This window comes from Leptospiraceae bacterium, assembly GCA_024233835.1.
Lineage (GTDB): Bacteria > Spirochaetota > Leptospiria > Leptospirales > Leptospiraceae > JACKPC01.
The window spans coordinates 200343-315685 of record JACKPC010000002.1; the positions used below are offsets into that span (position 1 = coordinate 200343).

General features: G+C 34.7%; 114 protein-coding genes (2 of these 114 cut by a window edge). 63 read left to right on the plus strand and 51 right to left on the minus strand.

Annotation, left to right across the window (positions count from 1 at the left end; all coding sequences use genetic code 11):
- Positions 1 to 52, minus strand: partial view of an Hsp20/alpha crystallin family protein gene (locus H7A25_10130; GenBank protein ID MCP5500249.1) — the start only. It extends 305 nt beyond the left edge of the window; 52 of the gene's 357 nt are visible here — the first part of the coding sequence; its start codon is at positions 50 to 52; its stop codon lies off the left edge, out of view.
- Between the two features lie 11 nt (positions 53 to 63).
- Positions 64 to 504, minus strand: coding sequence for an Hsp20/alpha crystallin family protein (locus tag H7A25_10135; protein ID MCP5500250.1), 441 nt, complete (start codon positions 502 to 504; stop codon positions 64 to 66).
- A 159-nt stretch (positions 505 to 663) separates the two neighbouring features.
- On the opposite strand from H7A25_10135, the gene H7A25_10140 reads away from it, so the two are divergent.
- On the plus strand, positions 664 to 912 hold the full coding sequence (locus tag H7A25_10140; GenBank protein ID MCP5500251.1) for a hypothetical protein: 249 nt from the start codon (positions 664 to 666) through the stop codon (positions 910 to 912).
- Here the strand turns inward: H7A25_10140 and H7A25_10145 are convergent.
- Both H7A25_10145 and H7A25_10150 read right to left on the minus strand, forming a co-directional pair.
- Positions 890 to 1822, minus strand: a complete 933-nt coding sequence (locus H7A25_10145) for a hypothetical protein (GenBank protein ID MCP5500252.1) — start codon at positions 1820 to 1822, stop codon at positions 890 to 892. The two genes, H7A25_10140 and H7A25_10145, sit on opposite strands and share 23 nt — an antisense overlap.
- Positions 1823 to 1825: 3 nt before the next feature.
- A complete protein-coding gene (locus tag H7A25_10150) occupies positions 1826 to 2101 on the minus strand; it encodes a hypothetical protein (protein MCP5500253.1) in 276 nt (91 codons plus the stop codon).
- Positions 2102 to 2250: 149 nt separating this feature from the next.
- Between H7A25_10150 and H7A25_10155 the strand changes: the two genes are divergently transcribed.
- Positions 2251 to 4080: a hypothetical protein gene (locus tag H7A25_10155; GenBank protein ID MCP5500254.1), complete on the plus strand. Its 1830-nt coding sequence runs from the start codon at positions 2251 to 2253 to the stop codon at positions 4078 to 4080.
- Positions 4081 to 4267: 187 nt separating this feature from the next.
- Positions 4268 to 4768, plus strand: coding sequence for a hypothetical protein (locus H7A25_10160; protein MCP5500255.1), 501 nt, complete (start codon positions 4268 to 4270; stop codon positions 4766 to 4768).
- Here H7A25_10160 and H7A25_10165 read toward each other — a convergent pair.
- Positions 4765 to 5661 carry a DUF4349 domain-containing protein gene (locus H7A25_10165; protein ID MCP5500256.1) on the minus strand — a complete coding sequence of 299 codons (897 nt, stop codon included), beginning with the start codon at positions 5659 to 5661 and terminating at the stop codon, positions 4765 to 4767. The two genes, H7A25_10160 and H7A25_10165, sit on opposite strands and share 4 nt — an antisense overlap.
- Positions 5658 to 6143 (minus strand): hypothetical protein, encoded by a 486-nt coding sequence (locus H7A25_10170; protein ID MCP5500257.1) that lies wholly within the window; start codon positions 6141 to 6143, stop codon positions 5658 to 5660. Before H7A25_10170 ends, H7A25_10165 begins: the two co-directional genes overlap by 4 nt.
- 97 nt (positions 6144 to 6240) lie before the next feature.
- On the opposite strand from H7A25_10170, the gene H7A25_10175 reads away from it, so the two are divergent.
- Positions 6241 to 7401: an AI-2E family transporter gene (locus H7A25_10175; protein MCP5500258.1), complete on the plus strand. Its 1161-nt coding sequence runs from the start codon at positions 6241 to 6243 to the stop codon at positions 7399 to 7401.
- On the opposite strand, the gene H7A25_10180 is transcribed toward H7A25_10175, so the two are convergent.
- Positions 7398 to 7673, minus strand: a complete 276-nt coding sequence (locus H7A25_10180) for a hypothetical protein (protein ID MCP5500259.1) — start codon at positions 7671 to 7673, stop codon at positions 7398 to 7400. The two genes, H7A25_10175 and H7A25_10180, sit on opposite strands and share 4 nt — an antisense overlap.
- Positions 7674 to 7777: 104 nt before the next feature.
- Here H7A25_10180 and H7A25_10185 point away from each other — a divergent pair, with 104 nt between their 5' ends.
- The 6 genes from H7A25_10185 (at position 7778) to H7A25_10210 (ending at position 18706) form a co-directional block, all read left to right on the plus strand.
- The gene (locus tag H7A25_10185; GenBank protein MCP5500260.1) at positions 7778 to 8932 is read left to right on the plus strand and encodes a DUF445 family protein; all 1155 of its coding nucleotides are present in this window, start codon (positions 7778 to 7780) and stop codon (positions 8930 to 8932) included.
- 326 nt (positions 8933 to 9258) lie between these two features.
- Positions 9259 to 10209 carry a methyltransferase gene (locus tag H7A25_10190; GenBank protein MCP5500261.1) on the plus strand — a complete coding sequence of 317 codons (951 nt, stop codon included), beginning with the start codon at positions 9259 to 9261 and terminating at the stop codon, positions 10207 to 10209.
- Positions 10210 to 10241: 32 nt separating this feature from the next.
- Positions 10242 to 13601, plus strand: coding sequence for a response regulator (locus H7A25_10195; protein ID MCP5500262.1), 3360 nt, complete (start codon positions 10242 to 10244; stop codon positions 13599 to 13601).
- A gap of 330 nt (positions 13602 to 13931) precedes the next feature.
- Positions 13932 to 14399 carry a hypothetical protein gene (locus H7A25_10200; GenBank protein ID MCP5500263.1) on the plus strand — a complete coding sequence of 156 codons (468 nt, stop codon included), beginning with the start codon at positions 13932 to 13934 and terminating at the stop codon, positions 14397 to 14399.
- Positions 14380 to 14871 carry a TonB-dependent receptor gene (locus tag H7A25_10205; GenBank protein MCP5500264.1) on the plus strand — a complete coding sequence of 164 codons (492 nt, stop codon included), beginning with the start codon at positions 14380 to 14382 and terminating at the stop codon, positions 14869 to 14871. The genes H7A25_10200 and H7A25_10205 overlap by 20 nt, the downstream gene beginning before the upstream one ends.
- Positions 14872 to 15025: 154 nt before the next feature.
- Entirely contained in the window at positions 15026 to 18706 is a 3681-nt protein-coding gene (locus H7A25_10210) for a putative Ig domain-containing protein (protein MCP5500265.1), read from the plus strand.
- 25 nt (positions 18707 to 18731) lie between these two features.
- Here H7A25_10210 and H7A25_10215 read toward each other — a convergent pair whose 3' ends face one another.
- The 3 genes from H7A25_10215 to H7A25_10225 form a co-directional block, all read right to left on the minus strand.
- On the minus strand, positions 18732 to 20363 hold the full coding sequence (locus H7A25_10215) for a PAS domain-containing sensor histidine kinase (protein MCP5500266.1): 1632 nt from the start codon (positions 20361 to 20363) through the stop codon (positions 18732 to 18734).
- 106 nt (positions 20364 to 20469) lie between these two features.
- Entirely contained in the window at positions 20470 to 23052 is a 2583-nt protein-coding gene (locus H7A25_10220; protein MCP5500267.1) for a DUF4132 domain-containing protein, read from the minus strand.
- 1 nt (position 23053) lies between these two features.
- A complete protein-coding gene (locus H7A25_10225; GenBank protein ID MCP5500268.1) occupies positions 23054 to 23506 on the minus strand; it encodes a hypothetical protein in 453 nt (150 codons plus the stop codon).
- A 110-nt stretch (positions 23507 to 23616) separates the two neighbouring features.
- Between H7A25_10225 and H7A25_10230 the strand changes: the two genes are divergently transcribed.
- The 3 genes from H7A25_10230 to H7A25_10240 all read left to right on the plus strand — a co-directional run bounded on the left by H7A25_10230 (position 23617) and on the right by H7A25_10240 (position 25962).
- The gene (locus H7A25_10230) at positions 23617 to 24255 is read left to right on the plus strand and encodes a hypothetical protein (protein ID MCP5500269.1); all 639 of its coding nucleotides are present in this window, start codon (positions 23617 to 23619) and stop codon (positions 24253 to 24255) included.
- A gap of 16 nt (positions 24256 to 24271) precedes the next feature.
- Positions 24272 to 24964: a gamma-glutamyl-gamma-aminobutyrate hydrolase family protein gene (locus H7A25_10235; protein ID MCP5500270.1), complete on the plus strand. Its 693-nt coding sequence runs from the start codon at positions 24272 to 24274 to the stop codon at positions 24962 to 24964.
- 62 nt (positions 24965 to 25026) lie between these two features.
- Positions 25027 to 25962 (plus strand): hypothetical protein, encoded by a 936-nt coding sequence (locus tag H7A25_10240; protein MCP5500271.1) that lies wholly within the window; start codon positions 25027 to 25029, stop codon positions 25960 to 25962.
- Between the two features lie 6 nt (positions 25963 to 25968).
- Here the strand turns inward: H7A25_10240 and H7A25_10245 are convergent, their stop codons facing one another.
- The 4 genes from H7A25_10245 to H7A25_10260 all read right to left on the minus strand — a co-directional run bounded on the left by H7A25_10245 (position 25969) and on the right by H7A25_10260 (position 29233).
- Positions 25969 to 27063, minus strand: a complete 1095-nt coding sequence (locus H7A25_10245; GenBank protein ID MCP5500272.1) for a zinc ribbon domain-containing protein — start codon at positions 27061 to 27063, stop codon at positions 25969 to 25971.
- A gap of 8 nt (positions 27064 to 27071) precedes the next feature.
- The gene (locus H7A25_10250) at positions 27072 to 27821 is read right to left on the minus strand and encodes a DUF3108 domain-containing protein (protein MCP5500273.1); all 750 of its coding nucleotides are present in this window, start codon (positions 27819 to 27821) and stop codon (positions 27072 to 27074) included.
- 78 nt (positions 27822 to 27899) lie between these two features.
- Positions 27900 to 28613, minus strand: a complete 714-nt coding sequence (locus tag H7A25_10255) for a hypothetical protein (GenBank protein MCP5500274.1) — start codon at positions 28611 to 28613, stop codon at positions 27900 to 27902.
- Between the two features lie 92 nt (positions 28614 to 28705).
- Positions 28706 to 29233, minus strand: coding sequence for a gamma carbonic anhydrase family protein (locus H7A25_10260; protein ID MCP5500275.1), 528 nt, complete (start codon positions 29231 to 29233; stop codon positions 28706 to 28708).
- Between the two features lie 92 nt (positions 29234 to 29325).
- Here H7A25_10260 and H7A25_10265 point away from each other — a divergent pair, with 92 nt between their 5' ends.
- The 5 genes from H7A25_10265 to H7A25_10285 all read left to right on the plus strand — a co-directional run bounded on the left by H7A25_10265 (position 29326) and on the right by H7A25_10285 (position 33269).
- Positions 29326 to 29886 (plus strand): AAA family ATPase, encoded by a 561-nt coding sequence (locus tag H7A25_10265; GenBank protein MCP5500276.1) that lies wholly within the window; start codon positions 29326 to 29328, stop codon positions 29884 to 29886.
- A 29-nt stretch (positions 29887 to 29915) separates the two neighbouring features.
- The gene (locus H7A25_10270; GenBank protein ID MCP5500277.1) at positions 29916 to 31454 is read left to right on the plus strand and encodes a hypothetical protein; all 1539 of its coding nucleotides are present in this window, start codon (positions 29916 to 29918) and stop codon (positions 31452 to 31454) included.
- Positions 31455 to 31523: 69 nt separating this feature from the next.
- Positions 31524 to 31937, plus strand: a complete 414-nt coding sequence (locus tag H7A25_10275) for a MerR family transcriptional regulator (protein MCP5500278.1) — start codon at positions 31524 to 31526, stop codon at positions 31935 to 31937.
- Positions 31938 to 32060: 123 nt separating this feature from the next.
- Positions 32061 to 32405 carry a MerC domain-containing protein gene (locus H7A25_10280; GenBank protein ID MCP5500279.1) on the plus strand — a complete coding sequence of 115 codons (345 nt, stop codon included), beginning with the start codon at positions 32061 to 32063 and terminating at the stop codon, positions 32403 to 32405.
- 57 nt (positions 32406 to 32462) lie between these two features.
- Positions 32463 to 33269: a hypothetical protein gene (locus tag H7A25_10285; GenBank protein MCP5500280.1), complete on the plus strand. Its 807-nt coding sequence runs from the start codon at positions 32463 to 32465 to the stop codon at positions 33267 to 33269.
- Here H7A25_10285 and H7A25_10290 read toward each other — a convergent pair whose 3' ends face one another.
- From H7A25_10290 to H7A25_10305, 4 genes are read right to left on the minus strand one after another with little or no spacing between them, the layout of a single operon-like run.
- Positions 33270 to 34025 (minus strand): SH3 domain-containing protein, encoded by a 756-nt coding sequence (locus H7A25_10290; protein ID MCP5500281.1) that lies wholly within the window; start codon positions 34023 to 34025, stop codon positions 33270 to 33272.
- Positions 34026 to 34337 (minus strand): rhodanese, encoded by a 312-nt coding sequence (locus H7A25_10295; GenBank protein MCP5500282.1) that lies wholly within the window; start codon positions 34335 to 34337, stop codon positions 34026 to 34028.
- Between the two features lie 11 nt (positions 34338 to 34348).
- Complete coding sequence (gene mutL, locus H7A25_10300; GenBank protein ID MCP5500283.1) at positions 34349 to 36115, minus strand: DNA mismatch repair endonuclease MutL; 1767 nt, start codon at positions 36113 to 36115, stop codon at positions 34349 to 34351.
- 6 nt (positions 36116 to 36121) lie between these two features.
- Complete coding sequence (locus H7A25_10305; GenBank protein ID MCP5500284.1) at positions 36122 to 36499, minus strand: transcriptional repressor; 378 nt, start codon at positions 36497 to 36499, stop codon at positions 36122 to 36124.
- A 279-nt stretch (positions 36500 to 36778) separates the two neighbouring features.
- Between H7A25_10305 and H7A25_10310 the strand changes: the two genes are divergently transcribed.
- Entirely contained in the window at positions 36779 to 36997 is a 219-nt protein-coding gene (locus H7A25_10310) for a ferredoxin (protein ID MCP5500285.1), read from the plus strand.
- Positions 36998 to 37044: 47 nt separating this feature from the next.
- Here H7A25_10310 and H7A25_10315 read toward each other — a convergent pair whose 3' ends face one another.
- The 9 genes from H7A25_10315 to H7A25_10355 form a co-directional block, all read right to left on the minus strand.
- A complete protein-coding gene (locus tag H7A25_10315) occupies positions 37045 to 38472 on the minus strand; it encodes an alkaline phosphatase family protein (GenBank protein MCP5500286.1) in 1428 nt (475 codons plus the stop codon).
- A 154-nt stretch (positions 38473 to 38626) separates the two neighbouring features.
- Positions 38627 to 39652: a flagellar motor switch protein FliM gene (fliM, locus tag H7A25_10320; protein MCP5500287.1), complete on the minus strand. Its 1026-nt coding sequence runs from the start codon at positions 39650 to 39652 to the stop codon at positions 38627 to 38629.
- On the minus strand, positions 39649 to 40728 hold the full coding sequence (locus tag H7A25_10325) for a hypothetical protein (GenBank protein ID MCP5500288.1): 1080 nt from the start codon (positions 40726 to 40728) through the stop codon (positions 39649 to 39651). Before H7A25_10325 ends, fliM begins: the two co-directional genes overlap by 4 nt.
- A gap of 43 nt (positions 40729 to 40771) precedes the next feature.
- Positions 40772 to 41407 carry a hypothetical protein gene (locus tag H7A25_10330; protein ID MCP5500289.1) on the minus strand — a complete coding sequence of 212 codons (636 nt, stop codon included), beginning with the start codon at positions 41405 to 41407 and terminating at the stop codon, positions 40772 to 40774.
- Between the two features lie 74 nt (positions 41408 to 41481).
- Complete coding sequence (gene argH, locus H7A25_10335) at positions 41482 to 42888, minus strand: argininosuccinate lyase (GenBank protein MCP5500290.1); 1407 nt, start codon at positions 42886 to 42888, stop codon at positions 41482 to 41484.
- A gap of 27 nt (positions 42889 to 42915) precedes the next feature.
- The gene (locus tag H7A25_10340) at positions 42916 to 43638 is read right to left on the minus strand and encodes an RNA methyltransferase (GenBank protein MCP5500291.1); all 723 of its coding nucleotides are present in this window, start codon (positions 43636 to 43638) and stop codon (positions 42916 to 42918) included.
- Positions 43638 to 44072: a hypothetical protein gene (locus tag H7A25_10345; GenBank protein ID MCP5500292.1), complete on the minus strand. Its 435-nt coding sequence runs from the start codon at positions 44070 to 44072 to the stop codon at positions 43638 to 43640. The genes H7A25_10340 and H7A25_10345 overlap by 1 nt, the downstream gene beginning before the upstream one ends.
- Positions 44073 to 44084: 12 nt before the next feature.
- A complete protein-coding gene (locus H7A25_10350; protein MCP5500293.1) occupies positions 44085 to 44906 on the minus strand; it encodes a hypothetical protein in 822 nt (273 codons plus the stop codon).
- 124 nt (positions 44907 to 45030) lie between these two features.
- A complete protein-coding gene (locus H7A25_10355; protein MCP5500294.1) occupies positions 45031 to 46302 on the minus strand; it encodes an ATP-binding protein in 1272 nt (423 codons plus the stop codon).
- A gap of 115 nt (positions 46303 to 46417) precedes the next feature.
- Here H7A25_10355 and fliN point away from each other — a divergent pair, with 115 nt between their 5' ends.
- Positions 46418 to 46960, plus strand: coding sequence for a flagellar motor switch protein FliN (gene fliN, locus H7A25_10360; GenBank protein MCP5500295.1), 543 nt, complete (start codon positions 46418 to 46420; stop codon positions 46958 to 46960).
- Here the strand turns inward: fliN and H7A25_10365 are convergent.
- Complete coding sequence (locus H7A25_10365; GenBank protein ID MCP5500296.1) at positions 46957 to 47250, minus strand: hypothetical protein; 294 nt, start codon at positions 47248 to 47250, stop codon at positions 46957 to 46959. The two genes, fliN and H7A25_10365, sit on opposite strands and share 4 nt — an antisense overlap.
- Positions 47251 to 47382: 132 nt before the next feature.
- Here H7A25_10365 and H7A25_10370 point away from each other — a divergent pair, with 132 nt between their 5' ends.
- Positions 47383 to 47772 carry a hypothetical protein gene (locus tag H7A25_10370; GenBank protein MCP5500297.1) on the plus strand — a complete coding sequence of 130 codons (390 nt, stop codon included), beginning with the start codon at positions 47383 to 47385 and terminating at the stop codon, positions 47770 to 47772.
- On the plus strand, positions 47766 to 49463 hold the full coding sequence (locus H7A25_10375; protein MCP5500298.1) for a response regulator: 1698 nt from the start codon (positions 47766 to 47768) through the stop codon (positions 49461 to 49463). Before H7A25_10370 ends, H7A25_10375 begins: the two co-directional genes overlap by 7 nt.
- Here the strand turns inward: H7A25_10375 and H7A25_10380 are convergent.
- The 13 genes from H7A25_10380 to H7A25_10440 form a co-directional block, all read right to left on the minus strand.
- The gene (locus H7A25_10380) at positions 49460 to 50455 is read right to left on the minus strand and encodes a hypothetical protein (GenBank protein MCP5500299.1); all 996 of its coding nucleotides are present in this window, start codon (positions 50453 to 50455) and stop codon (positions 49460 to 49462) included. The two genes, H7A25_10375 and H7A25_10380, sit on opposite strands and share 4 nt — an antisense overlap.
- Complete coding sequence (gene hypB, locus H7A25_10385) at positions 50448 to 51119, minus strand: hydrogenase nickel incorporation protein HypB (protein ID MCP5500300.1); 672 nt, start codon at positions 51117 to 51119, stop codon at positions 50448 to 50450. Before hypB ends, H7A25_10380 begins: the two co-directional genes overlap by 8 nt.
- A gap of 24 nt (positions 51120 to 51143) precedes the next feature.
- Positions 51144 to 51488 (minus strand): hydrogenase maturation nickel metallochaperone HypA, encoded by a 345-nt coding sequence (locus tag H7A25_10390; protein MCP5500301.1) that lies wholly within the window; start codon positions 51486 to 51488, stop codon positions 51144 to 51146.
- The gene (gene hypE, locus H7A25_10395; GenBank protein MCP5500302.1) at positions 51488 to 52498 is read right to left on the minus strand and encodes a hydrogenase expression/formation protein HypE; all 1011 of its coding nucleotides are present in this window, start codon (positions 52496 to 52498) and stop codon (positions 51488 to 51490) included. Before hypE ends, H7A25_10390 begins: the two co-directional genes overlap by 1 nt.
- Positions 52495 to 53589, minus strand: coding sequence for a hydrogenase formation protein HypD (gene hypD / locus H7A25_10400; GenBank protein ID MCP5500303.1), 1095 nt, complete (start codon positions 53587 to 53589; stop codon positions 52495 to 52497). Before hypD ends, hypE begins: the two co-directional genes overlap by 4 nt.
- A 5-nt stretch (positions 53590 to 53594) precedes the next feature.
- Entirely contained in the window at positions 53595 to 53825 is a 231-nt protein-coding gene (locus H7A25_10405) for a HypC/HybG/HupF family hydrogenase formation chaperone (protein MCP5500304.1), read from the minus strand.
- Positions 53816 to 56146 (minus strand): carbamoyltransferase HypF, encoded by a 2331-nt coding sequence (gene hypF, locus H7A25_10410; GenBank protein ID MCP5500305.1) that lies wholly within the window; start codon positions 56144 to 56146, stop codon positions 53816 to 53818. The genes H7A25_10405 and hypF overlap by 10 nt, the downstream gene beginning before the upstream one ends.
- 12 nt (positions 56147 to 56158) lie before the next feature.
- Positions 56159 to 57913, minus strand: a complete 1755-nt coding sequence (locus tag H7A25_10415; protein MCP5500306.1) for a PAS domain S-box protein — start codon at positions 57911 to 57913, stop codon at positions 56159 to 56161.
- On the minus strand, positions 57879 to 58367 hold the full coding sequence (locus H7A25_10420; protein ID MCP5500307.1) for a hydrogenase maturation protease: 489 nt from the start codon (positions 58365 to 58367) through the stop codon (positions 57879 to 57881). Before H7A25_10420 ends, H7A25_10415 begins: the two co-directional genes overlap by 35 nt.
- Entirely contained in the window at positions 58364 to 59899 is a 1536-nt protein-coding gene (locus H7A25_10425; GenBank protein ID MCP5500308.1) for a nickel-dependent hydrogenase large subunit, read from the minus strand. The genes H7A25_10420 and H7A25_10425 overlap by 4 nt, the downstream gene beginning before the upstream one ends.
- Before the next feature lie 51 nt (positions 59900 to 59950).
- Positions 59951 to 60892 (minus strand): NADH:ubiquinone oxidoreductase, encoded by a 942-nt coding sequence (locus H7A25_10430; GenBank protein MCP5500309.1) that lies wholly within the window; start codon positions 60890 to 60892, stop codon positions 59951 to 59953.
- Between the two features lie 6 nt (positions 60893 to 60898).
- Positions 60899 to 61042 carry a QVPTGV class sortase B protein-sorting domain-containing protein gene (locus tag H7A25_10435; GenBank protein MCP5500310.1) on the minus strand — a complete coding sequence of 48 codons (144 nt, stop codon included), beginning with the start codon at positions 61040 to 61042 and terminating at the stop codon, positions 60899 to 60901.
- 135 nt (positions 61043 to 61177) lie between these two features.
- Entirely contained in the window at positions 61178 to 66145 is a 4968-nt protein-coding gene (locus tag H7A25_10440) for an AAA family ATPase (protein ID MCP5500311.1), read from the minus strand.
- Between the two features lie 265 nt (positions 66146 to 66410).
- Between H7A25_10440 and H7A25_10445 the strand changes: the two genes are divergently transcribed.
- Both H7A25_10445 and H7A25_10450 read left to right on the plus strand, forming a co-directional pair.
- Entirely contained in the window at positions 66411 to 67694 is a 1284-nt protein-coding gene (locus tag H7A25_10445) for a methyl-accepting chemotaxis protein (GenBank protein MCP5500312.1), read from the plus strand.
- Between the two features lie 61 nt (positions 67695 to 67755).
- Positions 67756 to 68841, plus strand: coding sequence for an AraC family transcriptional regulator (locus tag H7A25_10450; GenBank protein MCP5500313.1), 1086 nt, complete (start codon positions 67756 to 67758; stop codon positions 68839 to 68841).
- 224 nt (positions 68842 to 69065) lie between these two features.
- On the opposite strand, the gene H7A25_10455 is transcribed toward H7A25_10450, so the two are convergent.
- Entirely contained in the window at positions 69066 to 69803 is a 738-nt protein-coding gene (locus H7A25_10455; GenBank protein MCP5500314.1) for an ATP-binding protein, read from the minus strand.
- A 1-nt stretch (position 69804) separates the two neighbouring features.
- On the minus strand, positions 69805 to 71355 hold the full coding sequence (locus tag H7A25_10460; GenBank protein MCP5500315.1) for an IS21 family transposase: 1551 nt from the start codon (positions 71353 to 71355) through the stop codon (positions 69805 to 69807).
- 865 nt (positions 71356 to 72220) lie between these two features.
- On the opposite strand from H7A25_10460, the gene H7A25_10465 reads away from it, so the two are divergent.
- The 4 genes from H7A25_10465 (at position 72221) to H7A25_10480 (ending at position 74726) form a co-directional block, all read left to right on the plus strand.
- On the plus strand, positions 72221 to 72562 hold the full coding sequence (locus H7A25_10465; protein MCP5500316.1) for a hypothetical protein: 342 nt from the start codon (positions 72221 to 72223) through the stop codon (positions 72560 to 72562).
- A gap of 367 nt (positions 72563 to 72929) precedes the next feature.
- Positions 72930 to 73502 carry a DUF2281 domain-containing protein gene (locus H7A25_10470; protein ID MCP5500317.1) on the plus strand — a complete coding sequence of 191 codons (573 nt, stop codon included), beginning with the start codon at positions 72930 to 72932 and terminating at the stop codon, positions 73500 to 73502.
- Positions 73492 to 73905, plus strand: a complete 414-nt coding sequence (locus tag H7A25_10475) for an HNH endonuclease (protein ID MCP5500318.1) — start codon at positions 73492 to 73494, stop codon at positions 73903 to 73905. Before H7A25_10470 ends, H7A25_10475 begins: the two co-directional genes overlap by 11 nt.
- 542 nt (positions 73906 to 74447) lie before the next feature.
- Entirely contained in the window at positions 74448 to 74726 is a 279-nt protein-coding gene (locus H7A25_10480) for a DUF2281 domain-containing protein (GenBank protein MCP5500319.1), read from the plus strand.
- 118 nt (positions 74727 to 74844) lie between these two features.
- Here H7A25_10480 and H7A25_10485 read toward each other — a convergent pair whose 3' ends face one another.
- Positions 74845 to 75801: a hypothetical protein gene (locus H7A25_10485; protein MCP5500320.1), complete on the minus strand. Its 957-nt coding sequence runs from the start codon at positions 75799 to 75801 to the stop codon at positions 74845 to 74847.
- A 66-nt stretch (positions 75802 to 75867) separates the two neighbouring features.
- Between H7A25_10485 and H7A25_10490 the strand changes: the two genes are divergently transcribed.
- The 11 genes from H7A25_10490 (at position 75868) to H7A25_10540 (ending at position 89070) form a co-directional block, all read left to right on the plus strand.
- Positions 75868 to 76782 (plus strand): GntR family transcriptional regulator, encoded by a 915-nt coding sequence (locus tag H7A25_10490; protein ID MCP5500321.1) that lies wholly within the window; start codon positions 75868 to 75870, stop codon positions 76780 to 76782.
- A gap of 222 nt (positions 76783 to 77004) precedes the next feature.
- Positions 77005 to 78954 carry a hypothetical protein gene (locus H7A25_10495; protein MCP5500322.1) on the plus strand — a complete coding sequence of 650 codons (1950 nt, stop codon included), beginning with the start codon at positions 77005 to 77007 and terminating at the stop codon, positions 78952 to 78954.
- Between the two features lie 9 nt (positions 78955 to 78963).
- Positions 78964 to 81423 carry a putative Ig domain-containing protein gene (locus tag H7A25_10500; protein ID MCP5500323.1) on the plus strand — a complete coding sequence of 820 codons (2460 nt, stop codon included), beginning with the start codon at positions 78964 to 78966 and terminating at the stop codon, positions 81421 to 81423.
- A 13-nt stretch (positions 81424 to 81436) separates the two neighbouring features.
- A complete protein-coding gene (locus H7A25_10505) occupies positions 81437 to 81676 on the plus strand; it encodes a hypothetical protein (protein MCP5500324.1) in 240 nt (79 codons plus the stop codon).
- Positions 81677 to 81718: 42 nt separating this feature from the next.
- Positions 81719 to 83119, plus strand: a complete 1401-nt coding sequence (locus H7A25_10510; protein MCP5500325.1) for a hypothetical protein — start codon at positions 81719 to 81721, stop codon at positions 83117 to 83119.
- A 2-nt stretch (positions 83120 to 83121) separates the two neighbouring features.
- Complete coding sequence (locus H7A25_10515; GenBank protein ID MCP5500326.1) at positions 83122 to 83616, plus strand: hypothetical protein; 495 nt, start codon at positions 83122 to 83124, stop codon at positions 83614 to 83616.
- The gene (locus H7A25_10520; GenBank protein ID MCP5500327.1) at positions 83576 to 85237 is read left to right on the plus strand and encodes a hypothetical protein; all 1662 of its coding nucleotides are present in this window, start codon (positions 83576 to 83578) and stop codon (positions 85235 to 85237) included. Before H7A25_10515 ends, H7A25_10520 begins: the two co-directional genes overlap by 41 nt.
- A gap of 147 nt (positions 85238 to 85384) precedes the next feature.
- Positions 85385 to 86107, plus strand: a complete 723-nt coding sequence (locus H7A25_10525) for a hypothetical protein (protein ID MCP5500328.1) — start codon at positions 85385 to 85387, stop codon at positions 86105 to 86107.
- Positions 86073 to 87968 (plus strand): ATP-dependent DNA helicase RecQ, encoded by a 1896-nt coding sequence (locus tag H7A25_10530; GenBank protein ID MCP5500329.1) that lies wholly within the window; start codon positions 86073 to 86075, stop codon positions 87966 to 87968. The genes H7A25_10525 and H7A25_10530 overlap by 35 nt, the downstream gene beginning before the upstream one ends.
- Positions 87969 to 88336: 368 nt before the next feature.
- Positions 88337 to 88594, plus strand: a complete 258-nt coding sequence (locus tag H7A25_10535; GenBank protein ID MCP5500330.1) for a UPF0175 family protein — start codon at positions 88337 to 88339, stop codon at positions 88592 to 88594.
- Positions 88591 to 89070 carry a DUF3368 domain-containing protein gene (locus H7A25_10540; protein ID MCP5500331.1) on the plus strand — a complete coding sequence of 160 codons (480 nt, stop codon included), beginning with the start codon at positions 88591 to 88593 and terminating at the stop codon, positions 89068 to 89070. The genes H7A25_10535 and H7A25_10540 overlap by 4 nt, the downstream gene beginning before the upstream one ends.
- Positions 89071 to 89161: 91 nt before the next feature.
- On the opposite strand, the gene H7A25_10545 is transcribed toward H7A25_10540, so the two are convergent.
- Positions 89162 to 90397 carry an IS256 family transposase gene (locus H7A25_10545; protein MCP5500332.1) on the minus strand — a complete coding sequence of 412 codons (1236 nt, stop codon included), beginning with the start codon at positions 90395 to 90397 and terminating at the stop codon, positions 89162 to 89164.
- Between the two features lie 181 nt (positions 90398 to 90578).
- Here H7A25_10545 and H7A25_10550 point away from each other — a divergent pair, with 181 nt between their 5' ends.
- The 7 genes from H7A25_10550 (at position 90579) to H7A25_10580 (ending at position 99842) form a co-directional block, all read left to right on the plus strand.
- Complete coding sequence (locus tag H7A25_10550) at positions 90579 to 90746, plus strand: hypothetical protein (protein ID MCP5500333.1); 168 nt, start codon at positions 90579 to 90581, stop codon at positions 90744 to 90746.
- A 54-nt stretch (positions 90747 to 90800) separates the two neighbouring features.
- Positions 90801 to 91976 (plus strand): hypothetical protein, encoded by a 1176-nt coding sequence (locus H7A25_10555; GenBank protein MCP5500334.1) that lies wholly within the window; start codon positions 90801 to 90803, stop codon positions 91974 to 91976.
- A gap of 166 nt (positions 91977 to 92142) precedes the next feature.
- Positions 92143 to 94374 (plus strand): hypothetical protein, encoded by a 2232-nt coding sequence (locus tag H7A25_10560; GenBank protein MCP5500335.1) that lies wholly within the window; start codon positions 92143 to 92145, stop codon positions 94372 to 94374.
- 9 nt (positions 94375 to 94383) lie between these two features.
- Positions 94384 to 95130, plus strand: coding sequence for a Fic family protein (locus tag H7A25_10565; GenBank protein ID MCP5500336.1), 747 nt, complete (start codon positions 94384 to 94386; stop codon positions 95128 to 95130).
- Positions 95127 to 97475 (plus strand): hypothetical protein, encoded by a 2349-nt coding sequence (locus tag H7A25_10570; GenBank protein ID MCP5500337.1) that lies wholly within the window; start codon positions 95127 to 95129, stop codon positions 97473 to 97475. The genes H7A25_10565 and H7A25_10570 overlap by 4 nt, the downstream gene beginning before the upstream one ends.
- A gap of 11 nt (positions 97476 to 97486) precedes the next feature.
- A complete protein-coding gene (locus tag H7A25_10575) occupies positions 97487 to 98515 on the plus strand; it encodes an AAA family ATPase (protein ID MCP5500338.1) in 1029 nt (342 codons plus the stop codon).
- Positions 98505 to 99842, plus strand: a complete 1338-nt coding sequence (locus H7A25_10580; protein ID MCP5500339.1) for a hypothetical protein — start codon at positions 98505 to 98507, stop codon at positions 99840 to 99842. The genes H7A25_10575 and H7A25_10580 overlap by 11 nt, the downstream gene beginning before the upstream one ends.
- Positions 99843 to 99881: 39 nt before the next feature.
- Here H7A25_10580 and H7A25_10585 read toward each other — a convergent pair whose 3' ends face one another.
- On the minus strand, positions 99882 to 100274 hold the full coding sequence (locus H7A25_10585; protein MCP5500340.1) for a DUF5071 domain-containing protein: 393 nt from the start codon (positions 100272 to 100274) through the stop codon (positions 99882 to 99884).
- Positions 100275 to 100296: 22 nt separating this feature from the next.
- On the opposite strand from H7A25_10585, the gene H7A25_10590 reads away from it, so the two are divergent.
- Together H7A25_10590 and H7A25_10595 are read left to right on the plus strand one after the other, a co-directional pair.
- Positions 100297 to 100656, plus strand: a complete 360-nt coding sequence (locus tag H7A25_10590) for a nucleotidyltransferase domain-containing protein (protein MCP5500341.1) — start codon at positions 100297 to 100299, stop codon at positions 100654 to 100656.
- Positions 100640 to 100897, plus strand: a complete 258-nt coding sequence (locus H7A25_10595; protein MCP5500342.1) for a HEPN domain-containing protein — start codon at positions 100640 to 100642, stop codon at positions 100895 to 100897. The genes H7A25_10590 and H7A25_10595 overlap by 17 nt, the downstream gene beginning before the upstream one ends.
- Positions 100898 to 101040: 143 nt before the next feature.
- Here H7A25_10595 and H7A25_10600 read toward each other — a convergent pair whose 3' ends face one another.
- Positions 101041 to 101367 (minus strand): helix-turn-helix transcriptional regulator, encoded by a 327-nt coding sequence (locus H7A25_10600; GenBank protein MCP5500343.1) that lies wholly within the window; start codon positions 101365 to 101367, stop codon positions 101041 to 101043.
- Positions 101368 to 101804: 437 nt separating this feature from the next.
- Here H7A25_10600 and H7A25_10605 point away from each other — a divergent pair, with 437 nt between their 5' ends.
- The 4 genes from H7A25_10605 to H7A25_10620 all read left to right on the plus strand — a co-directional run bounded on the left by H7A25_10605 (position 101805) and on the right by H7A25_10620 (position 103254).
- Entirely contained in the window at positions 101805 to 102104 is a 300-nt protein-coding gene (locus H7A25_10605; protein ID MCP5500344.1) for a hypothetical protein, read from the plus strand.
- Between the two features lie 407 nt (positions 102105 to 102511).
- The gene (locus H7A25_10610; protein MCP5500345.1) at positions 102512 to 102682 is read left to right on the plus strand and encodes a hypothetical protein; all 171 of its coding nucleotides are present in this window, start codon (positions 102512 to 102514) and stop codon (positions 102680 to 102682) included.
- A 124-nt stretch (positions 102683 to 102806) separates the two neighbouring features.
- Positions 102807 to 103100 carry a hypothetical protein gene (locus H7A25_10615; protein MCP5500346.1) on the plus strand — a complete coding sequence of 98 codons (294 nt, stop codon included), beginning with the start codon at positions 102807 to 102809 and terminating at the stop codon, positions 103098 to 103100.
- Positions 103078 to 103254: a hypothetical protein gene (locus H7A25_10620; GenBank protein ID MCP5500347.1), complete on the plus strand. Its 177-nt coding sequence runs from the start codon at positions 103078 to 103080 to the stop codon at positions 103252 to 103254. Before H7A25_10615 ends, H7A25_10620 begins: the two co-directional genes overlap by 23 nt.
- A 306-nt stretch (positions 103255 to 103560) precedes the next feature.
- Here H7A25_10620 and H7A25_10625 read toward each other — a convergent pair whose 3' ends face one another.
- Complete coding sequence (locus H7A25_10625; protein ID MCP5500348.1) at positions 103561 to 104610, minus strand: hypothetical protein; 1050 nt, start codon at positions 104608 to 104610, stop codon at positions 103561 to 103563.
- 169 nt (positions 104611 to 104779) lie between these two features.
- Here H7A25_10625 and H7A25_10630 point away from each other — a divergent pair, with 169 nt between their 5' ends.
- Both H7A25_10630 and H7A25_10635 read left to right on the plus strand, forming a co-directional pair.
- Positions 104780 to 105892 (plus strand): trypsin-like peptidase domain-containing protein, encoded by a 1113-nt coding sequence (locus H7A25_10630; GenBank protein ID MCP5500349.1) that lies wholly within the window; start codon positions 104780 to 104782, stop codon positions 105890 to 105892.
- A 61-nt stretch (positions 105893 to 105953) separates the two neighbouring features.
- The gene (locus H7A25_10635; GenBank protein ID MCP5500350.1) at positions 105954 to 106379 is read left to right on the plus strand and encodes a PilZ domain-containing protein; all 426 of its coding nucleotides are present in this window, start codon (positions 105954 to 105956) and stop codon (positions 106377 to 106379) included.
- Here H7A25_10635 and H7A25_10640 read toward each other — a convergent pair.
- Positions 106376 to 107011: a hypothetical protein gene (locus tag H7A25_10640; protein MCP5500351.1), complete on the minus strand. Its 636-nt coding sequence runs from the start codon at positions 107009 to 107011 to the stop codon at positions 106376 to 106378. The genes H7A25_10635 and H7A25_10640 overlap by 4 nt on opposite strands.
- 127 nt (positions 107012 to 107138) lie before the next feature.
- Here H7A25_10640 and H7A25_10645 point away from each other — a divergent pair, with 127 nt between their 5' ends.
- The 4 genes from H7A25_10645 (at position 107139) to H7A25_10660 (ending at position 109115) form a co-directional block, all read left to right on the plus strand.
- On the plus strand, positions 107139 to 107567 hold the full coding sequence (locus tag H7A25_10645; protein MCP5500352.1) for a Spy/CpxP family protein refolding chaperone: 429 nt from the start codon (positions 107139 to 107141) through the stop codon (positions 107565 to 107567).
- Entirely contained in the window at positions 107545 to 108084 is a 540-nt protein-coding gene (locus tag H7A25_10650; protein ID MCP5500353.1) for an RNA polymerase sigma factor, read from the plus strand. Before H7A25_10645 ends, H7A25_10650 begins: the two co-directional genes overlap by 23 nt.
- Positions 108081 to 108383 (plus strand): hypothetical protein, encoded by a 303-nt coding sequence (locus tag H7A25_10655; GenBank protein ID MCP5500354.1) that lies wholly within the window; start codon positions 108081 to 108083, stop codon positions 108381 to 108383. The genes H7A25_10650 and H7A25_10655 overlap by 4 nt, the downstream gene beginning before the upstream one ends.
- Positions 108384 to 108458: 75 nt before the next feature.
- The gene (locus H7A25_10660; protein MCP5500355.1) at positions 108459 to 109115 is read left to right on the plus strand and encodes a hypothetical protein; all 657 of its coding nucleotides are present in this window, start codon (positions 108459 to 108461) and stop codon (positions 109113 to 109115) included.
- Here the strand turns inward: H7A25_10660 and H7A25_10665 are convergent.
- Entirely contained in the window at positions 109112 to 109861 is a 750-nt protein-coding gene (locus H7A25_10665) for a hypothetical protein (GenBank protein MCP5500356.1), read from the minus strand. The two genes, H7A25_10660 and H7A25_10665, sit on opposite strands and share 4 nt — an antisense overlap.
- 100 nt (positions 109862 to 109961) lie before the next feature.
- Between H7A25_10665 and H7A25_10670 the strand changes: the two genes are divergently transcribed.
- Positions 109962 to 110822 (plus strand): SDR family oxidoreductase, encoded by an 861-nt coding sequence (locus H7A25_10670; GenBank protein MCP5500357.1) that lies wholly within the window; start codon positions 109962 to 109964, stop codon positions 110820 to 110822.
- On the opposite strand, the gene H7A25_10675 is transcribed toward H7A25_10670, so the two are convergent.
- Complete coding sequence (locus H7A25_10675) at positions 110817 to 110960, minus strand: hypothetical protein (protein MCP5500358.1); 144 nt, start codon at positions 110958 to 110960, stop codon at positions 110817 to 110819. The genes H7A25_10670 and H7A25_10675 overlap by 6 nt on opposite strands.
- 135 nt (positions 110961 to 111095) lie before the next feature.
- Between H7A25_10675 and flgG the strand changes: the two genes are divergently transcribed.
- The 4 genes from flgG to H7A25_10695 form a co-directional block, all read left to right on the plus strand.
- The gene (gene flgG, locus H7A25_10680; protein MCP5500359.1) at positions 111096 to 111893 is read left to right on the plus strand and encodes a flagellar basal-body rod protein FlgG; all 798 of its coding nucleotides are present in this window, start codon (positions 111096 to 111098) and stop codon (positions 111891 to 111893) included.
- Positions 111894 to 111929: 36 nt separating this feature from the next.
- Entirely contained in the window at positions 111930 to 112853 is a 924-nt protein-coding gene (locus tag H7A25_10685) for a flagella basal body P-ring formation protein FlgA (GenBank protein ID MCP5500360.1), read from the plus strand.
- 113 nt (positions 112854 to 112966) lie between these two features.
- The gene (locus H7A25_10690; GenBank protein MCP5500361.1) at positions 112967 to 115330 is read left to right on the plus strand and encodes an MCP four helix bundle domain-containing protein; all 2364 of its coding nucleotides are present in this window, start codon (positions 112967 to 112969) and stop codon (positions 115328 to 115330) included.
- A protein-coding gene (locus H7A25_10695; protein ID MCP5500362.1) for an MCP four helix bundle domain-containing protein crosses the window boundary here: on the plus strand, positions 115323 to 115343 show its start. 2343 nt of this gene lie beyond the right edge of the window; the window shows 21 of its 2364 coding nt (coding positions 1–21); its start codon is at positions 115323 to 115325; its stop codon lies beyond the right edge, outside the window. Before H7A25_10690 ends, H7A25_10695 begins: the two co-directional genes overlap by 8 nt.

Consider the following 115343-nt stretch of genomic DNA (forward strand, 5'->3'; position numbering starts at 1 on the left):
CCACTGCAGGAGCTATTGATTTCTTGTTTACTGTTTCTTGAACTTCTGACATACGATTCCTCCTTAATTTCCAGCCTTAACTGCTATTTTTCTGGGTTTCTCGGCCTCAGCTTTAGGTAAAACCACTTTTAGTATACCATTTTTATACGCAGCTTCCACCTTTTCCGAATTAACCTGATAAGGTAATTCTATAGAACGAATAAAATCCTTACTATGTGTTTCCTGGCGGTGAATGTCCATACCCTCCAGATCCCCTCCCTTCCTTGTTCCTTTCAAATTCACTTTTGTGTCTACAACGGTTATTTCAATATCATCCGGTTCAAAGCCGGGAACCTGCACTACCATCACGATTTCATCTTTATTTGTATAAAGATTCACAGGTGGGAAATACCCCTGTCTGGAAAAAAACGCGTTTCCCAATCCGCCACTTAGCTCATTTTGAAGCCTTTCCAGATCGTTCCAGATATTATGCATAAACCTCTTTTCCAGTGAATTGCCAAACATATCATTCTCCTTTTTTTAGCACTCTGATACTTAGAGTGCTAATTTTTTAATTTTGTTCTCAGCATTTTAAAATTTTTTTTTATTTTTTTTGTCCTATTCTCCTATTTTGTCTTGCCCTTAATGTATAATAACTAAATATTTGTATTGTAAGGAGAGGCAATGAAACCGTATTTAGCTTATAAAACCATTCAGATCGAGAGAATTCGGGAAGGAAGTATTGGAGATCACCTTATCAGAAGGAACAACTACCGTTTAAAATATGGAAGGAGGCTCAGGGTAATGTTAAAAGACAAGTCCACCGGGCAAATTTACTACCCGGTTAAAAACCAGAGAAAAGCGAATCATAAAACGAATTATAAGGGAAGAGAAGAATTTGACAGGCTATTTACGAAGGCTTTTTCGTCATAAACAGGTTCCAGTGACCCGGAGAGATACTTATTTCCGGGTTCTCACCCTTTTCCAGTTCTCCATCCACCAACAGTAGTAGAGGTTCTCTATACTGTATTTTCATTTTTTGGATAAAATGATGCCTTACTCTAGGATGCTCAAGGTGCTTACCTGAAAATATACTCGGAAACAGTTTTAAGATTCGGAGTTTACTTTCCATTAAAGGAGAAACCATATATAATTTTCCATCATCGACTTCGACGTCTTTTGCCATTATCATAGCTCCACCTGTATATTTAGAATTACAGATAGAAATAAAATCGGAACGAAGCCTTTCTTCGATTCCATCGATAATGGCTCTAAATTCCATGGGCCTGTGACGAATTAATTTTAAAAGAGTAGCAAAGGTATAATTAAAAGAACCAAGAAATCTCATTTTCATTGCCAGATCCGCGATATGGGGAATTACTCCTACTCCAAAAATATTACAAAAAATTCTGGTTTCTGTTTTTTTTTCTTTCTGGTATTGGATAAAACCCATATCTACTTTTCTAACTGAAGTATTCGCAATAGCATCCAGAAGAGCATCTCTTGCTTCCTCATAATTTTTTAATGCAAAATCCCTCAAAAAACTATTTCCCGAACCTGCGGGTAAAATCCCTACCGGTTCTTCGAGTTTTGAAAAAGATTTTAATTCGGACAGCCCCTGTAGACACTCTGAAATGGTACCATCCCCGCCCATAAAAATCTGAATTATCCCCGATTGGTAGGTTTCTTTTACTGCAAGGCGAATGTCTTCTTTAGATTGAGTAGGACGTAAAACAGGTTCTGTTCCAAAGCGCTCAATCCAACGCTCCATAAAATCAATGGCTCTCTTTCCACCTTTTTTCTTACCGCTACCGGGGTTATAGATTAAGACTACTTCAGGCATAACTCACTCTTTATTATCATTTAACAATTTCTCCAATGTAGTTCGAATAATTCCAGATTTACACTTACAATAAGGTTTACCAGTTTTTCCATCAATTTTAAAAACTTCTACATCTCTCTCACACAATTTGTAGCATTCTTTGATTAAAATTACCTCAGGTGGATGATTCATATTCACCAGGGAATATGTTATCATCCCTGATATAATCACCAGGCTGGTAAAAAAACCGATTAAAATACTAGCAAAATTTTTCTGTAATATTGCTTTCCATTCATCCATATTCTTAAATCCATTACTTTTGATTACATTCAATTTCTCATAATTGAAAGCAAAAAAAATAAAAAATATTTTTTTTTGGAAATTTTCTTGATTTTTAAAGCTTCCTATATATATTTTCTTGAGCCAAAATAATTTATTGAGGTAAGCTTTTGAAAAGTAGGACTGAGGCACATAAAGAATTTGCGAACCTTTACAGGCGTCCCCGATCCCCGGAAGATCAACAGAAAGTTGATGAAATCATCAGTAAAACGAATGATATTTTTATGCGGATCGAACTTATCAATAAGCTGGATGCAGAACTTAAAAAAGGTGATCCCCGGAAATTAGATGATTATGATTCATCATCTGAACGTTCTCACGAAAAGCGTTCTTTCTCAGAAGAAGACTTTAAGAATCTTGAGAAAGAACAGAAAAAAAAGGACAAAGAGCAAAAAAAAGAAGAAACCCTTGAAGAAAGATCTTTTTCTATAATGGGTCTCTGGGGCCGTGGCAATGCGGTTACCCGTTTTGGTAAAGAATCCAGAACTCTGGAGTTTGGCTTTCTTTCTCGAAAACCCGAAATCTCTGAGTTCGTATCCCGAATATTTAGAACACTCAATGAAGAGCAAATAGTTGCAACTTTAACTGCATTAAAATACTGCGAACAGGTAGGCTGGAAGAAGTGGGAACCACCTGTGTTTAATACTATTGTAAATTTTAGCCGATTCTTTAGTTCCTTTATTTCCCTTGATGTGCTTTTCAGGGATAAGGTTTCTCCTGAAATTTTTCTGGCAAAATCTATCAAAATGCAAAAATACTATGCAAGGCATATTAATCGAGAAAACGCTAAAAATATAGTCCTTGATAATGTTATAGAATTAGTTAAAGAAACCAAGAGATTAAGTTCAAAAGCCAGAGATATTGCTGCCTGTCTTTCTTTTTGCTTAAGTCTTGAAGAAAGAAATCCTACCCTGACCAATGCTATCTGCGCGTTTTATGTCATTAAGGAAAAACGAATTGTTAATTGGACAGAAATAGAAGCAGGCTTAAATGTAGCTCCTATTGACATGGAAAGATATATTGCCTCACCTAATATAGAAAAGTTAATCGCCATAGAAGCGCTCAGACTGGAAAATCAACTCAAAGAGAAATTATATCATATACAGGAATCTAAGGATCTGAAAAAAAGATTCTTCAAAATAAACAAGGATGGAAAGGTAGACTACAGCTTTTTAAACCAAATTATTGAAGATGAAGTAAAACATTACTACCCGGACAATACCAAAGTTCCGGAAACTATGAGTAATATAAAATCAAGTCCCCACATTTTATTACAAGTCATTCTTCGAGATCTCTACCTTTCTTTTTTTGAATTATTTGATGGATTTGTAAAAATTTTAAATACGAATGGTAAAGAACAGGAAGTAAAAATCTTCAATCCGGAATTATATAACCTTGAAAAAGAGAAGATCAAGGCCTTACTGAGAAATTTGGATTCTTTCACCAGACAGTATCCGAACCTTACCTATTCCTTCCAATCCTTTACAAGGGACCGTTTACAGGGCTCTCAAGATAAACTTGAAAATCAGATTGTCAGGTACATAGCAGAAGCTTCTTCCACCTTTGCGATTATGGCCAGAAAGCTTCATGTGAACCTTCAAAACCACACGGAAGCTCTCAAGGCTAACGAAAAAGAAGAACTTACAGAAAAAATTATTAACTCAAAAACGAAAGAAATTGAAGATTGTAAAATTTCTGCCAGGTATATCCCATATTTTGATTCAATTCTGATTAATACAAATCGAACAAATAATTATACGGTTTTACAATTTATTGAAGAGTTAACCCGGAATCTTTTTAACTATGCTTTAATCTTTCATGAAAAATCTATCTACAATGAATTAAGCTCCAACAAAAAAATTGAAGGAGAACTTGATATTTTGTATAAAAGATATAAAAGATTTAGCGGTAAAGAATATCCCAGACCAAATTTAAGTTAGCAATAAGCAATATATTATTTCTGTCCTTAGCATTCCTTAAAGGGCACGAATAGATAGTGCTGCTTTATTTGCTTCGCAAAAAGGAAAGTTATTAAACGTGCCCTATAATTTAATTAAAAAACTCGACGTTTTTTTTATTCGCGAAAAACTAAACCCGGAGGGAAATTAAAATCTGATGACATCCGGAATGAAACGATTCATTGTATTATTCATAAGTATACTTGCATTCTCTTACTTTTTCGTTTTAACCGCGGGGGATTCACACTCTCTCTCCAATATTTTTTCAGAACTTGAAAAGAATCTTGAGCAACTAGAAAATGTCCTTAAGCAGGATAAAATCGACAGAAAAAAGCTCAGTGAAATATCAACCAAGATCTCCAGTCTAAAAACAAAAATGAATCACGAAATTATTCGGCAAAAAGAAGAAGAGGAAAGTGAGTATTGTAAACTCATTGATATATTTATTACGAATATGCAAAATCCTTCTCCGGGAGAAAGAAGAGTTGATTATAACCGGGAAGAGTACAACCTGCTTTTTGAAAAACTAGAAAGGAATATTAATAAAAAGAAAGACAGACGTTTTACTAAAAAGTATATTAAAGATGTAAAAGGCCTGATGACCCGACACCGGGTAGATTATGCGAATCGTATCAGGCTTCTACATAAATTAATTGAAAAATGGAATTAAGTATTCTTACGGTTTCTATATTTTTTGTATCCCAAGAATCCGAGTCCTGCAAGAACAAATAATGGAATCATTACTATCAGGCTATATACAATATTTAAGGAAAATGTAATAGCTTCATAGAAAGCACCTATAAAATTCGGCACCTTAACCGTTTCTTTTGAATGGGAAGATTGCAGATGAACACTCACTTTGGCCCAGCTTATTTTATCCATTATTTTCCACTTTTCAAACTCCGCACTGTCAAGATTGTTTTCACTTCTTTCCAGGGCATCTTCTCTATCCTTCCAGTTCCAAGTATTTGATTTAGAAACAGGCACAAGGGCTTTTTCCCTCCTTTGAACTCGTATAGTTTCACGATATACTTTCTTTTGGGATAGGGCATTTTCTTCTGTCAAATCATTCGTCTGTATATTTTCATATTTCAATTTACCTATATTATCAAATTCCAATAAACTGTCATACAACTTGTCAACCTGAACCCAGATTTCAAGATTCACTCCGGGTTTACGACCTTCAAAGCTGGTAGTGCTTTTCTTTATAAAACCATAAGATTTAGCTAATTCAATCAGTCTTTGTCTCGATTTTAAAAAATCTTCGGTTTCATAGTTTAAATGAATTGTATATTCTAAAAGTCTACTTTTGGAAATAATATTCACCGGATTCGTTGGAGAAGGCGACACCGCATCGCTCTTATCGGAAGGTGTTTCTTTAGATCTCTCTTTTACCTTAGTATTATCTGCGAATCTTCTGCTTTCAGATTTAGGTGAAGGTGCTTCCTCGTCCGCTTCCATATTACCGCTTAACATAGGAGCTGTTTGTGTAGTTGCGTTGCTTTCCCTTTTTGCATTGCAGGAAAAGCTAAAAAAGAAAAATAATATAATAAGATATTTCATTTTTTATCTCCAATGCTTAGACTTAAGTTTTGTTCAAGTTCGCTCATTTCAGTCAAAATTTCATGGGATACTACCCTCCCGGATTCTAAGAGAAAAAGATTCAAAGCTTCTTTTTTTGCCGGAAAAATAGAGGCTTCCTCTTTGTTTTCTATTAAAAAAATTCTGTATTTAAATTGCTTCATTTTGGGTCTGGCGAATAAAAAAGTAATAATAGAGGGCATACCGCTAATATCTGAAATCAAAATGCCCGATTTTTTTTCTATTGTATCAAAACCTTTCTTCTCCAGATAAGCGTGAACCTTTTTGCTGGCTTCCATACTGGAAATAAACAGAATATACTTTAGATCTTTACTGATGGTGTAAGATTTATCAAACTGATCCTTAAAGGATTTTGAATTCAGGTCTAAATTCATGCGTTTCTCCGCTCCTAAAAAACTAAAAATAACAATACTCAGAAAAAATGTTTTTAAAATATATGCCATTGATATAAACTTACACAAGCAGATGAATTGTCAAGAATTAGAATTGATCTATTTTTCTATTTCCTTTTTATTGTAGGAAACCAATCGAGAGATTTCCATGAAATACAACCGTCGAAAAAATAAAAAACCTTATTATTCCCTACAAAGCAGTTTTAACAAATACGAAGCTTTTTCGTTTATTGTATTTCTTTTACTTATTATCCTTCTCATTGCATACATGATCTGGGGATTTGTTACTTCAATTATTTTTGCAGCTATCATTGCCGGCACCTTTTCTCCTCTCTTCCACTATCTCCATGAGACAAAGAAAATCAATAAAAATCTCTCATCTATCCTTGTTTGTCTCTTGATAGTTTTATTTATTTTTATTCCCGGTATCTACATCATTGTTCAGCTTTCTGAAGAATTAGGTTCCTTTTATAATAGTATGCGTTCCAATCTTAATGAAAAAACTCTCAATCAAATCTTTTTTGGTGACCACATCTTTGCCCGTTTCACTGCAAAATCGTTTGCTCTTTTGAAAAAAGAGTATAATATGAATACCATAAATGATTTGATATCAGGAAGTTTAAGCAAAGTAAGCCTGAGTCTATTCAATTCTGTAAATAAGCTCATAAGTAATATCTTCTCTTTTATCTTTCAATTTTTTATCATGCTGGTAGCCATATATTCTTTCTTTATGTACGGAAAAGAGTTACAGCAATTTCTTTTAGATCTATCTCCTTTAAAAAATGACGACGAACGATTGATTATAAAACAATTTAATATGATGAATTACGTTACCCTCGTTTCAAATGGAATCGGCGGGCTTATACAGGGGGTTCTTGCCGGAATCGGTTTCTGGATAGCCGGCTTACCTTCGATTATTCTCTGGACAATCGTAATGATAGTACTTGCCTTTATACCGCTTTTAGGCATGTCAATCGTATATATTCCGGCCTGCATCTACCTGTATTTCAATGGGCAGGTATTTACCTCTATCGTACTTTTTATATACTGCTCTATTATCGCCCTCGTGGTAGAAAATTGGTTTAAACCTAAATTTATCGGGGATAAAATTGAAATTAATTCGATCCTGGTTTTTTTTAGTATTATTGGAGGAATGAGTGTATTTGGAATGGCAGGAATCTTTTATGGCCCTTTGATTATCTCGATCTTTTTAACTGTAGCGAATCTATACCTGGTGAAATACGAAAAACTCCTTTTAAATAATAGTGAATCGCGTGAGCAATATTTGAAATACTATAATAAAAATTAATGCAATAACTGTATTTTACGAAAATCTTTCTTGGTAGATAGATACTCCAGGTAAGCGGCAACTGCCTCCTTCGGAGAAGGAAAGTAGCAAATCTTATTTTCTTCCGCTCCGGTATAACAACAAAAATCATGCCATATTCCGTCCTGACCCAGGCTAATACATAAATTAGGATTCACTACTCTCCAGCCAATAAAGGAACCTTTCACGTGTTTTTCGAGAAAAATCCTATCTCCGTTGATTTTACCCAGCACCAGCTTAATTATACCGTTCATAAAAGCCCTCCCCGGAAACTATAATTTAATACATTACTTTTCTAATCCTTTATTCCTTTTTTTGATTTATATTTTTATTGGCAAGTATTAGTCTGACAAAAAAGATGGAAGCTGAGAAAAAAGTTCAAAAAAAGCCTCCTTACAGAAAAAAGAAGATCATCTCTAATACCCTTTTGCTTCTGTCTTTAAGTGGTCTCGGGCTAACTAATTATTACAGACTTCTCCTGCCTCCTTTACTTTTCACCTGTCTGAATCATGGTTTTGAAGGTGGTCTGGTAGGAGGTTTTTGTGACTGGTTTGCTGTTTGGAAAACTTACCACGCAATCGAAGAGGATAGCGAAAAATTGGCAACCGAAATCGGAGAATGGGTCTCAAGCGATCTTCTAAGTCAGGAAACCCTGAGGGCACAGGTCAGAACCTTACTGGACGATCCGGCGAGTCAAAAACAATTCATTGCTCTGTTAGATTCATATTTTTCTGATGAAGAAGCTATTCGAAAAAAATTGGATTCACTCTGGAATCGAATCGAAGATCCTTTGATTCATTATCTCTCTACATATCATCCTAGTCAGGGTGAACTCAGTCTATTAAAAGGTACGTTCAATGAAAAAGAAATCATGAAGACATTCAAGTACTGTCTTGGTGAAGCTCTTTGCAAATTGGCCGGAACCGAAAAAATAAAGCCTTTGCTTATCGACCTCGGAAAAAGTAAAAATTTCCTTGTAAAATTAATTCTATCCATGTACTCAAGTGATATAAATGATATTATAAAGAGTTATGGAAAACACTTGATGAATGAAGAATCCTTTTCTCCCAAAGAAGAAAAACTGGACGATGCGTTTCAACTCTTCGCCTTCAGTTTACAGGAAGCTATCAGTTCCTGGGATAACCTGCCGGATGAAAGAAAACTATCGACGATTCGTCTCTTAAATACAAAATTAAAAGAACCACTACTACATTCTCTTTCCGGTTTTTTAGCTTCTCATAAAGAGCAACTGGAGAAGTCTCGCACCCTGAGAGCTTATTTACCGGTTAAAATTGTCCTTGAGTTTCTGGAAGAACGTGTTGAACCGGATATTTCTGTTTTTATTGGAAAAAAGATATCTGAACGACTAAAAAGTCAGGATCCAAGAGATTTTCGGAATCGAATGGAATGGAAAACAAGGAAAATTTTGGAATCGATTCGGATCAATGGAACTCTCTTAGGTTTTGCACTCGGGGCAGCTTTCGGTCTTCTGGGAGAAATACTTTTAAAATGAGCGGTGACCCACTAATTTTTGACCTATTCTGGCATCCGTTCAAAAAAGAAGGTTTTTATTTACTTGCTAAAGAGAAGAAATTTCATAACATCGTAGGTATAAACATAAAGAAACTAAAATGCAAATGGTAAAATGTCATGAATAAAGTATTAAATCTTTTTGAACCCAAGCACTATCGATATATCATCAGTGGATTGATTATCTTTTACTTAAATTTAGTAATATATGATAATTATAATATTTTACAAAGATATTTTCCTTTTCAAGAATCACAGTTTATAAAACTTCTAATATCTTCCGAAATAGCTCTTATCCTTTCTTATCCTTTGCATAAAATTTTTACTTTCGTAGATGGTTTTTCTTCTTTCTTCGCAAAATTCTTTAAGTTTAGTTTTTATGGTAATCTAATTCTACTTTTTCGTATTTTTTTCTTCTATATAGGGAGTTTACTTTTCAACAATCCTTATATTCCTAATGTACTTAGTATTATTTTTATTGTATTAATTAACTTTGTTATTTTTGATAGATTTATTTTTAACCCGAGTACGTATCGTGACGATATAGATAATCCTTATGATTCAGAAGGTTCAGGAATCCAAACTCTGGAAACCATAGAAGAAGCAAGAAACTATAATAAATGGATAGCTGAGAAATTTGAAGACTATCTGGGAGAACATAACCTCGAGATAGGAGCAGGCAGGGGGACAATCAGTGCCATTATTTCAGAAAAGTTTCCTCTTGAAGTATTTGAAATTGCTGAAGACAATGTAGCTTTTTTACAAAAAAGGTTTGCTAACAACAAAAATATTAAAGCAGTAGAAAAAGATTTCTTGGAGTGTAATAAATATTCTCACTATGATTGTATTTATTCTTCTAATGTACTGGAGCATATTGAAGAAGATGGAAAGTTTCTCTTTCATAGTATGAAACTATTAAAAACCGGTGGATTCTTTATTGCGGTTGTACCGGCAATGCCTCTCTTATACTCAAAATTTGATTCGATTATCGGACATGTAAGAAGGTATTCCAAAAAAGACTTATCTCGATTCAAAGATGTATTGCAGCAAAATGGATTTTCCTTTAAAATAATTAAATACCGATATTTTAATCCTATTGGTGCATTTGGCTGGTTTATTAAAATGAAGTTAATGAACAATACTGTAGTTAAAAAGAGCGATGCTATGACTATGAATGCAATCTTACCTTTTGTATCTTTTCTGGATTATATTCCTTTTCCCTTCGGGCAAAGCCTGTGGATAGTTATCAAAAAAATTTAGCATTTAGCAAAACTACGTTTTTTTGAACCATCATGAAATCTACCCGTTATATTCTATTTTTGATTCTTTACTTCATTTTATTTTTCATCTCCTGTCATAAAACCAATTCTCCCAAAAGCTTCCCAAAGACAATTAATGGAATATTACATTTAGAACATTGGGACTTTGCTAAAGATGGAACGGTTAATCTGGATGGAGAATGGGAATTTTATTGGAATAAGTTATTAAAGCCTAAGGATTGCAGGCTAAACCAGACATGTTTAAAAACGCACATTCCTGTTCCAAGACATTGGATGGGATGGAAAATAAAAGAGCAGACCCTTGAGCATAAAGGCTATGCCAGCTATAGACTTGTTGTCTATCTTCCTGAAATCAAAGACCTTGCCTTAAAATTAAATCGCATCGGCACTGCTTATAAACTGTTTGTAAATGGAAGCCTTCTTTCTGAAATTGGAAAAGTTAGTACCGATCCAAAAGATGCACAGGCTTACTTCTATCCACAAGTAATAGATATACCCAATTCAAATGAAAAGGAACTTGAAATACTCCTGCAGGTATCTAACTATCACCACAGACGTGGTGGTATTTTAGAAAGAATTATAATCGGAAAGAAAAAACAGATAGCTTCCATGCGAGAAGCAAATTTAAGCATGGATCTCTTTTTGGTGGGTAGCCTGTTGATTATGGGTTTCTATCATTTTGGACTTTTCATATTGAGAAAGAAAAATCGTCTTGCTTTATACTTTGGAATTTTATGTAGCAGTCTTGCACTTAACTCCCTTATGTTTGGAGAAAGATACTTTTATAGACTATTCAGTGGCTTCCCTTATAACTGGGGAGTCACTCTTGAATTTTTAACTTTTAATTCTGCAGTTCCTGCTTTTCTTTTATTTATTTCAGAAGTATTTCCCGAAGAGATTAATAAAAAAATAATAAAGCCCATTCTTACTTCCTGTGTTATTGTTCTGAGTATAATCCTTTTCTTTCCTCCACGATTACTAACATTTGTAATCAATATTTCTTACATCCATATTATTACGGTAGTAATATATGCAATATATATAATGATTCTTGCCAGCATTCATAAAAGAGAGGGAGCTAAAATTTTCCTCTCAGGTTTTATTATTTTTGCCTTGTTTATTGTTAACGATATATTATATGTTACTAACATTATAAGAACCGCGCAACTGGTTCCTCTGGGTTTTTTTTGGTTTATTTTTTCTCAATCCTTTTTTCTGTCCATGCGCTTTTCAAGTGCTTTTTCTACCGTTGAAATCCTTTCAAATGATTTAGAAAAACAAAATAGACGATTACAACAGCTTGATAAACTCAAAGATGAATTTCTTTCAAATACTTCACACGAACTTCGCACCCCATTAAATGGGATTATCGGTCTCGCTGAATCATTACTCGATGGGATAGCGGGCCAACCCAATTCTATTGCAAAAAACAACCTCAAATTAATTGTTAGTAGCGGTAAAAGGCTTTCCAGTCTTGTAAATGATATTCTTGACTTCTCAAAGCTCCGTAATCATGAATTGCACTTACAACTAAAACCTGTAGATTTGCAAAGTCTTACGGAAGTAGTACTTACCATGTCAAAGCCTTTAATTTTAAATAAGTCCTTAAGTTTATTAAACCATATTCCATCTGATGTTCCCCTAATTTTTGCCGATGAAAATCGTCTACAACAGATTATGTTCAATCTAATAGGAAATGCCATTAAGTTTACAGAAGAAGGAGAGGTAATTGTAGGGATAAAGAATAGTAAGGATCCCTCTATTCATAATCCAAAACCTTCCTTTCTCACAGTTTATGTTCAAGATACCGGCATTGGAATTCCCCGGGAACGCATAGACTCTATTTTTCAAACTTTTGAACAAGTTGACGCTTCTATTGAGCGTAAATATGGAGGAACAGGTCTCGGTCTTGCTGTTACCAGGAAACTTATAGAACTGCATGGAGGAAAAATCTGGGCTGAATCAGAATTAGGGATAGGCTCCACATTTTATTTTACCTTACCCCTAACTCAGAACCTTGATTCAAATCCTCGAATTGATATTGAAGCGTTGAGAGATCGTAAACCTATCACAGAGAGCTTTGTTGCAGTCGAGAATGGTATTGATACAGAGATTATCCCGCTCCAAAGAACAGCCGCTGAAGTCAGGGGTAGTATACTGGTTGTAGATGATGAAATTGTCAATCTACAGGTGATGGAAAATCAACTTTCTTTGAGTGGATTTCGTGTATATAAAGCCAGTAATGGAGAAGATGCCTTAAGGATAATTCCGGAAATTCAACCGGATTTAATTCTATTAGATATTATGATGCCCCGGATTTCGGGATATGAAGTATGTCAACAGTTACGGAAAACATATAAACCTAATGAACTTCCTATTATCTTTTTATCAGCCAAATCTCAGATGGAAGCTGTTATTCATGGTTTTAAGAAAGGAGGAAATGATTATATGATAAAACCCTTTAATAAGGATGAACTTAAACAGCGTGTTACCACGCATATACATTTGACCAGAGTATTTAAGATGACAAACCAGTTTTTTCCTGAAGAATATCTAAAGTTTTTATCCTTATCCAGTATACTTGATATACAATTGGGAAAATATATAAAAAAAGCAATGTCTATTATGTTTATTGATATTCGTTCCTATACGAGTATTTCCGAGAAAATGAATGTGGAAGAAAATTTTATCTTTATAAATCAATTTCTTAAATATATTAATCCGGCAATTAGAGAAAATGAAGGGCTTGTAAATCAGTATATGGGAGATGGATTGATGATACTTTTTCCCGGAGAAGTGGAGAGTGGAATTCGCTCCGCTATAAGTATTTTAGAAGGGGTAAAGGCTTTTAATAAAAATTTAATTACACAGGGTAAGGAAAGTATACGTGTAGGAATAGGCATTAATTATGGAGAAGTAGCATTTGGTATCATCGGAAGCGAATATCGCAAATCAGGAAATGTTATTTCCGATACAGTAAACCTGGCATCGAGAATGGAAGGTTTAACAAAATATTATGGTTCTACTGTAATTATTAGTGAATACATATATAAGAAAATTAAGAATGAATCTTCCTATCCAATTCGCTATCTGGACAGGGTTCGAGCAAAAGGTAAAACAAAACCGGTAAGAATCTATGAACTCATTACGGAAGAAGAAAAAGACAAACTAGAAGCAATAGAAGATTTTAAAAGAGGGATTTATTATTACTTAGCTGGTAAATTTGATAAATCCTTGAAAATATTTGAGGATCTTAATAATCTTTATAAAAATGATAAGGCAGTTGAAATATACAGGCAAAGAATAGAAGAAATTTTAAAAAATGGTACAGAGGAAAACTGGGATGGAACCTTTGATCATCTTAGTAAGTAAACCATACGAAACTTTAAATAAAGAAAAAATGTGAAAGAAGCTCTTCTTATCATTCCAATTTGTCGTTATTAATCCCTCTGGGTAGATGTTTTCAGCGGTGCCACATACGAACTGGTGAAGGACTTTTTTGACTGCGAATATCGTGGAGAAGTGGCGGCTAAGAACAAAGGCATGGTGCAGATGTACTATGTTAACGGCCTAAACTCGGAATTTTCTAAAGATGGTGAAATAAGAGTTCCTAATGAAAAGTTTTGGGAAATGTATGGCCCTGTAATTAAAAATGTATTTTCCACATAATTTTATATAATACTTAAATTGGAGTTATTTCCCATGAAAGTTTTTATTTTCTCTTTCTTTTTATGTATATATTCTTTTGGATCTTTATTTCCTGACGACTCCATTGAAAATCATTCTATTGCCATTAGTGTTACCGATGAACTCTACAGACAAATGGATTTACAGTTAGATCCGGAGGAATTAAAGGAAACAGATAAAGAACGAACACTTAGATTAGCTCTAAAAACTGTCTCTTTGTTTCTTGCAAATCCAAATCGTCTTGAAAATCGAGATAACATTGAAGAACATATACTATCTCATCAAATAAAGAAAGAACTTTTAAGTTATTTAAGTTCAGACAAGGATTCTGTTGAAAAAGATGTAGAACAGGTATTTGATCTTTTACAAACCCAGGTTACAACCGCCTCTACAAAAACTGTCAAAAGAACAAATGAAGCTCCCAACATTGTATCTGTTTTCCAGCAAAAAGAAATTCAGGACTATGGCAGGTTTTCAATATAAGAAATTTTCCTCTTATGTAAATTTTTCACGATTCTTTAGATATTATGAATATAGCATAGACCCTACAGTTTCAAGGCATCCGAATGAGGTGACTTCAAGTCCGGCAACATCAGCGAATTTTGGATTCACTTACTCATTTTCTCGAGTTTTATTCAGTACAAATCTAAACTATAGAGGAGCTTCTCACAGAAAAAACAGTTCTATGGGTGAAATCGAACCGCTTACGGGCTATCTATTAGATAATCCTTATAGTGATTCCTATTCCTATCCCATGTACAGACCCAAAGTAGTACCCGCCTGGACAAATGTAAATGTACGCATGATGTATCTTTTATCGGAGAAATTTCAAATCGGAGGCTACGTGAGTAATCTTCTAAATTCTTCTCAGTACCTTTTAGAAGTAAGTAATATTCCATCTGATTACAGGAGAGAAAGAAGAAGGTTTTTCTTCGAATTTAAGGGACAGTTGTAAAAAAGTTGGGAGTTTTTCTTTTAAGTACGATCTTATCAGTATTCCCTTCGCAATCGAAATAAAATAAGGACGTGAAAAAAAGCTAATGTGTAAATAACTTTTTAACCTTGACAAAGTCTATAATTAAGATTATAGTATCCTAAAGAGGGTCAAAATGAAATTATTCCATATATTTTTTTTAATTCTATTCATTTCCTGCAATCCGAGTACCTACAATTCAACTAAAGATAATTTCCTTCGTTCTTTTTTTAATACGAACGCAGGTAAAAAAAGTCCTCCTTCTTTATTTCTAACACTAAAAGGAAAAATTGCAGACTCCAATTCTAAGCCTGTAAAAAATATATCAATTCAGCTAAACTCAAGCGGCATAGATAGTGCAATACCCGAACTATCTGTAAGAAATGCAAGCGGTGAAAATGAACTTATCTGCACTGATTACAATTTAAAACCCGGAGAAGTCACCTGTATTTTTAACCTTCAGCTTCCCCAATACCAGAACTTTCAAGCTCCCATCCGGCTTTCTTTCACCGGCAATGGAAAAGAAATAGCTCAAATCGCCTCGTTTAACCTTTTTAGAAGTTCGAATCGTTTTATTCTGAATACAAAAATACCGGATGAAAGTACTTCTTTTACCCTGTTTAACGGAAATACACAACTACCTCTTACTACTATAGCAATAGAGGATTTTATGGCCGGATCCATAACAGACGATAAGGGAAATTATTCTTTTACCATACAGGCAGGTAAGAAATATATTCTTCACTTAAAGAGTCCGGAAAAAGCTTTAAGTACTATAGAAATCAATTTAGAAAATATACTAACAGAGGAGCAACTTAAAGAAATCATACAAAATCCCTCTTTATTACCTTTTCAAATTTCCAATAATTTCCAAAACCTTTTTACTGAATTATCTATTTCTTCTTCTAACATAAATACAGTGCCTTCTAATATAGATAATATTAGCAATTTGGACTATTACAAAGATCCCGCAAGCTCAAATACCAGTATAAGCCTCCCCACTGTATTTTATTCTCCTTCTACACAGTCTCTAACAGTAGGAAGTAGTTCTACAATTAGTCCTACAGTCAGCGGAACCGTTAATTCTTTTAGTATAAGTCCTTCCCTTCCTTCCGGTTTAAGTTTTAATTCTTCCACCGGGCTTATCAGCGGTACACCTTCTGTAAGTTTATCCTCAACTGTTTTTACAGTAACTGCTACAAATATAGCCGGTAGTGTCAGCACCAGTCTTACTTTATCTATCCTGCCAATAAATCCCGATCCCCCCTCTTCTTTGAGCTATTCAAGTTCTTCCAACACATTTTTGCAGGGAGTTTCTATTAGCTCACTGAATCCCGTTGTTACGGGAACAGTTACATCCTATTCGGTGAACCCCGCTTTACCTACCGGGCTTTCTCTGAACACATCTACCGGAGTTATCAGCGGCACTCCTTCGGCCACACAGGCTGCGAGTTCTTACACAATTACGGCCAGTAACACAGCCGGTAGCACCAATACCAGTATTTTAATTATCATAAATCCGCAGGCACCTTCTGTTTTAATTTATTCAGGTTCACCATTCACCTTTACTATCAATGCGCCTATCAATCCTCAAAATCCCGTTGTTACGGGAACAGTTACATCCTATTCGGTGAACCCCGCTTTACCTACCGGGCTTTCTCTGAACACATCTACCGGGGCTATCAATGGAACTCCTTCGGCTATACAGGGAGCCAGTTCCTACACAGTTACAGCTACTAATGTTACAGGCAGTACCAATACGTCTATTAGCATTACAGTAAATTCCAACCCTCCGAGTGGCTTAAATTATTCGGGTAATACATTTACTTTCATTAAGAATACTGCAATTAGTCCTCAGAATCCTACTGTTACAGGAACTGTCACATCCTATTCGGTAAGCCCTACTCTACCTTCCGGGCTTTCTCTGAACACATCTACCGGTGTCATCAGCGGAACTCCTTCGGCTACACAGGTAGCCAGTTCCTACACGGTAACAGCTACCAATGCCTATGGAAATACTACTGTATCGATTAGCATTACGATTAATGATGCACCTCCATCATCCCTGTCCTATACCGCTGCACCTTTTACCTTTACTCAGGGAATTGCTATCAGCCCACAAAATCCCGTTGTTACGGGAACAGTTACATCCTATTCGGTGAATCCTGCATTGCCCTCCGGTCTCTCTTTAAACACATCTACCGGGGTCATCAGCGGAACTCCTTCGGCCACACAGGGAGTCAGTTCCTACACGGTAACAGCTACCAATTCTTCCGGCAGCACCAATACGTCTGTTAGCATTACCATTATTATTCCAGCTCCATCATCCCTGTCCTATTCCGCTGCACCTTTTACCTTTACTCAGGGAATTGCTATCAGCCCACAAAATCCCGTTGTTACGGGAACAGTTACATCCTATTCGGTAAATCCTGCATTGCCCTCCGGTCTCTCTTTAAACACATCTACCGGGGTCATCAGCGGAACTCCTTCGGCCACACAGGGAGCCAGCTCTTATACGGTAACAGCTACCAATTCTTCCGGCAGCACCAATACGTCTATTAGTATTACCATAAATGGAGTTCCTACCCTTTCCGGAAGCCGACTTTTAACCAGATTATCCGGTGCTTCCGGAGGAACCGTAAAAGCCTATGGACTAGTAGTTGATAGTGCAGGCAATGTTTTTGTAGGTGGAACCACCAATATCGCTTTTGACTCCCAGACTATTACGGGTAGCACAGATATCTTTGTAATCAAATACGATAGCAGTGGAACAAAACAATGGACAAAGTTTGCCGGGGCTTCCGGAAAAGCTACAGAAGGACTGGCTCTCGCAATAGATGCGGGGGGAAATGTTTATTCCGCCGGATATACTTTCGGTGCATTTAATGGAGTTACCTGTCCGGCTAAAAACAATCAGTCCTGCGGATATATTATTAAATATAATACTTCCGGTGCTCCCCAGTGGACGGTAGTTCATAACCTTAGTAGCGGAAATAACGCAAGAATAGAATCTATCGCTGTATCAGGTACCTCGGTCTATGTGGCTGGCTATGCTACAGATGGCTGGAATGGCTTAAGCTGTGTAAATATCTGTACCATTTTATCCAGTTATAATACAGAAACCGGAGCACACAACTGGTCTCAGGTGATCGATGCCGGTAACACGAATTATATTGGTAAAGGTATTGCGGTAGACGGTTCCGGAAATATTATAATCACAGGCTATACCTATGCAACTATTGATACAAAGACCTGTACTTCTACTCCCTGTCCAGCTATCGCACAATATAATTCTTCCGGTGTTAGACAATGGTCGGATGTAATTGATGTATATGGCTTTTCTTATGCTACAGCTATTGATTCATCCGGTAATTCATATATAGGTGGCTACATCAAAGGTGGAACCAGTATCGATTCCCAAAACTGTAGTTTAACTTCTATTTACTATTGTTATACTCTAATGAAATATAATAGCTCCGGTATAAGACAGTGGAGTCGAGTAAATGGAACAACTTCCAAAGATGCAGTTACCCAGGGAATTAGCTCTGATGGTGTAAATGTTTATCTAACCGGATATACAACCGGGGGTTTAAACGGACAGACTCAAACCGGTACAAGAGATATTTTTCTTATAAAATATGCTTCCGATGGAACTCTGGGTTGGACTTATCAAGCAGGTGTAGCCGGTCAATTAACAGATAGCTTTAGTATTTTCTATAATTCAAATAATCTATATACAGGCGGATATACAACCGGTGCTTTAAACGGAGAAAGCTTAAATGGAAGCTATGATGCATTCTTTGAAAAGTATCAATAAGAAGAATCCTTAAACTATAAATATATCATACTTCTTTATATATTCTTTTTGGGATACTAAAAGTAAATTTGGTACCTAAATTAATTTTGCTTTCAGCCCATATTTTTCCTCCATGTCTTTCAATAAACTCTTTACAAATCATCAATCCCAGTCCGGACCCAATATTACCAGAAGTATCTTTTCTAACTATTTTATCATCAATTTTAAATAATTTAGAAACATCTTCCTCTGCAATTCCGATTCCAAAATCTTGAATAGAAACTTCATAATCCTTTAAACTCTTATTAACTGATATAATAATCTCAGTTTGCGGTCGTGAAAATTTAATAGCATTTGTTAATAAGTTTCTAATAACAGTACTTATCATATTCCTATCTATAATTCCATAATAAAGTTTCTCGGTCTCAAATTTCATTTTTATATTTTTATTCGAAGCGATTGTATTACATAATTCAATATTTTCCATTATTATAGAGTTTATCTCGTTATTTATAGGGTTAAATTGAATTCTATTGGTATGAGAACTTGCCCAAAGTAAGAGATTCTCAAGCAAATGAAAGGCTCGATCAGCTGATTTCTTTATATTCACAATCATCTCCTGAATTTTTTCCTTAGACATACCACCAATATTCATTAATATTAAATCAGTAAATCCTAAAATACCATTAAATGGATTTTTTAGGTCATGAGCAATGATTGAAAAGAATTTATCTTTACTTGCATTTAACTCTTCCAAACTCCTTTCATACTTTATTCGTTCTGTTACATCAAGTAGAATGGTTGATGAATATATTTCTCCATTTTCATCTTTGAATCTAAACCCACTTCCATCTAAATATATCAATGAACTATCTTTTCTTTTAAAAGGTACGTTCTTAAATTCATACTTATTGTCTTTTGCAATCTGTTTTCGCAATTTTTCTCTGAATGTCAGATCAACCCATAAGTCCTGTGCTTTAAATTGTTTCAACTCTTCATAGTCAGTATATCCAAATAACTTTAAATATGCAGAATTAACTTCTATAAATTCTCCTTTTGAATTTATCATACCATATGCTTCTTGCATATTTGTAAACAGTTTCCGGTATTTCTCTTTACTTTTAAGAACAGCTTGTATATAGGTATCCTCTTTTTTAAAATAAAGATAGAGTAGGAATTGAGCAATAAAATAAACTATAATGTGAGCAATTACAGAAAAGCTTACTATAACAGCTTTTCTACTATTCAGAGTATTAAATAATACATAAATGCTCGTATATTTTAAATTGTTTCTTCCTTGTTCTTCAATCGGAACTATCATTCGAAAGCGATCAGAGAATTTATTTGTAAATTTTTCAAAATAGAACTTTTTCTCTGCTGATAAATATTCTATACTTCTTCTTTCCCAGGAATCAAATTGGTTATAATCAGAGCTACTTTTACTTTCAATCAAATGAAACTTTATGGTATCCTCAGAGAAAAGTTCATTTAACTTTGTAAAATCCTCATTCAATCTTGAGTCATGACCATGCAAAACGGTTAAGAACTTATATATCATATTCATTCTAATTAATGCAAGGTCATCAAAGTGAGAATAAGCAACTTTTATATCCCATATAGTTGATACAAAAATTACTAAAAATAGAGATATACTTAGAAAAAAGTAATTCCTTTTCATAATTAAATATTATACACTAAGATTACCATCTCTGTAAATAACAATACTATCTTTTATACCTCAGAAGATTTATGATTTTTCTTTAATCATAAACGAGGCAAATTGCTTATTTTTTTATCTGACTTACTATACTGGAATCAACTATCTTATCATCCTCAGCCAATAAGAATGCTTTACTCAACAATAGGGAAAGACCTGCATCTCCTTCAAAAGGGAGAAAAATTTTAGATTGAGGATCTTTTTTCCTATCAGCAACAATACAGAGATATTCATCATTAGGTTCCATTAGAATGTTTGTACTGCCAATATGAATCTTATAAGTTCGAATACTACCTTTTATCAATAAAAACTTGTCTTTTATCTCTGCAACCTTTGCAATCTTAAGCCTGGGAAGCAATCGTTCCAATATTTGTTTTCTAACCTTTGCTGTCTCGTTCAAGTTTCCAAATGAATAAGTCTGCCAGTAATTTCGATGCTGAGTATCTACTGCTCCTCTATCGGACCATTCCGGATCATTTCCTACACTTGCAACACCAACAAATAAATCTGTATCACGCATAACTTCTGACAACACAATAGGCGGAATATAGAGTAATTCTTCCGGTTTTCCATCGCGTATAAAACGAATCTGGTCAGTTCCTACATAATTCCAGATTCCGGCATCATTAAAGGAATCTTCGATATATATTTCATTGATCCAGAACTCTGCACTCAAGTTATATTCCGGAATACTAATGCGTGCAATTTCACCGTCACGGCCATCATCATAAGCTCCTAATAAAGAATAAGACCAGGTTCTACCCTTAGCTAAGGTATTAAATTGGTGTTGCTTCAGAATATGAGCTGCCATCCGGTTACTATAGACGCGAGTTTCGAGTTCAGCATCGGTTAAAATATATACTTCTCGGAAAACCTGTTTAATTGCCTGCTTGATTTCCTTTTCCATGAAAAACTCTCTCCAGGAAAGAATATCCTCCAGCTTTTTTCCTACCGGATGCCAGAGTCGAATCGAATAAGTTTCATCCGGAACCAATTCTTTTTGCTCTACATCGATCCATTTTCCTTCATAAAAAAATAGATCCTGTGTTTCTGTACCTTTATAAAATGTCCATAATAAGGTTTTAGCTACTATCGACATAAGGCCGTGATTAAAAAGGTATTTTTGAAAATTCTTATAAGTATAGTGTCTATCGTATATATAAGAACGATCTAATCTATCTCTCTGTGCACTTAAGGTCTTTTGTATTTCTTTTTGTAGATCTGCTATATTTTTTAGCTCAGCTTTCTTTTCTTTTTTTAAAGCAGCCGGTGCAGATTTCAAAGCTTTACCCTCTCTTGTTTGCCATTTCAAGCTTACATCCTTAAAACTTTCCAATTCTAAGATAAGCCTGTATTCATCAAAATCATAGATTATTTTTCTATCCTGTAATCCATAATCCGATACAGATAAGTCTTCCATTTCATGAATACTCAGATTCATTTCACTCGCCAGATTACTTATGTACTTGTTTATCAGTTTTAATACCGAGGACTGTTTCAATTTCAACTTCAAACGCGAAAGAATACTCACAGCTTCCAGACTTTTAGATTCTGCCAGAACATAAAAACAGGCGTTCCCTATTGCCTGGTTAGCCGGCCCGGTTCCCGGTATTTTTTTATAACTTTTTTCAGCTACTTTCGAAAGCAAATGTATAAGAGAATCATTAATTACCAGAACTGAAGACCAGACCAGAACTTTTAACATATCAGCATTTACACCGCTTATATTATGATAAACATCGTAATGATAATCCCGGTTATTATGATTATAATGCCTGGTTTCTTTTTTGATTTCAAAGTACACAAACGCATCCAGCCAGGATAAAAGCTTTTCTCTATAGGCTTCTTCACCTATAGGCTCTATGGCTTCTTTAAGTTCTTTTAGTTGCTTTGCAGACGGACTTCCTCCGCTTGTTTTTTTTAAGGCCGCGAATAAACGGTAATAGCCCTGCTGAACATTTTCAGGAAACCCGGTTACTTCTATATTAAGTTTCTCTCCAAATGTATCTTCATCTGACCACAGAATTGCAGGAAATGTTTTCTCAGTTTCCTTATCATTTCCGGAAAGAGAATGCAGTAATTCAGTAGCCATAATACGTAGCTTATCACGCTCTTTTTTATTATATAAGGATGGAAATAGTTTCGAATCTTTCTCTATAAATTTCTGTAAGAAGGAAACTACTCTTTCCGAACTTCCATTTTTATCCGTATAGTATTTGATCTGCTTGATTATATACGTATTCGGCATAGAAGAAGAAGTAAGAAAATCAGAGAAAGAGTTTTCTAAAAATTTAATTAACTCATCTTCCGTGAAATCTATTTTAGAACGAACGATAGCTTCATAGATAATTCGAAATATATAAGCAACTCGGTATAATTTATCCCAATCATTATTTTTACTTTTTTCAGATAAATTGGAAGATACTCGAGTAATACTGAATAGATTATCTAATAAGGTGTAGACTACTTCTTTTTTAAAAGTTTCTTCCTTTTTCTTTATAGACTCAAAAGAAGGAGAATCTTTTATTTTTATTGTATAATATCGATCTTGATGCAGTTCATCAAATACAGTTTCAATAAATTTTTCGACTTCTGTTTCGAATTGAATTTCCAGTTTGAAATCTTTGACGATCTTCTTTAATCTGTTCATCTTATCCTCCAACAAGGGGAGTAAGCTTTATGAAGCTAATTTCCGTATTCTCATCTATACTTAAAACCTCATCAAGCTTATCTACCTGTTGATTATTATATAAAAGTATAAATGCATTATTTTCAAAGCCCTGAATAGCTTCTTTGCACTGTTTTTCCGGATCTATTTTTTTACGTTTCTTCATCCGAAATCCATTAAGGGTTCGCTCCGCATCATCGGGTTGAACAAGACCATTATAATACTCAGCGATAGTTTCATTATATTTTTCAACTTCTCGCAGTACCCGGGTTCGAATGATTTCTTCAACACTGGCTTTTTCAAAGACAATAGGAATTCGAAAAGTTTGCAGTATTACACCGTTAAGAGTTTCATCTTTAAATTGAATGGTTACAGGCATGTTTACATTTTTTTCTAATAAATCTATTTTGAGCAAGTCAATTTTTAAAACTTCCAATAATATCTTAACTAATTTATTCGTAAAGGTTTACAAAAATCACTTTCAAAACTTAATGGTTTTTAAGGTCTCTTTTACTCAGGGCAAGCATAGAGGAGAATTAGTTAATTATGAAAAAGACAGAAAAAATTGAAAAATCACTACAGGAGGATGAGGTAGAATATTTTTATTCCTTATTAGCAGAAGAAGTAACAGGCTACGATTGCGGAACCCTCTGTAGTAAAGATAACGGTGGGGAACCTTTTTGTTGTAAGGTGGAAAATGCGATCCCCATTCTTTATATAAACGAATACAAACTGGTTAGAAGCAGAACCGATCTCTGGAGTAAATGGTCGCCCAAAACAAAGGAAGATAAAACCTTTAAAAAAGAGAACGAAGGTTTGGATACCATTTTTTGTGAATGTAAAGGTGTACAATTTTGTGAAAGAAATAATCGCTCGATAAGTTGTCGAACCTTTCCCCTGGAGCCCTATATAGATAAAAGGGGAGTAATTGTAGGATTAGTTTTTATCAAGGAGTTAAGTCATGGCTGTCCATTGTCTATAAGATTTAAAGATATCCGCCAGGAATTTATAGATGCACATTTTCTTTTTTGGGAAAAATTCTTATTACGAAAAAAGGAAGAGTACGAAGTTTATCAAAAAGCTTCCAAAGGTTACAGAATTTCAAGAACCAAAACAGGAAAGTCTTTCCCTATTTTACTACCTTCTCATCTTCTTAATAAAAACTATCTCAAGAAATACCTATAAGATAGAGGTAAATAACATGAAAGCAAAAATAGGTTTAACTTTATGTATAGATGATGAAAGAATGATAAAGGGTAGAGGAGAATATTATTATATTAATCGAAAATATTCTATATCTATAAAAAATGCAGGGGCCATACCCATCCTCTTAAACCCTGAAATGTCAGTTGAAGAAACATTAGAGATTTGCGATGGACTTGTTATTTCCGGAGGAAATGATATTCCACCGGAGCTCTATAAAGATACAAAAAAAACTGAGCTTGAATTGGAAATTTTAGAAAGAATTCAATGGGAAAGAAATCTAATTGATGCTTTTGATAAACATAATAAACCTATTTTAGGAATCTGTTACGGAATGCAACTTCTCAATGTACATTTCGGAGGAAATTTACACCAGGATATACGTCTTGCCTGTAAAAATCCTATAGAGCACGGAGGAACCGGAAACAAAATTACACACAGGGTAAATATTGTACATGAAAGTTCCTTATTTCCAGTTTTAGGATCTAAACTTGAGGTTGCTTCCATGCACCACCAATGTATTGATCGTTTAGCATCTAAATTTATTCGTTCTGCCTATTCCGATGATGGGGTTATTGAAGCTATAGAAGCAGAAAATATACTCGGCTTAGAGTGGCACCCTGAGGCAGATTCCAGCGGTCTATCAATCTTTCCTTTTTTCCTTTCCTTGATCGATAAAAATAAAAAATAAAAAAGAATTGCAAATAATAATAAAGAGAGATAGTTTCTTCTTAGTAAAAAGAAGGACTGCCCATGCCCCTACTCCATATAAAGTTAGCTGAAGAAGATAATACCCTTAGAGTAAAAGCAAGTTTACAAAATACGAAAAAGAAATTTTATATTCCACTCGATGAAATAAAAACCAAATTTCACTTAATATATAAAACCCTGGAGCATATCAAAACTAAAAATGAAACTGTTTTTCAAGAATCTATTCACTCCTTAAGCAAATCTATACTTGAGCCAATCAAAAACTTCTTAAATGAAGCCGATCATATTTGTTTTAGTATACAACCCGAAATAGTACGATGCACTTTCGATCTTTTAGAATGGAAAGACAAAGCCCTGTTTTTGCAATTTCCTATTACCTATACAGTCAGTAACTTTTCTATTATAACTAAGCCGGACTTAGAAATAGAAGACGCGGTTCTCGTAGCCGATAAAACCTGCGATCCGGAAGGTGCCTGCAAGTCTTTACATAATGAACTCTCCGATTCAGAATTTTTTAAAATAGAAAATATTAGCGTAGAAGAAATTGTAGAAAAAACTGATGATATTAGCTTATTATTAATCAGTGCACATGGAGATTTATCGAATAATAATACAGGAACCATAGGAATCAATAAAGAAAAGTTAAAGTCTTCCCATCTTGAAGAAATAGATTGCTCCCTGGTTTATTTTGATTCCTGCCAGATGGGTGTAAACGTGAAATTCCTTGAAGCTTTTTCTGAAGAGCAATCTACCCAGTATTATGTGGCTCCTATTATCAGTAATGACGCGGGTGACTCTTCAACTAAAACTATCCAGTTTTTTTTTGATGAACTTTCAAAAACAAAAAGCCCTGCCGGCTCTCTATTTTATGCCAGGAAAAAACTCTTTAAGTTCTATACAGAAAAAGGTTTATCTATCATTAAAGTTCTAAATAAATCTTTTCCTTTTCGCCTATATGAGTTTGATATGGAAGAGTAAACTCCTTTATTCCAGAGAAGGTTGAATGTTTTTAATCGATCCGACTCGATTAATTTCCGCTTTAAAAACATCTCCTTTTTTAAAAGAACTCCATTTTCTTTCAGGAATACTCTTTTTATAGACTTCTTCCTTCTTTTTCCAGATATATTTTAGTATTATAATATACTCATCGACACGTTTTCCTTCTCTTTCCTGAAGTGAAACATATCTTCCTTCTCCAATATAGGTTTTTGGCCAATACGGTTTTTCAACATTGTCGTTTCCTCGTGAATTTACGTCCCTTTCGTGAATCCATTTTTGAATTTCATAACGAAACTTTGTCTTATAAACCGGCTCATCTCTATAGATAGCTTCCCGGTAGTTTTCCGTATAGCTTTCCGAGCAATATTTGGTTTTATCACAGTATTTATCTGAAAAGGTTCCATTCCCATTATCTGTTTTTCCGCAAACATAAGTTTCCGTGCCGCAGGAAATCTGTCGGGTTTTATTTCGAGTTCGATCCTCATAGTGATCCAGAACCTTATCATGATGGTGAATTTCGCGACTCGAACGAATACCGCGAGCACCTGTTGGAGTCGAATCCCAGGAAGAATCCTGAACCCATTTGTACTGCTCAATTTCTATACTGCGAGTCCAAGAAAAACTATCTGCTTTCAGTTCAATATCTGTAGTTGAAAAAAAGAAAAACCAGATTATACCTGCTAAAAAAAGAATAGAAGAAATAATCCATTTACTAAAAGAACTCTTCTTTGTCTCATATTTCTCCTGTGGTTTCGTGTCTTTTTTTTGAAAATCTTCTGAACTTTTCGGAACTTCAGAAAGCTTATAGTCTTTTTTAACTCTTACTGCATCATCACTTTCCTTGGGACTTCCACAATTATCACAAAACTTATTTCCAGCCGGGTTATCACCTCCGCAACTGGAGCATTCCCAGTCGGGTTCAAGTTTAGCATAACTATTATCAATAAGCTCAGCATTCTCAGGCAAGTAAAATTTAACATCACTTCCTCTGGGTGCTCCGCAGGCCTGACAGTGTTTTGCAAGCCCCCTATTCGCTTCCTTACAGTTTAGGCAATCCCATTTGCCCTCATACGTCGCCATACAAACTCCTAAAATTTAGTTGAGATAAGTTCCACAGTAACATGGCCCAAATAAGGAATCTTAGATGTTATTTTCAAAGGAATTTTTTTATCATCGTTACTCACCCATATTTTCACTTCACCTTTGGAAAGAAACATACCTGAGGTCGAAATATAGGGTCTACTTACTACGGCTGTATATTTTTTATTGAGACCATCCACTTCCAGCTCGATCTCTTCTACTTCAAGAATTTCCATTTTCATTTTAACAATTTTTAGATCATCAAAAACTGTAAGATAAAAAATGTCACCTTTCTTTCCTTTACGCTTATCAGCGCGAGTATAATAAATTGCTGATAGAAAATCCTGAAAATCGGAAGGGAGATTTTTCGTCTCACCTTTTTTATATTTCCACCTGGCATCTTTTCTCATTTCCCCTTTTTTGCCGGTATTTCCGGAAAACTGCTTTTCCCCCCAACTGGCCAGATGCTTCAGATGATCATATAATACTACATTATGCCTGTGATAAAAACCTTCGTTCAGATCTTTTTCGCTATAATAAGGACGTTTTTCTACAGGCTCCCAGTAGCTAATAATCTTATCTTTAACGGGGAATACTGCCTGGATTGCTTTATTTCCTCTCGCTTCTGTTTTCAAAATCAAACATTTTTTTTGAGAACCACAGGAAATAGTTCCATCGATGGACATACTGGAGTAACCTACCGGCATTATCCCCCAGCGTATCTTATAAAGAAACTTTTCACCTACACGAAAAGGCAAATCCTCACCTGAAATTTGAAATAACAGAGAAAATATAATATAGAATATTATGAATATTTTTGAATTCAATAATACTTCCTAGGTTTCTTTTTTCTTACTTTCTTTTGCAAAGTTTATATCACCCATAATAATAGCTTCAGTTTTATATTCTTTCTCCAGATCCAGGTAATACCGAAGACCTTTTCCATAAATCTCATCTTCAGAACTCTTTAATTTCTCTGCATCTTCTTTAAATTTGGCCCGGATTAACAGCTGGTAAGAAATCCATTCGCAAAAACCTTCCAACTGGTATTTCTCAATCTCACCTAATTTAACTTCTCCCCATTCCTGAAATTGCCAGATGTGGGCTAATTCATGAGTAATAGTTCCGAGAACTTCTCCTTTGGGTCTACCTTTTTGGATTATAATTTCATTATCAGAATTGGCCATACCGGCGACATTGAGAGGAGAACAACCCTGACCGGATAGTGTATGACGGGTAGCTCGAATAGTTTCTGAGAAATCCAAAAAAGAAATCTTTTTTAATTTCTTTAGTTTTATAGTGTACATTTCGGCTAACAAAATAAGAGATACCTTAAATAAAGCTTTCAACTGCTCTTCTTTCATCACAAGATTAGGAAAACATTTGGGACATGAAATATGGTTTAAATCAATTTCAACCGGTTTTCCGTTCCTGATGGGTAAATGACAATAAGAGCATACAGGAAGTCGGGAACACCTGATGCATACATTCTTATCATTCAGGGTAATGTACCGACCCTCTATTAAATCACCACAAACACTGCAATTCATAAACAGTCCTTCTCTACATATTCTTCTCCCCCCATAGGTTTCTTATCAAGAATTTTTCGATTTTTCTGGAAATAAATTGTAGTTTATAAGATTCAGACAGGATAAAACTCCCCGGAATTTTTATAAATAGCTCCATATTCAGAATAATTTTTGGCAGTTCCTAAAATCATATTTCTTTCTTTATCTGTGATGTCCCGGACAATTTTTGCCGGACTTCCCATAATCATTACACCGGAGGGAAACTTTTTTCCGGGTGTAACAAGAGCCCCGGCTGCAACAAACGAATATTCCCCTATCTCTACATCGTCCATCACAGTCGCACCCATTCCCACAAAAGAAAAGTCTTTAAGAACACAGCCATGAATAGTGGCCCGGTGGCCGATAGATACATGGTTTCCGATGATTGTAGGAAAGGTTCCTTTGCTTACATGTACAAGGCTCATATCCTGAATATTGCAAAAATTGCCAACCCGGATATAATTTACATCCCCCCTGAGAAGAGTTTGAAACCAGATACTGGTTTGTTCACCAATTTCTACATCACCGATAATTTCTGAACTTGGTGCAATAAATGCTGAATCTGCAATTTTTGGTTGAATCCCTTTATATGTATAAATCATTTTTTCTCCGTCTATACCTTTATATTCCACTTTCCAGAATGTAGGTCTTTTGTAAAATGGAAACAGAGCGAATTTTTTCGAGAGGAGTGTCAATGAAGTATAATTTTATAGTTGCTGAAGGTTTTGATGGTTCCGGAAAATCCACCCTCGCAAAATGGATTGCAGAAGAACTGGGTTACGAATACCATAAAACTCCTATGGGCATTTTTGCCGATTTACGAACTCATCTTGATACAGAAACAGTTAACCTTGAAGAAAGGTATTGCTTTTATGCTGCTGATTGTATGAGAGCCTCCCTCTATATCACTGAAAAAATCAAAAATGGTGGTAAAATAATTCTGGATAGATACTATTATTCAACCATTGCCTATCATGAGTCCAAGCAGGCAGGAATTTCTCAAAAACTTCCCGGGTTATTCTCCCCGCTATTGAAACCCGATCTGATTTTATATGTAAAAACCAGTTTTCCCCTCACGCTTGAGAGGATGAAGCTCAGGCAAAATTCTCCGGATGATGAACTTTTTCTAACTGAAACTCTCTATAATCGTATAGACAAAACCTTTCTTTCTGTTTTTGATAGTAAATATGAGTTGGTTGACAATACCGGAAATCTGGATAATACCCAGAAAAGTATTCTAAAGCTTCTAGAGTAATATAATATTAAAAAGGAATTAAGTTTTTCATGTCATACCGGCTGTTATTCTCATTCTATCTCTCCCTGCTTTTTCATGCAATATTTATTGTTTTCATGATAAGTCCAAAAATTTCCAACCAAAAACTTATCTGCGGGAGAGATTTTCCGGTGCAAAAAGTCGAGGAGCTTAATTTTGATGTAAGCTTTGAAGTTCCTAAAGATCTCTTCCATTTCAAAGAAAGTAAACAGGAATCGGAAAAAGAAACAAAAGATAAAACTGAAGCAAAACCGGGAAAAGAGACAAGTAAGGAAAAAACGGAAGAGGAAAAGAATAAGGAAGAATTCAGAGAAAAACTGGCTGAAAAGTACAGCAAAGGAAAATGGAAAGATCTCGTTAAAAGTTTAAAAGAAACAGAAGGAATGAGAGAATCCTTTGATAACACATTTAAAGACCTTTTACCCGGTTCAAAAGTAGGGAATTCATATATTTATCGGTATCGCCACTATGAAGATATGATAGTAAAGGAAGTTCTTCCTACGCTTCACAATTTAGAGAAAAAATTTACAGATGAACTCCAAATTGCTGAAAAGGAATTTGAAGAGCATAAAGAAAGAAATGAGATCATAGATGAATTTCGCCAGGGGGAAGAAGCTGATTTTTTCAAAATGGAAAAAAATTCAGAGCCAAGTGAACTTGTAACAAAACCTGTACTCAATATGCCAAAGGAAGAAAGAATGAAATATTTTGATAAAACTCTTCCTTTACCTAAAGAAAAGCAAATGCAGGATTTCATGGAAAGGTTTTCAGGCTTCGATCCGGATAAAGGTGATTTAGCTATGCTCTACAGGGATCTTTATTATGAGAACTTGCAAAGACTGGCCTATACATTCAGTTCGGATTCCAGCTATTTCACAATTGATTACTTCGAGGAAAATTTAAATAAAGAAGACTATCTCAAAAATGCTATGAGTCTTACTTCAGAATTAAAAGGTACAAAAACAGCTACTGAAATCTTATTCACCCTTGAAAATATTTATGAAATCCAGTCCAGGGCTTTTGCACAGTATTTCCAGTTCTATGATAGATATAAGAGCTTTTCTCCTTCAATGAAAAAAGAACTTCGCTATGAAACGATTCGCCGTGTAATTGAAAAATACAAACCGATTATAGAAGCAAAAAATTATCACAACTACCAGGATGTAAAAAAAGAATATTTCCGCAAACGAGTAGAAATACTCGACTATCTGATGCAAACTTCCCCGGACTCATACAGGAAAAAAGATGCTCTTTTCGAAAAAGGAAGAATCCTCTGGGAAGAAGGAGCAGAAAGCAATAATCCAAAATATCAGGAAGAAGCAATAAAAACTTGGAAAAATATTATTTCCAGTACCAATACAGGTGACTTTTTATACGAGAATTCTTACTCTCAATTAGACAAACAAATTAAAAAATTTGTAAGTGCTAAAAATATCCAGGAAAAAAATAATATAAAAAATTCCATCAACTTCATTCTTAACTCAAGATTGTTTGATACATTAAACCAGAAAAGACAGAGAGAAGATCGAATTCTCTGGAAGCAAAAATAAATTTTTTTCTTATAAAAAGAAAAACTCTTGATTTATCTGATAAAGAAAAAATAAAATTTCTCTTTGTAAATGGATTATTATACAATTAGTCAACTTGCACAAAAAGCCGGTGTAAATGTAGAGACCATCCGTTATTATGAAAGAATAAATTTAATTCCAAAACCACCCAAGAATTCCTATGAATATCGAAAATATCCCCTGAGCATTCTTGATAGAATAAAGTTTATTAAAAAATTTCAGTCCCTGGGCTTCAGTCTAAGAGACATTTCTGAAATTTTAACACTTCAGGAAGAGACAAGCTATGAAAAAGTAAAAAAAATCTTTGAAGATAAGTTATTCAAAATTGAAAAAGAAATTAGGGAACTAGAGAACTCGAAAATGAAAATTGAGGATCTTCTGAACTGTTTAGTCTCCAGTAAAGAAATAAATTTCTGTTTATTTTATAAGCCCGAAAAGAGCAGGAATTCTTCTAAATGCAATTAAATTTCATTGACGAAATAAGATAGAAATATTGATAGTGGATATGTGTATATAAGCTGTACTGTCAACGGCGATGAACCTGGCTGCTCACATCCTTCCAAAAAAGGATTTCTACACAATCTGGGAATGAGTTTACCCATACTCTGTGCCATTCACTGTGTACTGAGTCCTATTCTTTTGAGTCTTTTACCTTTAAGTCTTGGAAGTTCAAGTTTATGGGTTCATAATCCCATACTGGAACTCTTATTCCTTGTGTTAAGTTTTCTAATAGCTCTTCCTATTTTTTTCACAAATTATAAAAAACATAGAAAAAAGAAAATTCTGGCTCTATTTACAATTTCATTATTCCTTATAATCCTAAATTTTTTCTTCGGAGAAAGTCAAAATTTAGAAAATTGGTTAGGAGTTCCCGGTAACCTCCTACTTTCAGTCAGCCTCATCTGGAATCTCAGACACCAAAAGCAATCCTAAATTTGGAAATAAAATAGAAATTGACGTAATCAATTTATGTAAATTATACTTCCTATAATGAAGCTCAGTTATTCTTTATTCTGGCTGGTTTATCTTCTTCCCTCTCTCGTAGGTGGTGCTTTTGGTATCATCAATTACAGGGAAAAACACCTGATTCTTTACGGAGCCTACATCCTTCTTCTTATATTAGGTTATTGCTTCTATATTTTAGGAATTGGAAGAATGTTGATTGATTATAAGAAACCCTTCAGATTGAGTCATCAAGTTTTATTCCTTGCTTTTTTAATTCCTGCACTGATTTCACCATTTTTTTATTGGAAACATATTCAGGGTAACGAGATTAAGCTCCTCTACATTTTTTATGCTACCATGATGATGCAGACTTTCTTTTATCTGATATCTTTATTCCTCGAATATAGATATGTAAGAGGAAAAAGTCCAAATTATAAATTTATTTTTTTTCTTCCACCCATTATTCAAATCATCAGTAGTCTAATTGTCGCAGCTTTTTTCTTATTTAAATTTACAAATAATTTAAATATACTGGAGTTTGTTTTTAAAATCTCAGTTCTATTATCGATTGTCATTTACACAGGAGGATTCATTTTAACTTTTTTTCACAGTAGCCCCTCCGGTAACAAAGGTCTATTTTTTTCCATTGTCCCTATAATTGCCTATTCGAACCTGATGAGTTATATAAACAACAGGGCTTTAAATATCTTCAAGGGAGATTTTTATTCCTTGTATTTCATTTTCCTGGCTGAATTATATATTTTTATTTTCGTATATTATTTTATGGTTATGATTACACTTCATTTTACCGGGAGAAAAAAGTCTGAGAAAGAAGAAATAATAACTGAATAATCATTTCATACAAAAATACCCTACTCGTTTCCAGATACAGGACTTTCCACTCTTTTTGGTTTTTCCAAGAATAATGCTGTTGTAGATGTCTCTGTTTTGTTTCTCTTTTTTACTCATAAAGTAACACATATCTTTATTTACTTCCGTTCCGGGAGCAAGAAAATCATTTATATCTGTATCGGGTAAATACGAATTTATCTCCGGTTTATAGACAAGAACCATATTATCTTTCATAGAACGTGTTTTGCCTCCCTTCTTTAATTCTTTTACTTTATAAAACAGAATACTGATGGTATGATTCTTTACTACATATTTACCGGCATAAGCAAGTCTGGTTTTATCATTGTTTTCTGCAGAAAAAGTCTTTAGATATAAAACCTTTCCATTATAAAAATTATACTCCTCAGTCTCAAAATAACAGCCTTTCTTACAATCACAACCCAAATTTTTTCTTTTAAGATACATCTTTTTTTTCCGAGAAGCTGCTTTTTTTTCGGAAAGATAAGCACCAAAAACGTAGGATTCTTCACCTTTTAACTTATACCATTTGTCATTTACACCATCCACCCGCTGCTTAATGCCACTTGAATTAACATACACTTCTGTACCGTAAGGTAAAAAATTAAGCCTTTTCGATAATACAGAAGGTTTTGAACGGATAGATAAAAAATCTGCTATAACAATTTTTTTTTCATATACGTCAGCAAAAACACATACAGGCAAAAGAATAATTACTATAAAAAGATATAACTTCATTCAATATCTTGGATAAGAAGAATCAATTTCAAGGGAATAAGCATTAATTCCACCATGTAAGCTTTTTGCATTACTAAATCCCTGCTGTTTAAAATACATAACAGCCTGCATACTACGAAATCCATGATGACAATAAAAAATAATTTCTTTTTCCTTATCCCACTTATTAATCATTTCTTCTACCAATTCATCTGTAAGAAGTAATGAATCGGAAAAACGCACAATTTCTGTTTCCCAGGCTTGACGTACATCAATCAGGCATAAGTCATTGTTTCCCATTTTTTGTTTCAACTCTTTGCAACTAATTTCCACAAATCTCTCCTCTATTTTCGATGAAACATTTTCTCCAAATCATTCTTACTTAACTTTATTAATGTAGGTCTACCATGGGGACAGCGTGAAGGGTTTTCACAATAGCTTAAACGATTTAATAGTTCGGCCAGTATGTGATCGGATACATGATCCCCTTTTTTAATAGCTGATTTACAGGCTACAGATTTGGCCATAATATCAAAAAGTTCTTTTTCTTCGCTACTTTTAAGTCTTTCAAAAAAATCTAAAATAGTTTCTTTTTCTCTTCCGGCTTCCAGATAAACCGGAACTTCCCTTAAAACAATCGTTCCATTTCCAAAAGGTTCAAATGTAAGTCCTACTTTTTGAAACTCTTCTCCATACTCAATAATTTCCTCATATTCTTCCATTGACAAATCAATTCTCATCGGACTCAAAAGTGTCTGACTAAGATTTGAAGACTTTTTTAATTTTTTTAGCACTTCTTCATATCGGATCCTCTCGTGAGTCGTATGCTGATCGATTATATAAAGACCATCTTCTGCTTCTGCTAAAATAAAAGTCTCAAAAACAAGACCAAAGTGCTTTTTCGGAATAAATTCACGATGAACTCGAGGAGCTTCGGTTAAATCTCCTAATTTAATTCCGGCTCCCGCCGTATTAACTGAATAAGCTTTTTGTACATGAGGTTTTTGGTATAAATCATTGTGTAATATGTTTTGTAGAAGACTCTCTTCTTTTTTTTCTTCCTGCTTTGGTTTTACCTGGATAGGCTTTGATAGCCTGTGTTTCATTTCCAAAAAACTAACCGGTGTGCTGGAACGAAGACTATTATTAATCAATTGGAGGAAAAAAGCCTGGAAAAGCTCTTCATTTAAAAAGCGAATTTCCTTCTTTGCCGGATGAACATTTACATCTATATGAGAAGGATCTATTTCAAAAAAAAGAAAACAATATGGATGAGCAGTAGGAGGTAATAATTCATCATAAGCTTTCTTTAAGAAACTGGAACTATATTTTACTTCAACCGGTCTGTTATTTATATAAATATATTGTCCTGTTCTATTGGAACGATAAAAATCCGGATCGGAAATAAACCCCCGTGCATGAATTCCTTTCCATTCAAGATCTACAGAAATAAGGTGGCCCCGCATTCCTTCTCCCATGACAGAGATAATTCGCTCTTCTTTGGTTTCAGGCTTTAGATTAAATATTTCTTTTTCATCCTGCCTATAACGAAAAGCTACATCATTTCTACAAATGGCGATACTTGAAATCTTTTCGCGAATTTTCCTATCTTCAGAGCGTTCTGATTTAATAAATTTTCTTCTTACAGGAGTATTATAAAATAGATCTTTCACTAAAATTTTAGTACCCTTAAAACCGGTAACAACTTCTTTATTTGTAAGGATTCCATTGATGAAGCTTGCTTTTAAAGCCGGATTTATCTCATCTATCCCACTTGTAATAAAAAGCTCAGATACAGCTGCAACAGAAGCAAGGGCTTCTCCACGAAAACCATAGCTTAAAATGGACTCCAGATCCTGTAAATCCCGTATCTTACTGGTAGCATGTCGCTTTACAGCTAATTCAATATCATCTTCAGCTATACCGTTTCCATTATCAGCGATAAGAATCGATTCAATACCACCGCTTTGTGTGTGAATATCAACTTGCTCGGACCTGGCATCCAGAGAATTTTCTATAAGCTCTTTAACTACAGAATGAGGAGATTCAATAACCTCACCAGCTGCAATTTTATTGATGAGGTTGTTATCAAGTTCAAATATAATTCCCACTAATAATTAATACATAGAAACACAATTTTCACAAAGGCCAATAATGGTAATTGAGATTTCTTCCGGCGTGAATCCATAAGCATTCAAATTCAATTTACGAGTTATATCTACTTCCGGATAATCAAAAACTTCAGAACAATTCCTACAAACAAGATGAGAATGAGAATCCAAAACTCCATCATATCTGGCTGATTCAGTATTGATACTTAGTTTTTTAACCAGACCTTCCTGCACTAGAAACTCTAGAGAATTATAGACTGTAGCAAAACTAATTTTATCAGTAATTTTCCTGGTGGATTCAAAAACCATTCTGGCTGATGGATGATCTCTTCTATCTCGTAAATTTTCCAATATAATTCTACGATGCTTCGTTAACTTTTTCATCATCTTCTCCAGATCCTATTTTTCTTTACCGGAAAGCCTTCCTTAAAGTTTATGCTAAATTACTATTGAAGTCAAGAAATTTAATTTAAAATTATTCTAAATTCTTATTGATCTATTTCACATATCTGACACAGAATATTAGAACCAGTCTAATATAGTTTGGTATAATTTTTGCATATATTTTTCTGAATATTTTAACTCTCCTGACCGTAAGGATGAAGCTTGACCGTTCCATATACAGTAAAATAATAGTCCTAAAATTGAATAAGGAGAGGAAGAATGGGAAAAATAGCCTATGTTAATAAAGACGACTGTACTTCCTGTAATCAGTGTGCAGACAATCTACCGAAATACTTTCAAATGGATGATAACGATACATCCGAAACCCATATTAATGGTGAAAGTGTAAATAATGCTAATATCCCCGATGATGACATTTCTACAGTTCAAAAGGAAATGGATGAATGTCCCGGAGAATGTATTCTCTGGAAAAAGTAGGTTTACAAATATAGATGCTGTTTAAGTGCTTTTACTAAAAACAGCATCTACATTTCTTTTCTACAGTTTATCTTCAGCCAATTACAGGCATAATAAAATACATCTGTTACCTTTCTCATAGGTCTTTTTGTAAACGGTGGGTACATAAGTCCTATGGTATACATATCATCATCAAAGGGTAGAAATCCATGATGCGAACCAGGATATACATGAGAATTAAAAGTCACTGAATTATATATACTTCTGGAAAAAATAACACTTTTAGTAGTATATAAAACCCCCTCAGTTTCAGGACTCAATTTTTTCTTCACCCTATCAAAGAGCTTACCCTTACTTGTAAAAACTACACCGGGACAGGATTGCTTGACTCTTCTCTGTAAAACTCGCATATCTATAATATTACCATTGACCAAATCGTCCCCATCATTTTTAACGAGAGTTGCCATCCCTCCGTGGGAACGAAAATAATAATTCCATTGCTTCTTTCTAAGAACTATGTGGCCCATTCTTCTCAGAATATTATTTGGATAACAAATAGCATTATATTTCTTAAAACCATGATCGGATATAATAATCAAACCAATATTTTTCTTCTTATATAGATTAATTTCATCAATTAAAAGTCCTATAAGTTCATCTATTTTACTAATTTTCTGCTTTGCTGTTTTGGAGTATACTCCACCATTATAGTGGTGAGCCGAATCAATATCTGTTGTGTATATAAAAAGTAAATCCGGTTGTTTAGACTTCCATATTTCAATGCCCGCTCTCATCTTTTCAGTATCTCCGGTATACTCCGCAACATCAATACCTGTTCTTTCTTGAACCATTTTATACAAACCGGGACTGGAAAGTGCTTTTAAAAGCTTAATATCTTCTTCATTTTTATATCTCCAGTACTGAGGTATGTTATAGTTTATCTCAGCACCCACAGAAACCGGCCAATAAACTGAACCCGTTTTTAAGCCATTCTTCTTTGCATAATCCCATAATGTTGGTACTTTAATATCTTCTTTATACCAGTACCAGGCTCCATCTGTTTTCTTTTCAAATGGATCAATGGGTCGATTTGAAGTAATGCCGTGGGCGGAAGGATCAAGACCGGTTATCATAGAAGTATGTGAAGGATAAGTCAGAGTCGGATATACAGATCGAACCTTATTAGAAAAATTTGCCTTTTTCATAAGTTTACGAAAATTTGGCATTAAATTTAGAATAGACTCATCTTCTGAATAGTAAGCCGGAAAACCATCTACAGAAAGGATTATCAATTTCCTGGCCGGAGGGGGTAAAGGAGTCACATTTTGCCCGGGTGCTTCTTCTTCAAGTTTTGCAATTTCCTTTTGAATATTCGTATCACTTAATACTTCGAGAGAAGGATTTTCCAGTTTTAAGGGTTCCTTATTGTTCCCCAGAAGGAAATAGAAGAAACCGGGAATTAATAATACAAAGAATAGAAAAATAAATTTCTTCATAGCTATTATATGTCATTTTTTAATATTGGGGTTTGGAGGAAATGATGTTTTGAGAATTTATAAAAAGATTTAAGATAAAGCAAAAGAAAAATAAGCGAACCAAGCGGTGATTCGCTTATAAGAATTTCCCATAATTTTCGAGATAAAAAATTCCTTAATATTCCTGCTGTGAACGCGTGGAACCGAGTAACTCATCCGGAATTTCTTCGATTGTTTCTCCTATTTGAACTGCCAGGCGATTACCTGAACGTCCCGGTGTGCATTTGAATTTACTTCTATCCCCTACTTTAATAACAAGATCGGATTTGGTTGGAGTATTTTCTAACTTCACAATATCACCCACACTCAAATTCAGAAGATCATTCATGGTAATGTCTACAGAACCCACTTCAGTAATTAATGGAATTTTAATTTGATCCAGACGTTCTTGAATTACGACCTTATTTTCATCAGTTTCTCCACTTCTTAAAGAAGAATATAGATACTGAGCTGAGAGTTTATTAATAATTGGTTCGATCGTAATATAAGGAATACAAAGGTTGGTCATACCTTCTACATCCCCAACTTTTGTTTCCAGGGTAATCAAAACCACCATGTCATTCGGAGGTACAACCTGAGCAAACTGGGGGTTTGTTTCAATATTTCCTAACCTGGGTCGCAGATCGATTACTGTAGACCAGGCTTCTCTAAGGTTTCCCAAAATCCTAACAATGATACCTTCCATAACCGACATTTCGATATCAGAAAGCTCTCGGTTAATTTTAGCAGACTCTCCACGACCACCAAATAATCTGTCAATAATCGTAAAGGAGATAGATGGGTCCATTTCTAATATGGCGGAGCCTTTTAGAGGATCCATATTGATTACGGCCAGGGTTGTAGGATTGGGAATAGAACGAATGAATTCTTCATAAGTTAGCTGATCCACCGAAGCCACGTGAACTCCCACTAAAGCCCTGAGTTGTGCAGATAAACCTGTGGTCGCCTGTCTCGCAAAGGTTTCGTGCATCATTTGCAGTGTTCTTATCTGGTCTTTAGAGAACTTATCAGGACGCTTGAAATCGTAGATCTTTACTTTTTTCTGTTCACCTACAGCTGCGTATTCGTCTTCTGCGACCTCACCACTGGAAATAGCATTTAATAGTGCATCAATTTCATCCTGTGAAAGAATTTCTGTCATTTTTTTACCTTTGCAGAAAGATTTGTTATTTTCCAGAGTCCTCTGGGAGATGAATCAACTTTCCTAAGCGTGTACACATATTCAAACTTTTTTATTACTCGATTCACACTTCTCTCCACATAGACAACCACCCTGGACAGGTTTGAACTTAAATATCTTACCTTTTGAACCTGATAGTGTTTTAATTTTCCATTTCTGGATTCGCTTAAATACCTCTTAAACTCATCGACGATTGCAGGACGATTATAAGATTCTGCCTTTGAATATTCTCCAGCAAAACCAGTATACGACATGATAAACTCGGAAAAGTGAATATACTTAAAATAATAGGTCCAATTTCCTTTTAATTCGGCTCCTAAAAATAGATAGATGATTTCTTCAGGAGAGAGCTCCTCAGCATTTTGAGAAGTTGTATAGAAAGGCTTTTCTGATTTTTCTTTTTTATTTGGAAATACTGTAAAATAGGATTGATTGTCAGATTTTAAAAGAGAGTTCCTGTCTTCTGTATAATTGGGGTAAAAGAATCCTCTTACATAGTATTTTTTCCCGGTTTCAAAATCATAGTAATTACTCAGATTTAAACGCCTTGTAAAAGACTCACCCGGATGAATCAGAATTTCTTTGACTCTATCTCCCACCAGATTCTCCGGCCTATTTCTTCTTTCTTGAACTCTATCCAGAATTTTTTGAGAGTTTCGAGAAGGCACCAATGTATATTTCTCTCCATGAAACTGGGTAGAGGCCCGTTCAGGCGAATAAGAAACGACTTCCACCTTTTTTTCCAGTGATAAACCATCACGAGGAGAAATGAGTTCATCATTTTCATCTTTTATGATAAATTGATAGGTCTGTAACTCACCCAGACTTGGATAAATTCGAAGCGGTTCTTTACCATAGTTTCGTATGGTAAAATCTATATAAACCTCATCTCCTTCTCTGTAGAACCTATCACTCATCTGTATGTTTGCTTTTGCCTGAAGATGAAGAAAGTTCTCGGAATAGTTCCCACGTACATCTCTATCCGGATAAGAAAATAAAGCAAGGGGTAATAAAAGAAGAAGATAGAATCTAATCATACTTAATTTAAACATCGGTTAATTCAGAAATTCATTGATAAAATTAAACGGCTTTTTTTTCCGCGTCTTCGATTATATAATTTGAAATTTTAATCAACCTCTTTAAAATTCCGGTGATTTTCTTATACTGAAAATAAACCTTATCAAGGGAATTCACGAGATGAGGTTGCATCTGCCCCTTGGATCGATTATTTAACTTAATGCTCAGATGCTCTAAACCAATATCTCCCACCTGCAAGTTTAATTCAGCCATATAACGGTTTAACTCTTTCACCATCCCTTCATCCACCTTATCGTGGTCTTCAAAAATGGATTCCACTTTTAAAATATAATCAGTTAGATATTTAGCAATTTTTTGCTCGTCTTCGGTAGGTCTGGATTTGGAAGTCAGGCGCTTAATTGTTTCGTAGCGCTCCATGGCCACCTCATAAAGACGTGTGATTTCTTTTCTTTCGGTAATCAAAAAAAGAATCATGGTGATGATTTTCATAAGAGAATCAGGAAATACCTTGGTTTTATTCATTTCTGAAAGTATAGCGTCCTTATATTGCATATCTTCCGGAATTTTAGAGATTTCTTCCAACGCGGTACTCACCGAATCCTGTTGACTTAACCTCAGGATCTCATTCATCGCAATAATATACGCTTCTTCCCGGGTCATTTCCATTTCATTACTCATAGCATCCCCTTATTACCACTATAAATTATCTATTGAATCCTGAAATTTCAATACAATTTTTTAAATCAAAAAATTTAATCAATTCCCAGCTCTCTCAAAGCTTCATCGGCTTTTTTAATCTGTTCGAGTTGGGATTGCCTGGAAGTACTTCCTGAACTCTTCTTTTTATCTGTAGAGCCCTCTAAAGAAATAGCCTGAAAATACTCCTCACCCATAAAAAATTCGGAAATAGGCTTTCTTTCCTTTTCTTCTATAGTAAATAGTGTTTTATTATTAGACACACACACAGAAACCAGTCTACCTACCAATTCATGGGCTTCTCGAAAAGGGATTCCTTTTTCATTCACTAAAAAATCTGCAAGATCGGTAGCTGTAGCAAAACCATTTTCCAGAGAAGCTCTCATATTCTCGTAACGAAACTCCATTTCATCTAACATGGCCTTCATACCTTCTATAGAGAGTTTCACCTGTTCGGCGGAATCAAAAAGAAACAGTTTATCTTCCTGTAAATCGCGATTATACGCCAGAGGCAGACCCTTCACAAGCACCATGAGTGAGTGTAAATTAGAAATTACCCTCGCTGATTTTCCACGAATTAACTCGGCTATATCCGGGTTCTTTTTTTGAGGCATGATCGAAGAACCGGTAGTTAAACTATCGGGAAGACGTAGAAAAGAAAATTCCTGAGAAGAAAAAAGTAAAATTTCTTCGCAAAACCTTGAGGCATTCGTCATAATTTTTGCAAGAGAAAAGAGAAAGTTCATCATATGATCTCGTGAAGAAACCGAATCAATAGAGTTTTCACTGACTTTTTTAAAACCCAATTCTTCTCTCATGAACTCCCTATCTGAAGGGTAATTCACACCCGCAAGAGCACCAGAACCCAAAACGAGACTATCATTCTCTTCAAGACAAAATTGCAAAGTTTTATAATCCCGTAAAAATAACCAGAAATAGGAGAAAAGGTAGTGAGAAACCCGTACAGGCTGAGCTACCTGGAGATGTGTATAACCCGGCATTACAAAATCCACATTTCTTTCAGCTTTGTTTTTAAAACTCAGTATAAGATTTTTAAGTCGATCCTGAATTTCCAGTGTCTCCTGTCTGATAAATAATCTCATATCTATGGCGACCTGATCATTCCGAGAACGACCGGTATGTAATTTTTTACCTGCATCTCCTATTAATTCAGTAAGTCTACTTTCTATATGCATGTGGATATCTTCTAAGTCTGTACGAAAAGTTAGTTCCCCTCTTTCTAATTCCCCCCGGATCTTTTCCAGACCATTTAGGACATCCATTAATTCTTTATCTGATAGTATTCCAATTCGATTTAGATTCTTTGCATGAGTCCTACTTCCTAAAATATCATAAGGATACAAACGACTATCAAAACTTATGGACTCACCAATTCTTTCCATAATAGATGCTGTCCTAGAAGCAAAACGCCCACCCCAGAGCTTTACATTTTCTTTTTCCATTTCAGACTCCTAATACATTAGTATATTCTAAATTACCTGACAATTTGCAAGAGCATATGCAAGTGCATTCTCCGTTCTGAGAATATACGGAGATAAAAAGCTTTTTTTAAAATCTATAGCTTCAAAACTTTCAATATCCTTTTCTGTAAAACCTGACTCCGGTCCAAACAAAAAACCATATTTAGTTTCCTTGCTCACCTTTTTATCTGTTAGGAAATCTCTATTCCCCTGCGGATGAAACAAGAGCTTTCGACCTTTATAATGCTCCAACTTTTTAAAGAGTTCCTTTTTATTTAAGAGCAAAGTAAATTCAGGTACACGAAAATTTCCTCCCTGTTCCATACCCAGAACCATTTCATATTCTATATTTTCTTTTTTCCAGACCGGTGAGTTTAAATAAGATTTTTCAGATTTCTCTGAAACAAAAAAAGTTAAGTCCTTCACAGCCGTGCAGGATGAAAGCTGTAAAATTTTTTTCATAGTTTGAGGTCTTTGTAGAGAGATAAAAATTGAAATATCAGGAACCCTTACTTCTGAGTTTTCCGGGTAATATGTACCTACAATACTGTTTCTTTGTTCATCGAGCTTATCAACTTGAAAACTACCTATAGAATCATTCCACAATAAGGCCTTTAATATTTTTCCTTCTTTCACTTTTAATATTGAATATAAGTGAGAATACTTTCTATCAGAGATACTATACACATCCTCCCTGATTCTTTCATGTGGTTCAAGAAGAAGAAAATTCATTATATATTGTATTCTGGAGGTTCTGTAACAGGTTTTATTTTTTTTTCTTTAACTTTTCTTCTGTTCTGCTCAAACTCTTTTCTATCAGGATTGAATTTTTCAAAAAAGCCAAACATTTTCAGTCCATGAAGAGCAATGAATAAAAATAATAGCAAAACTATAAATTGCTTTATATCAAATCTAAATTGCTGAAAGTAATCCTTGAACCCAAATTTAAAATCTTTTCTAAGATTCTGTGTTTTGTTTATATAACCTTCAGAATTCTGTTTTTGAGGAAAATCGAACCTTCCCTTATTGAAAGTTTCCGGGTTATCAGGGTCAATAATAAATTGGTAAGAACAGGTAGGGCACTTGATAATTAAGATTCCCCTATCGAGGGGGAATCTTAATTCAGTGCCGCATTCAGGACATGGTCGAATAAACTTCAAAGCCAACCATATTTGATACTAGTATTTTAAAGAGTTTTTCAAATTTTCGTTAGCTTCTTTGTATCTCTTATTTCCATTTTGCTCATTAGCATCAAAAATGTATGTAAAGAGCTTATCAAAATAATCGAGATGTTTGATATAGAAACGCTTTTTGAAAGAGTTTCTAATCGGGTTAGTTTTTGTATTTTCTACAGAAGTAAGGTTGTATCTTCCAATGCCTATAGCACTTTTAGTTTCTACAGTTCCTTTTGGGGGGTTACCATCATGTTGATAGAATATGAAAACTTTTTCATGTTTTGCGTTTTCCGGTTCCTCATCTGCAACCTCTGAAATCTTTATATCCTGTTGGATAAAATCGTTCAGATAAACCTGGCTAATCACTTTAGTCACTTTTCTGGGTTCTTCTAATCTGGGGTCTTCATTTGAAGAAGTTCCTTCATAGAATAGAACTATATATTTGTTTTTTGAACCCAAATTTTGATAACCTCTTCCCTCATCTGAGCCTACAAAGTCAAAAACTTCCAGCTTCAAACAATTGTTTGCAGGATCTTCCTGGTTTTCTGCCTTTTCACAGTTTTCACCATTTGCTTTACCTTTATAAACAAATGTTTTATAAGGTTGGTTGGTTACTTTCATACGAAAAAGCTTTGTGTGGTTTTGAAGCCTTTTGTTCATCTCAGCAATGATTTCATCCAGCTTTTCTTCTGTCTTTTCAATTGATTGTGCTTTTTGCAAATTGTTAGGTGAAACTTGTCCCGTTCCTTCATTTTTCACCGTAGCATCTTCTGCAAAGAGGCTTACACTGGAAATCATCACAAGCAAAGTAAGTAGTAATCTCATAAAATCCTTCATCCTTGGTTCCAATAGCGTTATTTTTTTGATAATATTTCACGGTCAAAAATGCTGTAAAGCATTATCTACTTTTTTAATACGGAAAAAAAAGGTAAGATCTTATGTTATTTTTTTAATTTCTTCTCTTTAAAATATTTATAGTTTCAAAATAAACGGAAAATGGAGGTGGACTTAAATCCAGCTTCTTCTCAATGATTTCAGAAGCCCATTTTCTTTCAATATGATCACAGAAATCTTTGATATTTCTACCTGACATTCCCATCAAACCGGAAGCTATCCCTTTTCTATCCTCGTGTGATAGGTGGATGGAGTAATTCTCCAAAATAGATATGATTTCCTCTTCATTTGGTAGTGGAAAGTAAATAGTTTTGTCAAATCTGGATAAGAGAGCATGATCCAGATCCTGCTTTCGATTCGTAGCTCCTATTGTAATCGTTTTCCCTTTTTGTTCAAATCCATCTAATTTTCGCAGAAGAACCGATAATATCTTCCTGGTTGCTTCTATCATTCCATCCTCCCGGGAACCTGCAAGCGAATCAATTTCATCCAAAAAGATAAGACTGGAAGGGAAAAGGGCTGCTGCATCGAAAACATAGGCTAAATTCTGGGCACTTTCACCGTAATATTTACTCATGATAGATTCAATAGGAACATAGATCAGGGGAATATCACTCAAATATGAGACGATTTTTGCCATTGTGGTCTTTCCCACTCCGGGTTCTCCTTCAAATAGAATAGCCCGTGGCCTATTTCTTCCGGGATATTTCCTGGTTAAACGAGACACTTCATCGTAAGTCTCCGGGCTTTCAAGTGGAAGAATAATAGACTCCTTTATTTCCCGTTTCACCTCTTCGTACCCTCCTATTAATTCAAAACCATACCTTTCTCCGGCTGACTTTACTTTTGAGGGTTCAAATACAGTGACTCCCAATTTTGATAGTATTTCTACCGGGTCTGCTTTGTTTTCATTTTTATCCCGATAAAAAAAGGTATAAAGTGCAAGAAGGGCATACACTTCCTGCTTTTTAAAATCACCTTTCTTGGAAACTTCAACTTTAGCCTGCCCTCTCGAACTTATAAATCGAAATCGGACGTTCTCCATGAGTCCTTTTGTCTCGAAAATATTCTCGTTTAGTGCCTGAAAGCTATAAAAACCGGGTTCAAATGTATGAATCCGTAGATTTTCGATATGTGATTTTATCAATTGTATACAGCCCAGAAGATTTTCATTATTAAGTGAGGGAATGGTAAATTGTACCCTTGTTTCTCCTTTTTCCAGAGTAACTTGTGGAATTTCATTTCCTTCATTTCTTTTGGTTTTTAACTCCCGAAACAAAAGTTCCTGAAGACTTAAATAATCGATCCCGCTTTTATCAGTTTCCAAGTGATTTTTACTTTCCTTTTAAAAAAAACTGTCGATGTTTATATAAATTAAGCACTTGACGTTTTCAAGTTTTTATTAGAGGCTTATCCTATAAAGTTTCCCGGAGTTTATTAGAATGGCAGAAGGTTCACTTTCCCAAAATGAAATCGATGAGTTACTAAATGCAGCCCAATCCGACGATTCTTCCGGAGCTGGAGATGATCCCTTTGCATCTCTTCTCGCAGGAGCAGGTGAAGGTGGTACGACTTCATCCGATCTGGCTGAGCTAGATTCTCTTTTAGGAGGGGGGGGAGGTGGCGGTGGCCCTTCTTCAGATGCAATTATGGCAGCTCTTGGCCCTACTCCGGCTCCATCCAAACCTGCAACAGGTGGAGGTGGTAGAAGCGGAGTGGGAGGAACAAATTCCAACTTAAACCTCCTTATGGATGTAACAATGTCCTTGACTGTAGAGTTAGGAAGAACACTTCGTTACATTAAAGACGTTTTACAACTTACTGAAGGGGCTATCGTAGAATTAGACAAGAATGTTGGAGAAGAGCTGGATATTCTGGTAAATGGAAAGCTCATCGGGCACGGTAAACTAATTGTTCTGGATGATTACTACGGTATACAAATTACACACATTATCGATCCTATGGAAAGGTTAAAACTCGCTTAGAGTTTTAACCTTTTTAGAACTGGCAGTACAAATAGCAGTAACAGAAAAGAAGATACCATCAAACTAAAAAGAATGAATACTGCTTTTCCGGATATCAAAAGTGATTTATCCGGATTCATGACTGTATTATGAAATACAGCACTATTCCCTTCTGAAATACTTACAGAAAGTGAATTTGTTGAGCTACTAGCTTTTTCTGAACTGATATTCAAACTTTCAAAAGCTTCTCCAGTTTTGTTGGCACCGTCTCCAAAGTATATCGTAAGCCTCTCACTCTTTTTATCCGTCATAACTCAATAATTTATTGAATTAATCCTTACTGTCAAGTAGAAAATAATAAATAAGAGTCCCTGCTTACATTCGTTTTTTTTACTTGAAACTTCTAAAATACTTAAATCATTATTATAATTAGGATAAATTAAATGTCACTGCAATCCGTAGAAACAAGAACTGCCTACATTCATATTCTAGAAAACGGAATTGTGAAAAGTATTACCAGGTCAGGTGCTGAACAAACCCTACAAGATGCTATCGAAAATATGGAAGCCACTTTTAAGCTGGTTCCGGATAGAAAGCTTCTATTACTTGTAGATTTATCAGGTCTAAAAAGCCAAACAGCCGAAGCTCGTACTTACTATTCAAGTGATGAAGAAATAAACAAAAAAGTGATTGCAGTAGCTATTTGTTCCAATACTCGAATTGGAAATCTAATCAGCAACTTTTACTTAAAAATAAATAAACCAATCATTCCGTTTCGACTTTTCTCAAACGAAACAAAAGCAATTGATTGGTTATTAAAGCAAGCATGTTAAATTCCAAATCCAGAATTAACCAGATTATCCAATCCTTAATGGATATTGTATCCATGAAAGAACCAAAGAAGCTATATGTCAGCGAGAAGGATAGTGATTTAGATGTAATAAGTGCCGGAATTAATATGATCGCCGACCACATCAAATTTTCCTACTTAAAAAAAACATACCTTGAATCTATCCTGGAAAACCTACCCGATTCTATTGCTATATTAAAAAAAGATGGGAGCCTTATCTATTCGAATCGTGCTTTTAACGATCTTTTTAACATCTCAAAAACTTCTCCAAACAAACCTAAGACTATTTACGAGCTCATTGGAAATTTGCCTGATATTACAAGCTTCACTTCAAAAGAAATTCAATTACAGTGCAAAGAATTAATTATTCCTATAGAAATCAAACTGAGTAAAATCCAGGATTCTTCACCTACTGAATTTACCTGTACCATTCATGACTTAAGCTCACACAAAAAATTATTGCAAGAACAGGTAAAATTGAATAAAGAGCTAAACTCCTTATTAGAAACAAAGGAGAATTTTGTTACAAACATGAACCATGAGCTCAAAACCCCACTTAACGCGATTATTGGTTTTGCACATCTTTTAAAAGAATCCTCTCCCCTAACAGAAAAACAGAATTTTTATATCAACAATTTTCATGCAGCCAGCGAACAGTTACTGAATATTGTAAACAATGTATTATTTATTTCTAATATTACAACGAATAGAATCATAATAGAAAAGAAGCAATTTAATTTAGAGTGCATAATCAAAGAAATTGTAAATCTTTTCTCGAGTAAAGCTCAAGAAAAAGAGTTGGAATTAAGAAATGTTTTTAAGCCATCAATTTCCTCAGAAGTTTATTCCTCACCCAATTTCATACAACAGATACTCATTAATTTACTAAACAATTCTTTGAAATTCACAAAATATGGCTACATCTCTCTTGAGACAGATATTTTAAACAAGGAAGAAACAACTTATCTTCACTTTAAAATTAGTGACACCGGAATTGGACTTGGTTCTAAGATAGATACTCTTTTCGAAACCTTTACGCAGGGAGACATGTCTATCAGAAGAGAATATGGTGGAACCGGACTCGGATTATCAATAGTAAAAGGTTTATTAGATTTATTAGGAGGAACAATTATACCCGGAAATCAGGAAGGAGGAGGAGCAATTTTTGAAGTTTTGATTCCGATAGAACCGGTAAACTCAGAAAATTCTGAATATGTTGATATAGCTAAAAACACACAAGAATCATACTCACATCTAAATATTTCTTCTCATGAAATACACAAAGTTTTGGTTGCTGAAGATAATGAGTTTAATCAGCTCGTAATTCAAAGTTTATTGGAAGAAATGGGATTTCAGGTAGAAATGGTAGATGATGGAAGAAAAGCCTTAGACAAATTTATAACTGATGACTTTTCTTTAATTATTTTAGATATTCAGATGCCGGTTTTAGATGGAATTCGTACATTGAGAGAAATGCAGTCCTATTACAAACAATGCAAGAAAAATGCCGTTCCTATTATTGCCTTTACTGCTAATAGCTCAAACGAAGATAGGGATAAGTATTTAAACATAGGCTTTGATGATTTCATTCCTAAACCTGTCAAAGTCACAGATTTAAAAGCTATATTAGGAAACTATTTTCCATCTCTAAATAATGGAAAACTTAATTCCTAAATAAAGATTCCTTTTTCGATTTCCAATTCTTTTATATAATCTGTTGGATTTTGAAACCTGTCCTGTTTTTCTATATTATTTAATTCTTCCTTCTTTTTTGCTTCCTGCAATTCTTTATTCAAAATATCAATTTCTTGCTTTAATGATTGAATCATAGAATTTGATTCCTCTAACTTTGAATTTTCCAGTGTTTCTATACGAATTCTGGATTCTAAGTCCCGGTTTAAACTTTCAATTTTTTGCTTTAACTTACCCTCTTCTTCCTCCTTATCTAATAACTCTTTCTTTAAAGAATCGATTTTATGATTAGCATGTTTTTCCTGCTCTAAGCTGTTTGCTAATTCTTTATTCAAATCATCTAACTTTTCTTTTAATATATTCTCTTCTTTTTTTTTCTCATGAAGCACTGCGGAAAGTTCTCGAAGTTTTTCTTCATTATCATCTGAAGATTTATATTTTGCTCGTTCTGCTTTTTCTTTATTCTCCGGGTTATCGTTTATTGAAAGATAACGAGTATGCAATGCTCTATCCAGAGAATCTCTTAAATAACTAATTTCCTTATCCCGTAAATGAATGGCCTCCATTAAAAATTGATGATTACTCTGTAAAGAATGCATCTGCTTATTCAGTAGTTCCACTGTCATGCTCAGGTTTTCTAGCTTTTCTTCTGATATGGTAAATGGATTTGCCCTGTAAGTTTCTTCCGGTGGTTTCAAATAATGATTACTCGCCTTTTCATGAAACAATCGATTGAGTTCGTCCAAACTCTCCCAGACATAGTGTTTCATATTTTCATAATATTCATTATGGGGAGTAAAGGAAGAAATTACCTGGTATAAATGATTCAGAACTTTTACTATTTGCTTATCTTTCTGCTTAAGTTCCTTATTATAAGAAATCATCCGTTTATGGTTATGAGCAATTTTTTTATAATTTTCGATAAGAAATTCATATTTATCTTTCTTCATGATTTCATTCTGATTATCATCCATAAATTTTTTCCCCCATTAGTTTTATGATTCTTACTGCAAGCTCTTCGATTCCTATACCCGTTTTGGCTGAAATTTCAAGAACATTTTGTCCGGGTTTAACCCTGTATATATTCTCTTTCAATAAGGATAGATTAGAACCTATTATTTCAGCTATGTCAACTTTATTTATAAGCACCAGATCGGATTTTAGAAAAATTCTCGGATATTTTAAAGGTTTATCTTCACCCTCAGTAGGACTTGTAATAACAATATTTAAATCCGAACCAATATCTGATTCACCGGGACAAACAAGATTTCCAACATTCTCTACCAGAATTAATTGTAAAGAAGAATTATTTAGTTCTTCCATGGCCGCAAGTACGGTATTTGAACCCAGATGACACAATCCCCCCGTTTGCTCAGTATTAATTTGAACAATGGGAATCTGAAGTGGTTGAAGCCTTTTCGAATCATTTAAGGTAGCCACATCTCCCTCAATCACTCCAACAGATATTCCTTTCGCAAGCAGATAAGGTATAAGTTTTTCCAGAACCAGAGTTTTTCCGGCTCCAGGCGAACTCATGAAGTTAACCATATATTGTTTGTCTCTATTAAGTATCTTTCTTACTTCATCAGCGAGCTTTTTATTTTTCTCTAAAACGTGTTGCACTACCTGTATTTCCATAACAAACTCTCCTCTTAATCGTTCTCAATTATATGTAAAACTATCCACGGTCATAGTGGTATCTATTTCTATCTCTGAGGGCATCTGACATTTTTCACATTCATAAAATAATTCAAATAATTCTTTTACTTCCCGACATTTGGGACATGTATGTCTGAGGGGTAATATTTCTATTTCTAAATTAGATTTATTCAAGGAAGGATAACGTTCCTTGATTGCATCATAATAAAATTTTAAAGAATCCGGATAAATCGAATTTAAAAAACTTGCCTTAAAATATACAGTTGTAATATCAGCGACAATATTTCCCTCTTTAGCCTGTTGATTCACAATCTCTAATATTTCTTCGGCTATTCCCATTTCATGCATCAACAAATCCTCGGTAATAAATCTTGAATTAGCATATTTAGCATACGCTTTCCACCCATACTTGTATGAAGAATAACTTTACCGGGATACGTATTCGTTATTCTTCCAATATCAGCCGCATTTTCTCCTAATGGATGCGAATGTAATAAGTCCAGAGCTTTCTTTGCATCCTCTTCACTCACAATCGCAACAAAATTTCCCTCATTCGCCATGTATAAAGGATCCATTCCGAGCATCTCGGCCAATCCTCTCACCTCAGGTTTCAGTGGTATTTTATCTTCCTCAAGCTCTATGGAAAATTTGGTTCCATATACAAACTCGTTTAATACAGTTGCTAATCCTCCACGGGTCGGATCCCGCATTAAACGGATTCCCGGAGTATTTTCAAATAATAGCTCTGTCATGCTAAGAATAGATTTACAATCACTTAAAATGTTTGCCTGTATATTCAGAGAATTTCTGGCAGTAAAAATTGCAAATCCATGCTCGGCAAGAGTTCCTGAAACAAGGACTCGATCTCCATTCCGGAAATTCTGTGGAGACAAATGTAGATTCGAATTTCGAAAACCAATACCGGAAGTATTTATATAAATTCCATCTGCTTCTCCCCTATTCACTACTTTTGTATCACCCGTTATAATTCGAACTCCATTTGCACTCGCTTCTTTTTCAATGGAATTTAGGATAAGTTGTAACTCGTCTATGGAAAATCCTTCTTCAATGATAAAAGCACAACTTAAAACCTGAGGTTTAGCCCCTACTACAGCCAAATCGTTAAGAGTTCCACAAACAGATAACTTTCCAATGTCTCCTCCGGGGAAAAATCTCGGAGAAACAACAAAGCTATCGGTAGTAAAAGCAAGAGATAAATTTGAAAATTCGAATATTCCACTATCTCCGGAAAATGCAAATTCTTTTTCTTTAGCGAAACAGGGAAGTATAATAGTATCCAATAATTCTTTTGAGGCTCTTCCTCCATTTCCATGACTGAGGTTAATCGTTTTTTTCATGATTCTACACTTTGATAGCGGTAATAACTGGCACAGGTTCCCTCATCACTTACCATACAGGCACCTTTTGGATGTTCCGGGGTACAGGCTTTAGCAAATAATCTACAGGCAGTTGGATTTTCTTTGCCTTTCAGAATATCTCCACAGATGCAGGCCGGATTTTCTCCGGCTACAGTATTAGATAATTTATATTTTTCTAATATATCGTATTGCTTCCATTCCCTTCTTAAACCCATACCGCTTTTAGGAATAAGCCCGAAACCCTTCCAGGCCACATCGACTTCCTCAAATACTTCCTTAATCAGTTCCCGGGCTTTTAAATTTCCTTCCTCCGATACAGCTCGTGAATATTTATTTTGAATAGAATAATCCTGCTTCTTTCTCTGTTCCAATAGACTCAGTATGGCATGTAAAATATCTACAGGTTCAAAACCACTTACAGAGCAAAACTTATGGTAATCCCGAGAAAGGTTCTTATAAATACCGGTTCCTGTAATTGTAGTTACATGCCCCGGTAATAAAAAAGCTTCAATACGGGACTCCGGATCAGAGGCTATAATCTTCATCGGCTCAGGCATAGTCTTATGACCGCTTAAGATAAAGAAATTTGTAAGCCTGCTTTCTCTGGCCCTTTTTAATGCAATTGCAGTCATAGGAGTCGTTGTTTCAAAACCCAGAGCCAGAAATACGATTGTCTTATCCGGGTTTTGTTTTGCAATTTCCACTGCATCCAGAGTAGAATAACAAATTCGTATGTCTCTACCCGCATTTTTCTCCTTAAGGAGGTTACTCTTTGAACCCGGCACACGTAAAACATCACCATAAGAACTTACAATCACTTCCTCTATATGAGAAAGTTCTATTCCCTTATCTATAAAATCAGAAGTAGTTACACAAACAGGACAACCCGGACCTGAAATTAACTCAATCGATTCGGGTAGTAAATCTTTAATCCCATACTTTAGAATAGCAGCCGTATGCCCTCCGCATACTTCCATAATGGTAAATTTCTCTTCTGTTTGCTGTTTATGAATCTGGTTTATCAGTGCTTTTGAATATTCCGATTTTCGAAATTCCTGTAACATATCCATAAAAATCAATACACCTGATCGATGCCTTCAGTTATGCTCTCGAAATAAGATAATGTTTTTCTCGCTTCCTCTTCATCTAATTTAGAAATTGCAAATCCCGCATGAACCAAAACATAATCTCCCAATCGAACCGAGTTTATTAAACTTAAATCAACTTCGCGACTAACGTTCCATATCTCGGCTATCCCCCGATTCCCATCAATAAAACTAATTTTCATCGGAACGGCTAAACACATACTGTCTCCTGCTCTCTTTCCAAAGCTATGATTGCCTGACCAAAAGCAATACCTGAATCATTCACCGGAATATTAGATGGATATAATACTTTGTAATTTTTTGCTTCTAAATCATCTACTAAATTGGAAAGTATAAATCGATTCATAAAAACTCCACCTCCCAAAGCAATCGTTCGAATCCCTGTTTCCACACTTAAGAATTCCACTACTTCGACAATAGCTTTTATCAGGGCTAAATGAAAATTCCGACTGATTTTTTGCACCGGTACATTTTTCTTTATGTCTTCTACTATTTTAATCAATAAAGGCTTCCAATCTATAAGTCTATTTTCTTTATTTACGGTAAAAGTATAAAAAGGCTCAGTCTCGAAGTCTAAGGCTACATTTTCGTTATCTAAATTACCATATATACAATTCTCAAAATCTATCGCCGCATGGGCATCGTATTCCGAAACAGTACAAACAGAGCATAAGGCAGATACCGCGTCAAATAAACGACCGCAGCCTGAAGTATATACAGTTCGTATAGAACTCTCTGCCAGGGAATATAACATTCGAATCCCCTCTTCTTTAATTTGCTTACTGAAAGGTAAGGATAAAATATCTTCAATTGTATAAGAACAGGCCTGTAAACAGGCAACTGCTATCCTCCAGGGTTCATGAATTGCCGCTTCTCCTCCTACGAGAGGAAGCTCCGATAAATGAAAGACATTCCTGGCTTCTTTTCTGTTTGCGATAAGAAACTCGAAACCGGCTATCTCCCCCTCGTATCCATACCCTGTTCCATCAAGAGCGATTCCGATAACCGTTTCAAAAGAACTATGCTCTCCGAGACAGGCCGCGATATGAGCATGATGATGTTGAACTCCTAATTTTTGATGATTCTTCTCAGAAGCCCATTCACTTGTATTATAGGAGGGATGCAAGTCATGAACCAGGGTATATTCAGTATTCAAAAAAGAAGATAGAAATTCAGTCTGTCTTAGATAATCTTTATATATTTGAGGATTTTGAACATTTCCGTTATACATTCCTTCAAGCAAAAATTCCTGACTCAGCACAGAAATGGAATTATTCAAATCCGCTCCCGTACAGAAATATTCCGAAGATCTTTTATTTGAAACTGAGTGAAGAGCCGGAACATAACCTCTACTTTTTCGAATAAAAAAGCTCTTTTCCCGAAATGGTAATATAACCGAATCCTCACAACTAAACATAATCTCTCTATTATGAAAAAGAACTGTATCAGAAATTGAATTTGTCAAAGCCTCATCTACTCGATAGAGAATACCTTCATTTGCAACATTTGCACTTGTGAATATTATGGGAGTATTTACTTTTTCCATAATTAATAGATGTAAAGGCGCAGAGGGAAGAATAGCACCGATATAAGGAGAGTTCCTATTCACATAAGAACTCAGTAATTTACTCTTTTTTTTTGCTTTAAGAAGTACAATAGGCGCCATAGGTGACTGAAGTAAAGCTCTATCAAAGGCAGAGATTTCTGCATATTCTTCTAACATGCAAATATCCTTAAACATTATGGCAAAAGGCTTACTATTTCTTTTCTTTTTTTCTCGCAAGTTACGAATTACTATATCTGAATTCGCAAGACAAATAAAATGAAAACCACCTATAGATTGAATCGCAATAATCTTTCCTTTCCAAATATCATTTGCAAGGCCGGTAATAATCTCTGAATAATTACGTGAATCTTTATAAAAATATTCCTTACTTTGATTGGAATAATAAGAAAGCGTCGGTCCGCATTCTTTACAGGAAATTGTTACTGCATGAAATCTTCTGTCATTTATATCGGTAAACTCTCTCTTGCAGGATTCACACAAAGGAAATTCATTCATTGAAGTATTTTCCCTCTCATAAGGTATAGATCTCATGATACTATACCTCGGCCCGCATTCGGCACAGGTAGTAAAAGGGTATTGAGAACGCCTGCTTTTTGGATCAAGTGTCTCTTTTCTACAGGCCTCACAAAAAGATAGATCCGGAGAAAGCGACAAGGTCTTAGAACCACCGGAATAATAGTCCATACTGAAATCCTTATATTCTAAAAAAGGAATTTTTTCTAACTCTATATGATATATTTTTGAGTGAACCGGAGAGTTTTCCTGTAAATCCTGCATGAAGGATTGAATCTGATTCAAATCATTTCCTTCTATTTCAATACTTACACCACTGTTATGATTATATACCCTACCTCGAAAATTGTAAGAAGAAGCTAATCTGTATAGAAAAGGTCGCATTCCGATGCCCTGCACTACTCCTTTGATAGTAACTTTGTAATTGCAGTTTGCTTCCATACAGTTTAAGGTTTATCTTAATTTTGCTATATAGTCTAAAAATTTTTGGTTCGGAAAAATTCCCTTCTCATCCAGACTATATTCGGGTTTGATGCGGTTTACAAAAAACATCTCGACATCTCCCTTACGTTTTGCGTATACCATTCCACGGGCTTCACAGTCAAAAAAATCTTTTATAATCCCGTAAGTAACTATAGAAATATTCACCTTGCCGGGAGTACCGGAAGACTCCATACGGGAGGCCATATTAACTGTGTCTCCCCAGATATCATAAGCAAATTTATTTTTCCCTACGACACCCGCCACCAAAGCTCCCGTATGAATCCCGATACGTAACTCAAAGTAAGTTTGGTTTTGCTTGATTCTTTCCTCTTTTAAGGCTTCCATGAACTCCCGTACCTGTAAGGCAGCCAAAACAACATCAAAAGGATTTGAACGATTCCGTAAAGGAATTCCACCGGCACACATATAGGCATCCCCGATAGTTTTAAGTTTTTCTATGGAATAATTCTCAATAATCTTATCAAAGGAAGTGAAACAGGTATCTAATTCCATAATAAGTTCTTCCGGGTTTAGCTTTTCAGCCACATTCGTAAAACCTTTAAAATCAGTAAATAAAACAGTTACATACTCATAACTTACAGGCTTTACATTGCCCTTGGTCTTTAATTCCTGTGCTACATCCTTAGGAAGAATATTCAATAATAAATGCTCAGATTCTTTTCGCAGGTTATCCACTTTCTCCAGGGTTTTTATTAGCTGTGTCTGCACTCTTTGTAATTCTTCAATATTCGTACATACTAATACCATTCCATCTTTCTTTCCATGCTGATTATACAGTAAGGAACCCCGTATCAGGTGTACAATAGATTCCTGTTTTTTATTCACAAGATTTGCAATCAGGTCTAACTGGGCATTATTCGAAATTATATAATAAATAATTGAAGGAACCTCTTTAGCCGCAGGAATATATTTTTCCCGTAATTCCACCAAATTAGCCTCACTAAAAAATTTATCAGGATTTTCACCCAGGATTTCTTCATTCTTAAAGCCTAAAAGAATGGTTATTTTCTTATTGACCTGTCGAACTTTTCCATCTGTTCCGATCACGATAAGAATTTCTTCCATCGTATCCATGACACGGTTAATAAATTCACTTGTTTTTTGAATAATCACATTTTGAATCTCTAATTGTCCTTTTTGCTCCTCCAATTCCTGTAACATACTTTCAATTTTATTATATCCATCTACTACCTGCATTTCCTGGGCAGCTTTTACACTTCGTAGTTCTTCGATTTCCAGTTTCAAAGATCGCATTTTTTTTTCATAGGCATCTCGTGTAGAAGGTAGATCCTCGGAAAATGCAGATTCTTCGCTTTTTGTTTCTTCTGTGGTATCTTCTGTTGATTTAGATGAAACCTGGGAAGGCATGTAAGGAGTATCATCAATGTATAGATACATTTTTTCTCCCTCCATTTCTACCCGATAAGCATTTAATTCGGTAAAAAGATTATAGCGGTTCTGATGCGCCGGACATTCAATTGTTTCTGCATCTAACAAAATACCTTCTAAAAAATTTGCTCCTTCATGAGGACATAAAGAAGGTATGGCACAGAGATTATCATTTATATTAAAAATAGCAATACTTCTACCACGAGGATAGCCCGGAAATTTGGCTTTCGCCTGCCACCGAGTTTCTTTATTAAAACGAATCGGTTTCACACCAAATAGTTCATACTTTTGCATCTGCCAGTTCCTTGATCTCATCCTGGATCCTTTGCATAACTTGATGAATAGAATTTTGTAGGTTTACGGATAGGTCTGTATGAAATGTATGTATTTTCTTTACCTCTACACCAAATAAAACAATTTCAGGCAGGGGAGATACAATATTACTCGTTTTTAAAACCATTAAAACCTCCCAGAGTCCGAGATTGTGAGAAGAAAAATCTGTTCTATTTTCTAGAATATTCGAAATCTCTTCAAAGTTCAGACGAAAGATTTCTCCTTCCTCTCCTCCGTTTTCAATTGCATCTATTAGAATTACCTTATCACAATTTTCAAAAAGTTCTAAACTTTTCAATCCGCTTAAACCGGCATCAAAAAATTGCACCCTTTCAGGCAAGTCTACCGTTTGAAGCTTTTTATACACATGGATTCCAAATCCATCGTCTCCCATGTAGTAGTTTCCATAGCAAATTATATGATAGTTTCGATTCATGTCTGGAATATATATTTCCTCGAAGTATTCAAAACATGAACCGAACAAACAAGGCAAGCATCATGAGAACGAACAATCAATCCCAATTCTACAGGATTTTCAATATTACGAACCTCCGTTCCAAGCAAGGTGGCTTCCCAGTGACCCGGCTTTTCATTAGAATCCCGAGGAGAAGAATTCCAGGTTGTAGGGGAAATAATCTGGTAACTTGAAATTTTACCATTTTGAAATTTTACCCAGTGCCCTAAAGCTCCTCTTGCCGCTTCAATGAGACCTATACCTTCACCATCAAGTATTTCAGGGTTTTGTAATATATTGGGTTCATAACGATTCTTTAATAAATCATTTAAAAACTTCTTCAATAAAGTCAAAGAAAGTACCAGCCTATGAAGACGTGCAAACTGTCTTGACCAAACATTGGAACCTTCTTTTGCATATATATCATTCATTAAAGGATCACCGGCTATTACTAATTGAGCCAGAGGCCCGACCTCCATAGGTTCATCAAGGTATCTCGGTGCCTTACACCAGGAATATTTTGGAGTATCAGCATTGTAATACGGTATGGTCTCACCTTCAAAAGGATGCTTTCCTCCGGAATATTCTTTAAACCAGGAATATTTTACATGTTCCGAAATATTTTCTTCTTTAAAAGGAATTACCTTATTTTCTTTACGGGAAAATATTCCTCTTTGCCTGTAACAATGCGCTTCAGTAAAAGGAGGTTGCCAGAGTTCCGGTTGAAAGTATGAACCATAGCTTAAGAGATCACAGTTTCCTATACCCAATTTTTGTAAACCAATTGACCTTCCGAACTTTGTAAAAAGTCCTACTGCACTTTTTCTGTGTTCATTAGATTCATCAAACCATACTCCAAGGTCTTCAAGAGTCTTTATCTGCATCCATCGTTCAAAGGAAGAACCTAATATAGAAGATTCATACCATTTTATATAGTTATCAACAATAGGAATACTTTGAGACACATGTCTTGAGATACCTGGAATGGTAACTCCTCCCGGAACCATATAGGAAGAATGGGGCCATTGTCCTCCAAATATTGCTACTATTTGAAGAATTTTCTTGGTATTTTCAATGGCTTCTTTATAAATCTTTCCTTTGAAAGGCTCAAAATTGTCCATGAGAAGAGAGTAATATTTTTCCTTCGCATACAGTTCATTACAAATATCAGGAAAGAACATTAAAAATGTATGGCGGGTATCACTCTGAATTTCTTCTGTAATTAAACAGATATTTCGAATATTCGTTCCATTTGGAGCTATCTTGGCTTTCTGAGCTACTTCAATGGCGGTTACCGCTGCATATAAATGAGCAGTTCCGCATATTCCACAGATTCGAGGAGTGATCACCAATCCATCCCAGGCTGCCCTCCCCTGCATTATCTGTTCAAAGCCTCTGTACATAGTTCCTACACATTGTGCTTTAGAAACTTTGTTTCCGTCTAATTCTACCTTTATTTCTAAGTCACCTTCAACCCGATTAAAGGATAACTTGACATTTTTTGATTCCATCATAAAACCTGAATATACTCAATTTATGCTATTCTTACAAACTTAAACACTTATCTATACATCAACTTCCCGTTCTTTTAGACGTTGAGGTGTAGCTGACTTTGCTAATCCTTTATAGGCCAAATAATTCGCTCGATTTACACCCAGGGGTAATTCAGCAGGAATATCTCCTAATTTTTTCGTTTTAAAAAGATTTTTATCTTTCGGAAAATTAGAAGCGGTACAACCGAAACAGGGAACACCGGCACGGGGCTTACTATTTTTTTCATTCCATAAAGTTAAATTACAGGTACCTAAAGTTTTAGGCCCTTCACAACCCTGGTTAAAAAAAAGGCAACCTCTTCCACCAAAGTTCTCATCTTCTATATCAAACTCATGATACTCGTTCCTTGAACATCCCTGGTGTATCAACGAATTATAGAATAACTTGGGTCGATTTAGATGATCCAATTCAATTTTCTGACCTGTTAAATGATAAAGCATGGTTTGAACGATAGTATTGGGATGCACGGGACAACCTGCCAGATTGATAACCGGATAACCACTTTTTGAACGCCAATCCAATTCAAACAGACCATCCGGCTCATCTTTAAACCATTGCAAGCCAACAGCATCAGTGGGATTTGGGGGAGCGGCGGGTATTCCACCAAAAGAAGAACAGGTACCCACAGCCAAAACCAGATTAGCTTTCTCGCAAAGCTCCCGAACCACCTCCATTTTGGGTCTTCCCAGGAAGGTATCGAACATACCGGTTTCTTCCGGTCCGGTCAAAATGCTTCCTTCTACACAAAAAATATCGAGAGGTATTTTTTCATTTTTTATATCTTCAATCAATTGCTCAAATTCTTTCTCGGAAATGGGCGATAAGGAAGGGTGCCAGAGTAGTTGAATCGAATAAAGATCAAAAAACTGATTCAAGTTGGGATCATTTGCATTTAAAAAAGACATAGTGTCTCCACTACAGGCACCTGATTGAATCCAAAAAATAGTAGGCATGGTCTTTTATACCTTTTTTTTCTTAAAAAAGTAAAGAAAAGCTCCAATTCCAAGAAGAGAAAGCATAACGAAAGGCATGAGAGATAGAATTTCCCTACCTAAATGCATATGCGGCTCAATCGAACCATGGGCTAAAAATAAATTTTCCATGTTTTGAGTGTAACTCAAGTAACAGGCATGTCAAGAAATTTAAATTGCCTCAATATAAATTTTGTGAAGCCGGAAATTCTCCATTTTTGTGTATGTAAACCTTAGCATTTTCCCTTCTTTTACAATCGATTAAATTTAAACCTTTCGGATTATCATAAAAGTTACATCATCGTTATTGGGGTAGTCCTTCAATTCATCCAATAGTTTATCCTGTATCTCTTGCAGTGAGCCCTCTCCATTCCTGTTAAGAAGTTCTCTCAATCTTTCGATTCCGTACATTTCATCCTGTGCGTTATATCCTTCCGTGATCCCATCCGTATACAAAAACATTGTATCTCCGGAGGATAAACTTAGTTCATCCATAAAAAACTCATTCATTAATTCTTCATAACCCAACCAGGAACCCCGTGTTTCTATACTTTCAACCTGTTTTTTGTTTTTTCTGTATATAAGAATATCCTGATGTAATCCGGAAAAGTAAAATTTATTATCTTTAATATGAAACAAAGTGAAAGTTGCGTATTTGTTAATATTCATCTTCTTAACATTTTCTGAAATAACATGGTTTACCTGTTTAAGTTTTTCAGCAATGGAAAGATTTTTAGCAGATCGTATAACTGTATGAAGAGAAGTTTGTATCATCATCATAACCAGACCGGCAGGAACTCCATGTCCGCTTACGTCTGCAATAACAACCCATTCATCCTCTCCATCCTGTATCACATCATAGTAATCTCCACCGACTTCATCAGCGGTTTGCATATAAGCCAGTACATCGAAAGATTTAATTTCCGGTTTTTCAAGTAATAGAGAAGTTTGAATGTCTCTGGCTATTTCCATTTCTTTTTCAGCAATAGCTGCTTTTTCTCTTTGCTCTAATAAACGTGTATTTTCTATTGAAATGGCAGCCTGACTTGATAGTACTTTAATAATTTCCAAACTGCTTCCACTAAAAGTATTGGTCGTAAGGTTATTTTCAAGATAGATAATCCCTGAAATTTTTCTTTTAAACTTTAAAGGTACACATATTATAGATTTCGCATTGTTCACCACAATATAAGGATCATTTTTAAATAGATGTGAATTAGAAGCATCTTCTAATATTACACTATCTTTAGATTTTCGAACATAATTAATGATGGAGATAGGAAGAATGCCAGAACTTTTATCTATGGATATCGATTGCATAATATTATACTCTTCATTCACATTACCTTCTGCTTCTATTTTAAATGATTTTCCTTTTTCATCCGGTAATAATAAAACTCCTCTTTGAGCACCCGCATTTTCAATGGAGTATTTCATAATTTTTTTTAAGAGATTTTGAAGTTCTATTTCTCCCGAAAGAGCCTGAGAAGTCTTTAAAATTGTGCTAACATCAAAAGAAGAAATACTCGTTGAACCTGTAGTAGTATTCGAAATGGTCTGCGTTATTGTTTGCGAAACGGTATTTGTTTGAGTCAAGTCTATTGCTAATTTACTTTTTTTCTTAGTAATATAATAATGGTATTCCCTCTCCATGTGCTCCACTTTTGCAATAGCTCCCCAATCAGAATAGATATTATAGGCTTCTGTTAAAAACTCTTTAGCTTTTATATTTTGATTAGAGTTTAAATAGTATTTTCCGAGTTGTTCATTGGCAATAGCTTGTTCAAATAAAAAGCTATTCATTTTTGCTTCTTCTATAGATTTTTTATAATATTCAATTGCTACTTCCTTCTTATTTTCTATTTTTGCTTTTTCTGCTAATAGAAGAAGATATTTATTATTAAAATTCATAGGAGCATATTTCGAAATAGTTTTAAAAAATTTTATATTCTTTGTTAAAATTCTTTTTAGCTCTTTTTGTTCTATTTTTTCAAAAGCCCACCACGCAGAATATATTATTAAGGACTGAAATAGAATAGAAATATATGAAATTGGAGAGGACTTACCACCATTTCGGTATTTCTCTATATACTGATTTAAAGAAAAAGCTTCTTCGTATTTATGAAAAAGAAAGAAAACTATAGATTGATAGGTATACACATAAAGGCTCGAAACATTATCTATTTGTTTTTCATGATTCATTAAGAATTCAGAATAGTTCATATATTCCCCGGATAATTCCTCTCTTATCTTTGCTTTTCCTAACAGATTATGAATTAATTGACCCAGTCCATTAATCATAGTTTGAGATGAAATTTGAACTGATTTTTTTAAAACATCATTATATTTACTCAGCTTAACATCTACATCTTTTAAATTTATACTGCCAAAAAAATCCTGAATTATAATTGTGTTAGCCTGAAAGCCAGCAAACTCATAGTCACCTACTTCTATACTTTGTGGAAAAACTTTTTCAAGCGGAATAATAGATTCAGATAATTTTTGTGTCCATATATAAAGCAGATTATAATGTACTAAATGAATTTTAACTTTAAGTTCAGGTAAAGGATATAGCTCATTCAATTTAAGTGCAATTTCGCCTGCTTTATAGCCGGTATCCATCTCCATTAACTCACCACATAATACAACTCCGTATGTAGCATAAGCATAAGAACTATACTTTGTATTCCCGTATTTCAAACTGAGGTGAATCATACTGACAACAAGAATCACAAACAATTCAGGATTAGCAAAATAAGCGGGAGTAAAGGCATAATTAAGAACTTTATTTATTGCTAAAACTCTCAGGTTATCCTTTAATTCGGGTAAATGTATTACATTTTCTAACTTCCCTCCCGATAGTCTCCATTTAGTTGATAAAATACTTTTGATAATCTCAAACCTGGATGGATGTTTTGATAATTTCAAATCTAACTTATCCAAAATCTCTATTGCCAGATCAATAGCTTTTAAATAAAGTCCCTGGCTGGTTCTAGCTTTAATTACATTTAACTGTAAACTTGCTAAATCTTCTACCTTTTTAATTCTAGGCTCTAACTCAAGGGCTATTTTTTCTAAGTCTTCATACATAGAATTCAGATAAAGTAATTCTAAATATTCATTGCTAACATTAAAACATAGATCACAGTCTTTTTCCCACCTTTTTCCCGATATCTCGTGAAAAGAGTTATTTATATAGCTATATGCCGAGCCAAAAGCAGAAGAAGATTTGGCCTTCATGCCTGCTTGCAAATTTAGTTTAATATACTTTAGCTTCTCGTCTTCATCTGTTATTTCAGATTTTCCCTGATTAAAATGATCGGTAATGAAAAATATTTTTTTCTCTATATCTTCCATACTGGCTTTTTCCAGAGCTTTCTTCGCAATTCGGTAATGAAAAGCAGGCTTTTCTGATTCTAAAATCAGCGAATAGGCAGCTTCTTGTATTCGATCATGAGCAAAATGATACTTATCTCCTCTAAAAAATATTAAACCATGTTGATTTGCAGTAATTAAGGAATCAGACAATTTTTCTTCTTCTAAATTAATGATTTCTAAAACTTCTTTTTGAGAAAAACGATTTCCTATAGCAGCAGCTACTCTTAAAGTTTCAATCACGGGTTTATCTAATTGCGTAATTTTCTCTACCATGAATTTAACAACATCATCTGTAATCTCAAGCTTTTCAACTTTCCCGGGATCCCAATCCCATACATTTTCTGAGGAAAGATAAATAATCTTTTTATTACCCAGTTCTGTTAATAATTGATTTACAAAAAATGGATTTCCCTGTGTTTTAGAATATACTAAATCTCTTAGCTCTTCAGTTTTTTCACTCTTATATCCAACAGAATCCTGGATTATTTCATGAATATCTTTCTTCTCTAAGGCTTTCAGTTCAATTACGACATGAGTAATGCCGGACTCTGTAATTTTCTCCAATGCCAGCATAAGAGGGTGTGATGAAGGAGTTTCATTATTTCGAAAAGAAAGAATTAACTGTAAAAAATTAATTCTTTCTTTTATATATAGATATTTTAATAACTCAAGACTTGCCAGATCTATCCATTGCATGTCATCTAAAAATAAAACAATAGGTCTATTTTTAGTTGCCAGTGCTTTTAAAAGTTTTGAAAAAACCAGGTGAAAACGATTTTGATTCGCTTCGGGAGAAAGTTTTTCTAATTCAGGTTGTTCTCCAACAACCAATTCCAACAAAGGGAACAATTCCGTAACAACTTTTGCATTCCCTCCTATTGCACTTAGGATTTCTTTTTTTTTCTTTTGTATTTCATCATCACTTTCTGCAAGAAATTCAGTAAAAAGACCCTGGAATGCCTGAATAAAAACGCTGTAAGGAACATCCCTTTTAAATTGTTCACATTTTCCTGTTAAAAAATATCCTCGTTTTTCTAAGATAGGTTTTTGGACTTCATTTACCAGAACTGATTTTCCAATTCCGGAAACACCTTCTATACTTGCAATTTCTACATAGCCCTCAGTAATTTTTTGAAAGGAAGATAGTAAGAGTTCAATTTCTTTCTCTCTACCATATAGTTTTTCAGGAACTTGAAACTTATTCAGGAAATCTTTTTTACCCAATTCAAACGAAATGGAATTCCCTTCTTTTTCTATATTTTCTCTTAAATATACTAAATCTTCCTTTAAACCGGAAACACTCTGATACCTTTCTTGTGGAGGCTTTGACATTAACTTTAGTATGATTGCATCTAAAATTTTTGGGATTTTCGGATTATGCTTAGAAGGCCTGCTGGCCTGTTTTGCTATATGTGCATGAATCAATTCAAGGGGATCTTCGGACTTGAAAGGTCTTTCAGTGGTTAAAAGCTCATAAAAGGTAATACCAAGAGAATATAAATCTGCTCTTTGATCCAGACTTATATTCACACGACCGGTTTGTTCAGGAGAAATATAGGGAAGTGTTCCTTCCAGGGTGGCTTTTTGATAAATTTGATTTAAGTTTTCATTTAAAAAAGTAGAGATGCCAAAATCCGTTATTTTAATTACAGTTCCATCTGTGTTAATCAAAATATTATGCGGCTTTATATCTTTATGAATTATATTTTTACTGTGTATCTCCTGTAAAGAATCACAACATTTTACAGCAATATCCAGGAACTGATTTATCGATAAACTTTTATTATCTAAAAAGTTTTTATCAGAACTATATAAAGTTTTAAGCTCTATAAACCTTTCTTCCAGATTCTTCCACATGAGATCTTTCTCCTGTTTTCAAAGATAATTCTATGAAAAATAATTTCTACTATTTTTTCATATTTTTAAATAGAAATTACAAACAAGCTGCATTTTCTGAATTTAATTCATAATTTATTGACAATTTATTTTAGATATTATGATTTCAATCATAATCCTGGAGGCAGAAGAGTAAGATAATTCTTAGTCTAATAAACAAAAAGCACAGGAAGTATGAGTTTATTAGGTATTATAAATACTATAAAGTCTTAATAGGGTTAGTAATATGAATTACCACAGAACAAGTATTATCAGGCGCTTCTTAAGTTATTCGGTTGGCTTTGGAATTTTACTGGGAAGTATTTTTCCCTTTTTTGCTACCTATTTTGTAGCGAGTTGGAAAAGTGAAAAGATGTTTTATATATTTTGCACAACCTGCGTCATCTCTGGTATAGCTGTCGGTCTGGTAGGTTATTTTATCTATCAAGTTACCATTATGACTATCCTTAAAGATATGTCCTTACAAATGGCTGACATTTCCGGTGGCAATGGTGATTTAACCTCTCGAATAAATTGCAACTCACACGACGAACTTGGAAAGCTAACCCTAAATTTTAACCGATTTGTAACCAGGGTAAGAAGTATTGTTAGCGAAGTTCAATCCTTAACTTCTCTCGTAGCTACATCTTCCAGTCAAATTTCTACTGCAACCAAAAAGTTATCTTTAACCACACAGGGAGAAGCTGCCAGTACAGAACAAATTTCGGCTTCTATCGAAGGTGTTTATAGAGAAGTCGGGGAAATTGCATTTAGCACCGGTGAGCAAAATAAATTGGTTTTAGAGCTTTTACATTGTATGTCTTCTTCGAGCACCATGATTAAAGAAATAAACAATGAAATTGAAGGTGCAGGTATTTTATCCTCTTCCATTAAAACAGATTCTTCTATAGGTTATAGAACTTTACAGGAAATGAATCAGAAGATGACAGACATCATTTCCTCTTCTAAAGAAATGACCAAAGTAATCAACATAGTTAATGACATCTCCAAAAAAGTAAACCTTTTATCGATTAATGCTTCTATAGAAGCAGCAAGAGCCGGAGAAGCAGGTATCGGATTCACAGTAGTTGCAGACGAAATAGGCAAGCTCGCAAAACAAACCGACAAGGAGTTAGAAAAAATCAAATCCATGGTTCAATTGAATCATACACGAATCCAATCCGGGATGGAGAAATCTCAGGAAACCCTTTTTATTATAGAGAAAATCAACGAGGGTATACAGAGAATTGATGAACACATTAACCAGATGCACCAATACATGCTGAATACTCTAGAAAATAACCAAACAGTTGAAGAAGAAGCTATTCAGATTAAAGCCATGAGTGAAAAGATTAATTATGTAACCAAAGAAGAGACCCTGGCTTTTCAGGAAATTGTAGAGGCCATAACCGAAATAAACAAACTGACTCAAACTATTGCGTTTTCCTCGGAAGAACTCTCAGAAATTTCAGGAAAACTGGAAAATGATTCATTTTACCTCAAGAAAAAGGTAGAATTCTTCCAGACCTAATTTGATTAAAAAAAAACAGGTAGCTTCTAAAAGGTATCTTTCTTAGTTTGTCTATTGAAAAATGATAATTCAGAGTTTGAACCTCTATTTTATTCAAATAGGCAGCGGACTGGGACTTTTAATGGCCCTGATTCAATTGCTCAGAAAGGAAGGAGAAAAAGGTCTTCATCCTCTCTTTTTTCTCGGTCTTTTAGTTGCATCCCTACAATCCAGACTGGGCTTGTATTTAAGTGAATCCCCTCTTCAGTATCCTTACGCTTATTTCGCTGTTATCTTTACTTTGTATTGTATCGGACCCTTTCTTTTGCTCTTATTTATACAGATGCTAAGCTTTGCCATAAGCCCTCCCAAATACTCCTATCGACTGCATTTCTTCCCGGCTTTTATTGTCCTGATTTATGAAATCTTCTTTTTTGCTCTTCCCCTGGAAATTCAAAGACAACAATTAACTGCTTCCTTTTCCTCTTTTATCCCAAGCATCATTAATATTGGTATCTTCATAGGAGTCGGTCATATTTCGATTTACCTTCTCTATATAATGAGTCTCTTTTTGAAAATAAAAAAGAACTTTGATATAAGCTACGGAGGAGCCCTTTATTTTATAGTAATCAGTCCGGTTCCCACACTTATCGTTGCTTTTTTGGGTTATGCCCTTCAGAGTAAAGTACTCATGCACATTGGTGCCGCCTTCATTACTCTTATCTGCATGACTATCTTTTTAATACGAGATATGTATCCGGGCTTTTTTATCTCTCTTCAAAAGGAAATCGAAGAAAAACGTTACTTAAAGACCCAGCTAAATGGAATTAACCTCGATGCAATTAAAGATAGGCTTTTAGAACTCATGGAAACCGATAAAATTTTTATGGATGAAGATATTCGCTTAAGTACACTCGCTGATGAGCTAAAAATTTCTCCCAACCAGGTTTCCCGGATTATTAACGAACAATTCGGTCAGAATTTCAATGAATTTATCAACTCGTTTCGAATCAAAGAGGCTCAAAAACTACTTCTTGAAGATAGGGAGAAGACGATTCTTTCGATTGCCTTTGAGGTTGGATTCAATACCAAAGCCACTTTCAATACCCAGTTTGTAAAATTTGTAAAAATGACTCCGAGTGAGTTTCGAAAGCAAAATCTAAGATAGATAAGCTCTTTAAAAGCTTTTACCGTTTTTTAAAAATGGCCAAACCTACTTTCATTCTTTGCCTGTGCCCGGGTATTAGCTGCGCTTCGCCGTATTATCTTTCGTCTGACAAAGGTTTTGCCTTTATGTATATTTCGGTGAAATCTGCCAGTCATTCCGGTTGAAACTTTACCACTCAAATGTTTTCAAAATCATCCTAATGACAGATGAAAGCCTAACATAGATTAAGTCAAACCTTTTGTAATTAATTTTCTCATGGAATCTCCTTTCAACGTGAATGTGTAAGAAGAGTGTAATATTCTGTCACAAACTGCATCAGCAATTGTCTGGTTATTTACCACATCATGCCAGGATGAAATAGGGTATTGAGAAGTAATAATTGTTGACTTTTGTCCATGTCTATCTTCAATTATTTCCATAAGAAACAATGCTGTTTTCTTATCAAACGGTTCCAGTCCAAAATCATCAAGGATAAGTAGATCCGTTTTTTTTATCTTATCAATTTCTCTATTGTAACTTCCATCGACTTTTTTCATTCTTAAAGAATTGAATAATTTACTGCTATTGTAATATAGCACAGAGTATCCTTCCAGGCAGGCATTATTTCCAAAAGCACATGCTAAATAACTTTTCCCAGTTCCGGTCGGGCCGGATATAATAAGGTTATATTTCCTTTTGATCCATTCAAAGGAGCTTAATTTTAGAACCATATTTTTATCCAGATTTCTACCGCTATCATAGCTGATGCTTTCCAGATTAGCTTTGTATCGAAATTTAGCTGTAGCTAATAATCTTGTCAGCTTCCGATTATATCTTTCCTCCCATTCGGCATCTACGAGAGAAGCAACAAACTCATCCGGACTCAGTTTATTAAAGCCCATATCCAATGCAGATTTAAAGATTCTCTGCATTCCATAAAGTTTCATTATTTTTATTTTTTCAAGTGTATCTTCATTAGTCATATCAGTATTCTTCCTTATTGTAATATACTTTTCCTCTCAGGTTTTCATGTTTGATGTCATTGGAAGATAAGTTTTCTTGCTCGTATGCATCCATTCCATTTAGCAAAATATTTTTTATAAATCTGTAGCCTATTTGCTTGTATTCTAATGCGATTTCACAGGCTCTATTAACTCGCTTTCCCCCATATTTCTTTCCAAGGTTAATAATCCCTATGCATACTTTATATCCCTGTTCGGGATATTTGTAAGTATTTAGAATATTTGAGGATAGCTCCCTTACACTTACTCCCAGAAGAGATGCTCTGCTTAATATCATTTCAGAATTCCATTCCGCATAAGACTTGTGAGAGGGAGGCATATGGTCTATATTTGTGCTATATTTACCCTGTGCTCTATCACGTTTATGCAAAGCCACTCTCTCATTATTGTAGAATACCTCAACTATATCCTGAGTATAGATTATCGTGGTTTTACGACCTTTTAGGCGATAAGGCACGCTGTAATAGTTTTTATCTTCAGGAAGGTAGACATGATAATTTACAGCTACTGTAGACATTGCAAATTTCTTGAACATGTATTTTTCTGCAGGTAGAGGCTTTAGTAACTGTTTTTCGTTTCTTTCAAAATCTTCTCTTCTTGAATGATTTAATCTCTGCATTTTTAGATTATTATGTTTATCTAATAGTTTCTGTATTGCCTCATTCAATTCTGAGAGGCTCAGGAATGTTTGATCTCTAAGAGGAGCAAATATTCTAGTATATACTATGTTCACCGCATTTTCTACGAGTGCTTTATCTTTGGGCTTATAGGGCCTTGCCGGGAAAATAACCGTATCATAATGTCTGGCAAAATCCAAAAGCTCAGGATTGATTTCAGGTTCATACCTATCACTTTTTGTTACCGCAGCTTTTAAGCAATCCGGAACAATCGCATTCACAACCCCTCCAAGATATTGTAAACTATTCTCACAGGCACGAATAAAATCTTCTTTCTTCTGAGAATATACCGCTTCTACATAAGTTAATTGACTCGCACCTAATACAGAAACAAATACTTCAACTTCTCTTTCTTCATTTGTTTTGGGATCTTTTATTTTTAGCTTTTTTCCGGTAAAGTCCACAAACAGTTTATCACCATATTTATGCTCTATATGCATACTGACTTCTTTGCTGTTTTTCCATGTCTGATAGTGATAACAAAACTGGGTATAGCTATAGGGTTCTGAAACTTCTTTTGTATATTCTTCCCACAATATTTGCAGGGTAACTCCAACTCTTTTCAACTGAACAGCATAGTCAGGAAACCTAATGGATAGCTGCTGATACCTTTCTTTTCGGGAAAGATTTCTGGAATCTAATATATCCAGAACCTCACTTTCCTTCATAAGAGAGAGGTCTTTATATGTCATATTTGACTTGCGGAATATTTGGAGATACTCTGATACTACTGGACGAGAAATACTTAAGTTTCGACTAATACTCCGTTTACTCAAACCCAGTTCGTAGAGTCTTACTATTTCAACAATTTTATTCATTTTTATCCTCTGATTCATCAGTCTTTCCCCTCTTAGTTGAAAGACTTTTTCGTTGCGATGATTGAGGAAACTTTTAACCTTTGTCCCGAATTACTTATTTTCCGTGTGGTAAAGTTTCAACCGGAAGCCTGGTAAAGCTAAAAACGGAATGCAATTCTATTTCATTAAGTCAGGTGGCAACTTTCACCGGAATGACTGGCAGGGTTGAACCGGAATACACATTTAAGCCTGTAAAACGATAACCGTATCGATACTGCCCCGGAGAGCAGAAAAAATTGAATTTTCAAATAAAGCCATGTTTTTCTCCTTTCCCAAGCCGGGCTTCGGGACTTCGATACGCTTCGCTAATCAGTCTCAGATTCGCTTGCTCAGGGAACGAGTTGTATTAATGTACATCAAGTCAGGACCCTGAGTGAAATTTATTGCAAGGCAATAAATTTTGTATCGAAGGGTCGAAGGGCAGCAACCGGATGAACCGAAGGAAAAGTCGAAGATAGAAGCTTATAAAGTCGAAGATGAGTGCCTATACTTAACTTGGAGTTCCCCTTCGCCCAGGCTGAAGTTGTGACTGAAGTTCTTCTTAACCCACGGCTGAAAACGTGACTGAAAGCTCCTCTTAACCCACGGCTAAAGTTGTGACTGAAGTTCTTCTTGACCCCATACTTAAGTATGGGGTTAAGAGATATTTCCGTTTCTAAGCTGAATCTTATCCGAGATTGGCCTGTCAAGTTTATTTCTTGACCATAATTCTTTTACCTATCCCCCAACCCCTTTCCTGCGAGGAAAGGGGAGTTGAGTGGAGAGGGAGGGGTTTAGGGAGAAATTTTAAAACCTCATCCAAAAAACACTTGTCATAAAATAAGTTTTATGCTAATTTAGCCTGATGGAAGCTATAACCGAAGACATAGTTCTAAAAGAACTACTTAAAATATCAAAGGAAGATAATGAGAAGGAAGCAATCAAAATACTTATTATAAAATACTATGAAGCAAAACTTGCCTACTGGGAAATGGTAGATAAATTCTTTACTCAAAAGAAAGGTATGGACTTCCAAACTTATGAAGATACAAAACACAGCGAATGGGACGGAGATGACTGGCAACTTTGCGAGGAGTTCCATGACTGGGAGGGTGCAATTGCTTCTTTGCAATTCTATAAAAAGAAATGGGAGGAATTAAAAGAGTGGAGACCGAAAAGTTTAAACGACAGTTACTCAAATATTTAAGTAATTTAGAATATGTTGAAAAAGTTGATATCTTTGAGGTCTCTGAATAATATCACAACCCATCAAAATATTGAAGCAAAAACTGTGAAAGAAATTCTCCAAATCTTCCATTCTACCGTTTCCGAATTACTTCCTTAACCTATCCCCCAAGCCCTTTCCTGCGAGGAAAGGGGAGTTGAGTGGGAGGGGACACAAAGAGGAAGGATAGTTCGGCTAAAGTTGTGACTGAAGCTCTTCTTAACCCACGGCTGAAGTCGTGGGTCAAGGGAAAGGAGGCCTCTCCTGAGTCCACTAAAGCAGGGGTTTAAGAGAGAGTAAGATTTTATTTCTTGACCATAATTCTGTTTAGTGCTTTTCTGGTTATCCGATGGAAACACAGGTATTATTAGAAGCTATCGAACAACTACCAGACGAGGGCAAGCAGGAGTTATACGATTTTTTAGAAGTCCTTATCCATAAATACATTCCGGAATATGCGGAAATCGCCTATCCGGATGATAGGGTTGAAGAGTTAGCACCGGAGGTAGAGGAATATTATAAACGTGAGCTTGATAAAAGGCTGGAGAGGGTAGAGGAGGATCCTCATCCAGGGTATTCCATGCAAGACATTGTTAGTGAACTGGAGAGCGAAACTGTCAGCAAATTACAGAGGGAGAACAATACCGCTGTGCTTTCTGCAAGGGAAAGCCGATTGTTGAAAAAAATCAACCGGACCGCACCAAACCTAATTCAAAAGCAATACGATGTTCTTATGGAAAAAAAAAGAGAAGAAAACCTTAGTGAAATAGAATATGAGAATCTTATAGAATTGACAAGTTTTATGGAATCTCTTCAAGCAGAGCGATTGGAGAACTTAATAGAGTTAAGTCAAATTCGAAACATTTCTCTGGATAAACTCATAGAACAATTAGAGTTAGAACCCAAATTATATGTCGTTTGAAAAACTAAAACAGCTTGTATTTGGCAGGGCAAAAGGTCTTTGTGAATACTGTAAGAGTCCAGCAAACATTTCCTCACAGCCTTTTGTTATCGAACATATAACTCCCAAGAGTAAAGGTGGACAAACAGAATCTGAAAATCTGGCTCTCTCCTGTCAGGGTTGTAATAACCATAAGTATAATAAGACAAAAGGTATTGATAAGCTTACAAATAAAGAAACTGATTTACATAATCCCAGAAAACAAGAATGGGTTGAAAATTTTGCTTGGACAGACGATGTCATAGAAATCATAGGTAAAAACTCCACGGGTCGCGTCACAGTTGATGAGTTAAAATTAAATCGTGATGAATTACAAAACCTGCGAAAATTGCTTGCTAAGGTAGGAAAGCATCCACCGAAATAGAGCCTAACCGATTTTTATTAAGTCCATGCTGTTTTCCTTTGACCCACGACTGAAGTCTACACTAAGTAGGGGTTTAAAGGGAAGTTTTGAAACTTTGCAATTCTATAAAAAGAAATGGGAGGAATTAAAAGAGTGGAGACCGAAAAGTTTAAACGACAGTTACTCAAATATTTAAGTAATTTAGAATATGTTGAAAAAGTTGATATCTTTGAGGTCTCTGAATAATATCACAACCCATCAAAATATTGAAGCAAAAACTGTAAAAGAAATTCTCCAAATCTTCCATTCTACCGTTTCCGAATTACTTCCTTAACCTATCCCCCAAGCCCTTTCCTGCGAGGAAAGGGGAGTTGAGTGGGAGGGGACACAAAGAGGAAGGATAGTTCGGCTAAAGTTGTGACTGAAGCTCTTCTTAACCCACGGCTGAAGTCGTGGGTCAAGGGAAAGGAGGCCTCTCCTGAGTCCACTAAAGCAGGGGTTTAAGAGAGAGTAAGATTTTATTTCTTGACCATAATTCTGTTTAGTGCTTTTCTGGTTATCCGATGGAAACACAGGTATTATTAGAAGCTATCGAACAACTACCAGACGAGGGCAAGCAGGAGTTATACGATTTTTTAGAAGTCCTTATCCATAAATACATTCCGGAATATGCGGAAATCGCCTATCCGGATGATAGGGTTGAAGAGTTAGCACCGGAGGTAGAGGAATATTATAAACGTGAGCTTGATAAAAGGCTGGAGAGGGTAGAGGAGGATCCTCATCCAGGGTATACCGGAAAAGAGGTCATTGAAAGGCTGGAGAAACGAATTGGCAGAAAATAGAAACTTATAGTTAATTCACTCCTACCCCTTTCTTTCAGTCTTCTCTATTACTAATCCCTAATATCCAATACCCAAATACTAATTCTTACCTATCCCCCTGCCTTCGCCTGGCTTTGGCTCAGACTGTCTCCTTAACCCACGGCTGAAGTTGTGGGTTAAGGGAAAGGAAGTCTTTCCTGATGAGTCCATCCCTTGGTTCGTATATAAAATCGAAGTCTCTCATTTTGATAGAAACCACATCGGTGTCCATGAAAGCTTCGAGGAATTCGAGTGCTTCGGTTCGAGAATTGTAAATCTCGGAAGTAAAACGCAGGAAAAATTTGTTTTTGTCAAACTCTCCGTCCTGCAACATCAAGGGGTTTTCTTTTGTATTCGGAAATTCAAATCGATTTTGATAAAAGGGCAGAAGCTGTAATTCGGATAGTGCGGAGGTTTTACAATACCATTCGCTGCGTATTCTTTCTTCCCCTATATACTCATCCATATAATCTTCTATAGCTATATTATGATTCTCTTTATCACTATAAAATGCTTCTATGTCGGGAAATACAAGTGGATTGATAAAACTCAATACCGTAACTGCCTTACGATATTCCTTTTCTGCTTCACTTCTCAGAGAAAGAACATAGCAGAGTAAAATAATCTCTTTACTGTGTATTTTTTGAATAGAGCTAAAATAAGGTTCCAAATAGGAATACATTCTGTAATCTGCAAGTTTATGAATATATAATATATCTTGTTTACATTGTAAGAAGTGACTTTTAGTCCATCTATGGAATGTTTCTGCCTTATTTGTAGTTATTTTATATCTGTCACTAATTCTATAGGGTTTGCTGGCCTGGGCTTCAAGATAACCTAATGTAAGTAATTCCTTAAACGCATTAGCAATGGTAGTTCGAGAAAACTTACATTTTCCCGACAGCTCTGTTACAGAAATCTCGGTTCCTTTTTTAATGTCATTGTTTTGTATCAAATATATTAGAGTTTTCTTTAATGCTTCTGTTTTTTGTATGCCCTGCATGGTTTTTAACTTATCACAGATAAGCTTCTGAGGATTAAAACTCTTGATTTTCATAGTATACCAATAAATATCTTGACTTGTTCTTTGTCTATCTTAGACTATTTCTAAATTAAAATTATTATGAAACCCTCGACAAAAACAAAGAAACTCGAAAGGAATGGTTATCTTGATATCTTAAAATCCATCCCTGTGAGTTCAAGAAAAAGCATTTCTGAGAAGTTAAGCGACACTATTAAGCGAAAAATAGAGACAGGTAAGATTCAAATTGGAACGGAACTCGGAGTCAAAGAACTTTCCGAAGAGCTTTTTGTTTCACCTGTAACGGTTTCTAAAGCTCTAAAGCAACTCTCTGAAACCGGTTTGTTAGAGGAAAGAAGGAACCGACCTTATATTGTTCGATCCAAAGTAAATCCGGTAAAAAATCCCGGGTACGATGCTATTATACAGGATTGGGCAAAACAGAATGATATACAGATACAGGTTATACTGGTATCGGCTACCGAACTGCACTCCGGTTCTGCCGCAGAGCTTTATACATACTGGAACCGTCTGGAAAGAGACTTTGATTCTTCCTTATTTGTATTAAAGAGACTTTTAAAGTTTCGTTCCGCTAGTGAGGATATTTTCCGAGCAGGCCTTCTGGTAAACAATTATCTGAAACCGGAAATGGCTCCCGAACTCCTCTCTTTCTACAAAGAGCCGGAAAATCAAAAAGTCGGGCTTCCGGAATACCTCGATTCTCTCGGAATCAACCGCATCCGCTCGGAATGGACGATCTCTGTAGAAAGTTTAAATCCAAACCTGCACCTCTCCGCCTGGCACTTAGCAGAGGACTTAGCTCCGGAAAAACTACTCTCCTTCCTGGATAGCCTGAAACCTGAGGACATACAGAAGCCTTTTTTGAAGCTGGAATCTTCAATGTTCGCAAGCCCGGAAGGCATTTTTGCCTACACGGAAGCTTTTTTTGAACCTAAAATTTTCAAATTCAAGACCCAGAGCTTTGACTTTGAGTATATAGAATACCTCCAGATATAGGAATAAGCCCGTTTTATTACTACCGGGGCTAAAATAGCTGCATCATCACTATTGTTGATTAGTCGGAATAGTTGATGGATAAAAAAAATGGGATGAAAGGATTTATATTTGACTATATTTGTTGATAATTGATATTTTGGTCATAATGGAGTATCTGAATAGATTGTAGATAATGTGTTTTTTTCTTTACAGTCTTTTTTGAACTTTCCGGGAGAGCGTAACGTGGAAAATAAAAGTTTGATTTATAAATTAGGATCCTATGCAGTAATCCTCTTTTTGTTTATTCCTTTTTCTTGCACCAAAAAAAAGGATAATAAAGACAAAGAAATAGCTTTAGCTGCTGTTGCTCTACAGGGTAATGTTAATGCAGTGCTTGAACAGCAACGAGTCACTCAAGTTAATCAAAAGAAATTAGATCCCGCAAAGGTAGTAATTGATGCTACAAAAACATATAGCTTAAGTGATTTTCAAGAAAGAGCTTTATTGAGATCTGGAGCAGTTGTTGCTGATTTATCCATTTCTCCAAAACCAGTAACTGAAAATGGTATGTGGAAATTCTCTCCAAATACTAATTATACTTTTTCGTATACAATCGAATCTTATCTTAGTTTAAAAACATTTATAGATTTAGATTATAATAATCATGGTGTTCATGTTTGGAGAGATAGCCTAACAGGTGAAAGTTGCTCAACTCCTGTTGAAGGGGACTATTCTATAGGAAGTAGCAATTCTATAAAATATAGTTGCACAGTCACCTACTCTTTCTATGGAGATAAGAGTTCTGATGTCTTTATTAGTCTTGGCTTTATAATTCCTGATTCCAAAATTATGCTCTATGCTTATTTTCCCTCAGGGCTTCCAGATATTTCTTCTACATACCAAAACGCAGGTTTCAGTATTCAATCTAAAATATCCAATACATCATCAAAGACAAGTCAATTTTTTCTTTTGAATGAAAGTCCATCATCTACAGAAGAGAAAGAAAAATTAATGTTGGCTGTGGGTGTTACTGTAGAATCGTTTTATATCTGTGAATTGAGCTCAAATACAATAAAAATAGACAAAGTTGAAAATGGTATTTGCTTTCCATCAACCGGCAATAGTTTTCCAGCATTAATACAGAATAGCATTACTGAATTTAATTTTATTACCGGAAAAACTTATTATATAAAATGGTCTTTGTATAGCTTTAGTAAGGATTTGAAATCCAGCTTGGGTGTAAAATATTCTGGAGAAAGCATCCATACTATAAATGGAAAACTTCTTAAAATGGAAGAAAATATAGATGGGACATATAAATTATTTGTGAGTTCAACGGATAAGTTAAATAAATATACTTATGATGCATATTATACAGTACCTACTAATAAAATTAGTTCAGATTCCATGACTACTTTAAAAACAAAAGTGAGTTTTTATCATCATTTCTCAAACGAAAACTCAAGATATATGTTAGCTGCTATGCCCGCCGGAGTAATTAAATCAAACTACGCAACAACCAGTGTTAGTAAGCAAATAAATGTTGCTACAACTGATTTAGGATTTCCTATGGATGATAAATATAAAGATGGAAAATGGGTAAGTCAAGGAACTTGGAACTTTGGTTATATTCGTTCTTCGGATAATAATATACATAAAGGAGTTGATTTATTTGTATCAAACTTTGCTTCTCCATTGGCAGATATTCCTGTGACAAGTATTTGTGGTGGAAAAATAGTACGTGATAACTCCAAAACCCAAGATCTTTATAATGCATTTTTTGTATTAGAGTGTTCCGGAAAAAAATATAATGGGGATTTACTGAGAATATATTACGGTCATGCTTATTTAACTAAAAAACTAACTGCAGGGGAACCTAGCTTAACAGTAAGTAAAGGAGAAAAAATAGGAACTGTCAGAGACGATTTTAATAAATGCTCTGCGTATTTTTATAAAGATGCTAATAATGAAAAGCAGGATTGTTGCGATTCAAATAATAATTTTTTATCAATATGTAATAGTTTAAAAATGGATCAACATCTACATATTAGTTTTACCAATGTTTCAGAAACAAGTTCCACTTCCAAGGGGTATGGTTGGTCTTATTTAAATTGTGATGGAGTTGCAAAAGAAGGTTGGGTTGATCCTTACAAATTTTATTCGTTAAATTATAAAAACTCATGTAATAATTAGGAAATATTTATGAAAGTTATATTATATTTAATTATCACAATTCTGCTAATGAACTGTGATAACTTTAAAGAGAAAAAAGATAATTCTTTGATTGGCCCTGTCCCTGAAGGACAGGGGTTAATTATTAATTTAGGAATTACTAAAATGATTATTGATGCAGGAAATTCTGGAAGTGGTGCCAGCACGCAGCAAGCAACTACTGTCAGTATATCGTATCCAACCAACCCTGCCACTTACTATGTTGGAAAGAAAATTGATGATAATATTCCAACAACTACAGGAGACAACTTAACATTTAGTTCTGAAAATACATTACCTCAAGGTTTGGTTTTAAATCCTTCAACTGGTATAATATCTGGAACTCCAACGACAGCAACTCCTGGAAATATCTACAAAATAATAGCTGTAGATAGCAAAAACAAAACAAATGAAAACAGTATAAGTATCACAATAACTGTAGTCGATGCTCCACCTTCATCTTTAACTTATAGTAATCCAACGAGCATATATACCAAAGGAGTCGTAATAACTAATAATGTTCCTTCAAGTTCAGGAACTGCTCCAACCTCCTATTCTATTTCACCCAGTCTACCATCTGGATTAATTTTTAACCCTTCAAATGGAATCATATCAGGTGCTCCAGAACAGTTATCAACTAAAACTACCTACACAATTACTGCTCGGAATGCTTATGGAGAGACATCTACTACAATCAGCATTGAAGTTGTTGCACCTGGAACTCCTACTTCATCACCAAGTAGTATTGCTTATAATACATCTCAACTAACAGCTAAGGTTGGAGTGGCTATAACAAATTTAAACCCTACTGTTTCGGGAATTGCAACTAGTTATTCAATTTCACCCAGCTTACCGACAGGATTATCTTTAAATACTACTACAGGTGTTATATCAGGTACTCCAACTGAAGCAAAAGCTAATACACAATATACTATAACAGCTTCAAATACTTATGGAAGCACAAATACTACTTTAAGCATCGAAGTAAAATCTGGATACCAATGGACAAAAATAATTAAATCTACATCAACTGGAAAGTTAGATTATTTTTCACGCTTAGAAAAAGATAGTTTAGGCAATATATACATAGCTGGTATGTGGAATGGAACTGTCAATTTTGCAGAAGACTTTGGAGGGAGTGATAGTAAGACCAGTAAAGATGGAAATACTTTGGGTTATGATATCTTTATAACTAAAATTAATGCCGATGGAACCTATGGATGGACAAAAACAATAGGAGGTTCGAATACAGAAAGAATGAGAGATTTTCAGATAGTTGGGGATAATATTTATATCATCGGTCAATTTCAAGATACGGTAAATTTTGGTACTGATTTTGGTTCTTCTGATAGTAAAACAGGAATTTCTGCAGGAGCAGGTTCAACAGGTTTCATAACTAAGATCACAACCAGTGGTTCATATGTATGGACAAAAGTTTTATGTTCTACTACTACGGCAATTTTTATTTCAGGAAAAGTATATAACACTAATATTTATCTTTACGGTTGGTATAATGCAACATGTAATTTTAGAAGTGACTTTTCCGGAACGGATACCAGAAGTTCCAATAAAGATACTAATGGCTTTTACACTTTTGATACTTTCCTTACTAAAATAACTACTGATGGAGGATATCAATGGACAAAAATAATTGGAGGAAATGCAGACAATTACGTAAATGAGTTCAAAGTTTCGAATAATGGTAACCTATATCTAATGGGAAGAGCTTATGCAGGAACAATTAATTTTGCTTCTGATTTTGGTAGTTCAGATTCGAAGACTCTCAGTGCGAATACGACACTTTTTCTAACTAAAATTAACTCTAATGAATCTTATGGATGGACAAAGCTAATTCCTTATGGTGGAGGTTTAAGTATTGATAATTTTCGCTTTACTATAAATAGCACTGAGGATATTTATATCTCAGGTGCTAATCTTATAGGCACATACAATTTTGGGACTCCATTTGGTGCAAATGATTTCCTGTCTTCCAATGATTTTCATGGGACAATAACTAAAATTTCAAAAGATGCAAGTTATTATTGGTCAAAAAGGTTGGGAATGAGAACAAGCAGTAGCCAAACAGGAAGTATTCAAGTAGACTCATTCGACAACGTATATGTAACGGATAACTTTAGAAATTCTTTTAATTTTGCTGAGGATTTTGGAGGTGTTGACAATAAGTCTATAACGAACAACAATGCCGCTTACATTTCCAAGATTAAATATGATGGTTCTTATCAATGGACAAAAACATTCGGAAATCATGATGGAACTAATAGTTCCACTCACCTAAATACAATGATTACTCATGGTGATTATATATATGCTCTGGGAGTCATCTCTGCAAACAATGCAGTAAATTTCGGAAAGGATTTTGGCTCTACTGATAATAAAACTTCGGGGAGTAAGGACTATAGTTTGTTTATAACAAAATTTGAGAATCAATGAAGCGAAGTTAATAATGAAAAGAATAATTTACTTTTTTATAATATATATAGTATCTTTTTTTTCTTGTGATAACTTTAAAGAGAAAAAAGATAGTTCTTTGATTGGCCCTGTCCCTGAAGGACAGGGGTTAATTATTAATTTAGGAATTACTAAAATGATTATTGATGCAGGTGACAGTGGTGCCAGCACGCAACAATCAACTACAGTAGTAAGTATATCTTATCCAACCAACCCTGCCACTTACTATGTATAATAGAATGCAAATACAATTTTAAATTTTTTGAGAAACATATTTATGATATATAACTTTATAAAAAATTTCTGTTTAATTTCTCTTGTTACTTTATTGATAATTCAATGTAGTGTTGTAACAACTAAGAAAATACCTAAGAAAGTTACTACCAATGATTTCAATAAGTTACCAGTGTATGATATAAACAACGTTCCGGTACATATATTATGGATTAAAGATAATGGAAAATATACTGGTTTTATTGTCAGTGGCCATGCTAAAGAAGAAGTTTGTAGAAAATTATCTTTAGCTTTATATAGAGCTATTTATGATATTAGACAGAAAGATTCCAATGAATTTAACAGTTACATTAGTTTTGGAATAGGTTATTATTTAAACAAAAACATAACATCAAATATAACATTTTTAAATGATATATCTATGATTATAAGTTCATTAAAATCTAAATATTCAGAAGTAGACGAAGCTTATGTAGTAAATACAGAAGTTGAACATCAAAAGTATTGGGAATATTCTTTGAATATTCAAAAATCCATATACAATAATCAATACGAAAGTTTACATTATCTTAAATTAATTAGATATAATGAAGATATTCCTATAATCATCCCTTTTTATAAAAAGGATGTAGATAAATATGATATGGTTTATTTCGAGGATGATATCAAAAACTGGAAAGTAAACAACACAGAAGCTACTATTGAAAATAATCCTATTTTTGAATTTATTCTTGAATTATTTATATATTTGAATGATCAGAAACTTTTAAGATTTAATGAACTATATAACATTATAGTAAAAAATGAAAATAATATTAAAACGAAAGATTTTAACAAAATACTCGATATCACAAGGGATGATAAATCCATAAAAATGGAAAATTATAAATTAACAATCTCATTTAAACTAGTAGAAAGTTGCTCAATCGATGATTATGGAAATTTATCAGTTGTTTATTCTAAAAAAAATAATAATAAAGTTGAAGTGCGATATCACTATATAGACAGATACGTTAGATTTACCGATAAAAACAAAGTGCTACATTTATCAACATTAATATCAAAAATTCGAAAAGAAAATGTAGAAATCTGCAAAAGAGGTTTAACTGAAAGTTTTACTAAAGTATTTAATAATAGTATAGACAAATTTCTGGTAGATGCAGTATTAAGGGGATGGCCAATTCCAGCTGATAATGAAAACATACAGTCACTATACAGAAAAAGAAATAACATTTTAAAGCGAATCATTAAAGACAACATTAAGTTGTATTCTAAAGATAATGTTTTTTTTCATATAGTAAAAAATAAGAGTAAATACAAAATTTATCCTATGCATTTGATCGGTTCAAAAAGGGTTATTGTTACCAGTCAATATGTTGGTGAAAAAGGTAGGATTCAGCATGTGTTTACACCTTATAATTTTAGAAACGAAAAAGAGGAATAATGATGAAAATAATACTTAAACTACTTCTATTATTTTTTATATATGTATCTGTATGGTCTTCTGAAGTTGAAAAATATAATTTCTATGATGATGGATTTTATCATAGACAACTTGCGGAGTCTGATGCTCAACAAAATCAAGAAGGTCTCAAATATCCAAGTGAAGAAAGCAGTTATGATAAGTATACCCTAACTCAAACTGAAGATGGAAAGTATCAAAATAAAGATGGTAACATCGTTCTTAAGAAGCTAAGTTCTGCTAAAATTGTTTTCAATGCTGTATCTTTAGAGAGTGATGAAAGAGTTTTACCACCAATTTCTTTAGTTAATACAAAAAAGGAAGGTAACGAAATAAAAGAACTATATATATATAAAAATTTTTTAAGTGTAATTTGCAATGGATATTGTAAATTAAAGTCAATAAAATTATACTTAGTGGATAATAAAGGTTTCAATTATGAACTTTCTATTCGAAAAAATCGAAGCAATAGATCTTAATAATAATGATAAACAGATAATTGAAAGAATTGAAAATTCTGGTTATAGAACACTTCCAGACGAGCGAAAGAAGATATTTGTTTACTATAAATATTCAATTAAAACAGGGCTCAAAATATACCTATCATGTCAAGTTTCTGAGGATACTGTAAATATAAGTATATTTAAGCTACGTTTAGTTAAAAAATCAGAAAAATATTTTGATAACTTTCTTAGATTAATATCTTCATATGATGATCTTAATCTACCAAGCAAAAAAGGGAAAAAAATATTATCTAAATATTTGATAAAAAACAGTTATAATTTGCTATTTAAGCCATTGATAAACATGAAAATATTCGATGAATATATTTTAAATGACAATTCGCATATTTTAGTATATGGTGATGTACTTTATGAGACATCTAGCGACTGTTTAACTCGGGCTTATATCGATTTTCCGGGGTTATATATTGCATCAGTTAACTATAATAAGGACTTTTATACTAACCTTTTAATTACAAATATCAATAATAAAGATATTAAAAAATTTATATCTAACTTAAAGGAAATTACTTTCCCGAAAATTAGTGATATATATTATTTTCATGTGGATGTTTATCATGAGTCCAATATAGATTTTTGTAAATACATAAATAGTAAAAAAAAGATTATTGAAAAAATTATACTCCATTCTGGATATGTAGCTTGTCCCTCAAAGGATAAACTTGAAAGAATAAATAGTTCCAATAGAACAGTATATTTAATAATAGATTCACACTATAATATGCGACGCAAACTTATTATTGGATATAATCCTAAGTATGTAGTTGAATTAGAAAAATTTTTAGAGCTTATTGGTGCAAATAAAATAGATAATATTTGCCTACACGCTGCTCAGTGTAATACTTATCAACTTAGTAAATATTTTTATAGCATGGAAAATTATAAATATGTTCTTTTCTCTCTATATAATACATCTACTTTTCAAGATTTAGACAGATTTAATGAAACGCTGAATTTATTAGATGGAAAAATGTATTATCATGAGGCATGGCAAAAAGCACTGATGAATAGATTTATATCATTAAAGGAGAATCAAATGGGTGAAATAATGTATAGTGGGAAAGAAGAGATCTTACCTACTTTAGGAGAGTTGTATGACGAGGCATTTAAAGGTTACAAAAAGGAGATTATTCTTTCAAATGAAGATGGAACAGTTAAGCTTAGTGATATCGACTGGATAAAAATATCAGCAGATATTTTAAAAATCCTAGAACGGTTAACTGAGTTTTTTTTAAAAGAAGAAAACATAACAAAAATTAAAAATATCTTAATGAACTTTAATAGAACAAAGATATATAAGGCTATTTTGAAAATTAAAAATACTAATAATGAAGAAATATGTAGTCACGAATATGAAACAGAAAAATTTACAGATTTATCAAGGGAAATTAATAATTTATTGGGAAAGATCCCACTTAATGATAGTGATATATACATTATAGAATTTGCATTATTTCTTGTACTACCAAATGATGTAAAGAGGGGTATTCGAAATGAAATAATAACCGGGATAAGTAATCATAATCTTATAGATTACCTAACAAAGGTTTCTGAGTTTTTAAGTCATTTAGATTAATTATCTAAACTTATTAAATACTAATTACTGGAGGAAATAAATTATTGGTTGATAAATAATAAAGAAGCTGGTAAAATGCAAAAAAATCGGAAAGGCATATTGATATTAACAGGACGACTATCATAAAAATACTTTGGAGATAAAACCATGCCACTATACAAAAAACAAAAAGAATGGGTTATCGAAGAAATTCACAAAGAACGTGAATTTTACGAAGACGATGAATACGCCGAGTATTTCATCGAAAACGAATTTTTTACCCTCTACGATTATGTCCGGGGAGAAGATATATACACATGGGCAGATGAAAATAGAAAATTTGTCCATGCGAAATATCAGGAGGCTATCGAGGAAGATGACCCTGATATTTTCAAAGAAGATGTGCTTTTAGATCCATATCTCTCATGGGCCAGCAATGCCTACGGTCAGGTAAAACGTAGAATTCAGGGGATTCCTTCTTCCATACTATTTGAAAAAGTGAAAAAGGTCGTAGACTCTATTGAAAAAGGCAACACAAATTTAGATGAACTTTTCGACATGGGACGAATCCCAAAGAAAACCGGCAAAGCAATCGTCACCGAATGGATGTACAGGCTCTACCCGGAAAAATGTCCGATAATAAACAGGCGAAGTGAGTTCTTCTACTCCAACCTGCCGATGGCAAAGGATTACACAAAAGTATCTTTAAACGAGTACGCCGAAGTTTTCACCGAGATGGGAAATATAGTAATCACCGAAGCCGAATTGCCGGAGAAATACAAAAAATATCCCCTTGCCTTAGCCGATAGAATTGCCTTCATGTATTCTGTAGATGCCAACCATTGGGAAGCCTACAGTGAATTCCATAACAGAGAAGATGACTGGACTTAAACCGGAACAAGAAGAAGCGATAACGAGAATACAAAACTCAGAAGGGAATTTCATCTATATTCTTCCTACCGGTTTTGGAAAAACCAGAATCTTCATAGAATATGCAGCCAGTCTTTCAGGATATGCAATCATCATTTCACCTACCCTTGCTTTAATGGCGGACATTACAAACCGTTATCCACAGGAAGCGGAATATATAGCAGGAGATCAGGGAGCAGAAAAAATCCGACAAATCTACCAGAAGTTCACCCACCAACCAGGTCCCCCGTCCACGGGGGATTTAGGGGGAAAATACCTCCTCATGTCGCCCGAAAGGTTCTGTAATCCTTTCACACAGGCTCTTATAGACAAAAATCCACCCTCGGTAATCATAATGGATGAAGCCCATTGTTTAAGCTCCTGGGGGCCGGATTTTCGCAGTGAGTTTTTACTCAGTGCTATATTATGTAAAGAAAAGAAACTCCGAATTATCGCCTGTTCGGCAACCTTATCAAAAGAAATGCAGGTAGATGTCTGCAACTGGTTGGACATACCGGAAGAGAAATATATAACCAATTTATACAATCCTTTGCAATTAGAAAGACAGGAGCTTTCTCTGAATTGTTTTTGTTTTGAAAATTCAGATGAAAATTTAAAGAAAAATAACCTTCTTAAAGAACTGAAAGAAACAGAAGGAAGCTCATTAATTTTTATAAACAGTCGGAAGAAAACCATCAAACTGGCAGAATATCTAAACGCACAGGGACTCGGAGAATTCCAATATTTCTATGGTGCCGGGGAGCAAAATAATCGGGAGAAGCTACCGTTTTTGGGGCTTAAGCAAAGAAATGAAATACTTAAGGGAATGAAAGAAGGAAAACTAAAGGGAGTGGTATGCACCCGTGCTTTCGGACTGGGAGTAGACATTCCCGATGTCAGGTTATTGGTTCATTATGATGTTCCTCCGGATATGGAAACCTACTGGCAGGAATGTTCAAGAGCAGGACGAGATGGAACTAACTCACGTTGTGTGCTTTTCTACCATTCCAAAGACCATAGTTTTTTTAAACAGGGAATATCCCGGATATACGGCAAAGAAAATGAGGATAAAAAAATCGATGAGATTGTAGACTTTGCTTCGCATACAAAAAATACAATAAACAATATAGTAGAAGAAGAATATAACATCCACCACATGGCTCTATTCTGGAGATTACTCAAGGGAAATTTAAAACTAAAAGAATTAAAATTTAGCTGCCAGGTAGAAAATTTACAGGGTGAGAAAAGCAAAAGCAGGAACTGGTTCAAAGAACAAAATCTCAGCCATCTCAGTTCGGAAGAACAATTACAAATCCTATTTTCTCAATATTTAAGAGAAGAAGTATATGTTAAAGAACTTATACTAAAAATCTCCCTTGAAGCAGATAAGGAAATAAATCTTTCTGAAAAAACACAGCTAAAGACTTATATAAAGAATCTGAAACTGTCCAAACTCAACGCTCTGAATACAATTTCTGATTATGCCGGAAGTTCTACCTGTCGCAAGCTAAAAGTATCAACAGAATTTGGTTTTACAGAAATGAAGGCCTGCGGAAATTGCGATAATTGTCGGAATTGCACACAGGAATATAAACCCTACCGGGTTTCTGAGAAAATACACAGGACAGCCTCCGGTGTCTATGTTCGCAGCAAAGGAGAAGTTATCATTGCCGACACACTATCCTATCATGGATTTATCTGGGAATATGAAAAGCCAATTATTGATAAAAATGGCCGCATTGTTCTTCTTCCTGATTTCACCATATATAAACGGAAAAGAATACTACTGGGAACATCTCGGTCTGTGGAACGAAGAAAAATACCGAAAAGATTGGGAAGTTAAGAACAATCTGTATAAACAGCAGGGACTAAAACAGCAACTATTGCTTTCGAAGGACACAGGAACGATTGACAGAGAAGAGGTAGAAAGAAATATTGAGTGTTTAAAATCCAAGCAGTCAGGCTAAAAATATTTCTAAGGAAAATAGATGTGAAAAACCTTTAAATGTTTTTTGGGAGCTTTAGATCTTTTGACTTCCGGAATGACAACTCAAGAAATCTTAGATGATTTAGAAAGTTACGATATTTTTGCCTGCTTCCCGGAAAAATTGAGTGGATAATATTTATTAAGAAATTTGTTCATTAAAATTCTGAAAAATCATTGATTTTAGCGATATTGTGTTGTGGAATTGAATTATAAAGAGGTAAGTTATGCAAGTATCTATTGATTTCAAAGACCCTTTTTTTACATTCTATGATAGTTCAAGCCTTATTAGTGATATTCAGTTAAGTTTGAGCTTGATGCTTTATAAACAGGGAAAAATTTCTATAACAAAAGCTTCCCATATTGCCAATATGGATATTTATAGATTTATGCAGGAATGCTCAAATAATAAGGTCCCTGTTATAAATATTTCAGAAGAAGATATGAAAAAAGAATGGGAAAGCTTGAAAAAGGATTTCTTATGATTTTAGTTGCAGATAGTTCAGCGTTAATTGCCCTTGCTACCTGTGATTCATTGGGAGCTTTAGATTTTTTGTTTAAGGAAGTAAAGGTTCCAGAAGCTGTATATAAAGAAGTAATGGTAAAAACTAAAAAACATGCGGATACTTTAATGCAATATTTAAAAGAAAAAGTTATAATTGTTGATTTAGAAAATATCACAATAATAAAAGATGGAACTTTAGAACTGGGAGAGTTGGAAGCTATCGCTCTATACAAAAAATTAGATGCAGATAGATTATTGATTGACGATTTACGAGGAAGAAAAATTGCAGAGATTAATAATGTTAAAATTATTGGAAGTCTCGGTGTTCTTTTACTTGCAAAAGAAAAAATGTTATATAAAGAAATTAGACAAAAAGTGGAAGTATTAAGAAAATCAGATATTTATTTTTCGGATGAGTTACTAAATTTTATTCTTAAAATCGCAAATGAAAGCTAAAAACTTATATAAAAAATCTGAAGCTGTCCAAACTTAACGCTCGAGCTTGTCCCACATACCGTTAGAGTTCAAACGGAACATATATAAGATATTATGCAGCTACTTTTTTGTCAAGCTGTTGTTCTAAAAAGTCAGCTAAAAATATATTAATTTTATTAACTCCATTTATCTTGCGAAACCTTTTCTCTTGATAAAGCAAATTAACAGATACCCATCTTGAAATCATATCTGTTCCCAGATTCCATTTCTTGACTCTTTTCATTAACGATTTGGGGCCACTGAAACCAGATTCAATTGTATTCGTTGTTAAAAATGTTTTACGCATTTCCACAGGCATTCGTATTTTATGAATAGTTAATAGATCATATTCTGCTTCTTTTAAACTGTTTGAAGCAGAATAACTTATTCGACTTAGCCAGGTTTCAAAACCCAGGTATTCTTCTTTAGCATCACTATATTCATTGCAAGAAAAGATTCTTCGATAACGAAGCTTACATTCCTCATGGTGTTTCTCTGGAAGCTTTGCGAGTAAGTTCCAGAGCTTGTGATTGGTACATCTCTGGATAACTGCACTATCTCCAAATTGTTCTTTTATGGCTTTCTTTAAAGAGCCTGAACCATCCAAAATAAAAATCACTTTATCTGTAAATTTCAGACCCCTCTCCCGGAAAGACACTAAAAGTTCTTTTGTAATTTCATAGTTCTCCGTAGAACCCTCTGAAAATCCAAGGAAATGCTTGTTTCCTTCAATATCAACTCCAAGAGCTGTTACTATAGATTGACCTCCCACATTAGTTCCGTCTATGAATACTGCAAAGAATTTATGATTTTCAAATTTTCTGTTCTTAAACTCATCAAGCTTTTTTCTCGATTCTAAAATGAATTGTCTCGAAACAGAGCTTTTGGATAAACCAGCATCTTCTGATAACTTCTCAATTACCTCTTCATACTTCCGAGAACTAACACCTGCTGATAAGACATTTAATATTCTATCTGAAATATTATCCATCTTTCTGAGATTTTTATAACTCTTTAATGGAAGCTCTTCATTTCCTTTGCGAACTCGTGGTTTTCGTAAAGGAACTTTCTGTCCCTGGATATAGATACTACCATTTTCGCTTCCGCCTCTGTGGCATAAATCATTCTTCTTATGAGAAAAAACTTTCCCACATAACTCTTCCACTTCCAATTGAATAAACTGTTGAATGATTTCTATACTGGCTTTCTGAAGCAGGCTTAAAAGCTCATTATGGGCTATTTTACGAAAGGCTTCCAGAGGTAAAATTTCCTCTTGACTGGAATGATGGCTGGTTTTATTCTTCTTCATGCGGAACTCTCCTGTTGATTTTTTTTGCCAAAACTATTTTCTGGCGAGTTCCGTTTTTGTAAACCCTAACGATTCAGGGGACTAACTCTAACGCTCTGAATATAATTTCTGATTGTGCCGGAAGTTCTACCTGTCGCAAGCTAAAAGTATCAACAGAATTTGGTTTTATAAAAACAAAGGCTTGTGGAACGAAGAAAAATACCGAAAAGATTGCGAAGTTAAGAACAATCTGTATAAACAACAGGGACTAAAACAGCAACTATTAATTTCGAAAAACACCGGAACGATTGATAGAGAAGAGGTAGAAAGAAATATAGAACTGATTTTAAACATTAGAAAAAACCAATAAATCAACAAATTTCAATTTATTCACACCGGGATAGCTAAAAGAGTAAACAAAAGCATGAATACACAAAAATTTTTGAAACATCCGAGGATCTGGAACAAGAAAATCTATTTCAACCAGAAGAAGTATAGTTTTTTTAATCGTGATTATAATGGTTTTCCTGATATCACAAATGATTTGTATGAAGAACACGGAATACAGGTACATCCGGAAAATTACTATGAATTTGTTCAAGTCCTGCAAGATGAAGTATTAGCTATAGAGAAAGAATCCGGTTTATTAGAAAGAATGATAAGTAAATCACTTAGAATATTTATAAATAGTTTTAAAATAGGCTATTATGATAATTTTTACTTCTATCCTCCTAAAACTTTACATTCTGAAGATGAAAGCTTATATGGCTCATTAATGTATGATGAAGAAAAGGTTTTCACTTCTGATAACATAAAGGGATTGAATATAGAGCTTAAAAATATTTTTAAAATAAAAAGTGATTGGAAAGAGTTTCCTCGAAATTTAAAAACACCAAAAAACATTCTCAAAATTAAAAGGATTATATTACATTCTTTTATAGAGAATATCTTTCAGGATATGCTCTATTTTTACAGTGAATCTTATGATTTTTTTGGTAAATGGCAAGAAAGGGGGCTTACATTTATAGATATAGATCCTATGATGTGGTCTGTGGATTATGTCCTCTATCATGTGTCTTCCAGTAATAATTGTATAAGCTCTGATGTACTTGCAGCACTTGATGAAGTATTGGAAGACAAATATTCATACCAGAGAGCAAGACTATTGGAGGAATCTCCTCTGTCATTAGAGCTTGTTTTAGGTCCCATCCGAGAAGGTATGAGTCATGCTAGCATGAAATATTTGATCAGATCAAGTTTGTCTAAATATTATTATATGGAAGCAAAAGATTTAATTTGGAAATGGAAAAGTAGAGGAGTAGAATTTGTAGATGATACTCTGCTTCATCATGATACGAAATATTCTTTTATAGACTATATTACTGGCGATGATTTGATGATAAACAATATTTATACTGCGGTAGATAATGTACTTGAAAATAAATATGAAACTCAAAAAGAATTGTTTATAGAATCATCACCCTACGATCTGAATCCTTTGCTGAAAAATATACTTAACAATGAAACCATTGATTGCTGGAATATAGATGAATTAGAAAAAGAAGTAAATCTTTTTTTATTGGAAAACTATGAACTTTAACATTAAAATTATTCTAAAGGTCTACTCCCCTCTTCCCTGTCTAAAATAAAAAAGCTTGCAAAAAAGTAGAATATATAAAGAAACTGGTAGATAACACGAACCGAATATGGTTCTATTGACTATTTCTACAGGACATGTGAATCATATAAATCAGTAATCAAAGCCCATGAACCCAATACAGGAACTTATATTTTACGAATTAGGAAATAACCGGCTTACTCCGGAACAAGTAAATAAATTGCTTAATAATGGATTTTTAGATAAAACTATTTTTGGAAACCGGGAATGGAAGAAATATTTCGGCATGAATCCTTCGAGCCTCCAGGAGAAATATAGGGAAAAGTCAAAAAATAAGAATACTTCAAACAAAAGTAAAAAGCAAGCATCCAAAATAAGAGATAATCACATCAAGCTATTCCAGCTTCTCAATACAGAATTAGAACTTCTTCTTCCTGAATGGGAAAGTAATTTTTCTATTTTATATAAGTTATATCCAACTTTATTAAAAGAAAAAGCCCCATCTTTACAAAAATTAGCAAAGGAATTGATTGTAATCTTAAGCACAAAAACTATAGTTGAAATATTCTCAGACTTAAAACCAAAATTAGATCATAAAGAAATATCTCTTGTTGAAATAGAACATTTTATTGCTTTCCAAAAATACAAAAAGAAACTCTCTAAAACAAAATACAAGTTAATTCTTTCTGAATATTACACCCCCCAATACTCTTTGATTATGAAAAAACTCTTCTTTCCAATAAACCGATATACTTCGATCCAGTTTTTAAATAATATTGTTCACCTACAGTTGATACTTGAGGATTTCCTAAACATGTTAGATAAATTCCGAAGTTTGAACAAAAGCCTTCCGCATAGTGCAGCGAGAGGAAATATTTTAAAGTTTGATGAGAAGGACAATCTGGTATCTATATATTTCGAAAAAGATACAAAATACGGTGGCCTCGATATTTATGCAGGTGAGGAATTGGAAATCGTAAGGAAAATTTATTGTCTGAAATTTGGAAAGAAAAGAAAGTTCTTTGATGGTAAGTTAAGGTTTAAAAAACCGGACTTGCTCTATTTTAACCAATCTTTTGAACTATGCAAAGCTAAACTTTTTTATAATAATATAATAGATGGTGTCGAATACCCCGCCGGCAGTACAATTTCCTTCAACAAAGATAAAGTTAAAAGAGTTGATCTTGGAGCAAATTGGAATTACCACGGTTATGATTTCTATTCGGGAGAAACAATTCACTTAAATCCTGATGGAAGCATCTATCGATTTTATACCAGAGTTAGTAGAAGCTTTGGAAGATATAAATATCCTGATAAATGCAAATTTGTAATGAAAAAAGAAAAAATTGTTTATAGTGCATTCAGTGCAAAAGATATTTTTTATTACATGGGTTTACCTTTTAAATATAATACAAATATAATGTTCGATAAATACAAAAACGTTATTAATTACTTAGAATGCCTTATTCCTCTGAAATTAATAAAAATTATTGATGAAACTTATTATAAAAAGAATGTATTTTTTATTAAAAAATCTGATAAACTGCTAAAACGTTTCCTGTATATAAATATATATGAAGGTTTAAAAAATATATCCTATAAATATTTAGAGTTTTCAAAAAATGGAAATTTAACTTCCGGTTGTCTCGGAAGAGATTCGACAGTAAATAATTCTTTTATACCAAAAAATTCTATAATCAGTTTTTATGAAGATGGTTCTATATCAAAAATAATTCCTTCCACAAATATAACTGTTTACGATATTCATATTGTAAAAAATGGAGAACTCTTATTTTTTCCTAATGGTAGAATAAATTATTGTACACTTGCTGGCGAGAATACAATAAATAATATCATTTGGAAAAATTATGATAGAATATTTTTCTTTGAAAACGGCCAAATCAAAGAAGCTGAAGCAAAATCAGTATTGATTAATGGTTATTATTTTGGATATTATAGTCCTGACTATAGAAATAAGATTGAATTTTATGAAAATGGTTCTTTGAAAAAAGGTACACTTGCTGCTTATATGCAGGTAAGCAAGTTTAATTTGAGTCCGGGAGATGATATTAGTTTTTATAAAAATGGAAAAATTTCCGAAATAAAGTTAAAAAGAATTACAGAGATTTCAGGAATCTATTTTAAAAGATATTCATCTGTCTACTTTTATGCCAGTGAAAATATCAAATCCGGAACATTAAGAAAAAATACTCTTATTCAGAAAACTGTTTTCAAAGCAGGAACACTTATAGAATTTTATAATAATGGTAAAATAAAAAAAGGTACTTTAGCAAATACCACCAAAGTTTATGGAGAATTATTTCATTCAGGCGATACACTCGTCTTTTATAAGAGTGGAAGAGTAAAAAAGGTAAATTAGATATATAAAATGCAACAGAAATTTATTGAATTACAGAATAAAAAAGAACTTCTCGATAAACACAGACCCTTTCCTGCGGAAAGTCTTCGAAGCCTCAGGGAAAAACTGCTTATAGACTGGACGTATCATTCCAACGCAATTGAGGGCAATACCCTGACCCTTTCAGAAACCAAGGTAGTACTGGAAGGCATTACAGTCGGAGGCAAGACTATTCGTGAACATTTAGAAGCCATCAACCATAAAGAAGCTATTCTCTATCTGGAGAATCTCGTAAAAGAGAAAGAAGTTTTAAGTGAGTGGCAGATAAAAAATTTTCATCACCTTGTTCTAAAAGGTATAGATGAAACAAATGCCGGGACATATCGCAAAGCGAATGTTGTTATAAGTGGAGCGAGACATATTCCACCTGACTTTATGCAATTGTCCGGTGAAATGGAGGCTTTGATAAGAAGTTATCAAAACGAGTGGCAGACCTTACATCCAATCGAAAGAGCAAGCAGGCTGCATACCGAGTTTGTAAAAATACATCCTTTTGTTGATGGTAATGGTAGAACCGCCAGATTGCTTATGAATTTCGAGTTAATCAGAGATGGATATCCACCTATTGTCATTGAAATAAAAGAAAGATTAGAATATTACGATGCTCTTGATAAAGCCCATGTCGATGGAAGTTATGACGATATTTTCCGATTAGTGACAAATTGTTTGGAGAAAAGTTTCTCGCTCTATTTTAGGATTTTAGGAATTGGCCCATGAACACAATACAGGAACTCATATTCTATAAACTCGAACAGAAGCAAATGACAGCAAGGGAAGTCTGGGCTTTTCTGGATAATGGATTCTTAGATGAAACTGTATTTGGTGATGGAGAGTGGAAGAAATATTTCGGCAAGAGAGTTCCGAGAGAAGAAGCTCTTTCTCCTCCCAAAGAATCTCTTCCGGCTAAACGTAGTGGTGGCGGTGTTAAATCTCCCGATAGAATCAAAAAGCCATCCAAAGATAGAGAAAACTATGCCCGCATGTTTTATACTCTCAATGAGGAATTGGAAATACATATTTCCAAATGGGAGAGAGATTTAGTGTTTATAGATAAGCTTTATCGAGAGCTTTTACAAAAAGAAAATCCATCTCTTTTAGCTAAAACCAAAGAACTATACGAATATCTTATTAAAAATACAAGTAATGATTTCAACTCAATATTAAAACTCTTAAAAGCCCTCGATGGAAACCCCGAGAAAAAGTCGCTTAACACGAAAGATTATAAAATTCCTGTAGAAGAATTCAAAACATTTTATGAATTTGATAGGTATAAAAAATATCTACAGAAACCTAAATATAAATTTCTAATCCAGAATTACTACACTCCTGATTTTTTTATTAAACATTCAAAAGTTCAAATACCACTGCTAAAGAGAGAAAATGTAACTTTTCTCGATAAACTCATTCAACTTCAAATACTTTTTAAGCAGGTGTATCTATTTTGGACTTCTTCAGCGAATACAGCAAAGGAAATTGGACTCAATACTTTTGAGATTATAAAAAACAAAATACAATTTATTTTTTCGCGGGAAGGAGCTTTTCATTCTATTTATTTTACAGAAGATGGGGATGTAAACGGCATACCGGTTTATAAAGAGGAAGAATTATGCCTGCTCTCAGTGGAAGAAAAAAAAGTTCTTTGGTTTAAAACTTTTAATCCTTTTTTTTTGAAAACAAATTGGCTCAGAAATGATTCCAAAGATTACTTTTCGTTTATAGATCAAATTGTAAGAGCAATATCAGGTGATATCGATGATTTATGCTTCTGTCTTATTTTAAAATCTGATAAAATGATTCATAATAACAAACACCATAAAAAAGATATTTTATATTTAGATAAATACTTATTTCCTAAAAGCGTAAAATTTTTAGAAAAAGTTGAAGGTCTTGCAATTACTCCGGGACAGGCTCACCTGTTTTATTCCTATCCTGAGTTAAATTATTGCATATCAAATGAAAAATTGGAAATAGATGGAATGGTTATTCCTGAAGGCTCACTGCTTAAATATGAAAATAACAAACCACAAACGATTATATTTTCAGAAAATGGTAAATTAGGAAATCATGAGATTGATGCACTCTCGGCTATCAGTATCGATAACACTTCAAATACAATAATTATATATCCATACTCATTAAAGACTATTCTGATAGACCAATTAGAATTTGAAAATGTAAGTAAATATAAAATTGATGAAAAGAAGAATATAATTTATTTAAAAACAAATGCTGAACAAAAACTAAAAATAACTCAAGCAAACTCTCAACATGGTACTGAATATCATGCTTGCTTTCCACCTAACAGTGAATATTATTTTTCAAATAACGGAGTATTGGAAAAGGTAATCACAGGAGATATTCTAACAATAGTAGATATGAAAATTATCGAAAGCACAGTTTTTAACTTTAACGAGAAAGACAAATGCTTTGAGGTAATAAATGTATATATAGAAAAGTTCTCTACCCATTTTCGCCATATTATACTTAATTCAAATTTTGAACCTGAAAAAGGAGTTCTTGATTCACATACACATTATTTTGATTTTCAACTTGAAAAGGGAGATGTAGTTTATTTTAAATTAGACTCGGAGAAACTATTTATTGCAAAATTAGTGATTCAAAATAAAAGGAGATTTAATAATAGAGACCTGTATCCAAATGGTGAAATTTATTTTTTCAATCAAAAAACGAAATGTTGGTATGCTAAACTTAAGGATAATGAAATGATTAATGGTATAACCCTTCATAAACATAGCTTTATCAGTTGGGATCCTATTGGAAAAATTTCAAATGCAATATTAGTACAGGACACTAACATCAACGGGGTTCTTTTTAAAGAAGATACCGGGGTTTGGTTTAATATAAATGGAAACATTACAAAATGTATTCTCTCGCAGGACACTAGTATCAACGGAATTGTTTTTAAAAAAGATACCTGGCTTAACTTTTATGAAAATGGAAATCTTGAGGGAGGAAGATTAGCACAGGACACTTCTATTAATGGAATAACCTACAAATCCGGCACAACAATAACTTTCAACGAAGACGGAGAATTATTATAAAGGAAAACAAAATGGGTTTAGAAAAGGAAACAATTACACTCAGTGAAGCAAAAAGGTTGATTAAAGCAATGGCAGCAAAGGAGAGTATTCTTATTCTTTCCGCACCCGGTGTTGGCAAGTCCGATGTAGTGAGACAGGCAGCTAAAGAAGAAGGTCTTGAAGTACGTTCTCTTCTCGGTACACAGATTGCCCCGGAAGATGTAAGCGGTATACCGCGTATCGTCAATGAACGCTCCGTCTTCTGTCCTCCTCGCATTCTCTTACCTGAAGATCCAAAGCCCTTCTGTCTCTTCCTGGATGAGTTTCCGGCAGCGGCTCCCGATGTGCAAAAAGCCCTATATGCCCTTCTCTTAGAAAGAAGACTGGGTGAACACAAGCTACCCGAAGGAACCTGGGTTGTAGCCGCAGGAAACCGGCAGGAAGACAGGGCCTTAGTCCGACAAATGAGTTCTGCCCTTGTCAACCGAACTTTTGTTCTGCAAATAAAAGTCGATGTCAAAGAATGGATAGACTGGGCGGAAAAATCCGGCATTCATCCCGACATATTAGCTTTCATCAAATTTATGCCGGATGCTCTCATGCGTCCTGTTCCCGATAAACCCGTACCTTTCTCCACACCGCGTGCCTGGGCTTCCCTGTCTAATGCCATTCACCTCTGTAGTAAAAGTGGTAAGATAGATCTGCCTCTCTTACGTTCCCTTGCTTTTGGCAGGGTGTCTGCGGAAGATGCTGCTATTTTTTCTACTATCTATGAAAATGAACTTACAGAAATATTCGCAATAGAAGAGTATATCAAATCACTGGATAAGTTACCTCATGATAGCACGAAACTCTGGATGATACTCCACTCGATTCGTCGTGCCCTCGAAGATGATAAATTAAAAGGCTTCAGCGTGGAAGAATTGGAAAACTTTTTACAGAGTATTCCCACGGATAATCTCTTTACTTTACTCTCCGGCAATGTGGATAAATGGGGAAGCCTGGGATTGAATGATTTCTTGAAAAAGACCTTAGAAGAGGTAACCGGCATTGGAGAATAAAGAATTCCTGGAACGGGTTATAAAGCTTTGTAGTATACAATTACCTTACTTTTCCGGTCTTATCCAAAAAGTGCTTATCTCGGAGCATAAAGAAATTCCAACAGCCGGTATTACCGTTACCGGAAGGATGGTGATAAACCCGGACTGGTTTTATCTTCTGGATTTACCTACAGCCACATTTATTTTTGCTCATGAGCTGTATCACCTTGCACTGCGAACACACGATAGGGGTAAAGGTTCTATTCATCGATTGTTTAATATTGCCCATGATCTTGTAATCAATCGGAAGTTAAAAAAAGAACTAAATTTTGATTCAGTTCCGGTAGGTGGATTAGATATAGAAAGTATATTAAAACATCAAACACACTTACACGATGCCTCTGCTGAAGAAATCTATTACTATCTCAAAGAAAATAATCCCCAACATATCTCTTCGAAAGACCACTGGACAAATATTCAAATCACAACAAACGCTGGTTCTAATCTTCCTTCACAGGGAGGAGCTATGGCAGATGCTTTGCGTAAAGCTTTACAAAAAGGGAAGCCAGCAAGTGAAGATAATTTGGATAAACTCGGAGGCCATTCAGATATTATAGATGAAGAACTGGAAAGGCGACTGTTTCCGAATGAAACAAGAACTTCACTGAAGCAAAAAGAACGTATTGAGGAAATAGAAAAAGCCTGCAATAACGCACTCAGTATGAAAGCAACTCAGGAAGAATTCGAAAAACTTTTTGGAATGCCCGGATACGGCAAGGATAATGTAGCAGGAGAAATGGAAGATTCTATCGACATGCTTCGCTCCTATTACAGACCTCCCTGGGAAATGGCCCTACAACAATGGATGGAGAATACAACAAGAACCGGAAAAACCTATTCCCGTGCCAGTAGACGCGGTACAGGCTATGACTTTGTCTTACCCGGACACAAGAGGGAAGGTTATACCATACACATATTACTTGATACCAGCGGTTCTATGTATGATACACTCAGCCGCATTTTAGGTGTAATCGCTTCTTTTTGTGATTCCTTGATGATTCCGGAAATCCACCTGTTACAGTGTGATACAGAAGTAACTTCGGATGAATGGCTAAGTCCGGAGGAATTGCAGAATTATACAATTCGCGGTATGGGAGGAAGCGATATGACACCCGGCATGGAATATCTGGCGCAAGATCCAGAGGTAGAAAACCTGATAGTCATAACCGATGGCTATATCGACTATCCGGATGAAGCCATGCCCTATGAAGTCCTCTGGGTATTAACCGAAGAGTATGATTTTCGTCCAGCTTATGGAAAAATAATTCAGTTGGAAGGGGAGGATTGAGAGAGAGCTTGATGATTAATATGAAGACGAATAATCGATTTATCTGCGAATCGTTTTATAAGGATCTTCTTCAATGGCCAGGTGTACCTCTCCTTTTATGTCTTCAGCAGAAAGATTCTCATTCAGGTTTTGCAATAAAGGGATAAACTGTTCTAATTCAGAAGTTTGCATTCTGGCAATGACTTCCTGTATTACCCAGTATTTCCAGACAGCATCATTCGTGAGAAAAATATTCTTAACTATATCCAGACTCTTACGTCCCAGGGAAATCAAAAACGGTGTAAGTTCTTTGGCTATCGGCCAATTAAAATCCTGTATACAGGCAAAAATATCCAATAAAACAGGTGAAACAGCAGGATAACCGAGATTTATCAGTAACCTTGCGTTGTCAGTGGAATAAGTAAAGGAAATATTAAAGGAACTTGGATTCATCACAATAATCAGTCTAACTACTATGTCATCAAATACAGTAAATAAAAAAGTAAGCTTTTTATCCGAAGAGTTTTTACAGGAGTGTATTAATAATATCCTCAGTATTTTCACTCCGGAGAAAATTATTTTATTTGGTTCTTATGCATACGGAAATCCTACTCAAGATAGTGATATAGATATATTTATCATATTAAAAGACTCCAAATTACCCAGATACAAAAGAGCAAGAGAATTGCGAAAACTTTTTAGGAATTATGAAAAAATAGAATTTGACTTTGTAATTTATAAAAGCTCAGAAGTGGATGAATGGAAAGATGTGCATTTATCTTTTGTAAATACTGTATTAGAAAAAGGTAAGGTTATATATGAGAGACAAGAATAGTCTTGTGCAAGCATGGTTAATGAAAGCTGATAAAGATTTATTAACAGCAAAAAGGGAATTGAGCTTTGAAGACCCTGTTGTTGAGTCTGTTTGTTTTCATTCTCAACAAGCAGTTGAAAAATATATTAAAGCCTACTTAGTGTATAAAGACATTAGTTTTTCTAAAACACACGATATAGGAAAATACTACCAGAGAAAATGCAATCTAAAAAAAAGAGAAAAAATCAAAACGTTTTTCTAATTCTTTCGTCAAAATATACATAGAAGCAAAGGATTGCTTTTCACCCTGTTCAAATTCACGAAGGAAGTTTTAACACCCACAACTTAAATCTACCTTCGGGCTCGGTAGCTCCGGGGGTGGGTTTATGAGACTCCGGTGCAGTTTCACTTATAACTCCGTTTCAACAATTCAATAAATCCTCTTACTGTATCTAAGAGTTTGGGATCCTTTCTGACCTCTGAAATGAGTTCTTTTTCTTTATCGCTTAAAGAATTTGGTCCGGCTAACATAGAACCTGTTCCCTCTATTAACCACTCTACACTGATATTATGTTCTTTATGAAGTTTAAGAATCACTTCTACCGGAAGTCTTTTGGCCCTTCCATTTACAATTTCGCTCAGGTTGGAAGGTTGAAGTCCATACTTCTCTGCAAACTCCTTCTGGTTTAGTTTTAGAAAGGTAAAGAGGATTTTGTAATCACTTTTTTTCATAGTTCTTTTTTTTTGTATAAATATTACTTGATAGTCCAATAATATATAATTATCATGGCTATATATCAATTATAGAATTCCATCTCTCCCTGTCACTAAGAAACAGGGTCCCAGATTCAATAGGAGAAAAGTATGCAGGTGAATCAACAGGGAGAACAGTATATTTTGTTTAATAAAGACTTTTGCAGTTTGGAGGGAAAATACGGACACAAACTACGTAAAGAAGCAAAGGAAGAACTTTTATTCTGTACTGAATGACAAACGGCAACGGGTTCTGGTGAGGAATTATTCGATGAATTAAGCATACTGAATTAAATCAGTATATCAAAAAAAATATTGATAGATTAAATATTTTAAAATAACTACAAATTAAAAGAATATGAATTAGCTTTTAAAGTATAGTTTTTGGGATCTTAGATACTCTATAGGGGGATAAAATGGACATTATCATAAACGACAGGGAAGAAATTAAAAATATAATCAGTAATTTTTTACAAATCATAGATCGTCTGGATATTATAACAAAAGCAGAGGTAATATCAAAGATTTCTGAATCTATAAAGAAAGACAAGAAAAGAGAAGACTCTTATTATTTCTTTGAAGCGGAAGATATTCATCCAGAAAATTTAAGCAAAGAAGAAAGAATGAAATATTTTATGGATGCTTTTGGTGGCTGGGAATCAGAAGAAACGGCTGATGAGTTAATTGAAAATATTCGAAGTAGCCAAATTATTTAATAAAAAGATAAATTAACTTTACCTCAAGCTGTTTTCTAAACCCCCGGTGCAGTTTTATTCAATAAATCACTACAGATTCATTTTTTAGAATTATAAAACTACTTCCTTTGACAGAAGAGGGAGAAGATGGAAAATCAACTATTAGAAAGAATTACAATAAATCCTGAAATCTGTTTTGGAGAGCCAACAAAAGATATTTATACGGTTCTAAAATTAATACAATAAATTCAAGAATAACTTAATCTAATAAATCCTTAAGGCTTATAAAAAGAAAACTTACCAGAAAATTGATAAGGAATCTGCTGCTCTGTCCCTGTCTAAAATAAAAAAGCTTGCAAAAAAGAAGAATACATGAAGAAACTGGTACATAAGTATTATTTTATTAACTATTTCTATAGGAAAAGATTATGAGCCTTGAGGATGAACAGGGTTATTATTACTTTTGTCTTGTGGATACAAAAGGAATAGAACATGTGAGTCGGTCAAAAAAGATATTAGACGGATTCGATGGTTTTATAGATTATAATGAAACTAATAGAGAAGAGCTGGAAAGAATTTTAAGCCAGGTAAATCAATAGAAATCTGGTATTTGCAAGCTCTGACTACCAGTTTATATGGTAGTTTAGGAAATTTCTTCCTGCTTTTTTAAGTGGATACAAAAAATCCTTGTATAAAAAAAGTTTATTCGTCATAAATGGCTATATGGACAGTCAAAAAAAGAATATTGAACTTCTAAATATAAGGCTTATGGAGCTACCAGAGGAAATACAAAAGAATATATTTGAATATGTAGAGTTATTATATTTAAAATACGCCATCCATGACGGAGATATTTCTCTAAATTTAGAAGAAAATGATGATAGACTTTCTGAAGATGATAACAAAGAACTCAATAGAAGAGTTCAGAATGCCATCCAGAATCCGGACGAATTGTTAACTCCTGAACAAATACAAATTAGGTTTAAAGAAAAATATGGACAAGAAATACAAATTTGAAAAAGGAGCAGAAAAAGATTTTCATCAAGCCTATGAATGGTATGAAGAAAAACAAGAGGGACTCGGTATGCGATTATCGAAATATCTTTTTGAGAAGATTAACATTCTACTAAAAAAAAGAATTAGGGATAGAAACGATAATTTTAAAGCATAATCACAGGACCGCCTCCGGTGTCTACGTTCGCAGCAAAGGAGAAGTTATCATTGCCGACACACTTTCCTATCATGGATTTATCTGGGAATATGAAAAACGAATTATTGATAAAAATGGCCGCATTGCCCTTCTTCCTGATTTCACCATATATATAAACGGAAAAGAATACTACTGGGAACATAACCATCCGGTAAAGTCCTATAAGAGCCTGTCTGAAAATGAAGCTACAGGCTCTGGCAAGTTTTTAGTCTTTTAATTCATCAGTAAAAGCGAAATCTTGCTTAGTAAATTATTAGATTTATGAGCTTATAATCTCTCCAGCTCTTCTGTAGATAAACCTGTTTTCTTACTCACTTCGACTATCGGTAGACCGGCAGACAAAAGAGTTCCGGCCAGTTCCTGAATCAGACGATTCTTCTCCTCCAGAGCCTTATCCTTTTCCTCCAATGCCTTTTTGTTTTCTTCCAATGCTTTTTCTTTTTCTTCCACTATACCGGTGAGAAAAGCAATCGAATTGTCACGATCTATTAAAGCTTTGATATATTCATCTTCCGCATACATCTGCTCTTCCATATCCGGGTTTTCTGATGCGGCTGCCTGTAAACGCTGGATAACACGGTCAAAGTAGTCAGGAAATACCTTTCGGGTCAGGCGTAGCCGGTGTTCGTTCTTGTCTTCACGAGATGCCTGATCAAATATCCTGAGCAGGGTATAGAGTCTTTTCTTGTATTCATCATTTGCATAGTCTTCTTCTTTGATACTCTGCAAATTGGGAACCTGCACCACCCAGATATCATAGATTAGATTATCTATAAACTCATTGTGTCTCTGCAAGTTTTTGTTCTTGAAAACTCCTACCTTATCATGCTTCGTACGAATCAAGAGATCGTTTATTTCATTTTCAATCCGAAAGTTCAATATAAAGATAGGAACAAGACGAATGGGGCTTTCGATTTCCTTTATTGCCTGTGTTCCGGGATCTACTATTTCCTGTGTTTGCTTTTTCTGGAAGTTCTTACTGATGTAACGCTTAAAACGAAAAATCTCATTGGGCTTACTCGCTTTCTGCAATTCTATCATAACAAGCTCTTCCTTACCGTTCGGAAGCTCTATCTTCGCAGAAAAGTCGAGATGAAAAAGCCGTATGTCGTCGCTGGTTTTGGGGTCTTTTAGCGGTATGGCCGAGCTCTCTTTTTTCTCGGTTTTGGACTGAGGTTCAGGCTTTATACTGATGATTTTCTCGTTGATGAGAGTCGAAAGAATGATTTTCGCACTTTCCTCGTCCTCCATAAGGTAGCGAAATACTACATCGTAGATGGGGTTAGGAATTATAATATATTCATCATCGGCGGCCATTTTTCTCTCCGAAGAAGAGATTTAACCAGAAAAGAACACCTGTCAAGAGAAAATCTACTTCCTGCCCTCTTCCTGGCTGAAGCACTGTCCGGCTTAGAGAAAGAGAAAATTTATAACCAATTGAGAATTTACAGGGGTCTACATATTGAAACCCAAATGGAGGTATAAATTGTTACAAAAAGAAATATTTAGAACGGCAGGATTAGTATTAATTTCCCTACTCATAGGTACTTTCTTTTCCCCAATTCTCACCTGCGGAGGAAAGAACAGCAGTCTTACGGTAAACGCAGATCCACAGAAAAAAGCCAGCCCGGCCAAAAGCAGTGCCATAGATCTTCAAAACGCTTTCCAAGAAGTATTTGATGAAGTATCCCCCAGCGTTGTTTCTATCGCTACAGAAAGGACAGTTAACGTGAATGTTCATCCTTTCATGAACGATCCTTTTTTTGGAAAGCAATTCGGTGGAAAGTCTATGAAACAAAAGCAAAACGGTCTGGGTTCCGGGATTATTTTAAACTCGGAAGGTTTCATTCTCACCAACCACCATGTTATCAAAGATATGGATAAGTTAACTGTTAAATTAAAAAATCATAAATCCTTTGAAGCCAGGTTAATCGGTTCCGATAGCACCATGGATATTGCCCTACTCAAGATTGATCCCAAAGGAGAAAAACTGAAACCCGCCGTTTTAGGAGATTCTTCTAAAGTAAAAGTTGGTAGCTGGGCTATAGCCGTTGGCTCCCCACTCGGTTTTGAACAATCTTTTACCCTCGGAGTAGTAAGTGCTGTCAAACGTGGCGGACTGGATGCTTCCGGTGTAAGTTATATCCAGACCGATGCTGCCATAAATCAGGGTAACAGTGGTGGCCCTCTTTTAAATATCTATGGAGAAGTCATAGGAATCAATCGTATGATAGTCTCGCCGAGTGGTGGTTCCGTAGGAATCGGTTTTTCCATCCCTATAAATGAAGCCAAAGATATAGTAGACCAGCTTAAAACCAATGGAAAAGTGGTTCGACCCTGGATAGGAATCGGGATTGATGCAATTTCTGAAAACGATAAAACCGAACTCAAACTAAAAGCAAGAGAAGGTGCCCTGGTAAAACAAATAGTCGAAGACTCTCCGGCAGATAAAGCCGGCCTACAAATTGATGTAAAAACTCCGGAAGACATTATTTCCTATGTTCGTAAGTCTAAAGTCGGAAAGCGTTTAAAACTAGAGCTCATTCGAGAAGAAAAGAAAATTCGCACCTCTATCGTTCTGGAAGAAAAACCCAATTAATAAATAATTTATTGACTTAATTTTTAGCCCCCTTATACTTAAAATCCGCAGGGGGCTTATAATGGCTGAAATTAAAGAAGTTTTTGAAAAGAAATACAATGTCTTTGATCCAAAAAAACAGAGAAGAAAAGAATCAAGAGTAAGAGTAGAAGCCCAGTGCAATGTGTTTATTAGTGCCAGTAAAAACCGAAGTGGCATTGAGGCAACCATTGTTGAACTCAGCCTCGGAGGCATAAAATTCCAATCGAACACTCCCTTTTATGCCGGTGACCAGGTCGATGTTCATTTCCCTCTGAATAAGGAATTTATAAAACTCAAAGGAACTATCATCCGGGTCTCTTCCAAAAATGCCATAATGAAAATTCAAAACCTGGGAGAGGAAGAGAAAATGATTATTCAGAATTTTATCTATAATTATTATAATTCTCCCCCTGACACCCAGAAAAAAACAGTCAAGTCAAACCAGACCGTTCAAAAGGAACCTTAGAAATTAGTTCGTTTTCTCTCTTTTTCCTCTTTCAACTTCTCATGTTTTCTGAGTTGAAAGGTCAGGTTTAAAGCAGTATTATGCAAATTGTTATAAACTATTTTGAAAACCTTTTTCTTTGTATTCGGAAAATAGTCCTTCACAGTCGATACATCAATACTTTCTGAGGTTTTTACAGTTATTACCGCAGACTCAAGGTCTTTCGGATCAAACTCCAATATATTATGAGTATAATTATGCTCATTATAAGAAGGAATTTTCTGTGTTACAAGTTTTACTTTCTTAATGGCCAGATTATCAAAACTGATACGGGTGTATTTAAAAATATTCACTTTTTCAAGGCTATTATAATTAGAAGTTGTTGCATCTTCTAAAAAAACTTCCTCTTTTACTGAAGGATCAAAATCCAATAACTTCTGATGAATTTCCTCTATCTCTTTCACCTTGTTGTCTATATCAGCTTTTAGTTCGTCGAGATTTTTCTCTCTCTCTTTTTCTGCTTCTTTCTTTATGGAATCCCCTCCTCCTGCTTTTGCAGGTTCAGCTTTTTTAGGTTCTTCCGGTTTATCCTGAGAAAAAAGGCCTATGATACTAAAAATAAGGGTAAAGCTAAGAAATAAAATTTTTTTCATAATTGTCTCCGTTGTTTTTTTATGCACTTTTTCCACTCTGTTTCGTATATCAAATATTATTTTTCCGACTAAAAAAATGGAACCTGGGAGCAAAGTTCAGGTCATATAAAACAAATCAGGAGGAAACATGAAAAAACTACTTAGCTTCTTACTTGCTATCGGACTTGTTTTAAGCCTCAGCCATTGCCGGCACAGAAAGCATGATCCCGAAAAGTTTGCCAACCACATTGTAAAGAAAATATCAGGAGAACTGGACCTGAATGATGCACAAAAAAAACATCTCGAAAGCATCAAAACAGAATTTCTCCAAAAACGAAAAGATAAAAAAGCAGAGAAAGAAGAAGTCCATAAACTCGTAATGGCCGAATTAAAAAAGGATTCCATTGACAAAGCGAAAGTAAATGAGATTTTTGCTAAAACAGATAAAGGAAGAAATGAAATGAGAGAATATTTTACAGACAAGTTAATCGAATTTCATAAAACTTTGAGTCCGGAACAGAAGAAAAAACTGGTGGAACTCGCAGAGAAAATGTATGCAAGGAGGTGGGGGCATTAAGCCTCCCCTTTTTTCTATGGCCTACTCCCAAAATTTCGAAGAGATTGTTGAAGAGACTAAGAAATATGTTCTTTCTGCAATTCGAACCTACATTCAAGTTGAATACCTGGACTACATAGATGATATAGCCCAGGAAACCTATCTCAGAGCTTATAAAGCTTTAATGCAGGGAAAATTTAAAGAAGAATCAAAACTCTCCACCTGGATTTATTCTATTGCAAAAAATGAAACGATTCGTTTAAATCAGAAAATGAATAGGGAATTTAAAAAAACGGAACGTTTAAAAGAAGAAGTAAGAGAAGAAATCGAAGAAAATTATTCCACATTTTCGTTATTAGGTTTAAAGAGTATATGGAAGGAAGTTCCGATTAAGTATCGAGAAGTTCTTTCCTTATCATATAAAGGGAAAACAGAAAAGGAGATTGCCGGAACCTTATCCATACAAAAAGGAACCGTAAAATCCAGAATGCACAGGGGAAAAGAAATTTTACAAAGATTATTGGGGAGGTCAAAATGAACGAGAACGATTTACAACAAGCCATTGAAGAGAAACTGCAAAGTCAAAATTGGAGTAAAAATATGGCTAATAAAGTACAGCAAAAAAGAAGGCAAAAGCAGACCTTTCAATTATCTATTGCTGCTCTCAGCCTATTCCTAACAGCCTTTTTAGCTTTCTCATTTTATCTCGACACAGAAAACAATGATTCCATGCAAAGAAAAACAGATATGGTTCTTGAATCTTTTTTTATAGGAGGTTCCTATTTCGGAAACATTGATCTTATCAGTATGCAGGAAGACTCTTTTTTTGATCCCTGATTTTTCTGAACCTTTTTTAGAATTTGATTCGGGATACAGTGGACATAGGAAACCAGATGCAAAACCTTGTTTTGCATGAAAAAGTTTCTCTTTTGTAGCTTTTTATTTCTAATCAGTCTCAGTAACTGTTTTGAATATGAAGAATCCCTTTATTTTATAAGAGGCTTTAGCGGCTATGTCCAGATTTCCTATAAAGTGCCTCTTCAAAAGAAAAAAGAGGAGTCGCTGATTCGCTTTCTTCCTATTCAGGAAGAAGAAATTAATAAACGTATCAATAAAGGATTATTTTCCAATAATCTTAAAATTCGAAATTACAAAATTGAAATCTTACCGGCTTCAGACAATGATCCAATTTTTGGAGATAGAAAAAAAGCAAAGGTAGTCTACAAAATTGATTTTAAAGAAATATCTCAGTTAGATGGTGTAATTCTTGGTTCCCTTTTTGTTACACGCAAGGACAAAACCCTTTCTGTTAGAAGAGAATTCAAATCTCTAAGAAAATCACAGGAAGAAAGAGTTATCTCTCCCGGAGAAAAAAAGATCCACAATGAAACCTTGAAGTACCTCGGGGAAGGTTATGTTCGCTTCAATGTTTATTTTCCAGTGGGCTCTCGTTGTGAAACAACAAAGAGCTTTTGTAGAGAAGGACAACTCAGTTATATTTTTTCTTTATCCGATACACTGGAAAAACCCGGGCTTCATTCCTGGTTTTACAAAATAAGCTTACCCTAAAATAGTAAGCCATTCTCTTCAAGGGCTTTAGAAAATTGTAAAAAACCCGCTCTATCATTTTCTTCAAGGTAATAGTGCAATTCCTCTTCGAGATACACACGACTGAGTTCCGGGGGAAATCGAGTCTCTTTTAGTATAATTTTATTTAGTTGCGAAAGTCCATATTTTAGAGAATCCATAAATAGGGAATCCGGCATTGAGAGTTTTTTAGGATAAGCCCAGAATGCAAAACAAAAGCCCTTACCGGTCAAGCGAAACCACCATTCAGCCAGATCGATACAGATAAAGCCGGGAGCTTCGGACATAAATAAAGCATGGTCTCCAAATAACATATGTGAACCTTCCCTCCTCTGTATCTTCATCATAATTTCAGAAGCAGGCATAGGAACCGTTTCTACCCGTTTCCCGGTTTCCATAAGAACTAAGAGAGTAATTAGAGCCACACTGGTTCTGGAACCCGAATCCACATAAATCTTTTCGGGAGGGTATATTTCTTCGGGATTCTTATAAAAAAGAATGGATCGTACCTTATTCCTGGAACAAACTCCAACCTCAGAACAATAGGATAACTCGTTTTTATGTCTCAGGCATTCTACTGACGAAATCAGGGCCGTATCCAGCTCTCCATTTAGTAGTAAATCTTTTAAAACCGAAGGATTATCATAAACCAGCTCATGTTCCCCACTTTCTTCAAAGCCGAAAGTCAGGGGCCTGGCATTGAAATGTTTCACCAGCCCAATTTTCATACTCACTCCAAAAAAATAAATTGACTAAGTTTCCAAAAAACTTCTACTCTTTTTTAGAAAAACAATTTTTCTAAAAAGATAAGAACAAGGAATCGGAATTATGAAAGATAGTTATATTCTGGTAACGGGTGCATCCGGAAATGTAGGTTTTGAGGTTTGTAAACAGTTAGTCCAAAAAAGAGTTAAGGTTCGGGCCTGTACGCGTAACCCTATGACCCTGCAATCACGAAAACGAATCTCCGGTCTGGAATGGACTGAGTTTTCTTACGAAAGAAGAGACACCTTTAACAATGCCTTATCAGATGTAGAAAAACTTTTTTTAGTTGCCCCTCCCGCAAATAGCTTTTCTGACAGAATTGTTATTCCATTTATTCAGGAAGCAATTACAAGAGGTATTAATCATATCATTTTCCTTTCAGCAATGGGAGTGGAAAACTCAGAAGAGGCTCCTTTGCGAAAAATAGAAGTTTATATAGAAAATAGCGGAGTGGACTATACGTTTTTGAGAGCGAACTGGTTTATGCAAAATTTTAATACAATGTTTTTAGAATCCATCCGTTCCGGACTCCTGCATCTTCCGGTCGGAGACGGTCAAACCAGTTTTGTGGATGTCAGAGACATTGCCAACGTGACCATGCACAGTTTTTTAGATGAGGGTCATAGAAAAAAAGCCTATACCCTGACAGGACCCGAGGCCCTGGCCTATCCGGATGCCATAGACAGAATCTCTAAAGAAATAGGGAAAGAAATCCATTTCGATGCTGTGGATCCCACAATAGCAAGGAGAGAAATGCTACAAAACGGTTTGCCCGATTCATCAGTAAACTTCCTTCTACAACTTTATGAAACCGTCCGAATAAATCTAACCGCGCCCGTTTCAGAAGACATTAGAAGTGTCCTGGGCACTACAGCTTCAAGCTTTGAGCAATATGTCAAAGACTATAGAACCAGCTGGTTATAACAGGCATTCTTTAATTTTTTCTGTGAGCTTTGCTTCCATCTTTTGAATCGTTTCTTTTTCTTTTCTCAGAAGCAAAGCCTCCTCCTGAAGCTTTAAAATCTCGGTATTTAACTCGTCCTCGTTAAAAATTTCGCTCATCTTCTATTTATCTCCTAATACGAATAGACTCAATAGAGCGGGAAAATCTTTACATCTGCCTTTCTATTATTTTTTTAAATTTCCATTTCAGCTTTTATCAGAATAGCCGATTCTTCTTTTAGAGGTAAAGGTTTTATGATGCGTTCACTCTGGACGGCTGCTACAGGCATGACCGCTCAACAATTTCATATAGATACAATTTCAAACAATCTGGCAAACGTCAACACAACAGGCTTCAAGAAAAATCGCGCTGATTTTGAAGATCTGGTGTACCAGCACCAGGTACTGGCAGGCACACCGGCAACGGCAGTCAGTGAAATTCCCACAGGAGTGAATGTCGGACACGGAGTTCGGGCTGCCGCTTCTCAAAAATTGTTTGAGATCGGTTCTTTCCAATCAACAGGTAACAAGTTAGATATAGCAGTTACCAGTGAAATCGGTTTTTTTAAAATACAATTACCCGATGGAACCTTTTCTTACACTCGTGACGGTTCGTTTAAGATCGATTCCAATCAGCAGGTCGTTACTTCCAACGGATACCTATTAGAACCTCCTATTGTTCTTCCCGAAGGTGCTCTTATCAATACTTTACAGGTAACCGAACAGGGAGAAGTGACTGTAAAAGTAAATAATGACATTCGCCCTACTGTAATCGGTCAGATAGAACTTTACCGTTTTGTAAACCCGGCAGGTCTTCAGGCTATAGGAAAAAACCTGTTTAAAGAGACCATGGCTTCCGGTCCCGAGATTCCGGGAACCCCCAGCCTCGATGGAATGGGTGGGCTTCTTCAGGGTTTTTTAGAAATGAGTAACGTAAAAGTCGTGGAAGAAATGGTGAATATGATTGTCGCCCAGAGAGCCTATGAATCCAATTCCAAGGCAATCCAGACTTCCGATAACATGTTAGGAACAGCTATCCAGCTCAAAAGATAGATTCCTAGTTTATTTATAGCCGGGTTTTATGCCTGTATGTTCTACCTCAAGAAACCTTTAAAAATCCGGCTCCTTCTCCTACTTTTCCTAAACCTTCCCCTTTATTCCACAGAAATCATAGCCCTAAAAACAAAAGTCTTTATCTCTCGAAATGCTGTCTATTTACGAGATGTGGCTAAGATTCGAAATACCACAAAAGACAAAGCCCTATTCAAAACCCCGGATACCCCGGTTTTTCTAACAAAAGAAGATTTACTGGCCACCTACCCGGAGGATGAACAAAAAAACCTACAAATAGCCGGTTCAAGCTGCTTACTAATACCTTTGAATCGCAATTTTACAGCAAATGAATTAGAAAATTCCTTAAAAGCTGAAATAATAAAAAGAAATGACATAAATCATGAGAATATTAAAGTAAAATCAGCAAAAAACGACTTGCTTTTACCCGGAAAAGGTATAGAGTACCGCTGGGCAAATTTCCCAGATAAAATTGCTGCTGGTTATAGAATCTTTTCTTTAAACCTTTTTTTTGAAGGAAGGAAAATACATTCAGAAAGAATTAAGTTTGAAGTATCTGTTAAACAAACTCTTCCTGTAAGTACTCGAACGATTAGCAAAGGAGAAGAATTAAAATTAGGAGAAAATTACATTATCCAGGATATTTTTTCTGCAGATACACATTCAAAAAAGTACTTGCAAAATACATTGAATAGGTATATTACAATACGTCAAATTCCGGAGCATTCCATAATTGAGGGTAAATATCTTCGCAAAACTTATCTTGTCGAAAATGGAAAAGATACCGAATTTTTATATAAGCATAAAGGAATTAGAATCATAGGAAAAGCGAGAGCCTACTCTTCCGGAAATCAGGGAGAAAGAGTAAAACTCAGATTAAAAAATGGGAAAAAGTTCTTATGGGGAAGAGTTTTTGATAAAAACAAAGTTGAACTTGAGTAAACAACAGGCGAACGAGCCACATTATATCTGGCTTAATTTACAAGCCGTCAGAAATCCAGATATTTCCCGGAAAGGTAAAGGTCTTTTATAATGTATACAAATTGGAGTGTGAAATGCTTAAAAATTTAAGGATAGGACTCAGACTAAATATAGGATACATCAGTATGATCCTATTAGCTATCGCCATTGTTATCTACGTGATTTTGGAATTTAACAAATTGAGTCATATAAATACCCTCGTAGCCAAAGACCGTATTCCTAAAGTTGCGAAAGCCAACCATATCATCGATAACAACAACCTGGTGTATAAAAATGCTTTATATATATATATAAATACTAATAAAACAAAGCAAAAGGAATTCAAGGAAGAAATATTAAAGCTCAGAGAAAGTATCACGACCGATGTAAAGTACCTTGAAGATAGCATTACTACCGAAGAAGGAAAGAAACTATTATCCGATTTGAATGCAAATAGAGCCAGATTTCTTCAAGTTCTGGATGAGTTCATTCGGATTATAATAGACAAAGAAGATAAAGATGCAGCAAACAAATTATTATTTGAAACAGTTCAACCTCATCAGCTGAGTTTTTTAAACTCCATTGAAAGTTTAATCAACTACCAAACAAAACTGGCAGAAAACGACTCGGTACAATCAGAAAGTCAGGTAAAAACAGCCAGAAATATTTTAATGATTATAAGCTTAATTTTTCTAATTGTAGCCTTTACGATTAGCTTTCTAACTACCCATTCAATTACAAATCCCCTGCAAGAAATTGTAAGATCTCTTAACCGTGTTGAAAATGAAGGTGACTTTTCAGTCCAGGTGAATCTCAACAGCAAGGATGAAGTCGGACAGGTAGGAGATGCCTTAAATTCCCTTCTTCTAATATTTCAGAATATGCTAAAAGACACAGAAACTCTTATAAAAGCTGCTGTTGAAGGAAAACTGGCTACAAGGGCCGATGCAAACAGGTATAAAGGAGACTTTAAAAAAATTGTAGGCGGTGTTAACCAGACTCTTGATGCGGTGATTATTCCTTTAAACGTAGCCGCCGACTATGTGGACAACATATCCAGAGGGAATATGCCTCCTGAAATCATTGATGAGTATAAAGGAGATTTCAATAAAATCAAAAAGAATCTGAATAGTATGATAGGAAACCTCAGTGGTTTTGTGGGAGATATTCAAAAAATGCAGGAAATCCATGATGCAGGGGATATAGACTATAAAGCTCCCACTGACAAATACCGGGGCTTCTACAAAGACATGGTGAACCAGGTTAACAATCTGGCACATTCCCATATTACTTTAGAACGGCAGATCATTGAATATGTGGCTACCTATTCGAGAGGTGACTTTTCCAAAGTCATGGATAAACTTCCCGGTAAGAAAATCTTCATCAATAATGCTCTCGATGCTCTCAGAAACAATATGAAGACTCTGAATGAAGAAATCCAAAAAATCTACAATTCTGCTTCTGTAGGTGAACTCTCCTTTAGAGGCGATACCAAACGCTTTGATTTCGATTTCTACAGCAATATGGTGGGAAGCGTCAACATTCTTCTTGACTCTGTTGTTAATCCACTCAATGAGACCATTCAGGTTGTAAACTCCATGGCTGCCGGTAATCTGAATAAAAAGGTCAATGGGGACTATAAGGGAGCTTATCTCAAACTCAAAGATTCGGTGAATGCTACCATTTCTAAAATCTCTGAAATCGTTATTGAACTTACCAAAGCGTCTAAAGAACTCAATCAGAACTCAAATAAACTCAGTGATGTGGCACATAAACTCAGTTCCGGTGCTACAGAACAGGCCGCCAGCGTGGAAGAATCTTCTGCTTCTATGGAAGAAATCACCGCTACCATCGCCCAGAATAATGATAATGCGAAAGTTACTAACTCAATTTCAGCCAAAGCATCCTCCAAGGCTGAAGATGGAGGTAAAGCTGTTCTCGACACTCTCGATGCTATGAAAAACATCGTGAAAAAAATACACATCATCGAAGAGATTGCTTCTCAAACCAATCTGCTCGCTGTCAACGCTTCTATTGAAGCCGCAAGAGCCGGTGAGCACGGACTCGGTTTCTCTGTTGTCGCTACTGAAGTTCATAAACTCGCTGAAGGCAGTAAACTTGCCGCCAAGGAAATCTCTGAACTTGCAGCTAACAGTCTTACCGTTGCAGAAGAGGCCGGTAACCTCATTCAGGACATCATCCCTGATATCAAGAAAACCGCAGATCTCGTTCAAGAAATCTCGGCTGCCTCGGAAGAACAAAAAGCAGGCATGGAACAAATTAACGCTGCCATGAGTCAGCTCAGCAGTGTTACCCAATCGAATTCCGAAGAAGCAGAAAATCTCGCCGCTACTTCAGAAATTCTCAAACGTCAATCGGTTAGTCTGAGTGAAACTATTTCCTACTTCAAGTTACAGGGACAGGAAACTTCAAAAAATCAAGGAGTAAAAAATGCTTAAGAATTTAAAAATC

Coding starts and splice junctions, on each gene's coding strand:
- H7A25_10135 (MCP5500250.1), bottom strand. CDS start 504: ATGTTTGGCAATTCACTGGAAAAGAGGTTTATGCATAATATCTGGAAC.
- H7A25_10140 (MCP5500251.1), top strand. CDS start 664: ATGAAACCGTATTTAGCTTATAAAACCATTCAGATCGAGAGAATTCGG.
- H7A25_10145 (MCP5500252.1), bottom strand. CDS start 1,822: ATGCCTGAAGTAGTCTTAATCTATAACCCCGGTAGCGGTAAGAAAAAA.
- H7A25_10150 (MCP5500253.1), bottom strand. CDS start 2,101: ATGGATGAATGGAAAGCAATATTACAGAAAAATTTTGCTAGTATTTTA.
- H7A25_10160 (MCP5500255.1), top strand. CDS start 4,268: ATGAAACGATTCATTGTATTATTCATAAGTATACTTGCATTCTCTTAC.
- H7A25_10165 (MCP5500256.1), bottom strand. CDS start 5,661: ATGAAATATCTTATTATATTATTTTTCTTTTTTAGCTTTTCCTGCAAT.
- H7A25_10170 (MCP5500257.1), bottom strand. CDS start 6,143: ATGGCATATATTTTAAAAACATTTTTTCTGAGTATTGTTATTTTTAGT.
- H7A25_10175 (MCP5500258.1), top strand. CDS start 6,241: ATGAAATACAACCGTCGAAAAAATAAAAAACCTTATTATTCCCTACAA.
- H7A25_10180 (MCP5500259.1), bottom strand. CDS start 7,673: ATGAACGGTATAATTAAGCTGGTGCTGGGTAAAATCAACGGAGATAGG.
- H7A25_10185 (MCP5500260.1), top strand. CDS start 7,778: ATGGAAGCTGAGAAAAAAGTTCAAAAAAAGCCTCCTTACAGAAAAAAG.
- H7A25_10195 (MCP5500262.1), top strand. CDS start 10,242: ATGAAATCTACCCGTTATATTCTATTTTTGATTCTTTACTTCATTTTA.
- H7A25_10200 (MCP5500263.1), top strand. CDS start 13,932: ATGAAAGTTTTTATTTTCTCTTTCTTTTTATGTATATATTCTTTTGGA.
- H7A25_10205 (MCP5500264.1), top strand. CDS start 14,380: ATGGCAGGTTTTCAATATAAGAAATTTTCCTCTTATGTAAATTTTTCA.
- H7A25_10210 (MCP5500265.1), top strand. CDS start 15,026: ATGAAATTATTCCATATATTTTTTTTAATTCTATTCATTTCCTGCAAT.
- H7A25_10215 (MCP5500266.1), bottom strand. CDS start 20,363: ATGAAAAGGAATTACTTTTTTCTAAGTATATCTCTATTTTTAGTAATT.
- H7A25_10220 (MCP5500267.1), bottom strand. CDS start 23,052: ATGAACAGATTAAAGAAGATCGTCAAAGATTTCAAACTGGAAATTCAA.
- H7A25_10230 (MCP5500269.1), top strand. CDS start 23,617: ATGAAAAAGACAGAAAAAATTGAAAAATCACTACAGGAGGATGAGGTA.
- H7A25_10235 (MCP5500270.1), top strand. CDS start 24,272: ATGAAAGCAAAAATAGGTTTAACTTTATGTATAGATGATGAAAGAATG.
- H7A25_10240 (MCP5500271.1), top strand. CDS start 25,027: ATGCCCCTACTCCATATAAAGTTAGCTGAAGAAGATAATACCCTTAGA.
- H7A25_10245 (MCP5500272.1), bottom strand. CDS start 27,063: ATGGCGACGTATGAGGGCAAATGGGATTGCCTAAACTGTAAGGAAGCG.
- H7A25_10255 (MCP5500274.1), bottom strand. CDS start 28,613: ATGAATTGCAGTGTTTGTGGTGATTTAATAGAGGGTCGGTACATTACC.
- H7A25_10260 (MCP5500275.1), bottom strand. CDS start 29,233: ATGATTTATACATATAAAGGGATTCAACCAAAAATTGCAGATTCAGCA.
- H7A25_10265 (MCP5500276.1), top strand. CDS start 29,326: ATGAAGTATAATTTTATAGTTGCTGAAGGTTTTGATGGTTCCGGAAAA.
- H7A25_10270 (MCP5500277.1), top strand. CDS start 29,916: ATGTCATACCGGCTGTTATTCTCATTCTATCTCTCCCTGCTTTTTCAT.
- H7A25_10275 (MCP5500278.1), top strand. CDS start 31,524: ATGGATTATTATACAATTAGTCAACTTGCACAAAAAGCCGGTGTAAAT.
- H7A25_10280 (MCP5500279.1), top strand. CDS start 32,061: ATGAGTTTACCCATACTCTGTGCCATTCACTGTGTACTGAGTCCTATT.
- H7A25_10285 (MCP5500280.1), top strand. CDS start 32,463: ATGAAGCTCAGTTATTCTTTATTCTGGCTGGTTTATCTTCTTCCCTCT.
- H7A25_10290 (MCP5500281.1), bottom strand. CDS start 34,025: ATGAAGTTATATCTTTTTATAGTAATTATTCTTTTGCCTGTATGTGTT.
- H7A25_10305 (MCP5500284.1), bottom strand. CDS start 36,499: ATGAAAAAGTTAACGAAGCATCGTAGAATTATATTGGAAAATTTACGA.
- H7A25_10310 (MCP5500285.1), top strand. CDS start 36,779: ATGGGAAAAATAGCCTATGTTAATAAAGACGACTGTACTTCCTGTAAT.
- H7A25_10315 (MCP5500286.1), bottom strand. CDS start 38,472: ATGAAGAAATTTATTTTTCTATTCTTTGTATTATTAATTCCCGGTTTC.
- fliM (MCP5500287.1), bottom strand. CDS start 39,652: ATGACAGAAATTCTTTCACAGGATGAAATTGATGCACTATTAAATGCT.
- H7A25_10325 (MCP5500288.1), bottom strand. CDS start 40,728: ATGATTAGATTCTATCTTCTTCTTTTATTACCCCTTGCTTTATTTTCT.
- H7A25_10330 (MCP5500289.1), bottom strand. CDS start 41,407: ATGAGTAATGAAATGGAAATGACCCGGGAAGAAGCGTATATTATTGCG.
- argH (MCP5500290.1), bottom strand. CDS start 42,888: ATGGAAAAAGAAAATGTAAAGCTCTGGGGTGGGCGTTTTGCTTCTAGG.
- H7A25_10340 (MCP5500291.1), bottom strand. CDS start 43,638: ATGAATTTTCTTCTTCTTGAACCACATGAAAGAATCAGGGAGGATGTG.
- H7A25_10350 (MCP5500293.1), bottom strand. CDS start 44,906: ATGAGATTACTACTTACTTTGCTTGTGATGATTTCCAGTGTAAGCCTC.
- fliN (MCP5500295.1), top strand. CDS start 46,418: ATGGCAGAAGGTTCACTTTCCCAAAATGAAATCGATGAGTTACTAAAT.
- H7A25_10365 (MCP5500296.1), bottom strand. CDS start 47,250: ATGACGGATAAAAAGAGTGAGAGGCTTACGATATACTTTGGAGACGGT.
- H7A25_10370 (MCP5500297.1), top strand. CDS start 47,383: ATGTCACTGCAATCCGTAGAAACAAGAACTGCCTACATTCATATTCTA.
- H7A25_10375 (MCP5500298.1), top strand. CDS start 47,766: ATGTTAAATTCCAAATCCAGAATTAACCAGATTATCCAATCCTTAATG.
- H7A25_10380 (MCP5500299.1), bottom strand. CDS start 50,455: ATGGATGATAATCAGAATGAAATCATGAAGAAAGATAAATATGAATTT.
- hypB (MCP5500300.1), bottom strand. CDS start 51,119: ATGGAAATACAGGTAGTGCAACACGTTTTAGAGAAAAATAAAAAGCTC.
- H7A25_10390 (MCP5500301.1), bottom strand. CDS start 51,488: ATGCATGAAATGGGAATAGCCGAAGAAATATTAGAGATTGTGAATCAA.
- hypE (MCP5500302.1), bottom strand. CDS start 52,498: ATGAAAAAAACGATTAACCTCAGTCATGGAAATGGAGGAAGAGCCTCA.
- hypD (MCP5500303.1), bottom strand. CDS start 53,589: ATGGATATGTTACAGGAATTTCGAAAATCGGAATATTCAAAAGCACTG.
- H7A25_10405 (MCP5500304.1), bottom strand. CDS start 53,825: ATGTGTTTAGCCGTTCCGATGAAAATTAGTTTTATTGATGGGAATCGG.
- hypF (MCP5500305.1), bottom strand. CDS start 56,146: ATGGAAGCAAACTGCAATTACAAAGTTACTATCAAAGGAGTAGTGCAG.
- H7A25_10415 (MCP5500306.1), bottom strand. CDS start 57,913: ATGAGATCAAGGAACTGGCAGATGCAAAAGTATGAACTATTTGGTGTG.
- H7A25_10420 (MCP5500307.1), bottom strand. CDS start 58,367: ATGAATCGAAACTATCATATAATTTGCTATGGAAACTACTACATGGGA.
- H7A25_10425 (MCP5500308.1), bottom strand. CDS start 59,899: ATGATGGAATCAAAAAATGTCAAGTTATCCTTTAATCGGGTTGAAGGT.
- H7A25_10430 (MCP5500309.1), bottom strand. CDS start 60,892: ATGCCTACTATTTTTTGGATTCAATCAGGTGCCTGTAGTGGAGACACT.
- H7A25_10435 (MCP5500310.1), bottom strand. CDS start 61,042: ATGGAAAATTTATTTTTAGCCCATGGTTCGATTGAGCCGCATATGCAT.
- H7A25_10440 (MCP5500311.1), bottom strand. CDS start 66,145: ATGTGGAAGAATCTGGAAGAAAGGTTTATAGAGCTTAAAACTTTATAT.
- H7A25_10445 (MCP5500312.1), top strand. CDS start 66,411: ATGAATTACCACAGAACAAGTATTATCAGGCGCTTCTTAAGTTATTCG.
- H7A25_10450 (MCP5500313.1), top strand. CDS start 67,756: ATGATAATTCAGAGTTTGAACCTCTATTTTATTCAAATAGGCAGCGGA.
- H7A25_10455 (MCP5500314.1), bottom strand. CDS start 69,803: ATGACTAATGAAGATACACTTGAAAAAATAAAAATAATGAAACTTTAT.
- H7A25_10460 (MCP5500315.1), bottom strand. CDS start 71,355: ATGAATCAGAGGATAAAAATGAATAAAATTGTTGAAATAGTAAGACTC.
- H7A25_10465 (MCP5500316.1), top strand. CDS start 72,221: ATGGAAGCTATAACCGAAGACATAGTTCTAAAAGAACTACTTAAAATA.
- H7A25_10470 (MCP5500317.1), top strand. CDS start 72,930: ATGGAAACACAGGTATTATTAGAAGCTATCGAACAACTACCAGACGAG.
- H7A25_10475 (MCP5500318.1), top strand. CDS start 73,492: ATGTCGTTTGAAAAACTAAAACAGCTTGTATTTGGCAGGGCAAAAGGT.
- H7A25_10480 (MCP5500319.1), top strand. CDS start 74,448: ATGGAAACACAGGTATTATTAGAAGCTATCGAACAACTACCAGACGAG.
- H7A25_10485 (MCP5500320.1), bottom strand. CDS start 75,801: ATGAAAATCAAGAGTTTTAATCCTCAGAAGCTTATCTGTGATAAGTTA.
- H7A25_10490 (MCP5500321.1), top strand. CDS start 75,868: ATGAAACCCTCGACAAAAACAAAGAAACTCGAAAGGAATGGTTATCTT.
- H7A25_10500 (MCP5500323.1), top strand. CDS start 78,964: ATGAAAGTTATATTATATTTAATTATCACAATTCTGCTAATGAACTGT.
- H7A25_10505 (MCP5500324.1), top strand. CDS start 81,437: ATGAAAAGAATAATTTACTTTTTTATAATATATATAGTATCTTTTTTT.
- H7A25_10510 (MCP5500325.1), top strand. CDS start 81,719: ATGATATATAACTTTATAAAAAATTTCTGTTTAATTTCTCTTGTTACT.
- H7A25_10515 (MCP5500326.1), top strand. CDS start 83,122: ATGAAAATAATACTTAAACTACTTCTATTATTTTTTATATATGTATCT.
- H7A25_10520 (MCP5500327.1), top strand. CDS start 83,576: ATGAACTTTCTATTCGAAAAAATCGAAGCAATAGATCTTAATAATAAT.
- H7A25_10525 (MCP5500328.1), top strand. CDS start 85,385: ATGCCACTATACAAAAAACAAAAAGAATGGGTTATCGAAGAAATTCAC.
- H7A25_10535 (MCP5500330.1), top strand. CDS start 88,337: ATGCAAGTATCTATTGATTTCAAAGACCCTTTTTTTACATTCTATGAT.
- H7A25_10540 (MCP5500331.1), top strand. CDS start 88,591: ATGATTTTAGTTGCAGATAGTTCAGCGTTAATTGCCCTTGCTACCTGT.
- H7A25_10545 (MCP5500332.1), bottom strand. CDS start 90,397: ATGAAGAAGAATAAAACCAGCCATCATTCCAGTCAAGAGGAAATTTTA.
- H7A25_10555 (MCP5500334.1), top strand. CDS start 90,801: ATGAATACACAAAAATTTTTGAAACATCCGAGGATCTGGAACAAGAAA.
- H7A25_10560 (MCP5500335.1), top strand. CDS start 92,143: ATGAACCCAATACAGGAACTTATATTTTACGAATTAGGAAATAACCGG.
- H7A25_10565 (MCP5500336.1), top strand. CDS start 94,384: ATGCAACAGAAATTTATTGAATTACAGAATAAAAAAGAACTTCTCGAT.
- H7A25_10570 (MCP5500337.1), top strand. CDS start 95,127: ATGAACACAATACAGGAACTCATATTCTATAAACTCGAACAGAAGCAA.
- H7A25_10575 (MCP5500338.1), top strand. CDS start 97,487: ATGGGTTTAGAAAAGGAAACAATTACACTCAGTGAAGCAAAAAGGTTG.
- H7A25_10585 (MCP5500340.1), bottom strand. CDS start 100,274: ATGAATCCAAGTTCCTTTAATATTTCCTTTACTTATTCCACTGACAAC.
- H7A25_10590 (MCP5500341.1), top strand. CDS start 100,297: ATGTCATCAAATACAGTAAATAAAAAAGTAAGCTTTTTATCCGAAGAG.
- H7A25_10595 (MCP5500342.1), top strand. CDS start 100,640: ATGAGAGACAAGAATAGTCTTGTGCAAGCATGGTTAATGAAAGCTGAT.
- H7A25_10600 (MCP5500343.1), bottom strand. CDS start 101,367: ATGAAAAAAAGTGATTACAAAATCCTCTTTACCTTTCTAAAACTAAAC.
- H7A25_10605 (MCP5500344.1), top strand. CDS start 101,805: ATGGACATTATCATAAACGACAGGGAAGAAATTAAAAATATAATCAGT.
- H7A25_10610 (MCP5500345.1), top strand. CDS start 102,512: ATGAGCCTTGAGGATGAACAGGGTTATTATTACTTTTGTCTTGTGGAT.
- H7A25_10615 (MCP5500346.1), top strand. CDS start 102,807: ATGGACAGTCAAAAAAAGAATATTGAACTTCTAAATATAAGGCTTATG.
- H7A25_10620 (MCP5500347.1), top strand. CDS start 103,078: ATGGACAAGAAATACAAATTTGAAAAAGGAGCAGAAAAAGATTTTCAT.
- H7A25_10625 (MCP5500348.1), bottom strand. CDS start 104,610: ATGGCCGCCGATGATGAATATATTATAATTCCTAACCCCATCTACGAT.
- H7A25_10635 (MCP5500350.1), top strand. CDS start 105,954: ATGGCTGAAATTAAAGAAGTTTTTGAAAAGAAATACAATGTCTTTGAT.
- H7A25_10640 (MCP5500351.1), bottom strand. CDS start 107,011: ATGAAAAAAATTTTATTTCTTAGCTTTACCCTTATTTTTAGTATCATA.
- H7A25_10645 (MCP5500352.1), top strand. CDS start 107,139: ATGAAAAAACTACTTAGCTTCTTACTTGCTATCGGACTTGTTTTAAGC.
- H7A25_10650 (MCP5500353.1), top strand. CDS start 107,545: ATGCAAGGAGGTGGGGGCATTAAGCCTCCCCTTTTTTCTATGGCCTAC.
- H7A25_10655 (MCP5500354.1), top strand. CDS start 108,081: ATGAACGAGAACGATTTACAACAAGCCATTGAAGAGAAACTGCAAAGT.
- H7A25_10660 (MCP5500355.1), top strand. CDS start 108,459: ATGAAAAAGTTTCTCTTTTGTAGCTTTTTATTTCTAATCAGTCTCAGT.
- H7A25_10665 (MCP5500356.1), bottom strand. CDS start 109,861: ATGAAAATTGGGCTGGTGAAACATTTCAATGCCAGGCCCCTGACTTTC.
- H7A25_10670 (MCP5500357.1), top strand. CDS start 109,962: ATGAAAGATAGTTATATTCTGGTAACGGGTGCATCCGGAAATGTAGGT.
- H7A25_10675 (MCP5500358.1), bottom strand. CDS start 110,960: ATGAGCGAAATTTTTAACGAGGACGAGTTAAATACCGAGATTTTAAAG.
- flgG (MCP5500359.1), top strand. CDS start 111,096: ATGATGCGTTCACTCTGGACGGCTGCTACAGGCATGACCGCTCAACAA.
- H7A25_10685 (MCP5500360.1), top strand. CDS start 111,930: ATGTTCTACCTCAAGAAACCTTTAAAAATCCGGCTCCTTCTCCTACTT.
- H7A25_10690 (MCP5500361.1), top strand. CDS start 112,967: ATGCTTAAAAATTTAAGGATAGGACTCAGACTAAATATAGGATACATC.